Source organism: bacterium, assembly GCA_004322275.1.
Taxonomy (GTDB): Bacteria; Desulfobacterota; Deferrisomatia; order Deferrisomatales; family BM512; genus SCTA01.
On the sequence record SCTA01000015.1, the window covers coordinates 1 to 84,346 of the forward strand.

Genomic DNA, 84,346 nt, shown 5'->3' on the forward strand with positions numbered 1-84,346 from the left:
TTCACCTGTTTTTGAAGGAATGCGAATGGCGTTTCAATAACCCTGACCCAAAAGTTCAATTAGCTCAGGTAAAACAACTGGTTAGAGACTATTTAGGCTGATTATCTAGGACAGCCCCAATTTAAAAGCAAAGGGTGCGCCCCCTGCGGACTCCAAGCCCTTCGCCAAAATACTCACCTCACCGGAAAGACTTGACCCCTTTTTGTTGAATTCCAGGAAGTCTTATTTTATCTCTACCAATAGTGGAGCCCTCTTCTGGACATCCTTTGGGGAGACGGATATCTCATAGTTAAACTTATTATTGACTTGTATCCAGTAGTCGCCGGCTTTGACTCCCTTGAAGCGGTACGATCCATCAGAACTGGTAATACTTTTATCAATCAATTTAAATTTGCCGTCCGGCGAAACAGAGTACAGATCCACGCGGGCGTCCTGAAGCGAGAACGAATTTGGATTGTAAGGGTTCTTTGCCATCACTTCACCACTCAGTTCTGCTGACAGCGAAGAAAAACTTGAAAGAAAAGAGAAAGTTAAAATCAAGGTTAGATTAAGCAACTTTTTATAATATCCAGACATTTTTTCCCTCCGAGCTTTCATTGTAAATTTGAACGAGGGGGACCCTTGCTTTGATCTGATGAAGCTGTAAGTGGAATTTCAACTCCTCGTATTGCTGCAGGATCGGTATCCACATCTTCTTTGATCAAGACCTCTCCAAGATTAATTGTGGAAATTTTCCCAGATACAAAATCATTATTGTTTTTAACAATATTTTCAAGGTTAATATTATCACTGCAACCAAATCTTGGTATTTTATATATAACGGTAGTATTAGACCAGTCCTCGTTTGTGATTGGCATGCCTATTGTAACTTTGTTTCCTGTAACATCTATTATCCTTGGGTAAGTTGCAATTAGTACAGAATCGACCATATCATTCAGGCGATTGCCGCTAACTTCAGCGCCATGCTGATTTTGCAATTTAAGATTAGCAGATACGGTTTTATATTTGTTGTTGTTGTATAGATTGTTTAAGTTAAAACTACCTAGCTGAGCCTGAATTGATGAGCCTAGCATCTTATATAATATAAACAATACAAGTAAATAACCGCCAAACGCACCAGTGGAAACGAAGGCAAGATTAGCAAATTTACCTTTAATTTTAGTAACGGAGTTCGGGAACATTTTATAAATTAATATCGAAGGTATCAAGGGTACTAGGATCATTATTAGTATCAAAATATATAAATAAATCATGACTCCTCCGTTTTGACCGTTTTGGTCACGTTGGTCAGAGATGGTTCTCCATGATCGGACTGGTCTGGAGTGTTCCAGGTCCCGTCAGCACAGATAATGATTCGCTTCGGCATCGACACTCCAGTTCTGCTAACGGAAAAAGCAGTAATTTCCGGTGCTTGAAGCAAAAAAGAGACTTAACAGCATAATGTGCATAATTAAAAAAATCCGATTTATTTATAATATTTATTTTTCGACAGAATAATGCATCCACAACAAGGTGTATTATAGAAATATATATTCAATCGTTGATGCGAATTGTCAAGGCCCGAAAATGATTTTTCATCTGTTCAGAGCGGACATTTTTCCGTGACCATCGGCTTTTGCATGAATATCGAGACTCATTTTCTGTTTTGGCGACGGCGCTGATGAAGCTTTTTTCACGGTTCCGCCAAGTCCCGGACATCGGCCGGGCAGGTTGAACCCACGCTTTTGGCAATTATGAATTAGGGCGTTTAGTGGCGTTGTCGGCTTAGCCGTTCCTCCTGTATCTCCTTCAATTTATTACTCCCCTCTTGGCTTGCGCACCTGCGCAGGTTATTATCCTCTTCCCATGATTCGTTCAATTATCCACATCGACATGGATGCGTTTTTCGCGTCGATAGAGCAGCTGGACAATCCCCAGTATCGCGGGAAGCCGGTTATCGTCGGGGCGGACCCGAAGGGCGGGCGGGGGCGCGGCGTCGTCGCGGCTTGCTCCTACGAGGCGCGAAAGTTCGGCATACATTCGGCAATGCCGATCTCGCAGGCGTGGCGCAGGTGCCCGAAGGGCGTCTTCGTCGCGCCGAGGGGTTCGCGCTACGTCGAGCTTTCGCGCAAGATTATAGCTATTTTCCGCACTTATACGGACCTCGTGGAGCCGCTCTCGATCGACGAGGCTTTTCTCGACGTGACGGGCTCGCGCCTTCTCTTCGGCGACGCGCCGAAGATCGGGAGGGAGATCAAGGAGCGGATAAGGACCGAGTTGGGCCTCGTGGCGTCTGTCGGCGTCGCTCCGAACAAGTTCGTCGCCAAGATCGCCTCCGACCTAGGCAAGCCGGACGGCTTCGTAGTGGTCGGCGAGGGCGAGGTGAGGGAGTTTTTGCGCGAGCTTCCGATCAAACGGCTCTGGGGAGTGGGGGAGAAGACGGCTGAAACCCTGACGCGCCGCGGGATGAGGACGATAGGGGATATCGCCCGCCTCGGCGAGAGAAACATGGTCTCCATCCTCGGCGAGCACGGCCTGCACCTCTGGCGTCTTTCGCAGGGGGAGGATTACCGCGAGGTGGTGACGGAATCGGAGGCCAAATCGGTCGGCAACGAGACTACCTTCGAGGAGGACACCTCCGACCCGGATACCGTCCGCAACACCCTCCTTTACCTCTGCGACAAGGTCGCGGGGAGGCTCCGGAAGTACGGTTTCAAGGCCGTGGGGGTGACACTTAAGCTGCGCGACGAGGATTTCAAGACGATTACCCGCTCGCTCACCCGCGAAGCCCCCACTTCGGTCACGGCGGACCTCTTTTCCGACGCGCTGGAGCTGCTTTCACGCTCCGGCTGGAAGGGTACGCGGAGGGTTCGGCTGCTGGGAGTCTCGGCGCACAGGCTTGTTTCGGGCGGCGGCGCGCCCCTCCAGGGGAATCTTTTCGTGGACCCGGCGAGGGAGGGGCGGAAGATCGACGCGGAGAAGGCGGTCGATGCGGTCCGGGCTAAGTTTGGTAGGGGGGCGCTAAAGCGGGGGGCGCTTGTTAAGAGCGATGAGGAGTAACAGACGTTATCCGGCGCATCCTTTCCGTCCCTGGCTTCGTCATGTCCTCGCTCAAGGGTTCGCCGTAGCGCTGCTACTGTCTCACCCTTTCTCTGCGGGATTCCTCGCCGGGAACGGAAAACCGCGCCGGGAAAATCTTTTACTGCGATAGTTGTCGAGGGGTCTAACCTTGACGCTGGGGTGCTCGCGGAGGGATGTTTCTTCTTGCATATAATACTGAAATGGTTATAATTTAGCTGAATGCAATTACAGGGAGGGTTCCATGAAGCGAAATATCATAAATATAGACGAAGAGAAGTGTACCGGCTGCGGCCTTTGCATAGTGAACTGCGCCGAGGGCTCGCTGGCGATAATCGACGGCAAGGCGCGGCTGGTTCGCGAAGCTCTCTGCGATGGCCTTGGCGCGTGCATCGGCCACTGCCCTGAGGGCGCGCTGACTATCGAGGTGCGCGACGCCGAGGAGTTTGACGAGCATATCGTCGAAGAGCACCTCAAGGAGCTCAAGGCCAAAGAGGCCAAGAGTTCTCCCTTCGGCTGCCCCTCCGCCGCGACGGTGAAATTCGAGGTGGCGGAATCTCCGGAGGTTCCCGGCGGGAAGACCGCCTCGCAGCTCGGCCACTGGCCGGTGCAGCTAACCCTTCTGAACCCCGCCGCTCCCTTTCTGAAGGGAGCGGACCTCCTTCTCGCGGCGGATTGCGGACCCTTCGCCTATCCCGACTTCCACAGGGACTTTTTGAAGGGAAGGGTCGCCGCCGTAGCGTGTCCCAAGCTCGACGACGCCGATGCGCACATGAAGAAGCTGGCCGACGTTATCCGCTACGGAGAGCCCGCAAGCCTCACGATAGCCCGGATGGAAGTACCCTGCTGCGGCGGCCTTTCGATGATAGCGAAGCGCGCCATCGAGGAGAGCGGAAGAAATATCCCGATAAGGGAAATCATAATCGACAGAGACGGGACTATAGTCTCCGACAAAGCTTAAGAGGTTGTTGAAAACTGCTGCGAGCCCCGTTTTCTGCGTCGCGTGCTCGCTCAAGGACTCGCCGTAGTGCCGCTACTGTCATCGTCCTTTCGCTCCGCGTCTCCTTGAAACCGGGGCTTCTCGCGACGTTTTGAACAACCTCATTGAATGTCTAACTGTGGGAGGTTTATCTTCCCTCTCATTTATTGCGGCAAGTGAAAATGTCCACAGCCGGTTTCGTTAAAAAATCTTCAAAGGCCCTCCACAAGTGGATAGGGCTTTTCGGCTTTTTCTGGCTCGCGGTCATGGGCGCGACGGGGATAATCCTCAATCACCCCGGCCTCATCTCCTCCATCGACCTGCCGCGAAGCTTCCTTCCCGGCAATTACGAATACCGCGACTGGAACAGGAACGCCTTTCGCGGCGCTGTCGAATCCCCGGAGGGTGGGCTGCTGCTTTACGGCGAGACCGGAATTTGGCGCTTCTACGGAGATTTCGCCCCGCCTTCGGACTTCTCCTCCGGTCTTCCCACGGCCGCCTACCTTCGCGACGTGCGCGACCTCATGAACGTGGACGGAACCCTGCTCGCCGCCACGAGGGGAGGACTGTACGCTCGAGGAGCACTGGAACCTTCGTGGAAGCCGGTCGCGCTCTCCAGCGATTACCCCGTCGATCTGTTTTTCGGAAGAGACCGAATTTTCGCGCTTACCCGCTCCGATCTTTACGCCGCTCCGCTTTACGACCCCCTGAGCTTCAGCAGAGTAACGCCCGGAAAGGCGGGGCTCAAAGACCCGAAGCGCAGCCTCTTTCGGCTCGTCTTCGACATGCACTACGGGGAGACCTGGGGGAGCGCCGGCAGATACCTGATGGATTTAGCGGGCGTCTACCTCGTTTTCGGCTCGCTCACCGGGGCGTGGTTCTGGTGGAGGAAGAAGAGAAAGACGCTGGCGAAGGGAAGGGGAGGGAAACTGGCCGGAAAGGGGCTCAGGCTACACATAAAGCTGGGACTCTGGTTCGCGCCGCTTCTCGTCTTCTCGGCGCTGACAGGAGTCTTCGAGCGGCCCCCCTTTCTGGTCGCCATAGCCGACGCCGAATACCCCATGTCGCTCCACCCCGGTCCCCGCCACGAGAACCCCTGGCACGACACGCTGAGAAAAGGGCTTTACGACCCCTCGCGGGAATCCGTCGTGCTTGCCACCTCCGAGGGGTTTTACGAGGGCAAGGAGTTCCTGCTGGGGAAAGAGAGCGCCTCCTTCCACAAGCTTCCCGGCGGCGCGCCGGTCAGCGTGATGGGTGCTACGGTCTTCGAGAAAGACCTCCAAAGCCCCGGTTCCTCCTATCTCGTCGGCTCGATGTCGGGGCTCTACCACTGGGACCGCGACCGCAAGGAAGTCGTCAACCTCTTTACCGGCGAACCTCCGAAAGCTCCCAAGGGGCCGCCGGTGGGAGATCAAATGGTGGTCGGCTATGCGCCGCTCGACCTTTCGGGCCGCTATCTTTGGGCGGATTACAACAAGGGACTATTCCTCAGCGACGGCAGGACGGCGGGAATTTCCCTTCCCCCGGAGCTTGAAGACGGCGGCCGCATCTCTCTGTGGCACGCGCTCTTCGAGCTCCACAACGGCAGGTTCTTCACCTTCCTCCTCGGCTGGTGGAGCTGGCTTGTCGTTCCTCTCACCGGGCTTTGCCTGATAGTTGAGACACTCACCGGAGTCTACGACCGTCTTAGAGCGAAACGCTAGCTCTCAGTATAGCTATGAGTCTCCTTGAAGCAGCGACTTCTCGCAGCGTTTTTAACAACCTCATCTTTTGCGCGGAGGCGAAACCGGATTAGACTTTCCAGGCAGCAGAACCGTTCGTTTGCTTCATTGGAAAGGAGAATCACCGATGGCGAAGGTGGAATGGCTGACCTCTTTCGAGAACGCGTTGGCGAAATCGCGTGAAACGGGCAAGCACGTCTTTCTGGATTTTTTCGACCCCGGCTGAATCGGCTGCCAGCAGATGGACGCGGTCGCGTACCCAGACCCCTCGGTAGCCGATTTCATAGAAAAAAACCTCATCCCGCTGAGACTGATGTCTGACGACAGGGTTTACGCCGTCCGCTTCAGAATAAAGTGGACGCCCTCGCTTCTGGTGCTGGACAGCGACGGAGTGGAGCATTACCGCACTCTGGGTTTCTACCCACCGGCCGACCTTATCCCCTCGCTCATGCTGGGAATCGCCAAAACCTGGTTTAACAAGCCCGACAGACCGGCCTCGATCGCCGTTCTCGACCAGATAGTCAGCCAGCACCCCAGAAACTCCCTCGCGCCCGAGGCGGTCTACCTCGCCGGGGTCGCCCGCTACATCGAGACCCATCACCTCACGCACCTGACTGGAATCTACGACAAGCTCACCGCCGATTATCCGGAGAGCGTTTGGGTTACTAGGTCTAGTCCTTACAGGCTGCTGAAGAAGTAACCGTAATCCGGCGCATCCTTTCCGCCCCCGGCGTCGTCATGTCCTCGCTCAAGGGCTCGCCGTAGCGCTGCTACTGCCTCGCCCTCTCGCTGCGGGATTCCTCGCCGGGAACGGAAAGCCGCGCCGGTCGATGTAAAAAAGACCGGCACATCCTGATTATCACTCAGGCTTTGATTTATCCAGAATCGTGCCGGTGCGAATTGCCCCATCAAGTTTTGTCGTTTTATCGATAATTGCGCCGTCAAGGATTGCGTTGGTAAGGTTAGCATAGGACAGATTCGCCATTCTCAGGTCCGCCTCGTATAGGTTCGCCCCGGACAGGTTCGCCCCAAAAAGGTTCGCCCCGTACAAGTTCGCCCCGTACAAGTTCGCCCCAGACAGGTTCGCCCCGTACAAGTTCGCCCCGGACAGGTCCGCCCCAAAAAGGTTCGTCGCTTCCAGGCCCGCAACGTAAAGGTTCACCATGTGAAGGTTCGCCCCGGACAGGTTCGCCCCGGCCAGATTCGTCCTGGCCAGATTCGCCCTGGCCAGATACGCCCCGACCAGATACGCCCCCGGTTTAATCACGTGACCGTTTATCTCCGGCCAGTGCTGCTCTTCCTCCCCAGTGGCCAAAACCTCTTCGGAAGATTCTTTTATTCGCTTTCGCGTGTCGGGGTCGGAAAGCCACTCTTTACCGGGTCCGGAGGAAAGGAGGTCGAGCAGCCGTTTATCAACCAGGAGTTTTTCCAGTACTGCTTTGTGAGGTTTTTTATGGTCAACTGAAATTTCCGCTTCAAAGAGACCGATGAGGTTGTTTTCACCATCCATGAGTTTGGCTAAGTAGAGGGATAAGCTGATGCAGTTATCAGTCACTCCAAAATCTTTCATTAAGGAGTCTGTTATCACCACGGGGTCGTTTTCTTCCAGTATGGAGAGAATTTCCGGCCACATCATCGAAAGGGCTTCATGCACCGCGAAGGGGGCGATTTTCAACTCGCCTTTGTCGCCTTTGTCGCCCTCCTCGATTTCGGCGACCTCGCGCATGACCAGCAGGCGGTTTAAAAAGCGTATTATCTTTCTTGGGTTTTCCCTGCAAGCCGGACAGATCGTTTCGCACAGGGCTTCTATGTCTTCTCCCGCAATTTTTCCGAAGATTTCCATCTCAAGGAGCTGCTTGACGTAATCCTTTACCCGCTTTGTAATCGGGGGAATCTTGAAGGGCATCTGTACGATCTTGTCAAGATAGTTGCCGTAAAGCTCTTCGGGAATTTTGAGCCTCTCCGTGTACTTATGGCGGAGAAAAGCCTTGATTATCTCGGGCTCAAGGCCGAGGACGAAGGCGATGTTGCGCTGATGGAGTACGAGCTTAATCGATTCGATGAGTTTTACGGCCTGAATGGGGAAACAGCGGTCGAGATCGTCAACGAATACCACGATTTTTGAATCGGAGCCCTCTGCGGCTTCGCGCAGCCCCTCGAAAGTGTTGAAGTAAAGGCTCCGTGCGGCGATCTTGTCAGCTTCCGTTTGAGACAGGTCTTCAAACTTGTCTATCGCTTTCCCAGCGTCCAGTTCGACAAGAGGCGGCTTTATTGCTATTCCGTAGAGAAGGCTTCTGAAAGCCTTGAGAACGCTGCCGGGTTTCGCCTTGGTTTTCCCCGCTGCTTTCTCTTTTTCTTCGAGCGCTTTGATTATCGTGGCGAGAAGGGGAATTACGAGGTGATCCTCTTTCTCGTACTGCCAGGCGTTGAACCATACGGTCGTTGCCCCGGCGTCCCTGAGCTTTTTCTCCATCATCCTCATGAGGCTGGTCTTGCCGCTCCCCCAGTCGCCGTAGACGCCTATTGTTATCGGCTCCTCGGTATTGAAGGCCGCCGAGGCGAGTATGCGGGCGTAGCCGTCGAAACCTATCTTGTCTCCCTCTATTTTGCTCTGCCCGTCATAGACCGGTATGTCAGGCAGGAGACTAAAATTTTTTATGAGGCCTGTGGTCATTTCGATTTTCCCTTCCGGATAAAATCAAAGTACATCCATGCGGTGACAGTATCCCCTTTCCTCCCTCATTTCAAGATTCCGGAGCATCAGGCGCGGTTTGCGGCGGGCAGGATACGATTAGACCTCGATTTGCTATTGTGAGAGCATGGTTTGCAGTGTTTTACTGTCTGGATGGATTTTACAATGGACCGGGATTCTTCAGAAAAGCCATGACTTATAAAAAATATTGGACGGCGATATTCGCGGCCCTGCTTGCGGCTCTGGTGCTGGCGGTCTACTGGCAGACGACGGGGTTCGAGCTTATAAACCTCGACGATTTCGATTACACGCTCCAGAATCCCGTGGTGAGCGGGGGACTGACCTCCTCGGGAATCAGGGAAGCCCTCACTTCAATTCCGCTTCACGTCTACATGCCGGTGCCGCTCCTCTCCCACATGGCCGACATCGAGTTTTTCGGCCCGAACCCGGGCCGCTTTCACCTCGTCAACACCCTCATCCACCTTTTTAACACCCTTTTGCTCTTTTTCTTCCTCCGCAGGGCCACCGGCTCGCCGTGGAAGAGCTTTTTCGCGGCGGCGCTTTGGGCTCTGCACCCTCTCCGTGTCGAATCCGTGGCCTGGGTCGCCGAGCGCAAAGACCTTCTTTCCGGGTTCTTTTTCCTTGCGGGTCTTCTCGCTTACCTCGAATACGCGAGGAGCCGGAAGCTTTTTCTCTACGCGGCGGCCCTCTTTGCGATGCTGCTGGGGCTGGCCTCCAAGCCGATTCTCGTCGTCTTTCCCCTCGTCCTGCTTATTGTGGATTTCTGGCCCCTCGCCAGAAAGGAGCCGGTAAAAAAACTCCTGCTGGAGAAGATCCCGTTTTTCGTTCTCTCCGTGTTTTTTTCCGCGCTGACGATTGTTAGCCAGAGTGCGACCATACGAACGGACGAGATGAGCGTACCGGCCCGGCTGGCTGATACCGCCACCTCTTACTTCCATTATCTGAAGCTTACCTTCTGGCCCTTCGGGCTGATAATGGAGGACAGAGGGACGGCGGCCTCGCTTACCGGCTTTTGGGCGGCCGGCGCCGGGCTTTTGATAATCGCCATTACGTTCATGGCCTGGAAACTCAGAAAAGCCGCACCCGCGGTGACGGCGGGCTGGTGCTGGTATCTGGCGGCGCTTTTTCCCGTCAGCGGCGTCGTCCCTCTAAATTTTTACATCGTCGCCGACCACTTCACCTACCTGCCGCACGTCGGCCTGATGATAGCGCTGGTCTGGGGGGCGGAGAGGCTTTACACCGGTTATGTGAAGGAGGCAAGGCCGCTTGCGGCCGCCGGACTGGTCCTGATAGCCGTTCTGACGGTGCTCTCCTTCCGGCAGACCTCTCTCTGGAAGGACAGCTACACCTTGTTCGGCTATATCGACAGGGAAACCGGAGGAAGAAGCGCCGTGGCGAAAAACAGCCTCGCCATCTCCGATTTCAGGGCGGGAAAATTTCAGGAGGCTTACGACAGATTCAACGCGGTGCTGGCTCTGGACCCGGAATTCAACCGGGCGCACGGCTACAAGGGTATAGCGGCGGCGAAGCTGGGAAGATACCGGGAAGGGGTGTTTCTCTTAAAAAAACAGCTCCAGCTTTCTCCCGGCGAAAAGGATTTTTGCCTAAGGCTGGCGAACGTCATGCTTCTGGCGGGGGATCACCCCGGCGCGGCCCGTCAGGGTCTGGAGAACATCCGTCAGTGGCCCTCCGACAAGATAGCCTGGGAGGCCGTCAAATACTTCGGCGGGGAATTCGGTGCCAACATGACTGCGGGAAACGGCCTTGCCGCAAAGCAGTTATACCCGGAGGCCTTAAAATATTTCAGGGAGGCCGTGAGGCTGAAACCGGCGGATTTCAGAGCCCGCGTGAACCTCGGAGTAGTGCTCAGGGCCATCGGCGACGTTACGGGCGCTGAGAGGGAACTGGCTGAGGCGAGAAGGCTAAGCCCCGGAGAGCCCATTCCCGAAAGCGGGTTTTTTAACTAGCGATGGATTACAGAAAACAACGGGCTGCGATATTGCTGGTTTTGCTTGCGGCGCTTGTGCTGGCTGTCTTCTGGCAATCCGCCGGGTTCGAGCTGATCAGGCTCGACGATTCAAAATACACCCTTTCAAATCCGGCGGTAAGGGGCGGGCTTTCCTGGTCGAACGTCAAGGGAGCTTTCTCAACGGTCAAAATCGGCAATTTCATGCCGGTTACACAACTTTCGTACATGAGCGACGCCGAGATTTTCGGACTTAAGCCCTCGGGATTCCACATTACGAATGTTCTGATCCATCTTCTGAACTCGGTTCTTTTCTTCCTCTTCCTCTACAGGGCTACCGGGTCGCCGTATAAGAGCTTTTTTGCCGCCGCTCTCTGGGCAGTTCACCCGCTCCGCGCGGAGTCGGTCGCCTGGGTCGCCGAAAGAAGCGACCTCCTCTCGGGACTGTTTTTCTTTCTCGCGCTTTTCCCATACTCCAGGTACGCAGAAAAGAAAGAACCCGCCGGTTATCTGCTCGCTCTGTCGCTGTTTTTTCTGGGAATCGCTTCTAAACCGACCCTTGCCGTCTTCCCCCTGATTCTTCTTATATTCGATTTTTGGCCGCTGGAAAGGGTTCAACGTCAGGGAGAGGCGGTAAAAAACCTGCTCGTCGAGAAAATCCCCTTTCTTGCGCTCTCCGTTCTTTTTTCGGTTATAACGCTCGGAAACCAGTCCGTCTCCGTAAGCAATATGGAAGAGCGGGGGTTGCCGGAGCTTTTGTCCACAGTCGTATCCTCCTGCGCGCATTACCTGCGGGCAACTTTCTTGCCGGTGGACCTTGTCATGCAGTACGGGCGGCCCGCCGGTTACCTTTCCGGGGTGTGGGCTGCTCTGGCCTGGCTGGCGCTTGCAGCCGCCGGATTTCTTGCCTGGCGGTACAGGAAAAAAGCCCCGGCGGAGGTTGCGGGCTGGTGCTGGTATCTGGCCGCCCTCCTGCCCGTAAGCGGAATCGTCCCGCTAGGTTTTTACTACGTCGCCGACCATTTTACCTACCTGCCCCACGCCGGTCTTATGATTGCCCTGGTGTGGGGCGCCTGCAGCGTCTACGGAAAATTCACGAAAGAGATGCGGCCGCCCGGCGTCGCCGGAGCAGCGGCGCTGATCGTACTTTCCGTCCTTTGTTTCCGGCAGGTTTCGGTATGGCGCGACGGCTACGCCTTCTTCGGTTACATAGACAGGGCGACGGCGGGAAGAAGCGCTCTCGCGAAAAACGGCCTGGCGGTGAACGATCTATTTGCGGGCAGGTTTCGCGAGGCTTACGACAATCTCGGCAAGGTAATCGAGCTGGACCCTTCTTTCCGGTATGCGAACGGCTACAAAGGCATAGCGGCGGAAAAGCTGGGGAGATTCCGGGAGGCGGCGGGACTTTACAAAAAACAGCTTCAGCAGTTTCCCGGCGAGATGGATTACAGCGTCAAGCTCGCCAACGTCCTCATTATGGCCGGCGATTTGCCCGGCGCGGCGCGGCAGGGGCTTGAAAACACCGGCAGGTGGCCGAACGAAAAGGTCGCGTGGGACGCAGTCAACCTCCTCGGCGGAGAAGCGAGGGCGAGGGCTCTGGCCCTTAATCCCTGAACCCGTACTTTTCCCTGAGCCGAAAGGATATCTCGCGAAGCACGTCATAGCAGCGCTCTACGGTTTCTCCCTTGTCGGGGTTGACGAGGGCGCAGGTGGCGGGCATTAGAAGGGATTCGGGAAGGAGCCGCTCGCGCGGTATTCCGGCCTTTTCGAGGATATCCCAGAACCCCTCTATCTGGTCGTAGAGGCCGTCTATGTCGGTGGAGTTGAACTCCTCGTAGTTGGCGGGAACGAGCCCCCAGCCGATGGTTCCGCCCTGAGCGAGAAAGGCCTTTATCGAGGGGACGTAGTTGACGAAGCGGTCGCCCCTGCCGAAGGCGTTGAAGGAGAGCACGTCCATCTTCGTCTTCAGCAGAAAATCCCAGTCGGGGTTGCCGCAAAGGTGTACTCCGCGCCGCCCCGTCACCATCGAAAAGAACCTGTCCATGTCGCTTCTGGCCTGCTCCTCGCCGAAGCCGGACATCGCGGAGAAGATGAACTCCAGCCCCGGCTCGTCTACGAACATGAAGGCGCGGGGGTTTTTCGCCAGCAGTTCCTCTCCCATCAGGTTTATCTTGCGGGCCATGAAATCGAGGAGAAACTCGCGCACCTCGTCGTTGTAAAGGATAGGGCGGTCGTTTTCGTCCTTTACGTTCAGTCCGAAGGAGATCGGCCCCTCGAACTGCCCGCGTATGGCGTAATAGCTGCCAAGGTCGCGGCTGAGGAATTCGTGGTAGACGGCGGAGTATTTTTCGGAGAGCCGGTAGATTTCGGGGTCTTCCATGCGCTCGAAAAAGGCGGGAAGCTCCTCCATGAAGCGTCCCATGTCGAACTCCACCCTGTTGTCAACGTCGTTGATCCGTATGCCGGGGAAGTTCTCCGAGACCTGAACGTACATGTCCTCCCAGTAGGTGAGCTTGGGAAGCTGCGGCCAGAAGGGGATGTCCAGCGAGAAGGCGAGATCGAGGGCGCGCTTTACGTCGGTGTGGGGCAGGATGCCCATAGCAGTTGTCTTTAGATTGCCTTTGAAGTCCATACTCGCCCTCTGATGTTGTACGTTAGATGGTCAAATTATTACCCCTGTTCGGAATCCTCGATGGCGAAGCGCGTAATCTTCTCCCAGAGGTTTTTTCTGGATATTCCCAGCATCTTCGCGGCCTGAATCTTTTTCCCTCCGCATTTTTGAAGCGCTTCGGTGACGAAGTCCCTCTCGCAGCGCTCCAACGCCTCCCTGAGCGCCTGCCCCGCCAGCATCCCCGCCGAGTGGGAGACCGGAGGTTCGCTCCTCGCGGGCTCGCGCAGGTCGGAGGGGAAGTCGTTGACTAAAATCAGATCGCCCTTGGCGAAGGCCACCGCGCGCTCTATGGCGTGCATTAGCTGGCGTACGTTGCCGGGCAGGGGGTGCGAGACCAGAAGGGCGCGGGCCTCGTCGGAGAGGCGAAGGGGCGTCCTGCCCATCTTGCGGGAAAAGCGGGCGATGAAAGCGTCCGCCAGAGCCTCTATGTCCTCGGGCCGCTCGCGAAGGGGCGGGACGGTGAGTTTTATCACGTTGAGCCGGTAGAAGAGGTCTTCGCGGAAATGCCCCTCGCGCACGCGGGTGAGAAGGTCGCGGTTGGTCGCCGCCACGATGCGCACGTCCACCTCGCGCTCCTCCGGGCTGCCGACAGGCTGAATCTTCTTGTGCTGAATCGCCCGCAGTATCTTGGCCTGCGAGGAGAGGGGAAGCTCGCCGATCTCGTCCAGAAAGAGGGTTCCACCCTGCGCTTTCAGGAATTTTCCCGTCTGGTTCGTCACCGCGCCGGTGAAGGAGCCCCTGACGTGGCCGAAAAGCTCGGATTCGATGAGGTTCTCGGGGATGGCGGCGCAGTTTACGCGCACCAGAGGCCCGTCGTTGCGGCTGCTTAGCCTGTGGACAAGCTCCGCGAAGTGCTCCTTGCCGCTGCCGCTCTCGCCGGTGATGAGGACGGTGGAATCCAGAGGAGCTACGGTGGTTACGGTGTCGAGTGCGTGCCGCATCGAGGGACTTACCGCGATGAATTCCTCCCCTCCCGGCTCGTCCAGCACGTTTCGGAGGCGAGAATTCTCGTCGGCGAGGATTTTTTTGGCGGTCGCGTCCCTGCTTATGAGGAGAGTCCCTACGAATTTCCCCTCGCCGTCGAAGATCGCCGTGTAGGTGTTGTCGAAATAGCGGTCGCCCACGCGCACGACGCGGTCGCGGGAGACGTGGGGACCGGCCTTCAGGCTTTCCAGAAGCTCCTCGACCCTCTCGCGGGTCTGCCCCTTGTGAATGGAGAGGATATGCCTCCCCACCAGCCTCGCCGCCCGCACCTTGCGTATCCGCTCCGCCGCCGGGTTTATGTAGCGGATAACGTCCTCATGGTCGAGGAAGATGACCCCCTCCTCCATGCACGCCAGAATCGGCCCGAAAAATCCCTCAGACATATAATTTTGCTCCTAAACGTTTCCATTCGGTAACAAAAGATACCCTACGAATTAAACCGGGTCAACGCGCTTCCTTTTACGGGGACTTTAGAGGCATAACCCGAATTGACCTGTCCGTCAGTCTTTGTTAAAGTTATAATTCATTGAAAATGCGCGGAATTTTGCCGAGGAGACACTCCGTGAGCAATCCGGGTTGCACAAATAACAACATCGCACCGATAATCCCCGCCAAAGACATTGGCGAAGTCTACGACAACTTCGATCAGGCTTTGCCTGTAGACCCGTCTTCCGAGCAGTACATTCCTCGCGATGATCCTCAACTGAGAAGATTGGTTTTAGACCTTATCAGAGCAAAAACTTCTCTCCATGCCTTTCTTTGCGGACACAGGGGAAGCGGCAAGACCACAGAACTGAGAAAGCTCTGCAAAATAAAAGAAATCGGCGAGAACTACATCCCGGTTTTCCTTACCGCTCAGAATTTCGGAACGGAATCGGTAAACCTTACCCACGATGCCTTGCTCGTCGAAATAGGGCGCAGCATGGCTGAGGCCGGAAAGGAATACGGCGTTACGGGTTCCTATGAGAAGGAACTGGTGGATTGGGGCCGCGAGATAATTTCAAAACTGGTTAAGAGCGAATCGCTGAAAGCGGAGGCTGGCGCTAAGGCTAACTGGTGGCCTTTCTATTTCAAGGTCGTTGGCTCGACGAGCAAGGACAGAACCCAGGAAGAAAAGCAGATACTGGCACCTAAAATCGAGGATTTGATAAACATCCTTGACAGGATGGCGCAGGACATAAGGAACAAAACCGGCAAGCGGATTCTTGTGATTGTAGACGATCTCGAAAAGGGAGAATCCGACGCCGAAAAGGATATGCACAACCGTCTTTTTCAGGAAAATTACGATTCCCTTGTGCGTCCCGCGTTATCCATAGTCTACACGTTGCCGATATATTTTCGCGCCATGCCCGGAAGCCGGGTTCCTCTCGGAGAGATATACGCTTTTTCAGCGATTCACATATATAGCCGCGCCGAGAAAAGAAAAACAACTCCTCAGCCTGACAGAGACAACCGCGATTACGGGATAATGAAAAACTTCATCGAAAAGCGCGTACATTCCCCCAATGCGCTTTTCGAGGAGAAAACGATAGACGAGTTGATACTTATCGGTGGAGGTCTTTTCAGAGAGACTGCAAGGGCCGTTCGTTTGGCCGCCGGTGAGGCGCTGGCGCGAAAAGGCGACAAAATAACTTTCAAGGATGTTGAATACGCCTTTAACTCGATTAAAAAAGACTACCAGCCGATGATCCGGGGGGAAGATGTAAACATCCTCCGCAAGGTATACGACAGCGAGGAAGGATGGGTGGCGGGCGTCGAGCCCTTCTTGCAGGCCCGTGCAGTTGTAGAGTATGAAAACGGAGACCTTTGGCTGGATCTTCGCTATGTTCTAAAAGACTACGTCCTGAAGTTGAGCGATGCCGAAAAAGGATGAGTTTTCCCGCTTCGACGGCATAGCGGAAGCGGTCGTCTCCCGCGCCGAGCGCGCTTTCAACTCGGAGCGTTCAAGCTTTCAGATAGTCGTTTATCTCCATGAAAACGAAAAAATAGAGCTCCTCCGGCGGATACACGCCCGGCTTCGCGAGCATAATCTGACTCCCCGCGAATTATCACCCTCACACCGCGATGAGCACGTCTTTACAAAGCTCTATTCCCAGATAACGGAAGCGTCGAAAGGCCGCATGCTCAGCCTCGTTACCGACGTGCCCAGGGGTGAAAAAGGCATGGGGCCGGACACTGATTTTCTCCAGTACCTGAACATCCACCGCGATACGATAGCAAGAGAGCATCTGCGCTTCGTTCTCTTTCTCCATGAGCCCGACGTTGAACCCTTCATGCGCATGGCCGGAGACCTATGGGATTTTCGCAGCCATACCTACTGGCTGAACGAAGACCTTGAACTGCGAAAGGACAAGGCCGAAGGGTTTTCATGGCTGGACGAAGCGGCTGAAGATATTGATAAAAACAATCCCGAAGCCGGTGAAGTCGCCGATCATTTAGCCAGAACCAGAAAACTTCTCGAAGAGACCGCAGGAGCGGAGGACAGAGCGAATCTTCTGCTTTCTCTGACTCAATGGTTCCAGCGCCGAAACATGTGGGAAGAAGCCATAAAGGCTGCAAGAGAGGGGCTCGCGCAACTCGAAGAAAGCGATGCCAGTTCCCTTAAGGCGCAACTTGAGAACGGAATTGGTTATATGCTTAAGCACATGGGGCATTCACATCAAGCCCTGGAGCATTATAAAAAAAGCCTTGGTATTTCCCGTGAAGTCGGCGACCGGTGGGGCGAGGGAGCGGTGCTGAACAACATCTCCCAAATCTATAGTGGCTGGGGCAAGTACGATCAGGCTTTGAAAGCCCTTGAGGAGAGCCTCGCCATTCTTCAGGAAGTCGGTGACCGGAAGGGCGAGGGAGCGGTGCTGAACAACATCTCCCAAATCTATAGTGGCTGGGGCAAGTACGATCAGGCTTTGAAAGCCCTTGAGAAGAGCCTCGCCATTCGCCGGGAGGTCGGCGACCGGCAGGGCGAGGGAGTGACGTTGAACAACATCTCTCAGATTTACGATGGCTGGGGCAAGTACGATCAGGCTTTGAAAGCCCTTGAGGAGAGCCTCGCCATTCTCCGGGAGGTCGGCGACCGGCAGGGCGAGGGAGTGACGCTGAACAACATCTCCCAAATCTATAGAACTTGGGGCAAGTACGATCAGGCTTTGAAAGCCCTTGAGGAGAGCCTCGCCATTCGCCGGGAGGTCGGCGACCGGAAGGGTGAGGGAGTGACGTTAAACAACATTGCCTCCACATACCATAGGTTAGGGAAATTCGCTCAAGCGTTGAAGGCCCTTGAAGAAAGTCTCGCCATTCGCCAGGAGGTTGGCGACCGGCAGGGTGAGGGAGTTTCGTGCGGAAATCTTTCGGTTCTCTGGGGGAAGATGGGAAACCATGCTAAATCGGAGAAGTATGCCCGCTTGAGTCGCGAAATATTGTCTGAAATAGGCCACGATGATGCCACGTGGGCTAAAGGGCTTATTAAAGGTTCCGGGGTGGTAAAATCCATCGGTAAGGCGGAACCCTCGGCCAAAAAGAGCAAAAAACGCTCCAGGCCAAAGAAAAGATAGTCCCGGAATTTTCTTCTCCGGAATCCTCCAGCAAATACACAGAGTTTATACAACAATTTCCCTTTGCTGCCGCACAGAGGCTCCCGAATGACCGCCGACAAGAGAAATACAGCAATCTGCCTGGTTTTGCTGGGTGTCCTGACCCTCGCGGTCTTCTGGAGGACTTCCGGCTTCGACTACGTGAGCATCGACGATTACGAATACATAACCTCGAACAGGATGGTCACCGGCGGCCTTACCGCAGAGGGGGTAAAGGCGGCCTTCACGAAGGTTTACGAGGGCTTGTGGATTCCCCTGACGTGGGTCTCCTACATGGCCGACGTAAGCGCCTTCGGCCTGAAGCCCTCCTCTTTTCACACCACGAACGTCCTTCTGCACCTCGTAAACGTCCTCCTTCTCTTCTGGTTTCTGAAAAGCGCCACCGGCTCGCTCTGGAAGAGTTTTTTCGTCACCGCGCTCTTCGCCGTCCACCCCCTGCGCGCCGAATCGGTGGCGTGGATTACCGAGCGCAAGGACGTGCTCGCCGGGCTTTTCTTCCTGCTCGCCCTCCTGTCGCACCTCGGCTGGGCGCGAAGCGGCAAAAAGTACCGCTATGTCCTGACGCTTGTCTTTACCCTTTTGTCGCTGCTGGCGAAGCCGATGGCGGTTATGATGCCGGCAGCGCTTTTACTTCTCGATTTCTGGCCGCTCGGCCGCTTTCCGAAAGAGGTTTTCGCCGGGGAGCGGGAGGCGTACAGGAAGCTTCTTGTTGAAAAGCTGCCCTTTCTCGCGCTGTCGGTTGTCTTTGCCTTCTCGACGATGTACGCGCAAGCCGCGGGAAGCGCCCTCGGCCAGGGGAGAGGCTTTTCCACAACTGTATTCTACGGCCTCGTAAATGCGTCTAGAGCCTACTGGATTTATCTCGGCAAGACCTTCTGGCCGCTGAACCTGGCTTTCGAGTACCAGGCCGATCTCACGAATATTCAAATTCTTCTCGCCGTACCGGCCTTCATCCTGCTTGCGGCGGTGTCGGTGCTTGCCTGGCGCTGGCGCAAAAAAGCGCCGGAACTCGCCTTCGGCTGGTTCTGGTATTTTTTCGTGCTGCTGCCCGTAAGCGGGGTGGTGCCCTCCGGCGTTCAACGCCTCTCCGACCGCTTCACCTATCTGCCGCACATCGGCGTGCTTGTCGCGCTTGTCTGGGGGGCCGGGCGCTACCTTGCGGTGACCAGGCGGGCAAAGATAGGCCTCGCCGCGGCCGGGGCCATTATCGTCGCGGGCCTCGGCGGGCTTTGCTACGTGCAGGCGGGTTACTGGAAAGACACGGCGACGCTCTTTAGCCGCATGGACAGCATGGGCGGCAGGGAATACAGGGTGGCCTATCAGGAGTACCTGATAGGCTGCAAGATGTTCAACGAAGGCAAGCCCGAGGCAGCGCTGGAGTTTTTTAGATCGGTAATAAGAAGGAATCCCGACTATCCCGGCGTCTACATGAACGCTTCCCTTGCAGCATACGACGCCAAAAGGATAGACGAGGCGATGGCTCTGGCCCGGACAGGCGTAAGCAAGGGGGAGACTCTGGCGGGGCTGGTCCTCGGAAACGGTTACGCCGCGAAGGGACAGTACGGCGAGGCGAAAACCCAATACGAACTGGTGCTGAAGAGCCACCCCGAAAACCTGGACGCGCTTTGCAATCTCGCGCAGATGAATCAGGTCTACGGCAACGCCGGCGAAGCAATTCGCCTATTCAACGAGGTGCTGAAAATCGACGGCGAAAACATCGTTGCGCACGAAAGACTCGCCCGCCTCCTCAACGCGGCAGGCGACACGGAAGGGGCGCGCCGCCATCAGCAGGAGGCGGAAAGGCTCAAATCCCCGGGAACGCCTGGACGTTGAGGCCAATAAAAAGTAGCTCGCGACGTTTGAGCCCTTCACGCAGCCAGAGGGAGACTTGCCAGAGGCCGCTTAACAACCCTCCCTGGAGACCGGTGTCGGGTAATTTCTGAACTTGTACGCAAAGAGCTTGTCAGGGAAGAAGTTCCCGTACCAGCGCCAAGGCTTCTTCCTTATCGTTGGTGCGAAGGACGTTCATGGTTCCGCTTTCTATCTCGGCTTTGACAATCGCCCCCATAAGCACCCTGCCTTGAAAAGACACTTCAAGCCTTCTGCCGACATTCTCCTTCGTCAGTTCTCTGAAGACGCGCATTTCCTCGAAATTCAACTCAGCTATAACGGAGTATTTCGGATAATCCGGGAATTTCGCCGAGGAGGTAATCAATATGCGAGCGGCCAGCAATTTTTCAGGGGTCAGCTCATAATTGACCGTAGGACCTTCCTCGGCAATGGCCGAGGAGACTAAAGCCCCGATTAGAATCAAAACGATGAGGCAGATTGTTCTCGCGTATTTCACCTGTTCTCCTCCATTCCGGGAACCCATGTAGACTCTATCGTGTAATTGACCAGAAAAGCGTCCGACTCGGTGCGAACCTCAAAATGCCAAAATAGGGGCTCTGCGCCTCCATTATCAAATCTGAACTCTGCTTCCAGATACGGCAGCAGAATAGCGGCATCCCTTCCGCCATTATTCGATGTTATCTCAATTGTGGTCCCGATAGCGTTTACATTTTTAACAGTTATCCAGACCACTTGTCCCAATCTGGCACTTATGCTCGCATCTCTGCTCCAAACTCCGCTTTCGTACAGGTGCCTGCCGCTTGTCGAGGGGTTGTGAGAGCCTTTATTCGGGCCGACAAACCCCAGACCAAAGGCCTTGAATTTTTCGTCGCCGGTTGCCGCTTCCGTGTTGTTGAATCCGCCCATCTTTTCTCCTTTTATCCCGCTTGGAGGAATTTTTCATCACTCCAAAGAGTGAATTTTTTAGACATTGTTATGGTATCTCCGAAGCGGGTTCACGCGCCTGGAAATATAAACATTATTTAGCCAGTGATTACGGTGAGTTATAATATTTTGGGTTCATGAGGTTTTATTTGGGCGTTTAGCGGGTAGTGACAAAAGCAAAAGGGCCAAACCGCTCGCGCGACTTGGCCCTTTCTTTATAGTGGCGTCCCCAAGGGGATTGAACCCTGTCGTCGGCGTGAAAGAATGAGCGGAAACTTAATCTATTCCTGAATTATCTAAGAGCACTTGCAATATTCGCCAGTGATTCCGCTGCGATAATTTTTTTCCGAAATTCAATGGCGGAGGCAGGTGCCCAGATATTAAGGTAGCCCAGACCCTTTAACGCAGAAAAACACGTAGTTGATGCGTCTCCTGCCCGGTCTTCATGCCGTTTGATGCCATGTGTTTAATCAATAAAGTGGTTTTATGCCGTCGCAACGGCCATTTGGCGCAAGTTCGTGATGTCCCGCAGTGGCGGGGCTCCGAACAGGCGATTGTATTCGCGGCTGAATTGCGAAGGGCTCTCGTATCCGACCTGAAACGCCGCGGATGAGGCGTCCAGATGTTCCGACAGCATTAAGCGCCTTGCTTCCTGAAGACGGAGCTGTTTCTGATATTGCAAAGGGCTAAGGGCGGTCATCGAGCGGAAGTGGTGATGAAAGGTTGACGCGCTCATGTTGGCTTTTGAGGCCAGATCGTCAATGCGAAGCGGCTCCGTGAAATTACCCTTCAGCCATTCGATCGCCCTCGCCACCTGTTGACTCTGACTGCCCGCCGAGGCAATCTGGCGCAGGCGCGCTCCTTGTTCCCCGACGAGCAAACGGTAGATTATCTCGCGCTGGATTATGGGCGCAAGTATCGGTACGTCTCTTTCGTCGCCGAGAAGGTCGATTAAACGTGTAAAGGCTGTAATGAGATGCAAAGTTGCCTCGCCGGTCGCCATTCCGCGGTCTGACCGCTGCGCGCGCGGCGGGGGAAGATTGCTGTCCACCATCATCTGAGAGATCTCGCGCAGGTCGAGCTTCAGCCGAAGCCCCAGGTAAGGCTTCTCCCGGCTCGCATCGATAATCTGCACAACCGTGGGCAGATGCACCGACGTAACGAGATAGCGGTGCGCGTCATACACGAAGGTGTCTTCTCCCAGCAGGACGCGCTTGGCCCCTTGGGCTGCCACGCAAATGCTGGGTTCATACATGCCGCTGATGGGCTCCGTCGGCTCGTCCCTCCTGAAAAGCGACAGTCCCGGAACAGCGGTTACTTGTTGCTCGCCTCCATCGGTCCATCGGGCAATGCTCTCCCGGAAGACCGCTAGCGCAGTTTCAGTGTTATTGTTCTCTATTTCCCTCATATCTTCTCCATTTTTCATGTCTTTTGCTCGACATGAGCCTACCTGGCCCCGCTCCTCGTGACAACACCTATCCAAGGTTCCGCACGATTAGGCAAGAATAGAACAGTATCGGTCTACCTGCCTTCACTCGCCATGAGTTAGCTTTTAGCCGGTGATGAAGGAGCCGGACACTCCTGGTGATTAGGATCGCCTATTCTTGGAGGGTAATGAAGAATGTCAGAGCAAATATCGCGTCGCAGATTTCTGAGAAACAGCGTAGTAGTCCTGGGAGCCGCCGCCCTGTCGGTCAACGGCCTTGGCAAGGTGTTTGCAAGGGAGCCTGATAAATCCAAAGTATTCTTTACGAATGAAATAAATCCAGACGGCCTGTTAAGGGTCTATTCAAAGATCAATCAGGGCATCGCCGGTAAAGTAGCGATAAAGATGCACACCGGCGAACCGAACGGACCGAATATCCTGCCGCGGGACATGGTCAAAGCACTGCAGCAGCAAATCCCGAACAGCAATCTGGTGGAGACGAACACCCTCTACAAGGGTAAGCGGTATACTACAGCGGATTATCGCGAAACCCTGAAGATCAACGGCTGGGATTTTTGCACCGTGGACATCATGGACGAGGACGGGGGTGTGATGATCCCGGTAAAGGGCGGGAGGCATTTTACGGAAATGTCGGTCGGCAAGAACATGCCGGGTTACGACTCGATGGTGGTGCTGACCCACTTCAAGGGGCATGCAATGGGCGGCTTCGGCGGTTCGATGAAGAATATCGCCATCGGCTGCGCCGACGGGCCGGTAGGCAAAAAAATGGTGCACGCCGCCCCTGATAATGACGATTACCAGAGCTGGCTCAAGGGCGAACCCTTTCAGGAGAACATGGTGGAGTCGGCGAAAGCCACCATAGATCATTTCGGCAAGAGGATCGTTTTTATAAATGTGCTGCGCAATATGTCCGTTGACTGCGACTGCGCTGGCGTCAGCGCCGCCCCGGTAAAGGCGCGCGACATAGGCGTCCTTGCCTCCGCCGATCTTCTGGCCGTCGATAAGGCCTCCATCGACCTTGTCTATAAGTTGCCCGAAGAAGAGCTTCACGACCTCAGGGAGCGCATCGAGTCCCGTCAGGGCCTGCGCCAGCTGTCATACATGAAAGAAATGAAAATGGGTAACGACCAGTACGATTTGATCGCGGTCTAACGAGGAGAAAAGAATGCAGAAACGCAAACTGGGAATTGGCGGGTGGGAATTGGCGGGCTGGAAGTCTCGGCCATCGGCCTCGGCTGCATGGGGATGAGCTTCTCGTACGGCCCCCCGGCGGATAAAAAGGAGATGATAGCCCTTATGCGCAGGGCGGTCGAACTGGGCGTGACCTTCTTCGATACGGCTGAGGTCTACGGCCCGTTCACAAACGAGGAGCTGGTTGGGGAAGCAACAGTGACCTAGAAGTCTCGGCTTACGGTCGTAGAGTTGACAAGAATGATGCTCTTGAGCTGATAAGAACCGCTAATGGAGGAACCACGACATGAATAGCACACAAAACGACTGCGCGCTTGAAGGCGGCCCCGTCACACTGGATCGACGGAAGTTTCTTGTCGCAGGAGCAGGACTAGCCGCAGCCGCGTTGCTGCCTCATATTTCTGCTGCTGCGCAATCTCTGGAGGGTTCTGCTGCCATCGGGAGCACAGGCGCTGTCCGTCCTCCTCAGTCCTCGATCCTCGGGAGCCGCAAGCTCGGCAAACTCGAAGTGTCGAGCATCGGACTCGGCGTTCAGAACATGAGCCGCAAATACGACACCACAGTGCCTTACCGACCGGAAATGATTAAGGTCATCCGCGCCGCTTTCGATAGTGGCGTCACTTTCTTTGACGCGGCAGAGGCGTACGGTCCCTTCGAGGTGGAACGCATCTTGGGTGAGGGGGTGGCTCCTTTCCGCGATAAGGTTGTGATCGCAACGAAATTCGGCTGGAACATCGATCAGGAAACCGGCAAGCGTCTTCCGGGACTTAACAGCCGCCCGGAGCATGTCAAGCTGGTAGTCGAAGCCATGCTCAAGCGCCTTCGGACTGATCGCATCGATCTTCTTTATCAGCACCGAGTCGACCCGGAGGTCCCTATTGAAGACGTCGCCGGTGCAGTCAAGGAGTTGATGGGTCAAGGCAAAATACTGCATTGGGGCCTTTCCGAGATGGGGATTCAGACCCTGCGGCGCGCTCATGCCGAACAATCCGTCACCGCAGTCCAGAGCGAGTATTCCATGCTATGGCGCGGACCAGAGAAGGAAGCGATCCCGACGTGCGAGGAACTTGGCATAGGCTTTGTGCCTTGGAGTCCCCTCGGTGTCCAGTTCCTGACTGGTTGGATCGATGCAAGCACCCGGTTTGCTCCCGGTGACTTTCGAGGCACTGAGACCCGGTTCGCGCCGGAGAATCTGCAGCAGAACCTTGCGCTCGTTGAAATGCTGAAGAAATGGGCTGAACGAAAGAGTGCAACCCCCGCGCAAATTGCGCTGGCCTGGCTGATGGCACAGAAGCCTTGGATCGTGCCGATCCCCGGAACGACACATGAGGAGCATATGCGCCAGAATATCGGCGCTGCTGCTGTTAGTTTTACCCCTGCCGAACTGACTGAATTGAATGAGGCTGTAGCAACGATCGAAATCCTGGGGCAGCGCCTCCCGGACGCAGTACAAGCTTTTTCTGATGTAGAAGCTCCCCTAAGGAACCCGAAATGAAAAAACTGATCGCGTTCTACTCCCGTCCGGGAATGAACTTCGTGAATGGCAACATCGTGAATCTGCCGGTTGGAAATACGGAAGTAGCCGCTAAAATTATCCAGAACCTGACGGGCGCTGATCTATTCAGGATCGATACCGTTATGGTATATCCGGTCGGCTATGAAGAAACGACCGAGGTGGCGAAGGAGGAACTGCGCCAAAATGCCCGTCCCGAGCTCGCGGGACATGTGGAGAACATGGGGGACTACGGCGTGATATATCTAGGATACCCCAACTGGTGGGGGACGATGCCGATGGCAGTTTTTACTTTTCTGGAGGAGTACGACTTCGCAGGAAAAACAATAATCCCTTTATGCACCCACGAAGGTAGCGGGATGGGTCGCAGCGAAAAAGACATTCGGAAGCTTTGTCCTAACGCCAATGTACTCAAAGGACTCCCTGTAAAAGGAAGCAAGGTCCAAAAAGCCGATGACGAAATTGTTAGTTGGCTCAAGCAATTGAGGGAAGTTAACTGATATTCACGTATTTGATGGCTGTAGACGGAATCCGGGAGGGCCTCAAGGTCTGAATCCATAAGCCGCCGCTCCTTTCTCAAAATAAGTGCTGCTCCTGGAGCTTCACTGGCAATCGGCGCGAACTCCTCAATTGGATGCGAAACCAGGCACTCGCCGCTAGCGGCAGTCAAGGGGCCGGACTATTTTCAATTACCTAAGCCTGCAATTTTGCATTCATAATGCAAATTTACACGAGTCGGATACGGAAAAAACAAAAGGGCCAAACCGCTTGCGCGATCTGGCCCTTTCTTTATAGTGGCGTCCCCAAGGGGATTTGAACCCCTGTCGTCGGCGTGAAAGGCCGATGTCCTGGGCCGGGCTAGACGATGGGGACGTTTTTTTCGACTAGCAGCGAAGATATTTCTTGCCCGTGCCCCGCTGATGGAGGCGGGATAATACGTTATTCCAATTCCGTTGTGAAGAGAAAAATTCCCGCGCCGCCTCTTTTTTGATAACTTCACCCGCGCCGGGGGTTTTCGCCGGTCTTCGCGCCTTTGTGGCGGTTGTTGACAGCCGCCCTCCCGGCTTTTAAACTGCGGGTAATCATCGAGCTGCGCAACTATGCTGCGTGAGCTTTGGCCGAGGGAGGCTGCAACCTTGAACCACTCTTTTGGGGCGTGACGATGCGTTTTCTAAGGACAAGAGCGCAGAGGTTTATCCTCGCGGCCTTTATTTTGCTCCTCGCCCTTTCGAGCTGGTTCTATGTAAAGGTGTCGAACTATTACAACGCCGAAAGGGTGCTCGCCGCCCCTGTCTATATCGACGTTACCGAGGGAATGGGCGCGAAGTCGCTTGCGAAACTGCTGGCGAAGTCGGGGGCGGGGCCGTGGGAGCTGGGCAACACCCTTTCCATGCGCCTTTACGGCAAGCCTTCGGGTTTCAAGGCCGGTCACTACTCCTTCGCGGGCACGATGACGCTCAGGCAGATGCTTTCGGACATTTACGCCGGGCGCGTCTCTATGGTGGACGTGACCTTTCCCGAGGGGTACACCCTTCGCCAGATGGCCCCGATACTCGAAGCGGCGGGGGTAACCGGCGCTGCCGGTTTCATAGCTGTCGCGACCGATCCCGCTACCCCGAGGCGTTTTGACCTGCCCGGCGACAGTCTCGAAGGGTTTTTGTTTCCCGACACCTACCGCTTCGCAAGGGGGCTAAAGCCCCTGAAGGTCGTCGAGGCGATGGTGGGCCGTTTCAAGGTCGTAGCGAAGGAGCTGGGCTTCATCGGGCGAGGTGACCTTTACCGCACGGTGATTCTCGCCTCCATCATCGAGAAGGAGACGGGGAAGGGAGAGGAAAGGCCGCTAATCGCCTCCGTCTTCGAGAACAGGCTTAAGATCGGGATGACCCTGGGCAGCGATCCGACGGTCATCTACGGAATCCCCGATTTCGACGGGAACCTGCGGAAGGTGGACCTCCTTCGGGACGCGCCTTATAATACATATGTAAGAAAGGGGCTGCCGCCCGGCCCCATCGCCAACCCGGGAAAAGAAAGTTTACAGGCGGTGCTGAATCCAGCCAAAACCAAGTATCTTTATTTCGTCGGCAAGGGCGACGGCAGCCACTATTTCTCCACCTCCCTTGCGGAGCACAACAGGGCGGTCAGCAAATACCAGTTGAAAGGTAAAAAGTGAGATACATCCTCGCCTTTATCGCCCTTTTCGCGGCAGCCGGGAGCGTTTTCGCCCAGCAGAGCGGGTGGCGCGTGGCCGATTCGGTGAAGGCCAGGGTTGACGACACCGTCATCACCCAAAGCCAGCTTCGGTCTGAAGGCGAATTCGCCAGACTGGAAGGGGAACCGGGAATTCTCACCGACGTCGAGCTGCTTCGCAGGCTTGTCAGGAGAAGGCTCGTCGTAGCCGAGGCGACAAAGCTTAGAATGAGCGTTCCTCCCGAAGAGGTCAGGAAAGGCGTTGACAGACTCGCCGGGTTCGCCGGGGGTGAGGAAAAGCTCGCCGCCGTCGCCGGCGCTCTAGGGATGACTTCGGCGGATCTGGAAAGAAGGGCCGCCGACATGGCCCTTGTGGAGCGCTACCTTGGCTTCCGGCGGGAGTCCGCTTACGTTTCGGAATCCGAGGTGCGGGCATACGTCGCCAAAAATCCGGAAATCGCCGGTTCGAGACCCATTGCGAAGGTGCGCGACGAGGTGAGAGAGTTTCTGGCGGCGGAAAAGTACCGGGAGGAGCTGGACAGGTGGATTGACAGGCAGTTAAACCTCGGCAGGGTGAGGATAATCCCGGTCGCGGAGGTATCCCCCGTCATTGAAAAACTCCGCTGACGAGATCGCTCCGTTTGTTATTTGGCGCCGCATCGCCGTTTTCAGTAAAAATACCCCGCAAGCCCCTCTCCACCTCATGCGAGGACTTGTCAATCCACAGATCCTGAATGTAGGGGCAAACCCTGAAGGGGAATTTTGCCTTTACAATTTTTTTGGCCCGGTGCTAGTCTAAACGGTCGAAAAAAAACAAGGGAGTTTATATGTTTGAACTAAAGATAGAAGACCATCTCGCCGCCGCGCACAATCTGCGCGAGTATGAAGGCGAATGTGAAGCCCTTCACGGGCACAACTGGAAGATAGAGGTGGTAGTCCGGGCCAGGGAACTCAACAGCATAGGCCTCGCCATAGATTTTCGGGATATCAAGTCGGCTACCACGGCGGTCCTCGACGGCCTCGACCACCGTTACCTTAACGAGGTCCCTCCCTTCGACAAGGTGAACCCCTCTTCGGAAAACATCGCCAGATACATCTACGAGGAGGTCGGGAGGAGACTTTCCGGCACCGGGGCGAAAATCCACAAGGTTACCGCGTGGGAAAGCGAGAAGGCTTGTGCGAGTTACTTTGAAGAGTGATTGCGAAGAGCTTGTAGACATACAGAGCACCAGCGACCACCGGCGGATAGAGATCGACAAGGTAGGAGTAAAGAACATCACCTACCCCGTCACCCTGCTGGACAAGGCTCACGGCAAGCAGTCCACCGTGGCTACGGTGAACATGTACGTCGGGTTGCCCCACCACTTCAAGGGAACCCACATGAGCCGCTTCGTGGAGGTTTTAAACGAGCACCGCGAGGGGCTCAGAATCGGGAGTTTCCCGAAAATCCTCGAAAAGATGCTCGACCGGCTGGAAGCGGCCAGCGCGCACATAGAGATGCGCTTTCCCTATTTCGCTGAAAAGCTGGCGCCGGTGAGCAGGGAAAGCTCGATTATGTCCTACGACTGCTCCTTCAAGGGCTCGCTTCGGGACGGGAAGTACGATCTTCTCGTAGGCGTTACGGTGCCCGCGACCAGCGTATGCCCTTGCTCCAAGGCGATAAGCGAAGCCGGGGCTCACAACCAGAGGTCTCTCATCACCCTCGAAGTGCGTTTCAAGGAGTTCGTCTGGATTGAAGACCTGATTACCTACGTAGAGAGCAAGGCTTCCTGCGAGGTATACAGCCTCCTCAAGCGCGCCGACGAAAAGTACGTCACCGAAAAGGCTTACAACAATCCCAAGTTCGTGGAAGACATCGTGCGCGACGTGGCTTACGGGCTGCTCAAGGACCCGAACATCACGTGGTTCTCCGTCGAGGCCGAAAACTTCGAGTCTATCCACAATCATAACGCTTACGCCCTGGTGGAGAAGTGGCCGGACTCCATCGATCGAAGGAAAGCCGGATAGATTTAGGGCTTATCCGTAAATAGGCCTTTCGGAGATCGCGCCGGATTTTGAGAGCGATTTTGTCGCGAAGATTGAGTAAAACCGTAGGCGTAGTTGTTCTACGCCTTGGGTTTTGCGATTGATGAGCGGCAAAAGCGGGCCAAAAGCCGGATGCGAGAACGAAGGATTTATTTACGGACAAGCCCTTAATAGGTAGGGATTTTGGGGTTTTAATGGAACAGTACATAGATTGCAGCCTTTGTAGTGTCACGCCGCAGGGCAAGGCTTTTCGCTGCCGCTTCTGCAACGGCCTTTTGACGGGCCGTCTGAGGCTTATGCATGAGATCAAGGCCAGCCGGGGATGGAAAAACACGGCTACCTTTCTCAGCGCCCTCGCTCCCGGCCTCGGGCAGATCTTCGGAAACCGCATCCTGACGGGGCTGCTCTTCGGAGTCATGCTTCCCCTCGGCCTCGGGCTCCTTTACGCCACCTGGAGCGGCTTCTCCTACAGCCACCTCTTCATAGCCGGCATAGCGATTTACGTGGCGGTAGTGGCCGCCGTGGACGCCTGGTACGGCCCGGTCGAATACATCGCCCCCTGCGAGAGGACCTGCCCGGCGGGTCTCCACATCCCCGATTACCTCCAGCTTCTCTCCGACGAGGAGTTCGAGCAGGGCTATTCCCTTATTCGCACGCGCCTTCCCCTTGTCGGCACCATCGGCAGGGTCTGCCCCCACCCCTGCGAGGGAAAATGCTACCGGGGCGTGGACGGCGAGCCGATAGCGATAAACCACTGCAAGCGCTTCCTCTTCGACCGCCACCAGAAGTACCTGTCTCGCGGCGGAGAAACCGCACCGCCCGAGCCCGCGCTGACGGACGGGCCCCGCGTGGCGGTTATCGGAGCCGGCCCCTCCGGCCTTTCCTGCGCTTATTTTTTGAGCGTGCTGGGCGCAAGGGTCGAGGTTTTCGATTCCGAAAAGGAACCCGGCGGAAGGCTTATCACCACGATCCCGGATTTTCGCCTTCCCAAGGAGGTTGTGCGCCTGGAAGTCGAAGACCTGAAAGCCAGGGGAGTCGTCTTCCACGCCGAATCGCCCGTCGGCCCCGGCGGAGTGCCCGTGCAAACCCTCCTCGACGGCTTCGACGCCGTCTACCTCTCTGTCGGCGCTCCCGCGTCGATGTCGATGAGGGTCGAGGGCGAGAGCGCCTTCACCGACTTCCAACGGTTCCTCAAAGACTCCAAGGAGCCCGAGCCCGCGAGGATCGAAGGCAAGGTAGCCGTCATCGGCGGAGGCAACGCCGCTCTCGACGTCTGCAGGACCGCTCTTCGCTCGGGCGCTTCCGAGGTCCACCTGCTCTACCGCAGAACCCGCGAGCAGATGCCCGCCAGAGAGGACGAACTGGAGGCGGCGATGAGGGAGGGAATACGCTTTCGCTACCTTATAAATCCCGTAAAGGCGGTGCTGGAAAACGGGAAGCTCAAGGGAATAGAGGTTGTGCTCATGGAGCTGGGAATACCCGATTCCAGCGGAAGACCCCATCCCGTGCCGATAAAAGGGTCGGAACATCTTATCGAGTTCGACGTTGTAATCCCTTGTCTTGGGCAGAACGTCAAAGGACCGATATTCGATGATCCCGCCCTGGCGAAACTTGCAAGAGAGAAGGACGGAAGGGTGAAAGTATCGCCCGCGACCCAAAAGACCAGCGTCAAAAAGCTCTACGCGGGAGGCGACGCCGCCCGTGGGGCCGAGACCGCCGTCGCAGCCATCGCCGACGGCAGGAAGGCTGCTCTCGCGATCTTCGCCGACACCTCCTACTCTCTTGTAAAGGTGCCCATGACAAGGCGTCTGATGGTAAGAAAACCTTTTAAGATGCACATCGAGACCCAAAGAGAGAAGATACGCGAAAGGATGCACGCAAAGCCCCTCAGCGTCCGCATAAGCGGCTTTTTGGAGGTCGAAGACGGTTTCAACCCGGCGCAGGCCTCTTGCGAATCCAAACGCTGCCTGCAGTGCCACCGGGAACTTTAAACATTTAAAGATAAAACTTGCATTCGGCGCCCGTCCTCTCCGAAGGGCGGTCCCGCTTAAGGAGGAAGTTCTAAGTTGAGTCAGGAAAAGAACCTCACAAAGTCGCTTAATGATTTCTTCAGTTCAATCAAGCTCTCCATTTTTGTCCTGGTGTCGCTGGCGGTAACCTCGATCTTCGGAACCGTCATCGAGCAGGGGGAATCCCAGGCTCACTACGGCGAGCACTACGGCGAAGGCCTTGGAACGCTGATAAATCTGTTCAATCTCGGCGACATGTACCACTCCTGGTGGTTTTTGCTGATTTTGTCCCTCCTCCTCATAAACATCACCTTCTGCTCCCTGAAAAGACTCCCCGCGGCGATAAAGCTGATGAAGGACCGCGACCCCCTCTTCGACAAGCGTCAGACCACGGTGCACGAACGCTTCGAGATAAAGACGGACCTTTCCGCCAAAGAAGCCGAGGAAAAGGTCGCCGGACTTCTCTCAAAAAAAGTATCGGCAACGGTGCGGGGCGAGGAAGACGGAGCGGTCTACCTGATGTCTTCCCGGGGGGGCTGGAGCAGGATGGGCGTCTACGTAACCCATTGCAGCCTCTTTCTCTTCGCTCTCGGCTCCATTGTCGGCATTCTCTTCGGTTTCAAGGGCTTCGTCGGCATAGTCGAAGGCACACAACAGGATATAGTGCGCATGCGCGGCGCGGCCCCCATCCAGGTCGCCTCCTCGGCGCAGGTGTCCGACAAAGAGGCTCTGGGAGCCTCCGTCCTGAAAATGTCGGACGATCTCTTCGCCGCGCTGACGGGAAAGCAATTCCTCGCGGGTAACGTCTCTCTTACCGTAAAGGACGGCAGCGGCAAGGTCTACACCCGCTCCTCGAATTTCAACGAACCGGTGAGCTCCAAAGACGTTTTTAGCGGCCGGGTTCCCTTTCTCGTCAACAAGATAGAATGGGACGGGTCCTCGCCTGCAAAAGAGATAACCCTTTCCACAAACGACTTCTTCTACAGGCTTCCCTTCGCCGTGCGCTGCGACGAATTCTACCTTGAAAACTACCCCGACGGCAGGACCAAGGATTACGTCAGTTTCCTGACGGTCATCAGAAACGGCGCAGAGGGGGAGAAACTCAGGATAGAGGTCAATTCGCCCCTCATAGTCGACGGCATCTACTTCTACCAGTCAAGCTTCGGGCAGGTCGGCGTCAATACCGCGACCATCACCATAGCCGACCAGAACAGGAATTTTCTGGCCACGAACCGCACTGTGAATCTCAACGAAAGGGTGACGCTGCCTGATGGAGGCGAGATAGTCCTTCGCGACGCGCAGATCGACAACCAGAGGGGCGGCGCTTCAGCGGCTGTTTTCCAGGTCAGCAAAGGCGGGGCGAACGACCAGAACGGAGTCTATGAAGCCTCCGCCTTCGGCGGTCAGCGCCAGTGGTGGCCCGTCGGCCCCTACTACGTCCGCATGGACAAGGCCGACTGGATTTTCTACACCGGCCTTCAGGTCGCCAAGGATCCGGGGGTTCCCATCGTGTGGGTCGGCTGCTTCCTGATTACCATCGGCCTTGTCGCCTCCTTCTTTTTCAGCCACAAGAGAGTCTGGGCGAAAATATCCACGGCTGACGGCAAGACGCAGATTCTCTTCGCGGGCAACGCGAGCAGAAACCGCGTCTCCTTCGAGCACTGGTTTGAAACGCTTTCCGAGGAAGCTCAGGAAACCTTTCAAAAATAAATTGGATTTGATATAAACCATCGTTGAATAATAAGCCGCGTATATCGAGGCCGGAGTTGAATTAATGGTCCAGAACGTTATTAACGACAAAATCTTCGGCGCTGCCATGGTCATATACCTCCTGGCCAGCGTCGCCTACCTGATTTACATCGTATCCAGAAACAAGAAAATCGGCACGGCAGCAACCCTTATCACTATGGCCGGGTTTCTGGTCAACACCGCCGCAATAGGCGTGCGCTGGGTCGAAAGCTACAAGCTGGGTTTCGGCTACGTTCCCCTCTCCAACATGTACGAGTCGATGGTCTTCTTTTCCTGGGCGATCGTTCTCATTTACCTGGTCTTCGAGTATTTTTACGGCTACAAAGTCATCGGCGTTCTGGCCACGGCCCTGGGATTCATCAGCATCGCGCTGGTTTCGCTTACCGGGGTATCGAGCGACATACAGCCGCTGGTTCCCGCGCTTCAGTCAAACTGGCTGACCTCTCACGTGGTTACCTGTTTCGTCGGTTACGCCGCTTTCGGCGTCTCCTACGTGATATGCATCCTCTATCTCATCCGCACCCGCGAGCTAAAGCAGACCCTGATGCTCTCGCTTCACCCGCTCGTTTTGCCCCTGCTGGTCTCCCTGATAAAGTACGGCAACATAAAGCCGGAACTGATCGGGGAGAAGAGCCTCGGCATAATGTGGGGCGTATCCGTCCTGGTCGGCGCTATTTTCTTCGGCCTCAGCCTTCTTTTCTCAAAGTCCGAAGATATGTTGCCCCCTCTCAAGGTTCTTGACGAACTTTCCTACAAGGCCGTCGCCGTCGGTTTCCCCCTCCTTACCCTTGGGATTCTTACCGGCGCGGCCTGGGCCAATTACGCCTGGGGAACCTACTGGAGCTGGGACCCGAAGGAAACCTGGTCACTCATAACCTGGTTCGTCTACGCGGCTTTTCTGCACGCCCGCTATTCCGCGGGCTGGCGCGGCAAGCCCCTTGCGTGGCTCTCCGTCGTCGGGTTCGGCGCGGTTATCTTCACCTACTGGGGAGTCAATTACGTTTTGAGCGGTCTTCACAGCTACGGTTGATTCGATAGGGATAGTCAAAAACCGAAGTTTGCGCTAGTATGTGGAAAATATTTTTGAATTTTTGAAAAACAGGGTTTACGGGGATATCCATTTAGGGCTGCCGGCTAGCAGGGCCTTCAAGACAAGGCTTTGTTATCAAGGGGTAGCCATGAAAGGGAGGAAAATGAAGCGCGCTCTGGTGAATTTAAGTATCGCTCTGGTATTGATCATCGGTGCAGCAGGCTTCGCTCTGGCGGAGGAGGGGTGCATCAGCGGATCCTGCCACGACAAGATGGGCAAGAAGAAATTCATTCACGGCCCGATGGGCGCGGGGCAGTGCGCGATCTGTCACGAGCAGACGGCGGCCAAACACCCGTCCAAAAGCGGCTCCAAAGACTTCAACCTCGCTTTTCAGGGCGGCAAGGAGCTTTGCTACGGATGCCACGAAAGGACCGACCAGAACCCCGTGGTCCACAAACCCATCCAGAAGGGTGACTGCATAGCCTGTCACGATCCGCACGAGTCCGACGCCGAGCTTATGCTCAAGGCGGCCACGACCAGCGAGCTTTGCTTCACCTGCCACGAAAAGAAAATGATGGGCAAGGCCTTCATGCACGGCCCGGTCGCCGCGGGCGACTGCAACATCTGCCACAACCCCCATTCCTCGGCGTACCCCGGCCTGACCGAAGAAAAAGGCACGGACCTTTGTCTCCTTTGCCATCTCGACCGCAAGGAGGAGTTCGAGCGCAAATACGTTCACGGCCCCGTCAAGGAAGACTGCCACAAGTGCCACGACTCCCACGGCTCGGACTTCGAGTTCATGCTCTACAACAAGGGCAAGGAGCTTTGCTACCTCTGCCATACCCGAGTCAAGGAAATCGTGGAGAACTCCGCCGTGCAGCACACCGCGCTCAAGCAGGGCGACTGCACGAACTGCCACACTCCGCATTCCTCCAATTACCCCCGCCAGCTCAAGGCTCCGGCGAGGGATAACTGCTACGTCTGCCACACCGACATGGGCGCGATGATCGCCGGCGCGAAGAACATGCACGGCCCCGTCCAGCAGAACGACTGCTACGCCTGCCACGATCCGCACGGCTCCAACTTTACGCAGGTCTTGAAAAAGCCCTTCCCCGAGACCTTCTACATGCCGTACAAGACCGAAAACTACGCGCTTTGCTTCGATTGCCACAACAAGGACATAGCGCTGAACCAGTTCACGACCAAGTTGACGGACTTCCGTAACGGCGACCTCAACCTTCACTATCTCCACGTCAACAAAGATCCCAAGGGACGCAGCTGCAAGTCCTGCCACGAAGCCCACGCCGGCAATCAGGACAAGCACATCCGCAAGGAAGTTCCCTTCGGGGCCAAGTGGATGCTGCCCGTCAACTTCACAAAGAAGTCGAATGGCGGAACCTGCGTGGTCGGTTGCCACAAACCGAAAGATTACGACCGCGTAAATCCCGTCACCTACTAAAGAATGATTGAAAGCCGAAGAGCCCGGATTATCCGGGCCTTCGGCGCGTCTATTTATTTTTTGTGGTGGGCTCTTAAAGGAGTGGAGGGGTTACGATGAAGCTTAATATTCCGGGACTCAGATGGTCCTATATGGTTTTGGCTTGTGCAATAATTCTCACGTTCGGCTCCGCCGAAGCGCAGGCTTTCCGCAACGTAAAGACGGGCGACAAGACGCCTTCCTTCAAAGCCGTCGTCGCCGGCGGCGGAGGCTCGGTGGAATACACGCCTCCCACGGAAGAGGCCATAGTGCTCTCTTTCGTCCGCCAGGGTCAGGACAAGTCGAGCGACCTGGTTCGCGACCTCGCAAGGATCGACCCCGCGTTAAAGGCGAAGATTCAGGTTCTGGTCCTCGTCGTAAATCCGGGAGACGGCGACCCGGTAGCCTGGGCAAAGGGGCTGGGGGCGGATTTCCCCATCCTCGTGGACGAAAACGAAAAGAATTACGGGCTCTTCGGCATAGTGGTAGCGCCGGAGACGGCCGTTATCGCTCCCGACGGCACGCTCAAAAACTCTTTCAGCGGCTACACCTCCTCCCTCAAGGTCTCGCTTGAAAACGAGCTTCGCGCCGTGCTCGGCATGGCCACCGACGAAAAGGCCGCGAAGGGCGCCGAGGTCAACATATCCCCCGAGCGAAGAAAAGCCATGCGCGAACTGCAGGAAGCCAAAATGCAGATCAAGCGCAAGATGAAGTCCAAGGCCGCGCCGAAGGTTAAAAAGGCGATCGAGGAGGACAAGACTTTTGTAGAAGCGTACCTGCTTCTGGGCGATCTTCTGATCGAAGAGGCCGCGACCCTCGACGAAGCGGAAGGGGCCTTTAAAAAGGTCGTCGAACTCGAACCGAAAAATTCGATGGGGAAGGTCGGCCTCGCCAGGGTAAAGGCCAAGAGGGGGCAGTACGAGGAGGCCGCCGCGGAACTGGAAAAGACGGCGATGGTAAGCCCCGACTCCGGAATGATGTACTACTACCTGGGGATGATGCACGAAGCGGCGGGAAAAATGGACAAGGCCGCGCTCGCCTATCGCAAGGCGCTCGAAAAGATACTTGAAGAAAAAGAATCCAAGGATTAAAAGAGACATAGCGCCAGCAAGATTGATGGCATGCACGGGCGGCACGCTGGGGCGGACGCCCGTGTGACGTTTTAAACAAAAAGAGTCTGCTTAACCTTTTTTACGGGCATTACTGATATGGCGGGTACCTGGCTGATTTATCAACTTGCGTGGCTCCTCGGAGCAGCCGCGGTTTACCTCGTCCTGGAGCGGCTTGAGGTCGAAAGCCGTTACAAATGGGGCGCCTTTTTCGGCGTTCTCACCATCGACGTGGGCTACTATTTCGCCAAAGCCGTAATAAACGGCGAAGAGAGCATAGCCGATCTCGTCGAGCTTCTCTGGGACTGGAACTTCGTAAATATAGGCGTGGCCGCGCTGATAATAATCATCGTCGGCAGCGGCCTTATCAGGACGAAATACAAAGGCGTAATCTGGGGAGTCGCCATTGCCGTTCTCTGGGCGGCTCTTCACGTGGGCATCGGCCGGCACGAATGGGGCGAGGTTTTCTTCAACGGAACCCTCCTCTGACTAAGCTGCATAGGGGTCGGGTGACTCCAGGCAGATTTGAATGCAGGTTCGGTAAAGGGATTGGTCCGCTGAAATTTTTTTGCTGGCTTCGGCAGTAAGGTTCAAACGGGGATATATGCGACTTCGGCGTTTTTTCCAATTGGGCTCCTCGGTAGGCATCAACAGCTACTTCAAAGGGTTCACCACGCAATCCGTCTGCCAGACGCAGTCGAAATCCATCTGCGTTCCGGTGCTCAACTGCTACGCCTGCCCCTCGGCGCTGTTCTCCTGCCCGATAGGGACGATGCAGCACTTCATGGTCGTCCACGCCATACCCTACTACGTCATCGGCTTTCTCGGGCTCATAGGGACCGCCATCGGGCGCATGCCCTGCGGAACCCTCTGCGCCTTCGGCTATTTTCAGGATCTTCTCTACCGGCTCTCCTCCGTTAAGGTCCGCATTCCGGCCTTCATGCGTCCTTTCCGTTACTGGGTTCTGGTTATTCTGGTGATTGTCCTGCCCTGGATGACGGCGGAAAACTGGTTCTCGAAGCTGTGCCCGATGGGTACTCTCATCGGGGGCCTTCCCTGGGTCACGATAAGCACAGACGTCCGTTCGATGATAAAAGATCTTTTCTGGATAAAGGTCGCGATGCTCATCTTCTTCAGCGTCTCCGCCGTGGTGGCGAAGCGGCCCTTCTGCCAGATAATATGCCCGCTCGGCGCGTTTCTCGGCCTCTTCAACCGCTTTAGCCTGATACGGCTTAAGTGGGACGCCGACAAATGCACCCACTGCAAAAAATGTCAGGAGCTTTGTCCGATGGACATCGCCGTCTGGGAGGGCGAGAACACCGGCCACTGCATCAGGTGTCTGGATTGCACCGATTGCGAGGCGATAACGGCCTGCACCGTCTTCACCGGCGCCAGGGCTTCGGCGGAGCTTAGGGAAAAACCGGTTCCCCAGGAAACTTTTTGAGGAATCCGCCCAATGGAGGCGCCGGGCCTCCCTGCGGAACCCGGACAAACCGTACCCTGGATGAACCCCGGATTTCCCCGCAGCGCCGGGGGGATAAATAGAAAATGCCCCTCTCCAGTTCGCTGAACGTAAAAATCAACGTCGCAATAGCGGCCGCGCTGGTCATAGTACTCGGCGTCTCGGCCTACCTTACCCTTTCCGAACAAAACAGGCAGGCCGAAGAGAACACCAAGGCCAAGGCGCGTCTCCTGACACAGGCGGTCACCAACATCATCCGCATGGACATGGAGAGCCAGAACGAAAAGGACCTCGAAAAGATAATAAAGGTCCTCGGGCAGTTCCGCGAGATAGAGACCCTCCGCATTTTCAGCGCCGACGGGCTGATACTCCACTCCGCCGACTCGGCGGAGACCGGCAGCAATATAGACGAACTGGTCATGAACGTCTTCATGAGCGGGGACATGTCAAAGCCCTTCCGTAGCGGCGTGGAGGATCACCGATCGATGTGCCGCGTCGAGGTGATGAAAAACGAGCCCCAGTGCCACCGCTGCCACGGCAAGGACACGGAAATAATCGGAGTCCTCGAAGTGTGCCTCTCGATGGCGGCGATGGACGCCCAGATCGAGCGCAACGCCCGCTTCATGGTCATCTCAACCCTGCTTACCATACTCGTGGTCTCTCTTTGCATCAGCCTCCTGACGACGGCGATGGTCAACAGGCCCATTTCCTCGCTTATGAGCGTCATGAGAAAAGCGCAATCCGGCAAGCTGGCCGATCGCGTCGAACTCAGATCCAACGACGAGCTCGGCAAGCTTTCGGAGTCCTTCAACGAGATGCTTTCGAGACTGGAAATAGCGGAAAACGAGATGAAGCGCCTTCACGCCGAGCAGATGAGCAGGGCGGAGCGCCTCGCCTCTATCGGCGAGATGGCGGCCAGCGTCGCCCATGAAATCAAGAACCCCCTCGCGGGGCTCTCCGGGGCGACGCAGGTTCTCGCGGGCACCTTCAAGGAGGACGATCCCAGAAACGAAGTCCTCCGAGAGATGCTCAAGCTCACCGGAAGGCTGGACAAGACGATCAACGACCTTCTGAACTTCGCCCGCGTCAAGCCGCCGGAATTCGGGTTGGTGAACCCCAACGACATCATCGAGGAGGTGCTCTTCTTCGCCGGGAGGGACTCCAGGGAAACCCCCTGCGAATTCGTGCGCAAGCTCGACCCCAGGATGATGGAGATACCGCTTGATTCCAACCAGATTCAGCAGGTCTTTTTAAACCTCGTCATAAACGCGAGGCAGGCCAGCAAGCCGCACGGAAAGATAACCGTCAGCTCAAACGTCACCCCGAAGGGGCCGCTTCCCGACGTGGTTCCCCACGGCGAATACGTCGAGGTTTCCATATCGGACGAGGGGAGCGGAATCAGCCCCGAGGTCGTCGCGGAAATGTTCAAACCCTTTTACACCACCAAAGTACAGGGCACCGGGCTGGGACTTTCTATCAGCAGGAATATAATCGAGTCGCACGGCGGTATAATGGGAGTTGTAAGCAAGGAGGGAGAGGGAACCACCTTCTTCGTCTGGCTTAGAAAAAATCATGAGGAGGTAGTCTGATGAAACGGCTCCTTACCGTTGTATTTCTGGCAACTCTTTTCGCCGCGGGCTGCGGGGTAAAGCAGGAGATTTATCAGGAAGAACTCCTCCGCGCGAGAAACGCCGAGGCTGCCAGCGAAGACCTCTCCATACAGCTTGAAAACGCGCAGAAAAAGAGCGCTGCCGCCGAAACGGAAGCCGCCGCTCTTAAGGCGCGGCTGGCCGAGGTTGAAAAGGAACTCGACCTCGCGAAAAAATCGACGGGGGAGACGGGCGAGAGGCTCGGCGCGTGCCAGCGCGAAAGAGAAGAGGCCCTTGCCGCCCTCGACGCCGCCAAGAAGACGATTCTCGACGGCGACAGGGAAGCGCGGGAGCTCCGCGCCAGAATCGACAAGCAAAAGGCCGAGGCCGAGGCTGCGGGCCGCGCCTGCGACGAGAGGGTCGAATCGGTTCAGGCCCTGATGGAAAAGGCGAGGGGGCGGATTACCTCGATGGAAGCCGAGCGCAGCGTCCTTCTGGAAGAGAAGGAAAGGCTCCGGCGCGAAAAGGAAGAGAAGGTCGAAGAGATCTCGGAGACCTACAAAGGGCTCATCGAGAGCATGAAGGCCGAGATGGAAAAGACCTACGTCGGGCTCCTCGAAAATATGAAGACCGAGATTGAGAAGGGGCAGATCACCATCTCCAACCTTAAAGGCCGCCTGACCGTCAACGTAGTGGACGAGATACTCTTTCCCTCCGGCAGTTCGGTGGTGAAGGAAGAGGGCAAGGCGGTGCTGAAAAAGGTGGGCGACGCCCTCGCTTCCGCCTACGACAAGGCTATAATCATCGAGGGACACACCGACAACGTCCCCATCGGCGGCGCTCTCGCCAACCGTTTTCCCACCAACTGGGAGCTGTCCACCGCCAGAGCCGTCAGCGTGGTGCGCTTTCTGGCCGACGAGTCCAAAATCAACCCCGTCAGGCTCAGCGCCGTAGGGTACGGCGAGAACCGGCCCGTGATGAGCAACGAAACCCCGGAGGGAAAGGCGAAAAACCGGCGCATAGAGATAAAGCTGGTGCCGCTCGAACCCGAGTACGTACAAAAGCCCCCCGCGCCTGCGGAGGCGGGCGTGAACGAGGCCGGAGCAGGGGCTTCCCCCGTTCCTCCGGCCACCCCCCCTGCGGCTGAAACGCCGCCTCCCGTTCCGGGGCAGGAAATTCCCCCGGCCTCAGAGCCCGGCGGCGAGACGGTTCCGGCAAAGCCGGAAATTCCCGCTCCCCCGGCAGGCGAGGTTCCCCCGGAAGGAACGGCCTCGCCGGCGCAATAACCGGGCCGGGGAAGCCGGGTTTGCAGGGGGGAGATCCGCGCCGCCGGAGCCGGTCTTATGCTTTTAACTTGAACCGGCTGGCTCCGGTGTGGTATCCATTACCGCTTCATCGTTTCTAACGACAGCGCTTTTTCTGACCGCCGGGTGGTGCCCTTTCAAAGGGTTGGCGGGCGGGATGACGAAAAGGCGTAAAAACACAACCACACGAAGGAGATTTTCATGTCAAGCGTCACCATGAGAGAGATGCTCGAAGCCGGCGTTCACTTCGGGCACCAGACCCATCGCTGGAATCCGAAGATGAACAGGTACATCTTCACCGAGCGCAACGGAATCCATATCCTCGACCTTTCCCAGACGGTCAGACTCTTCCGCGCCGCCTACGACAAGGTCCGCAAGGTCACCGCGAAGGGCGGAAGGGTTCTTTTCGTCGGCACCAAGAGCCAGGCGGCCGACATCGTACGAGAGGAAGCGCTCCGCTGCGGCGAATACTACGTCAACCACCGCTGGCTCGGCGGCACCCTGACCAACTTCAACACCATCAAGCGCTCCATCGAGCATCTCATCGACATCGAGCGCAAGGAAGCCGACGGCACCCTGGACCTCCTCACCAAGAAGGAGCGCCAGAGCCTTCTTCGCGAGCGTGACAAGCTTGAGCAGAACCTCGGCGGCATCAAGGAGATGAAGAATCTCCCCGGCGCCATCTTCATCGTCGATCCTGTCCGCGAAGGTATCGCCGTGCGCGAGGCGCAGCGCCTCGGAATAGCGGTCATAGCCATTGCCGACACAAACTGCGACCCCGACCTTATCGACTTCCCGATCCCCGGCAACGACGACGCCATACGCTCCATAAAGCTTTTCACCTCCGAGATAGCCAACGCCGTCCTCGAAGGCAAGAGCGCGAGGAGCACCGGCGCCGAAGCCGCGCCCGAGTTTATTCCGCAGGCCCGTGAGGAGATTCCCTCTTCCGCCGCCGCGTACGCTGTGCCCGAAGACGAAGAGTAGGCAGCCGGAATAAAGCCAGTCCCGGGGAAAATTAAAGAAGTGGAGGATAAAAATGAGCATTACCGCCAACGACGTTAAACTCCTGCGCGAAGCTACCGGCGCGGGTATGATGGAATGCAAGAAAGCCCTCACCGAAGCAAACGGCGACATGGAAAAGGCCATCGAGTACCTTCGCAAGAAGGGCATGGCCGACGCCGCGAAGAAAGCGGGCAGAATCGCCTCCGAAGGACTTGTCCACGCCTACATCCACGGCGGCGGCCGCATCGGAGTCCTTCTCGAAGTCAACTGCGAGACCGATTTCGTCGCCCGTACCGACAAGTTCAAGGAATTCGTGAACAACGTAAGCCTTCACATCGCCGCCACCAACCCCAGATGGCTCTCCGCCGAGCAGGCCGACACCGCCGCGATTGAGAAGGAAAGAGCCTTCCTCATCGAGCAGGCCAAAGAATCCGGCAAGCCGATGCCCGTCATCGAGAAGATGGTCGAAGGCCGCCTCCAGAAGTACCTCAAGGAGAACTGCCTCCTGAACCAGCCCTTCGTCAAGGATCCCGAGATCACCATCGGCGATTACGTGAAGAGCATGGTCTCCGACATTAAGGAAAACATCCAGATTCGCCGTTACGTCCGGTTTGAGCTGGGCGAGGGTCTCGAAAAGAGAAGCTGCGATCTCGCGGCCGAAGTAGCAAAACAGATCAGCGAGGCGTAAAAAGAGATGGCCGGTGCTGAAGTTAAAAAAGCGGCCTACAAGAGGGTGCTTTTAAAACTCTCCGGCGAGGCTCTGATGGGACAGAAGGGCTATGGAATCGACCAGACGATAGTCGACCGCATAGCCTCCGAGGTTCTTGAAGTGCAGGCTATGGGCGTTGAAACAGCCCTCGTGGTCGGCGGCGGAAACATCTTCAGGGGGCTCTCAGGGGCCACAAGGGGGATGGACCGTTCCACGGCCGACTACATGGGCATGCTGGCCACCATAATGAACAGCCTCGCGCTCCAGGACGCCATCGAAAGGCAGGGGGGCGCCACCCGCGTGATGAGCGCCCTTCACGTCTCCGAGGTCGCCGAGAACTATATCCGCAGGAGGGCCGTCCGCCACCTTGAAAAGGGGCGGGTGGTCATCTTCGCGGCGGGCACCGGCAACCCCTACTTCAGCACCGACACCGCCGCCGGCCTCCGGGCCATGGAGATCGGCGCGGACGCCCTTTTCAAGGGGACCAAGGTGGACGGGGTCTACGACAAGGACCCGATGAAACATCCCGACGCCGTCCGCTTTTCGCGTCTTACTTACCTCGACGTGCTTAACCGCGACCTTAAAGTTATGGACTCCACCGCGATATCCCTGTGCCGGGACAATAATCTTCCGATAGTCGTCTTCGACTTTACCGTTCCCGGCAACATCCCGAGGGTAATCGGCGGAGAAGACCTCGGCACCATAGTAGGAGGTTGACAACGTGGCCCAGACACCTCAACAGGTTATTTCCCAGACAACCTCGAACATGGAAAAGGCGATAGAGGCTCTCGAACGCAACTTCGGCCGCGTGCGCACCGGCAGGGCCAGCCTTACCCTTCTTGACGGGATACGGGTCGATTACTACGGCACCCCGACGCCGATAAGTCAGGTCGCCGCGCTCTCCATCCCCGAGCCGCGCCTCATAGTGGTTTCGCCCTGGGAGGCCAAGATGGTCTCCGCCATCGAAAAGGCGATACTGCAATCCGACATGGACATAACGCCCTCCTCGGACGGCAAGGTCGTCCGCATACCGATACCCAAGCTCAGCGAAGAGCGCAGAAAAGACCTCGTCAAGGTCGTCCGCCAGATGACCGAGGAGGCGAAGGTCGCCGTCCGCAACCTTCGCAGGGACGCCAACGCGGTTCTCGACAAGATGCAAAAGGACAAGCTCCTCAGCGAAGACGACAACCGGAAATTCAAGGACGAGATTCAGAAGCTGACGGACGACTTCGTGAAAAAGGCCGATGCGGCGCAGAGCGCGAAGGAAGCCGAAGTTCTGGAAGTGTAAAGACTCCATGCCGAAATCGAGGGGAGAGGAAAGCCACGTTCCGCGCCATGTCGCCATTATCATGGACGGCAACGGGCGTTGGGCGGCGGGCAAGTTTCTCGGGCGCATACGCGGGCACATCGCCGGCGTAGGCGCGGTCAGAAAGGTCGTCCGCGCCGCCAGCGACGCGGGGGTGCGCTACCTCACCCTTTTCGCTTTCTCCTCGGAGAACTGGCAGCGGCCGAAGCCCGAAGTCGAGGCGCTGATGCTGCTGCTGGAGAGAAATCTCCTCGCGGAGGCGGAGGAACTGGCCAGGGAAGGGGTCCGGGTACGGATTATCGGAAAGCTCGACGATCTCCCGAAGGGAGCGGCCAGCGCCGCGAGAAAGACCGAGGAGATTACCGGTGGCGGCCGCAAGATGGACCTTCTGCTCGCAATCTCCTACGGCGGCAGGCAGGAGATACTCGACGCCGTAAAGAAAATCATAGTCGACGGGGTAAAACCCGAAGAGATTAACGAAGAGACCTTCCGCCAGCGCCTCTACGCCCCCGACGTGCCCGATCCCGATCTTCTGATACGGACCAGCGGAGAGATGCGCATCTCGAATTTCCTTCTCTGGCAGCTAGCCTACAGCGAGCTTTACGTAACAGACGTTCTGTGGCCCGATTTTGACGAAGCGGAGTTCAAAAGGGCGCTCGACGTCTTTGCCTCACGGGAACGGCGCTTCGGCAAAACCAGCGAACAGCTGACAAGGGACTGAACTCTTGGGTAAACGGATACTCACCGCCCTCGTGGCAATTCCGGCTCTCTTTTTGCTGGTAATCGCCGGCGGCAGGACGGGGACGGCCCTTGTCGTCGCCGTGGCCTCCTTTATCGGCGTAAAAGAGTTCCTGGCCCTCGCCCCATCTTCCAAAAACGCTCTCGAAAAATCCTTCGCCCCCTTCTGGGGAGCGCTCACCGCTCTTTGTTTTCTCGTATCCTCCGAAACCGCCCCGCTTGCGGCTACTGCTGCGGGCGTCGTACTCTTTCTCGTCGCGAGGGCGGCCAAAGAGGGAGTGGGCGCAGACGTTCTCCAGAGCGGTTTTAGGGTTTTCGCGGCGTGGCTCTACGTGCCCCTTTCCATCGGGTTCGCGGTGACGGTGAGAGGAAACGCCTGGGAGCCCATCGTCTTTCTCATCCTTCTGGTCATAGCGGGCGACACCGCCGCCTATTTCACGGGAATATCCCTCGGCAGGCACCGCCTCGCCCCGTCGATAAGCCCCAAGAAAACCATCGAGGGTTCCGTCGGAGGGTTTCTCTTTACCGTGGCTACGGGATATTTTCTCGCCACCGTGATGAGGGTCCCCCACTCGCCGGTCGAGTCTATGGGAATCGCGGCCCTCCTCAACGTGGCGGCGCAGCTCGGCGATCTCGGCGAATCGGTCCTGAAGCGCGGCGCGGGGGTAAAGGATTCCGGAACGGTCTTCCCCGGCCACGGCGGAATGCTCGACCGTATCGACAGCTTCGTGCCCACCCTGCCGATTTACGCCTTCATCCTTTCGGTAACCGGAGGCCTGCCATAAAAACCCTCGCCATACTCGGTTCCACCGGGTCGATTGGAGAGAGCGCCCTTCGCGTTGTCGCCGAGTTTCCGGAGAGGTTTCGGGTAAAGGCTCTGGCGGCGGGCACAAGGGTTTCGAGGGTCGCGGAGCAGGCCCGGGCCTTCGGGGTGGAGCTCGTCTCCGTCGCCCGGGAAGAGGACGCCGCCGCCCTCAGGAGGGAACTTCCCGGCGTAGAGGTCCTTTGCGGCGCTGAGGGGCTTCTTCGTGTCGCCACGGCGGAGGGAGCCGACATGGTCGTCTCCGCTCTCGTCGGCGCGGTTGGGCTACTTCCGACCCACAAGGCCCTTCTCGCGGGCAAGGACGTAGCCCTCGCCAACAAGGAAACCCTCGTCATAGCCGGCGAGGCCATCCTCGCGGCGGCGAAGGCTACCGGCGCGCGCCTCCTTCCCGTAGACAGCGAACACTCCGCAATCTTTCAGGCGATAGACAAAAGAGCGCCCGGAGAGATACGGAGGATTATCCTCACCGCTTCGGGCGGGCCCTTCCGCGGGCGCAAAAAAGAGGAGCTCAAAAGAGTCACCGCCGCCGAGGCCCTTCGCCACCCGAACTGGTCGATGGGGCCGAAGATTACCGTGGACTGCGCCACCCTGATGAACAAGGGGCTCGAAGTCATAGAAGCCAGATGGCTCTTCGACATGGCTCCCGAAAAGATCTCCGTCACCGTACACCCCCAGTCGATAGTCCATTCGATGGCCGAGTTCATCGACGGGTCGGTGATAGCCCAGCTGGGAGTGCCCGACATGCGCGGGCCGATAGCCTACGCGCTGGCCTACCCCGAGAGGGTGCCCCTCGGTGGGATGGAGCTTGACCTTCGGAAGGCGGGCGCGCTGACCTTCGAGGAGCCCGACATAGAAGCTTTCCCCGCTCTCGGGCTTGCCTACGACGCCCTGCGGGCCGGGGGGACGATGCCCGCCGTTCTTTCGGGGGCCAACGAGGTCGCGGTGGAGGCGTTCCTGAATGGTATAATCGGCTTTCAGGAGATCCCCGCCCTCGTCGCCGACGCGATGGAAAAACACGATACGAAAAACTCTCCCAGCGTCGAGACGGCCCTGTGGGCCGACGGCTGGGCGAGAGACGCCGCCAACGAGTGGATTAGAGCGCGAGTGAAAAATTGACTACGATAATATCCTTCGTAATTCTCCTCGGAGTCCTCATCTTCGTCCACGAACTGGGCCACTTCGCCGTGGCCAAGCTCATAGGTGTAAAGGTGCTCCGCTTCTCGCTTGGCTTCGGCCCCATCCTGCTTCGATACCAGAAGGGCGAAACCGAATACGCCATCTCCGCTTTCCCCTTGGGAGGCTACGTCAAATTCCACGGCGGCGATCTTACCGGCGAGGTGGAGGACGACGAGGACAAGGAGAGGGCTTTCCCCTCGCGTCCCGTCTGGGAAAGGATGCTCACGGTCGTCGCCGGGCCGCTGATGAACATCATCCTCGCAGTGTTTCTTTTTTCCGCCATCGCCCTTCAGGGCACGCAGGCCAGGATGGCCACCGTCGGCGATGTCAGCGAGGGGCTGCCCGCGAAGGAAGCCGGAATAATGGCGGGCGACAAGGTGGTCGCGGTAGACGGCAAGGAGGTCTCCACCTGGGACGAGATGGCTATGGCCATTTACAACTCCAGAGGGAACGAGCTCCAGATCGCCGTCCAGAGGGGCGCCGAGCGCATGACTTTCAAGGTCACCCCGAAGATGGTCGCCGAGGGAGCGGAGAAAGAGCCGCGCCCGGTGGTGGGGATTAAATGGTCCGGCGAGGTGGTTCCTAGAAATGACGGCGTTTCCCTCCTGCGCGCGCCCGTGGAGGGGGTGAAGCAGACCTGGGAATACTCCGTCATGACCCTCGAAGTGGTCGGCAAGCTTGTCACGGGCAGGGGCAGCAGGGACGACGTGGGCGGGCCGGTGGCCATAGCCGGGCTCGCGGGCGACGCTATGCGGGCCGGAATCATGGCTTTCGTCTACCTGATGGCGGTCCTAAGCGTCAACCTCGGCGTGCTCAATCTCCTTCCGATGCCGATTCTCGACGGCGGGGTGCTGGTGTTCTTCCTCATCGAAGCGGTGAGGGGCAAGCCCGTAAGCGAGCGCACCCGCGAAATCGCCCAGCAGGTCGGGTTCGTCGTGCTGGTCATGCTGATGATCTTTCTGGTCTACAACGACGTTGCGAGACTCATAGGCTGACAGTGGCGCTTCTTATCGCCCTAGACACCTCCGCGGGTTCCACCGGGGCCGCACTGGCGGGCGAGGGCAGGGTTCTGGCCTCTTCGCTGACAACCGGCACGGGAAGGCACAGCGAATCTCTCTTTCGTCAGATAGAAGCGGTGCTCGCCGGGGCGAAAAAAGACAAGCGCGAAATACGCGCCGTAGCCGTTACCCACGGCCCCGGCTCCTTTACCGGCCTTCGGGTCGGGCTGGCGACGGCGAAGGGATTGGCCTTCGGGCTTTCGGTAAAGGCCATTGGAGTTTCGAGCCTTCGGGCGCTGGCCCTCGGCGCTGGGGAGTTCGACGGAGTGATCGCCGCCGTGCTCGACGCCAGAAAGCAGCAGGTCTACGGCGCACTCTACGACGGGAAGAGTTTTGTTGAGGTTTCCCCCGAAGGAGCCTTCGATCCCGGAGATTTCGCGAAAAAAGCCCTCGAAACCGGGAAAAAAATCCTCTTTACGGGGTCGGGAACGGGGGCTTACCGGGAGACGTGGAGGGCGGTTCTTGGGGAAAACTTCGCAACCGCTCCCGAAGAGAAGTGGAATATCGACCCCGGAGTGGTCGCCCTTCTCGGGCTGGCCGCCTTCGAGGCGGGGAGGGGAGTCGACCCCTCGGAACTTCGGCCCGTCTACCACCGCCTCAGCGAGGCCGAGGAAAAGGCAAGAAAACCGTAACTATCGCCGTTTAATTTTTTCTCCCTGAATCATCTCCACGCTTTCCAGCCAACCTTCCGGTATCGGCATCTTCCTCGATTCCTGAAAATCGTAGAAAACCTGCGTGGATTTTCCGCTCGCCACAGGGAATCCCTCAAGGGCGTGGAGTATCAGATACTCGAAGTCGAAGCTCGTCCGCCCCGCTTCGGTGACCTTTATCCCTATCTCTATCATATCCCCCACGAAGACGGGGGTAACGTACTCGCAGGTGATGCTCGCGATTACGAAATTCACCGATTCCATCGAAATCGAGCCGAGCAGGGCCTTGAGAAAGGCCACCCTCGCCATCTCGAAATAGGTGAGGTAGACGGCGTTGTTGACGTGGCCCAGAGGGTCGGCGTCTCTCCAGCGGACTTCTACCCGCATGGAGATCGGGAAATCTTTCATGAGTTGTTCTCCTGGACCGGCTTCCTCTTTCGGCGAAGGGCTGCGTCGTTTCTCAGGCGCGCTCCTCGCCGTATTACACGATACTGTCTTCGTCGCGCGCTTTGCGGCTTGTCCCTCGAAGCTTGAAAAGCGAAGTGGGAACTCCTTGCCCTTCATCCGAAATAGAAAGCCGGCAGGGAAAATCCTTCTCGCACTTTGGCTCGCGGCAATTTTGCAGACCATATAACGAAACGGCGTTTTATGTCGAGAGGTTAAAAAATAGTCTTGAAAAGCATAAGAGGCTGTTGAAAAACGTCGGGAGAAGCCCCGATTTCAAGGAGCCGCACAGCGAGAAGCGAGACATGACCGGGTGTCAGGCGAGCGAGAAGCGAATCGCGACGAAGAAAGCGGGGCTCGCAGCAGTTTTTCAACGCCTCTTAAAGAAAATGAAAATAATTATCATTAAGCCCTTGACCCGGGACGCCGGACTCGTTATATATGTAATGAAATTCAATATCAATAAGGCGGTCGGGCTGATGCCGCGAACCGCCGGAACCGGAGCACAAAGTGAGCCTTTCCGAACTTAAAAAAGGTCAGGAAGCGATAGTAGAATCGATACCGGAGGGCGATGTCCGCCATCAGCTCCTTCGTTTCGGGATCGCGCCGGGGACGAAGGTGCTGTGCCATGCGCGGATTCCCTTCGGCCCGATTGTTCTTCGCTTCGGCGGCCAGGAGATAGCCATCGGAAGAGGGCTGGCCAAATCCCTAAAGGTTCGCCCCGGTTCCCTGAAGAAAGCGGAATAAGGTCAATGAGCAATTGTCACTGCAGCGCGGTTGAAGAGCTTTTCCCCGGAGGACAGAAGAAACTGGTCCTCGTGGGGAACCCCAACGTCGGAAAGTCTGTCTTTTTCGGAGCGTGGAGCGGCCTTTACGTGGAGGTTTCAAACTTTCCCGGCACCACCGTCGAGGTTATGGGCGGCAAGGCCGGTTCGTGGTCGGTTTACGACACTCCCGGCGTTTACGGCGTCGGCTCCTTCAACGACGAGGAGCGCGTCGCCAGAGACGTGATACTGGGCGCGGACGTAGTGGTAAACGTCGTCGATTCGACCCACCTCGAAAGAGACCTCTTTCTTACCCTTCAGGTGCTGGACATGGGAATTCCCATGGTCGTCGCTCTCAACTTCACCGACGAGGCGAAAGCCAACGGAATAGAGATAGACCTTCCCGCCCTGACTCGCGAGCTTGGCGTGGAGGTCATCCCCTGCGCCGCCGTGCAGGGCAAGGGGATAGCCGAGGTGCTGGAGGCGGTGGAACGCGCCGTGCCGGGACACCCCACGCCGGAGGTGGAAAAGAGAGTCACCGCGCTTCTGGACCGGATCGACATGAGGCCGGAGGCGCTGATGGTTGCCGAGGGGGACGAGGTAGTCGCCCTCCGCCACGGCGTCCACCTGAGCGGCGGTGAAGAGGGCCGGGAGGCTATCTACATTCTTCGCCGGGAGCGGGTGAACAAGCTCGTCGATGAGGTGGTCAAAAGGCCCCACGGGAAAGGCAGAGTCCGGGATTTCATCGGCCGGATGTGCCTTGAGCCGGTCAGCGGGCTTCTCATACTCGCTATCATGCTTCTTGCCGCCTATCAGGTCGTCGGCGTCTTCGTCGCGGGCGACATCGTGGCGGTGACCGAGGGCAAGATAATGCAGGGGCTTTACGAGCCCTGGGTAATCGGGACGGTTTCGAGGTGGGTCTCGCCCGAGAGCTTTCTCGGGGCGATACTCATCGGGGAATTCGGCCTTTTCACGATGACCGTGACCTACCTCTTCGGCCTCCTCCTTCCTCTAGTGGCAGGTTTTTACGTCACCCTCTCGCTGCTGGAGGATTCCGGCTACCTCCCGAGGCTCGCGGCCTTCGTCGATCGCATGATGAACGGCATCGGCCTCAACGGCAGGGCGATTATCCCGATAATCCTCGGCTTCGGCTGCGTGCAGCTCGGGACCATCACCACGAGGATTCTGGGCTCCCACCGCGAGAGGACGATAGCCACGGCGATACTCAACTTCGTCATACCCTGCTCGGCTCAGATAGGCGTCATCACAGGAATGCTCGCTGCGATAGGCGGCGTCTACACCGCCGTCTATGGCGCTTCCATCTTCCTTTGCCTCGTGATAGTCGGCACCGTGATGGGCAAGGTGGTTCCCGGCGAGACGACCGAGCTTTTGATCGACCTGCCGCCCATGCGCATCCCGAGGCTAGGCAACATCGCGAGAAAGACCGTGATGAGAACCTTCTTCTTTATGAAGGAAGCCCTGCCGTGGTTCGCCGCAGGCGCGCTTGGCGTCTCCATCCTCCTTCGCACCGGAGTCCTCGCGGCCTGGCAGACGGCCCTTTCGCCGCTGACCCAGGGGTGGCTCGGGCTCCCCGGCGAAGCCTCCACGGCCTTCGTCATGGGTATGGTAAGACGCGATTTCGGAGCGGCGGGGCTAACCTCGCTGTCCCTTTCGCCCTGGCAGACCGTCGTCGCCCTCGTGACCATGACCCTCTTTGTGCCCTGCATAGCGAGCCTGATGGTTCTTTTCAAGGAGCGCGGAATGAAGCAGGGGATGTATATCTGGGTCAGTTCGTGGATTATCGCTTTTATCGCCGGGGGTATACTGGCGAGAATAGTACTGTAGGATTAAGGATGTTCTTCGTGAAAAAAGCGGAAGATAAGATTCCGAAAAAGAAAGCCTGCCCCTCCTGCGGCCTTCCCGTCACCGACCCGCTCTGGCGGATCTGCCCGAGGTGCAGGGCTGAGATATCGCCCTGCGTGGGCTGCGCCGATTGCGGAGCCTGCAAAAGGTAAGACCGCCGCTTCATCCCGTTCTGACGCATCGCTCATCACGGTTCCCTGCATTGGCCCGGGGAGCGGACGTTTACGGGGGCGTTGAACTGGAAGCTCATGCCCACGGTGGCGGTCCAGTCGGGGGCTTTTCCCGCAAGGCCGAGGCCGAATCCGAGGTCGATTCCCACGACGCGCCACGGAAAGCTAAGTCCCGCGCTGGCCGAAAGACGGTTGTTGCCGTACTTGCTGTAGTTCAGTCCGTCGATTCCGAGTCCCGCGTTTACCCCTCCGCCGAAGTCGTAAATTCCCACCAGATTGTAGACAAGCACGTCGTCCTGATTCGTGGCGGCGGAATGGGGCTCTCCCAGTATCGCGAAATCGGCGTTGACCACGGTCAGGAAGCTTCCTGCCTTCTTTGCCGCAGCCAGACCTATGGAGAAATCGGTTTCGTCGGTGCCGAACCCCTTCTCGTCGTCGGCGTTTGGCAGTTTGACCGCGAGCTTTAGCCCCAACGCAACATTCCGGGCGTCTGTTCCCAAGGGGGTGAAGAGTCCCGAGATGGTCGCGTCTCCCGACCCGTACTCGCTGCTTTGCCCTTCCTGTTCGAGATAGAGAAGAGGGTAGCTCAGATGAATTTCGGAGTTGGGCGCTACGGCGATCACTGAACGGATCGAGGGCAGTTCGGCCACTTTGCGGTTTCTGTCCTCGTCGTCGAAGATCAGGTGGTCGCGGTGAAAGTAGCTCGCGCCGAGGCGCAGATTTATCTCTCCCCCTTCCATCGGCATGGGGGCGAGCGCCGAAAAGGGGTAGAGCGGGGCGGCGGCGCAGGGAGCGGCGGTCAGCAGGAGCAGAAGGGCGAGCGACCGGCGCTTTTCAAGCCTGAGAATGGGTAGTAGTGCCATTGCTCTCTTACCTGTGCTCCTGTAATAGAAGAACTTTCCAGCCAATACTTATCAAAACAAATGCAGCCGGGGGTTAACCGGCACGGAATCACACTTGATAGAAGCATAACAAAGAAATTCCGACTTGAAAGTCGCCCAGGCGTGGATGGCTCGCCAAATCCCACTGAATTCATTAGTTTATATATCATGTAATATTATTGGCGCGTCATTCTGTCACCAAAGTTTCAGGGCTCGCTCGGGCCGCTGTATTTTTTCGCGTAACGGTGTAAAATGAAATTCAGGATGGTTCATCTGGCAGGGCAGACGTCCGGGGCGCTGCCTTCAAAGGAGAAACCCGTGGGGAAAAGAATGTTCTCGTTCGCGTTGTTGCTCGTCCTTTCAGTCGGACTTGCCGGGTGCATTCCCACCGAAGGCGATTACAGCGGTATTGGCGTGTCTCTTGGCGAAGGCCCTCCTGACAGCAACGAACCCGACACCACCCCTCCCTATATCTCATCAAAATATCCCGCGGACGGGGCCGCCTACGTTTCCGTATCCGGGGCTCCTTCGGTCACTTTTTCAAAGGTGGTGGATCCAGCCACGGTAAACTCTCAGACCTTCACCCTGACAAGACCAGCATGGGGTGGGGGGCTGCCCGTGGAGGGGTCCGTAACCCTGAGAAATAACGAATGGACTTCGACCCCGGTCGCCTGCTTCATTCCTGCCGGGAACCTTGCGCCCGGCACCAACTACACCGCAAGAATAACCACCGGGGTCAAGGACACGTCGGGAAACCGTTTGGCCGAGGAGAAGGTGTGGTCCTTCACCACTGATTTCAGTGATGCTTTTTACTCGGACCCGGTTCCCCCGGAAGAGTTCATCCTGCTTTCGCCGGGAACTTTCACGATGTATTTTCAATTTTCCTCTCCTGAAAATATCACCCTGACCAAGTGGTTTTACATGGGCAAAAGGGAGATCACGGTCGCGCAGTGGGAAGCGGTAACCGGGTACTTCCCGGGCTATGTGTACTCGTACGTGGGCTACGTGGGCGATACTCAACTCCCCGCGGCGAACGTAAGCTGGAACGAAGTTCAGGATTTCATAGCTGCCCTGAACGGAATGACGGGCAGGACTTACAGGCTTCCCACCGAGGCGGAATGGGAATTTGCGGCAAGCGGGGGGCGGAACCCCACTGGTTACGAATACGCGGGAAGCGACAACCCGGATGAAGTGGCCTGGTATGAAGGCAACAGCGGCGGCAGAGCACACCCCGTCGGGAGGAAGCACCCCACATATCAACAGTTCTACGACATGAGCGGAAACGTTCACGAGTGGGTGAACGATTGGTATTCATATTCATTCGATAATTTCAGCGGGCACACAGACCCCACGGGGCCTTCTACCGGCGCTGTCAGGGTTTTGCGCGGAGGGGCCTTCAATTCCCCCATCTACGGCATCACTGTGCGGTCCCGCGGTTATGGGGATCCCGCCAAGGGATACCCAAACAGGGGTTTCCGGCTCGTGCTGGAACAGTAGGCTTTTTCAAAGGTAGCCCGCTCAGGTGCTGGAACTACTTCAGCCGCCTCGATGCCAGCCGTTTCAACTCTTCCGTCAGCCGGGGCGGGAGTCCCAGCTTTTCAACTGTTTTTGTGAATTCCAGCTTCCCGTTTCCGCCGAGGTAGCCGTTAAGTCTGGCCGCCGCGGTGGAGGAGAGAAAGTCGGCCTCGCTCCGGTAGCGCTCCCGAAGCGCCCTGTAAAAGTCCGTGTTCTGGCGGAGGTAGTATTTCTGGTGGTAGTCCTCGGCGGGAGTGAAGGAGCTGACCAGTTCGACTTCGGTCTTCACCTCTTTGCCCTCCCTTTCCCCAAGGGCTTTCAGGAAGGCTTTGGCGCGCCCGAGCTGTTCTTCGTTCGCTGAGAAGACGGCGTTTCGGTACTGCTTCGGCCCCGATTCGGTGAAAGGGTCATGGCTTTTTGCAAAGACCTGAAGGAGGATCTCATAGGAGATTTTAGCGGGGTCGAAGACGACCAGCACGGTTTCGGTGTGGTCGCCGAGGAAGTTGTAGGTGGGCTTTCCCTTCGTGCCTCCCGTGTACCCGGCGACGGTGGCGACTACTCCCTCGATGCTCCCGAACCGGGAGTCTACTCCCCAGAATCAGCCGAGGCCAAACTGGGCGATCTCGACCTTCGCGGGGCGCTCCGTGTCGAGGGGCGCGAGTTCCGGCGTGTTAAAGCTCTTTATGTCCGCCGCCCTCGCGAGCACCTCCTCGACGCTCACCGAGCCAGCCGAAAACCCTCCGGGGAAGGCGCTGCAGACCGGGGAACCTCCGAAAGCGGTGGAGACCGCCGAGGCGAGAAGGAGGAACAGGAGGAGGACCGCCCAAAGAGGGTTCATTTGTCTTTAGCCTTCGGGGTGAAATTCAGCGCCGCCGAGTTCATGCAGTAGCGAAGGCCGGTAGGCGGGGGGCCGTCGTCGAAGACGTGGCCGAGGTGCGCTTCGCACCTTCTGCATACTACTTCGGTGCGGGTGGTAAAAAAGCCCTTGTCGACCCGCGTCAGGATGTTTTCGGGGGCGATGGGCGCCCAGAAGCTGGGCCAGCCCGTGCCGGATTCAAACTTGGTGGCGGAGTCGAAGAGATCGGTTCCGCACGCTATGCACGAATAGATTCCCTCCTCGTGGTTGTTCCAGTATTTCCCGCTGTGGGGCCTTTCCGTTCCAGCCTCCCGCGTGACGTTGAAGGCCTCCGGCGAGAGGCGCTCTCTCCACTCCTTCTCGGAGAGACGGAGCGGCTCGGCCTCGTAAAACTTCTTGTCGGCGGCGGAGTAGAGGCGGAGCGTCCCGGCGGTCTTTTCGCCGGAAAAGGAAAGGGACGAGGAAAAGCACAAAATCCCGAAGAGGGCTATCACGAGAACTTCTTTCATCAGGAGCCTCCTTTCAAAAAACAGGGCCTGATGAAAATATGCCATAGATTTGTGAGTTTGCAGGAAGCGGAATAGATAATTTAAGACTGCTGAAAGCCGTATCCAACTCCAGGCAAACTATTTCGCCGAAATAGGAAGCCGGTTTAACGGCCCATCATCCGATACAGCGACCTGTAATCGCCAAGGGTGAGGGAACTGTCCCAGCGGCCGGTGCATTTCGCTACGCCCACGGCCCCGAAGAAGAGGGCGAGGAAGGCGAGGCCGAAGACGAGGGGGCGGACGCTTTTGAATCCGGGGAATCTTAGCGTCAGAGCGCCCTTTTTCGGGCAGGCGGTGACGCAGTCGGTGCAGCCCATGCACTCGGGAGAGATTACCGGGGATTTTGCCCCGGCGACGTCTACGCGGTTGGGGCAGGCCCTGGAGCAGAGCCCGCAGGAGTTGCACAGGGCGGCGTCCTTTTTAAGGGTAAAGGGGCTCAGGAGCCCGAGGACTCCCTGCAGGGCCCCGTAGGGGCAAAGGTATCTGCACCAGAAGGATTTGACGAACACCGAGGCCAGAGCAAGCGAACCCGCGAAGCCCGCTCCGATAACCCCGATATTTGAGAACAGCTCGAACATCTTCACGTCCGAGACGGCGTAGTAGGGAAGGCGCGTGAAAGAGAGCGCCGCCTCGCCGTCCATCAGGAAGAAGAGCTTGAAGATCCAGATGAAGAGTCCGTATTTCATCGCAAGCAGCGAGTAATCCAGCCACTTGGGTACGCTCAGGGAGAGTTTCCACCTTGCGCCGAGAGCGCCGAGAAATTCGGAGAGCGACCCTATAGGGCAGAGCCAGGAGCAGAGCGCCCGGCGAAACAAAAGCGCCGTCGCCAGCGTGGCCAGCAGAATTACCAGACCGGCCGGGTGGACGGTGTCGAAGACGCCGGTATGGATGCCCGCCCGTAGCGCGGTTATCGCGGCTATCGGCAAAAAGCCCTCCACCACCGGGGGCCGGTAAGCCGAAGAAACGCCCCCGCCGTTTCTCAGAACGTCGATGAATCCTGAGAATTGCCACGCCGCCAGCACCATTATCAGAACGGAGACCGTCTGCGCCGCTCGTCGAAGGTATAAGGCCGGAGACTTGCGGATATTCGCCGCCTTTTTTTTTGAAAATGCAAAAAAATCCATAAATTTCCCTTAGTCAAAAATACGGCGGGACTTCCGCTCTAATAAAGTGAGACGCCAAACCGGTGGGAGGGGTTTACCGGCGGGCAAAAGGACTGGAGTATGAGGGGAGGGGCCGTCCAAAAAGACGGCCCCTTCGCTTTCGGTTTACTTTTTGAGTTTTTCGGCGGCCTCGAACACCCAGCCGACGTTCTTCAGGCGCTTGATGGTTTTTTCCTTGCCGATGAGCGTCAGAGCCTCGAACATAGAGGGCCCGGCAAGCTGCCCGGTGACGGCGGTGCGGACGCCGTTGATGAGCACGCCGGGTTTTATTCCCAGTTCCTCGCAAAGCTGCCGCATCAGGTTCTCGCACTCGTGCGGGTCGAACCCTTCCATCGCCTCTATCCTTGCGGCGAGAACGGGAAGGTGCTCGCGAAGCGCCGGGAACTTTACGATGTTGCGTTCCAGAGCCCTGTCTTCGAGCTCGAAATCGTCCGCGAAATAGGCCCGGCCCGCCTCGGCGAAGTCGTTCAAGGTGTGGAAGCGCTCGCGGATAAGGTCAAGGGCGGCGTGAAACCACTCCTTCCTGCTCCCCTCGTACTCCGCGTTCCAGATACCGGCCTTTTCCAGCACTGGTTTCACCAGAACGGCAAGTTCTTCCAGCGGAAGGCTTTTGATGTGGTGCGCGTTTACGGCCAGCGCCTTCGGGTCGGTGAAGAACTTGGAGTCCTCGGTCTGGAGGTTGAAGACGGAGTTTGAGCGGTTGATGCGCTCCAGGGAGAAGGCCTCGATAAGCTCTTCTTTGGTGAAAATCTCCCTGTCGTCGCCGGGAGACCAGCCGAGGAGAGCGAGGAAGTTGCAGAGAGCCCAGGGCAGGAACCCCTTCTCTCTGTAAAAGTGAATGGCTACCGCCTCGCCGTGCTTTCTCTTGCTTATCTTAGCCTTCTGGGAGTCCAGGGTGAGCGGCAGGTGGGCGAAGAGGGGAATCGGCGCGCCGAGGGCCTGATAGATAAGCACCTGGCGGGGAGTGTTGCCAAGGCCGTCCTGCCCGCGGATTACGTGGGTTATTCCGTCGCGTATGTCGTCCACCACGTTCGAGAGCAGGTAGAGCGGAGTTCCGTCGGAGCGCAGGATGATAAAATCCTCAAGGTCGCGCCAGGATTTTTCGATCCTCCCGTAAACCTTGTCCTCGAAGACGACCGTTCCCTCCCCCTCGGGTATGGCGAAGCGTATCACGTAGGGAATCCCGGCCGCTTCCTTCGCCGAGACCTCTTCCGGCGAGAGCCTGCGGCACTTTTTGTCGTACCCGAATTCGCTCTTCCCTTCGGAACCGGCGCGCTTCTGATCCAGTTCCTCTTTCGTGCAGAAACACTTGTAGGCATGGCCGGAGGAGAGGAGTCTTTTCGCGGCTTCGGTGTGCTCTCCCCTGTAGGCGGACTGGTAGTAGGGGCCGATGTCCCAGTCGAGGCCCAGCCACTTAAGTCCTTCGATTATGGTGTCGAGGCTCTCGTCGGTGGAGCGCTCGACATCGGTGTCCTCGATGCGGAGGATCATTTTGCCGCCGGTCTTTCTGGCGTAAAGCCAGTTGTAGAGGGCCGTACGGGCGCTGCCGATATGGAGGTAGCCGGTGGGGCTGGGGGCGAATCTTACTCTTACGTCGGACACTTTGCGCTTCTCCCGTTGTTGTTTTCATGAGTCGCTTGCTTTTACCATTTTTCGGCCCCCGGCGGAAAGTTTTAGGAGAATTTTTTTGGAGGTTTTTAAGACGGGTAGCGAATGCTATGATTTAGACATGGAAGAAACGCTGAGCCACGATCACGAAGGCCATCTCCACCACCACGCCGGAGGCACGAAGCGATCGCTCGCGATCGCCTTTTGCCTCACCGCGTCCTTCATGATCGTAGAGTTCATCGGCGGCTGGCTCACCAACTCCCTGGCGCTCATCTCTGACGCGGGTCACATGCTTAACGACGCCGCCGCGCTGGGGCTTGGGTTTTTCGCCGTAAAGCTCGGGGAAAAGCCCCCCTCCATGACGAAGACCTTCGGCTACCGCAGGGTCGAGATTCTGGCGGCGCTACTGAACGGCCTCACCCTCTGGGTTATCGTAGGAATGATCCTCCACGAGGCCTGGCTGCGCATGCAATCTCCGCAGGAGATTCGCCCCGTAGGCATGATGGCTGTCGCGGCTGCGGGCCTCGCGATTAACCTCCTTTCGGCGAAGGTGCTCCACTCTCACAAGGAAGCCAGCCTGAACGTCAAGGGCGCTTTCCTCCACGTGCTGGCCGACACCCTCGGCTCCCTCGGCGCGATTGTCGCGGGTTTGATAATCTGGCAAACCGGCTGGACCTTTGCGGACCCGCTGATGAGCTTCGCCATCTGCGCCCTTATCCTCGCAAGTTCGTGGGGGTTTTTAAAGGAATCGACGCACGTCCTTTTGCTGGGGGTTCCCGCCCACCTCGAATTTTCAAAGGTGGAGGAGGCGATTCTGACGACGGAGGGGGTCTGCTGCGTTTACGACCTCCACATCTGGTCGATACAGCCCGGCACGGAAGCGCTCTCCGCCCACGTCGTAATCGCCGAGGGGTTCGACGAGCGCGAGAAGGTGCTTCGGACCCTGACCTCGACGCTGAAAGAGCAGCTGGGGATAAGCCACGTAACCTTGCAGCTTGAGACGAGCCACGAGAGCCTTGAAGACGAACACGGTTTCTGCACCGTACCCGGCGCGCGCGGCAAGTGCCCTGTAAATAACTCCGGAGAAGCAAAAAACGACTGCGACAAAAAAGATCACCCCGGCTGCCGCCATAACCATTCCTCCGAGCAGTAACCCGGCGATTGCCCTCTAAGAGCAGCAAAGGGGAGGAGCGCACGCTCTTCCCCTTTTAAATTTCCTGCGGATATTTTCAGGAATCCTCGGCCCTTACCTTCGTGCGCCCTCTCTTTACCGTGGCGCGCCCCTTCTTCGCCTCGATCCTGCGCTCCTTCGAGGCTTTGGTGGGCTTTGTCTTGACGCGGCGCTTCGGCCGCTTGGCGGCGGCGATGATGAGTTCTTTCAGCCGTTCGAGGGCGTCGGCCCGGTTTTGCTCCCTCGTGCGGAATCTGTCGGCCTCTATGATTATCTCGCCCTCAAGGGTCGCCCTGCTCCCGGCGAGTTTCAGGAGCCGCAGGCGCACGTAGTCGCTCAGATTGGGGGACAAGAGGGCGTTGAAGCGAAGCTGCACCGCCGTCGCGACCTTGTTGACGTTCTGGCCGCCCGGCCCCGAGGATCGGATGTATTTCTCCGAAAGCTCTTCCTCGCCGAGTTCAATCTCTTCGCTTATCCGTATCACTTCTTAACCATGTAAGAAAGCGGCTTCACTCCGCCTTCAGCTTCCCGGCGATCTTCACCACCCGCTCGCCCAGAAGGGCGCCGCACTTCTCGTCCTTTTCCGTCGGAGTCCCCCGGCAGGCCGCGCCGAAATGGCCGCCAGCCTCTATCGGGTCGCCTACGACCACCATTTCGTGGATCAAGAAGGCCAGATGGATGGAGATAATCGTGGTCTCCTTGCCTCCGGTGTCGTGGCCGGAAGTTACGAAGGCCGCGCCGACCTTGTCTTTTAGCTTCCTTCGCACGGTGACGCTGCGGTCGATAAGTCCCTTGACCTCGGCGGAGAGGGTGCCGAAGTAGACGGGGCTTCCGAGGATGATCGCGTCGGCCGCGACGAGGTCGTCAGTCGTGACCTCCCCGGCGCGCTTCAGGAGAGGTTCGCCCCCCGCGTCCGTTACGCCCAGAGCCACCGCCTTTGCCAGCTTCTCGGTGTTGCCGCTGCTGGATGAGAAAGCTATAAGAACCTTAACCATTGCAGACCTCCTAACGGTTATTCCAGAAATTTTCAAGATCGCGGAGCTTTTCGTTTATGGCGAGACGCGCTTCCTCGGGTATGAGCGAGACGGCGGCGCTCTCGGCCTTCAACACCCAGGGCAGGACCTTCGAGTCACGAAGGGTCTGGCTTTGGCCGGGGAGAATCTCCACGAGCAGGATGGCCACCGCCAGAATCACCAGCGCCGCCTTCGCAAGGCTGATTATACCGCCGAAAAGCCTGTTGAGCCAGCCGAGGCCGATTGCCGAGACCAGCTTGGTCAGCATCCACCCTACGAGGTACGCCGCCAGCATGACGAGCAGGACGATGAGCGCGAAAGAGAGCGGGAGGCGAAGTTTCTCCGAGCCGAAGGGCAGCATGCCCGCCAGCGAGGCGTGCCAGCGCAGGGCCAGAAAGACCCCCGCGCCAAGGCCGATCAGGGAGACGATCTGCCTCGCCGCCCCGCGCCAGAGGCCGAAGCAGAGGAAGAGAACCACGCACGCCGCGACGAAAAGGTCGAAAGAATTCATAAAGGACTCCCTTCAAAAGAGTAACGGCGGGAATTTTAACCTAAAGGGGAAGTTTGCGCGAGGGGTGAGTTGGAGGGGAATTTAAACGCCGTGCAGGAATCCGCATCAATGGCTACCGTTAAGCGCCCGTGCGGACGGAAGAGTTGGGCGGTATGCCGAATGTTTGCACTTGAAACTGTTTGCCACCTTGGGACACGACATTTCGTGATTTCAACTGGATGTAACCGTGAGCCTCAACAGAATCTTGAAGCCGAGCCGGTGGCGCCAGTGCATGACTCTGGACTTTGGACACCCGCTTCGCTCAAATTAATATAAGCCCTTGCGGGACGGGTTACTGCAAAAAACCGTGGTTTTTGAGACCGGAGATTGTATCACGGATGTGATTGTCGGCGAATTCTTCGCGGTCTAGTTTTGCCCGCCATTTCTCGTTGTTGATCAGCACTTCCTTGACGGTGGAGACGTTTACCGGGCGATTGAGCTGAATCAGTTCCAAAGCGGCTTCAAGCACTGTGGCCCAGCGTTCGAGTGCTTTCCACCCCAATTTCTTCATAAAGGAAAGCATTTCATCGACTCTTGATTTCGAGTCGCCAAGGATTTTTTCAGCCTGAGGCAGGGCCTCGTCTATCTTTTTTCCCGGAGAAACGGGTTTCAATTTCCCGATAGCCTCTTCCAAAACCAGCCAGCCCTGTTTTTGGGCAAGATTCAGAACCTTGAAAATTCCAACATCCAGCGGCCCGGCGGCCAATTTCTCAAAGGACTTGGTAAGGTGTATATCGGCCTTGTGCTGCGCCAGATAAAAAAGCTTTGCCAGTTTTACCCTGCCGAGAGGATAGCGGGGATCGTGGCAACTTTTGACGATGTAGGCGCACAGCGCCGCCTTGTTAAACATGTCGTTTCCGGCATGGCGGTTGTGGATTGCCGGTTTGGATATTTCAACAAGATTGCTCTTCGTGGCGATGCTCAGACTGTACCTCGCCCCCCTGCGGTCGCCGGTTTGGGTGACCTGGGCGGATTGCTTTAGTTGTTTGACGGCCCAGAGCCAGTCGGTTTCGGTTATGCCGGTGGCGGCTAGGAGGTCGGCGCGGGAGTAGCTTACGTCGGGTTTCATTGAGTCGAGGATTTGTCGGGGGATTCCGCCTGTGACTTGATCCGCAAAAGGTTTTGCTGTTGCGGGTGTGCGTTGGGGGACTACGCCGGTTGCGCCAGAGGCTGGCGCGGGGGTTTTAGCGGCGGGTTGGGGTTTGGCGCGTTTCGGTGCTCGGGATTTTTGGGCGGGCGCGGCTAGGGCGCGCTGGGTTTTGATGCGGCCGAGGAGGGCGGAGGCGGGCTCAAAGGTTCTGCCCTCTTGCCTTGCCAACTCGGCTTCGGTGGCGACGAGTTCGCCGCTGAAGGCTTTAGCCAAGATAGCTTGGGTGATTTTTTCGACGCGCCGGGTGGCGTCGGCGACCCGCTTTTCGATGGCGTCTGCCAAGGCGAAGAGAGCTTCGATGCGCCGGACTATTTCGTGTTGTTCTTCGTAATTTGGCATGGAAAATTCCAACGAGCGTATGTTTCCCAATGCAAGCCCGACTTTTGTCGCACCTCTTTGTGCATCTGTTAATTGAGAAAGCCCACCACTAGGAGATGCTAAATAGTAGGAAATATATCTACTGTTGTAGGCATTATTTGGCCTAGCAAGGCATAAGTGTTGATTAATATATGCTTCACCAATATCATGGTTAATAAGAGCGACCATTCCCACATCAGCAGTAATAGAAATAAGGATGTCGTCAAGCTTTATCCGTGTACGTTCGCCTTCTGAACCCTTAGGAGGTTTTACTCGCTGTATTTCGCTAAGGTCTAAATTTATTGTGTTGTGATCAAGGTTTCCCACACGCAAGAAAATTGCACCAGTGTTAGAATAATACTTTGCCCAACCCCTTGACCCGCTAGTTATAAAATTAAATACATCTGATCCATATATTTTTACCCATGAATCTATTCCAATTTTCCGCTGATTTCGCCAGTCTTCGGTGAGTTTGCCGGAGGTGGCGGCGGTGAGGACGGACTGGCGGAAGCGTTTGAGGATGGCAGGTACGGAGGCGAGGCGCTCGCGGGCGGTATTTACCCGCTCAAGCAGCACCTCTACTTTCGCTACGACTCGCTTTTGCTCGGCAAGAGGAGGAATGGGTACTGAAAGTCTCCTTATATTGCCGAGGTTAACTCTAGGCCTCGTGCTCCCTTTTGTGTGTTCAATAAGGGAATCTGCTACTAAAGGGGAATTGATAGAAAAACATATAAATGCTGGGTCGAGAAATGAATGGTTTAGGCGGAATCTGACGACATCCGCCACCACAATGCCCGCCCCAATGTTTTCAGGGACTATGCACGCTTTGCCCAGCGGTTCTCCCAGTTTAGAAATGACAATATCACCAGCAATAAAGCTGTGCCTTGCCAATGCCTCGGCTTTCTTAGATGAAATGAATTTGGTGTTTTTTTCGATGAATCTGTTCCGATCTATGTTCTGAAGACGGATAATTGGAACTCCTGATTCGATGTATTCAGAAGCCTTCATATCTGACCCAAATGGACCATCAACAATATCGGCTTTGGGTTTTATCGCAAGCTCTTCTAAGGTCGCTTTCACCCACCCTTCGGGCAGTTCTTTGTTCACTTCGCCGCCTCTACGGTTTCGCCGTTTCCGTTTTCTAGGAGGGCGAGGACGGCGGCGAGTTCTTCGATGGCTATTTCAAGTTGGCCTATGGCGTCGGCGGCGAGTTCCTCCGGCTCGGGCAGGCCGTCGGCGTCGTCAAGGTTTTCATCCCTGAGCCATTTGAGCGAATCGAGCTTGTAGTCGCGCTCTTTAACTTGGCTAATGTTGAAGGAACGCCAGCGGTCTTCGGCGCTGTCTTCCGTCTTTCTCGGTGAACGGCCCAAGAGGTCGGGGCCAAAGCATTTTTCAAATTCGGCGAAGTGGGCGGCTGTGAGCTGGCGGTCTTTTTTGGTTATTCCGGCTACGTTTGTGCGCCCGTCGTAGATCCAGACGGTTTCGGTGGGCTGGCCTTTGGTGAAGAAGATTACGTTTGTCTTGGTGCCGGGGCTGTAGGGGCTGAAGGTGCCGTTGGGGAGCCTTAGCACTGTGTGGAGGTCGCATTCTTCGGTGAGGATTTTGAAGACTTCGCCAGCCTGATCGGCGAAGAGGCAGTTATCAGGCACGACCACGGCGGCGCGGCCTCCGGGTTTCAGTACCGTCATTACGTGCTGGATGAAATTCAGCTGTTTGTTTGAGGTGGAGATTACGAAGTCGTCGCGCTCGGGCACCTGATTCGCGCCTTTGGTGCCGAAGGGCGGGTTGGTTAGGATTACGTCGTATCTTCTGCCGCCGTCTACCTCGTAGATGGAGTCGCCAAGCTCGATCTTGGGCTCGATGTTGTGGAGGTAAAGATTCATCAGCGCCAGGCGACGCGGACGGGCGACGAGGTCTTTGCCGTAGTAGGTGGCGGTGCGGATTCTTTTTGCGGAGTCTCTTTCAAGAGCGCCGCCTTTGGTTTGCGACAAAAGCCATTCGTAGGCGCAGACGAGAAAGCCGCCTGTGCCGCAAGCGGGGTCGCAAATGGTGAATTCTTTATGGAGGCGCGGATCGGGCTTTACGAGGCGGCAGATGGTTTGGATGAGTATTCGCGGGGTGAAGTATTGGCCCGCGCCTTTTTTGCCTTCGCTGGCGGATTTTTCGAGGAGCCCCTCGAAGGCTGCTCCCTTTACGTCTACGTCAAGCTCTGTCCACTGGGTTTCGTCGATTAGGCCGATGAGCTTTTTGAGGTTTACCGGCTCGCGGAAGTGGGAGAGCGCGCCGGAGTAGATATCGCCTATGATGCCCTTTTGCTTGCCGAGGGTGCGGAGTATCTCGGTATAGCCGTCAAGCAGAGCGACGCCGGATTTGGAGGAAAGCGCCGCCCAATCGCAGCCTTTGGGAAGGTCGATTCCGCGCTCGTGGGCCATCTTGAGGAAAAGGAGGTAGGTTATCTGCTCGATGTAATCCCCGTAGTCGATACCGTCATTACGGAGAGTGTGGCAGAAACCCCAAAGCTTGTTTACAACATCGGACATTCAGCATCCCGTCAAGCCGCCACGGCTTCGTTAAGCTTCTTAATCAGTTCGGAGAGTTTTTCCCCGAAGATTCTTTTTGCCTTGCCCCAGCCCCCTCCGTTTACGAGGACCGGCAGTGTATCAAAATCGTCGCGATCAAGGGAGAGGTTTTCTACCATGGCGGAGCGGATGCGGTCGAGCCACTGTTTTTGTTCCACGCTGTAGCCGATTGCGCCGGTTATCCGCATGAAGGCGCGGTTTACGCGCTCTTCGGCGGTGTAGAGGCTTTCGTCTTCGCGGGCGGCGCGCTTGACCATTGAAATTATGTCGGCTAGGGCTTTGTGGTTCTTTATCTGGTGGGCTTTTTGCAGGTGTTCGATGGTGAAGCGCTGGGGAGCGGAGGCGAGCTTTTCACGCAATTCTTTTAGCGCGTCTGGGTTCCAGTCTTTGGGGTGGTCGAGAAGTATGCCGATTGCCTGTATCTCGTCGACTTTTTCGGCGACAAAGCGCGAAAACGCGGCGAGGTAGTCGTCGGGCTTGTATTCTTTGCCGTCGTTGCCTTTGACTTTCCACTCGCTCGTTACGGTGTCTTCATTCTCCAAGGCCACGACGAAGGTGCGCCGGGCGCGTTCATAGTTTATGAGGAGGTTTTGGAAATCTGGGTTGCGTAGTATCTGCATTGTGCCGGTGAAGTCGTTTTTGAGCCTTGCGGGGAGTTCTTCGCCGAAGGCTCCTACGTCGCCGTTTGGGATGAAGGCGGCGAAGGCTGTGCGTGCCTCGGCGGACATTTCTTTGTCTATGCGGCGAAGGCGCTTGACCAGGCAGCGGGTGTTGTAGTCGCGGTCGCGGTTTTGCCAGATGTCTTCGATTATCTCGATGATGGTGCGGGTGGGCGGCAAGAGTTTTTCCACCGTCATGGAGGTGGCTTTGCTGAAACTCTCCAGGAGTGTGCCGTCGAAACAGTCGAAGACGGTGAAGTGCGATTTATCTGGGTGGTTTGGGCTTTTGCGCGTGCCGCGCCCAAGCATCTGCTCAAAGAGGATGCGCGACTGGACGGGGCGCAAGAAGACGATGAATTCAAGGTCGGGAATATCGACGCCTGTTGAAAGAAGATCGACGGTGACGACGATTCCGGTTTTGTCGCGGTTTCTAAATTCGCGTATCGCCTGAAGAGGGCGGTCAACCTTGCCGGTGATTTTTTTGACGAAATCTTCACCCCTGCCGAAAACATCCCTTGCCGTGGTGACGAGTTGATCGGCATGGGAGGTGTGGTTAAGGTCATTATGGGCAAAGATGAGAGTCTTGGGGAAGCGCCCGTAGCGCTCTTGATGCTCGTCTGCGTATTTTCGCAGTTCTTCCATTATTTTTTTGTTTGAATCGGGCGAGGTGACTTTGGTTTCGACCTCAGAGGGGTCGAATTTGCGTTCGTCTTCAAGCAGGTCTAGCTGCTTGGTGCCTTTTTGGGTATCGACGATTTCGACCGTCTCATCTTCCTTGAGAAAAACGCCGTTCATTCGGACGTTGGATTTTATCGTCACTACGTCGTAATCGACCAGAAACCCTTCGCGCACAGCCTGTTCGTAGCGGTACTCAAAGACCTTCTCTTTGAAATAACTCATGGTGTGGGAGGCAGGGGTGGCGGTGAGGCCGACCTTAATCGCGTCGAAGTGCTCAAGGGTGGAACGCCAGACATTCAACTGCTGGGAGGTGTAGCCACGGTGGCACTCGTCGGCGATGATCACGTCGAAGGCGTGTATGGGTATGGGCAACCTATCGGCGTCGTCTTCTATGGGCTCGTCGCCTAATTCTAAGACGGCTTCGCGCCCGAAGAGATTTATCGTCATGCGCTGGATGGTGGAGACATAGACGAAGGCGAGGCCGGGTTTGGGGTCGGTCAAGTATTTAGCCGGAAGTATCTTTGGGTCGAACTTTTCTTCCTCGAAGTCTTCCTTCTGAAAGCGCTGAGAATAAACCTCGTAGATTTTGTTGAATTTTAGCCCCGGCTCCGGCTCGAAAGAGGCGAAAGCCTGTACTGCCTGAGCGGCGAGGGCCTTTCTGTCAACGAGGAAGAGTACGCGCTTTGCGACGCCGGATTTCATCAACCGGTAGACCTGATTGACCATTGTGAAGGTTTTACCAGTGCCGGTAGCCATTGCTAGGAGCATATGCCGCTTGCTGGCGGCTATGGCCTCTTCTGCGGCCTGATTTGCTTCTTTCTGGTAGGGGCGAAGGCGCTCGTGCTCGTTGGGGGTGGCGAGAAGCATTTTGCATTGCGAGGCGAAATTGGATGAAAGACGTTCTTCTAGCGCACTGGGGGAGTGAAAGCCGCTGATTTGATGGGAGCGGTTTTTCTCTTCACGGAGGTCGTGATGCCAGACCACTTCGCCGTTCGTCGAATATATGAAGGGAACGCGGTATTCGCCGAAATTGAAGGGGCTAGCTGTAACGCCTTTGGAATATCTTTCGGCTTGTGTAAGGACATTTTGAGGGCCGAGGGTGAGCTTTTTGGCTTCGACAATGCCGATGATCCTGGCACCGGAGCAAAGAGCGTAATCAGCGGGGCCATTCACGGTTGGTAATTCTTCAATGGCGCAGCCGTTATAGTCCGAGAGGGGGCGAGAGGGAGAGAAATCCTTTGATGGAAGAATTTTCCAGCCAGCATCGCGCAACTTGGGATCAACCAGCTTTTTTCTGGTTAACCACTCCGAATTTGAAGGTGACGGTTGCGACAATTGATACCTCCCAAAAACCTTTTGGGACGATACCATAAATAGAAAATAGTCTGTAGCTGATTTGGTTTAACTGCTGAATTTAGGGCTTATTATTACATCACAATTAATACCAATTTTACTTAATTTGTCTTTAATATCATCAAGTGTTTCCGTTTGAGCCCAAGGCTCTAGCTCAACTCCTTCGATAACATTTTCCCAATTGAAATGCCGTTGCGCGTATAGTCTGGTTTCCCTTGCTGAACTTATAGAAACAAATTCTTTTTCAAAAGGCGTGCCTTCGGAATAATGACATATTAGTCTAGCTTCTTTTTCATCCTTGAACGTAGCTGGCAACATTAATAATGTCGCTACGCTTTTGAATAACTGGTCATCTTGTAATTGCCTAAAATCGCGTATGCTACGTTTCCACTCATCATAGTCTGCATCTTCTTTATATTTAATTTTTCCAAAAAAATAACTAAGTCCGTAAAATTTATTATCAGGAGTGCATATCTCATTCATTAACTTGCGGATAGTTGTTTTTATTCTAATACCGCTACTTGCACCACCAAATTTAGACCACGTTGCCATATTTGCTAAAGCATTTAGCGACCAACAAGACCCGAAAAAATCTTTTAAATAGACTAATGTTACATGAGTATTTTCAAAAGGAAATTGTTTGTCTAAGAACGGATTTTCGCAGGAATATTTGTCTCCTAAACCAACGCCATTAACGCTTATTTGTGGTAATGTTATCTTTTTGTCGCGGATATCATCCAAAAGGAATTTTGTATTGAAAATACGGTAAATGTCTTGGTCAACAGAAAGACCTATGGTATTACGGTCAATGTATTTCTGCCTTAATTCCTCTGACTCGCCATTTCTAAACTCAATAATCTGGATTTCTTTGTTCAATTCTTCAATTATTTTTTTAGCACTCATTCGTCACCTTTCCATTTTACTTATTAACTTTACTTATTAAAATGCTCCCTTTTTACCCAAATTTCAATACCCCCAAAAAACAAAACCCCCACCTGATTATCCATCAAGAGGAGGCATTTGTGCTCCAAGTTGCGACTCGGAATTTCAAAAAACCTAATGATTCCAACAAGATGGTGGAGGCGGGGGGAAGGACTCGGATTTGAAGGGCGTTTCAAATCCTCGGGGCTTCGCCCCAGCCCGATAAAGCCGGGCTGTCCAATTTCGCTGAGCGCGAAATTGCCGAACCCAAGGGGGTTCTCATCTACCCCGGCCGCTTAACGCAAAAAGGCCCACCAATGATGGGCTCTTTTGCGTAATTGGTGGAGGCGGGGGGAATCGAACCCCCGTCCGAAGACCGGCCACTCAAGGCGCTACGTGCGTGTTCCGCGATTTAATTTAGGTTGGGAGACGCCCACGGACAGGCTTTTCCGTTTCCGATTCTCTGTCAGATCTCGCCGAAGCCCCAAGAGACCAGGATATTCGGCCAGCCCGCTAAAATGGCGCTTCAGACTCCCTCAGCAGACATCGGGGAGTGAAGCGTCGCCGTCAGTTAAGCGGCGAGTGCGACGTCGTAGTTGTCGGCACTTATTGTTTTTTGCCGGTTGTTTTAAGAGGCCAACCGGCGACCTCTGCACGCTCCTTTTGCTTTCGTATCCCCGTCGAAACCAGATCGCCCCCTTAAACTACTGCGCGGCCCTGATGCTGTGGCGCGCCCTTCGCCGCGCCGCTCGACGTATTCACGATACTGTCTCGCGTCTTGTCTTGGGCGTCTCCTTGCCTGAGGGCCTGCTCGTTACGTTTAAACTTGTGCGCGGCCCTGATGCTGCGTCGCGCCCTTCGCCTACGGTCACTCGCTAAGTTTTAACTATTTGCGTTACCCGTATGCTCAGGCGCTTGCGACACTACTTAATATGGGTCTTCGCCGGGGGGTTGTCAAGGTAGGTGGTTTATCGGGCATAATCTTACGGATTGCAAGGTTTATCTGGAAATAAAAAACCCGCCCGCTACGGGAGCGGACGGGCTTTGGTTTGGCGGTTTGTGAGTTGGAAGCGCTATACACCCTTCGTGTGCATATGTCCGCCCATGAGGGGTACTTCGCTTCCGGCCTTTTCTTCTTCGCTTCTGGTGTCGACGCCGAGCATCGCGTAGTGCCAGCAGTAGCCGGTGATGGCGGTGGTCATGGGGATTACCGCCAGCAGGGCGAGATAGCGCTCGTTGCCATCCAGCAGCAGATAGAGCGCCGCCATGTAGAGCACGCTGAGTACGAACCTCCGTATGCGGTCGGTTCTTCCTACGTTGATCGTCATCGCTCTCCTCCATTCCCCCCGCTGCAGGGTCTGCTGTTTGGAATTTCTTCTTTCGATGATTCAAGTTTAAAACAGCGGACATACAGATCGTTTACATATTGGGAGTTATTTGCTTTGTCCGGGGGAGAGACATCGTTCCTGAAACAAAAAAACCCCGCCGGTTGGCGGGGTTTTTAAAACTATGGCTTATCTGATTTTTCAGTCTCTGTCGCGGCCTTTGCCTTTTCCCTTGCCGTTCTTGTCGTTGCCCTTGTCGCGGTCCTTGTCGCGGTCCTTGTCGCGATCGTCGTCGTGGCGGCGTTCGTTTTCGTACATTTTCCACTGGCCTTTGGGGTAGTGCTTTTCGACTTCGTTATGGTGCCTGTCGGGTTCGGGGCTGTCCATGTCGAGGAATATGTAGTCGTTGTCGGGAAAGGTGATGTGGCGCGGGCGGGCCGGGGAGTTTCTCCAGACTTTTCCTTCGGGGTAAAAGTACAGGTTCCGGCCGGGGTCGAAGTAGACGCCGCTGGAGGGGTAATACCTGTAACGGTAGGGGTTCTTGCCGGGACGCGGTTCCCAGGGGCGGGGGCTTCTTGTACGGTCTCTTCTGACCCACTGGTCTCTGGGATAATGTCTTTCCACGTCGAGGTGGTGCCTGTGGGGCTCGGGGCCGCCCATCCGGAGGATGACGTAGTCGAAATTCTGGATGACTATGTAGGGCGGCAGATAGGGGGAACTGCGCCAGTTGTTCGCCTCTAGGTAGAAGTAGAGGCCGCGTCCGGGGTCGAAGTAGACCCCGATTGCGGGGTAGTAGTTGTAGGTGTAGAACTGCGGGGCGCTGGGCGGCGGCTCCCAGGGATACTGGGAGACTATAACGGGGGGCGCGCCGATGTTTATGCTTACGTTTACCTCGGCGCGGGACTCGGCCGGCCGCACCGCCAGCGTGGCAAGCAGGACGAAACCGGTCATTATAAGGCTCTTTATCTTCATTTTCTTTCTCCGTAGCTGTGCAGCGATTTGCCTCTTAGCATACTACTTATCGGTATATCGGCAATATCGGCAAAAATCCAAAATGGATTTCCTCTTTTTGACGCGCCGGGGGCCTCCGGGTATTATCAGAAATATCAAGGAGACCGCTATGACCGCCGAAAACATCCTCCATCTGGAAAAAAGTCCCTACCTTCTTTCGCACGCTAAAAATCCCGTCCACTGGCAGCCTTGGGGCGACGCGGCTTTCGAGCTGGCGCGGCGCGAGAACAAGCCGGTCTTTCTCTCCATCGGCTATTTTACCTGCCACTGGTGCCACGTTATGGAGCGCGAGTCCTTCGAGGACGCGGAGGTGGCGGGCATCTTGAACGAGCATTTCGTTTCGGTGAAGGTGGACCGCGAGGAGCGGCCCGACGTCGATCAGGTCTACATGATGGTCTGTCAGGCCGTCACCGGCAGCGGAGGGTGGCCGCTGACGCTCTTCCTGACTCCGGACAGGGAGCCTTTTTTCGTCTCCACCTACCTTCCCAAACACTCCGGGGGCGGGAGGCCGGGGCTCGTGGAGCTTCTGGAGAATGCCGCAAGGCTTTGGGAGGAAAACCGCGACTACCTCAAGGCTTCGGCCAGGCAGCTTTCCGAAGGGATGGCGTCGGCCTGCGAGGCGGGGGCTCCCGGCGGCGCGGCGCTGCCCCCTTCGCTTTTCAACGATACCTTCCTCTTTCTGAATGGAAGCTTCGACCCCAATTTCGGCGGCTTCGGGGGTTCGCCCAAATTCCCTTCGCCCCACCAGGTTTCCTTTCTCCTTCGCAGGTGGAGAAATTCCGGGAGCGAACGCGCCCTGACAATCGCCCGAAGGACAGTCGACTCCTGGCTTTCCGGAGGGCTGCGCGACCACCTCGGGGGAGGTTTCCACCGTTATTCCACCGACAAGCGCTGGCACACGCCTCACTTTGAAAAGATGCTCTACGATCAGGCCGGGATAGGACTCGCGCTCACCGACGCCTGCCTGATAACCGGCGAGGCGCGGTACAAAGAGGCGCTCCTCGAAACCCTCGGGTATCTCTCGCGTAACCTATCCTCACCGGAGGGCGGCTTTTACTGCGGCGAGGACGCCGATTCGGAGGGCGTCGAAGGGCTCTTCTACCTCTGGAGCAAAGAGGAGATTTTAAAGATCCTCGGCGAGAGCGACGGGGAGTTTTTCGCCTCGGCCTACGGCCTGACGGCTGAAGGCAACTACCGCGAGGAGGCGACGGGGGAGCTTACCGGCCTCAACATCCTCGATCCCGGCCGCCTGCCTTCGGGGGATGACGAGAAGAGGCTGGGCGAGTGCCGGAAGAAACTCTTCGCCGTCAGGGAGAAGAGGATACGGCCCAATCTCGACGACAAGGTACTCACCGGCTGGAGCTGCTTCGCCGGGTCGGCCTTCGCGCGGGCGGGGCGGGCGCTCGGCGACGCCGGTCTCGTCGAGCGGGCGAAAAAGACCTTCTCCTTCATCGAGGGGACGATGGAACGTAAGGGGAAGCTCCTGCGGAGATACCGCGAAGGCGAAGCCGCGATAGAGGGGTTTCTGGAGGATTACGGCTTCGCCGCGAAGCTGGCCCTCGACCTTTGCGAGGCCACTCTGGAAAGGGAGTATCTTGACAAGGCGGTCGGGATCTCCGACAGGCTTTGGGAGCTTTTTTCAGCCCCCGAAGGGCTTTACGATTCCCCCGCCGGTGGCGAGACCCTTCTTTTTCGCCCGAGGGAGCTGGCCGACGGCGCTATGATCTCCGGGAACACCGTCGCGATGGAGGTCGCGATGCGCCTTTACCTTCTCACGGGAGAGGCGCGCTGGAAGGCGAGGGGCGAGGCTCTGGCGGCTTCGGTGGGGGAAACGCTTAAGGACCACCCCCACGCCTTCACCGGCTTTCTGAACGGCCTCTCGCTTCTACTGGAGCACGGGAGGCTCGCTACTGTAAGGGGAAAGAGGGGCGAGGCGGCCACGGAGCGGTACATAGAGGCTCTAGCGAGTTGTTACTCGCCCGAGACGGCGGTTCTCTTCGAGAAAGAGGTTAAAGCCGCGCCGTCAGTGCAACTCTGCATAGAGAGCGCCTGCCTTATGCCGATATACTCCGTTGAAGTGCTGAAAGCGGTGCTGGAACAGCCTTTCTAGTTGCGCAGGTTGGATTGAACGTAGCTAAAATCCAGCAGATACATGTGTTGCTACCCGGCTTTTAAAAAAGGATAGCCGTGTAGGATGCGTTAGCTAACGCATCCTACACGGTTCAAGGCCTTATTCCTGTTTCCCGGCGGAGTCCAGAAGCTCCCGTTCTTCCAGGGTCTTCCTGTACTGGTAATCGTCGAAAGGCTCCAGGTGGACGATGACGTCGACCACGCCGGGGAGGGTGTCGCCGACCGCGCGTTCGACCTCCTCGGCTATGGCGTGGCCCGCCGATACCGTGGCCGCGGGGTCTACCTGTATGTGCATGTCGACGTGTATCTGCGAGGCGAGGCCGCGGGTGCGGATGGAGTGGCAACCGAGCACCCCCTGTACCCCGTAGGCGACGCGGCAGACGTCCGCCACGTTGAGCCTCGCCCTGTCGGAGAGTATCTCGTTTGAGCGCCTGAGAACTCCGAAAGCGGTCCAGAGTATGGCCAGCGCGACGAGGAGGGCTATTATCGGGTCGGCGAGGGGGAAGCCGAGCATCACCAGCCCGAGGCCGACGAGTACGCCCACGCTGACCAGTACGTCGCTACCGGTGTGGGAGGCGTCGGCGATAAGGATGTCACTCTGGAGTTCCCTGCCTTTTTTCCCCTCGTACCAGGCGACCCCGATGTTTACCGCCAGAGTGAGTCCCATGACGATGAAGGAGCCGGCGTCTACGCGGGGAACTTCCCCGCCGCCCAGGATTCTTTCGACCGCCGCCGAGCCAATCTTCCAGGAGGCGAGAAGCAGCATCGCCCCTATCATCGTAGAGGCGTAAGTCTCGTATTTGCCGTGGCCGTAAGGGTGGTCCGAATCGGCGGGCCTCGCGGCCATCCCCATCCCGATAAGCCCGACGACGTTGCTTGTGCCGTCGAAGACGGAGTGAAAGCCGTCCGCCTGCATCGAGACCGAATCGATGAGTGTTCCGTAAACGAGTTTACCGAGAGCGACGGCGACGTTCAGGCCGAGGATGACCCAAAGCACCCTCTTTACCGAGGCGCTGCGTCCGCTGTCCGAGCCGTTTTTGCGGTAGCCCATGAAATCCCCGAAAAATCCTTTTAAAGCGTGGGAAAAGACCCGCCAATGTTATCAGGGAGCGTTGCCGCGCGCGAAAGAAAATCGACAATTGAGCACGGCTATCATTTGCGGAGTCTTTTTCGCCGATATGGTATCATTTCCGCAAATGGAGGGTTCATGAGACCGAAGCTTTTAGCCGCAGCCGTGCTTGTCTTTTTTGCGACGTTTTTCGCGCCGTTTCAGAAGGCCGACGCCCGGATGAACGTGGTCGTCTATCCGGCATGGGGCTGCATGGGCGACCCGACGGGAATGTACCTCGGCCTCGGGCTGGTGGGCGGAAGGGTGGCCTCGGATTCGCTTACCTATGAATCCGAAGGTGTCAGCGGCTTTGACTTTACCCTGGGCTACCGCTTCGTGGAGCAGTTCTCCTTCGACCTCAGCATAGTGGGGGCGAACGAGTACCTGCCGGTGAAGCCCACCTCCAACATCTACTACCCGGGGGATTCCGCCGAATTCTCGGTCCTCTACCTAGGAGTAAAGGCGGACCTCTTCCCCATGTCGGAGACCGGCTGGACGCCCTGGCTGGGCTTCGGCTTTGCCTTCCCTTTCCTCTCGTGGAGAAACTACTGGTACAGCCAGGACGGGAGCGCCCCGTACCTTGCGGTGGGGCTGGATCAGGAACTCGGCAGGGGGTTTTTCCTTCGCGGCCGCTACTCGGCCTTCCGCTCCGGCATGACCGATTTTTACGGCTACGAATCGCCCGATCTGACCTTTTCGGCGTTCTCGCTTTCGATAATGTACGAGTTCGGAAGGGGGCAGTGGGAGGAATAGCGGTAGGAGGGAAACGACGATATAAGACCCGTTTCCGGCGTCGCGTGCTCGCTCAAGGGCTCGCCGTAGCGCTGCTACTGCCTCGCCCTCTCGCTGCGCGGCTCCTTGTAACCGGGCCCTCTATCGTCGTTTCCAGCATCTTTCAAAAGCCGGGCTCTTAGAAGTCCCCGTTTAAATCTTCACCACCTTCGCAAGCGGCTTGATAAACTCCTGGCGCAAACTCCAGGTGTAGGCCCCGACAGCGGTGACGAGGAGGAGGTCGCCGGGCTCGGGAGGTTCCCCCTCCACCTCGAAGCCCCAGATGTCGTGCGGAGTGCAGAGGGAGCCGGTCACGAGGCATTTAGAGGTCTTCCGGGAGGGGCGGGAGAGGTTGACCACGGGGCAGTAGTCGGTTTCAAACTTGTCCAAGCCGACGATGTTGGTTCCGCCGTCGGCGATTACGAGATCCCCCCCCTTTTTGTCCAGAACCGTCAAAAGAACCTGCATCGCGTCGTCGCACACCCACCGCCCCGGCTCCGCGTAGACCTGCGGGCGGGCGAGAGGAAATACGTGTTCTTCGAGGGCGGCTCCAATCGCCCCGGCGAATTCCTCGACAGGCGCGGCGGGAATGAGAAACGGGCCGTTGCCGTTCGAGCAGTCGATGCCAGCCGCGCTCAAAAGTTTGCCCCGCTCCGTTCCCCCTGCGTTCAGCCACTCTCCCCGCTCCGGCCAGTAGCCTCCGCCGATGTCGAGAAACTCCAGCATTCCGGCGCGCGCTTTCCCGAGCTTTTTCAGGGTGTTTCCGACACGGCCGATGAAGTTCACCTGCGCGGAGGGGTTCATGTTCCAGCTCGTGTGAAAGTGAATCCCGCGAACCTCTACGTTTCCGAGTTTTTCAGCAAGGGAGATGAACTCTCCCAGACGCGAGGACGGTATCCCGAACTTCCGCCAGAGCCCGCGGGTGTCGTTGGTCAGCCTGACGCCGATAGTCACGGTCTTCCCCGCGCTCTTCGCCGCTGTGGAGAGCCTTTCCAGTTCCCCGAAGCTGTCCGCCAGCACCGTTACGCGGGGATGGTTCTCCACGGCGAGGGCGAGCTCCGGCAGGGTCTTTCCCGGCCCGGTGAAGAGGATGGAATCGCACCCGGTTTCAAGGGCCATCGAAAGCTCGACGCCGCTTGATACGTCGAGGCCGTAACCGATTGAGGCGAGTCCGCGGCTGACGAAGGGGTGGTTGTTGGATTTCACGGCGAAGTGCGGGCGGAAGTTCTCTATCCTTGCCGAGAAGACCGACCTGAACCTTTCGGCGCGGCGAAGGAGGTTTTCCTCGTCGAAGACGATGAGGGGCGTTCCGTGCCCTTCGGCCAGCCTTTTGTAATCTTCCGCCCGCGCGAGATTGGGCGCGAGGTGGGCGATGACCGCTTCGCGGGGGAGGGGAAGGTCTCTCTTCGCCAGCACCTTTCTCGCCTTCGCCGCAAAACCTTTCATCGCGCCGCCTCGTATTCGACTTTCAGGAGCGCCGATAAAGTTTCGCACTGCTCTTCGAGGCTCGCCGCAGGGCCGGGCTCGAAGATGACGTGGCCCAGCACGAAGGAATCGTAATCCTCCGGGGGCAGGGCGACGAGGTGTCCGGGGCTCCTTCGTATATACACCTCGCGGACGCCGGGCGCGGCGGCTATCTTCCCGGCGTCGATGGATTTTATGACGCCGGCCTTCTTCGCCAGCAGCCGCAGCCCCGCCATAGTCCTGTAATCTTCCTCACGGGGAAGAGCGAGTGGTCTGCCTTCGGCAAGGTCAAGCGCCGCGCCGATGGTGTCGAAGCCGGAGGCCAGCCGGGTGAGGTGGGGGATGCAGTCGCCGGAGGGGCGCGGAGTGAGTTCCAGAATTACCGGCCTACCGAAACTCACGAAGAAGTCCGCCATCAGAAGGCCGGAGGTAAAATCCAGCGCCCTTGCCGCGTACTCCATGAACTCTTCGAGCTTGCCGGGTGCCAGGCCGGTGCGTGCGAGGGCGGGGACGAGGTAGGCGAGGGTGCGCGGCGAGCCGTCTTCCCCGAGTTCCCGCACCTTTTTCGCCACCCGGAAGACCTTCGCATACTCGCCGGTGAGGATGAATTCGCAGCTGAACTCGTTAAGGTCAAGCCACTCCTCCACGACAATCCTGTTCCGGGGGGAGGTTCTGCCTCCCACGGGGTACATGCGAAGGTCGTGGTGGGCCGAGAGGCTGTCGAGTATGAAGTCCAGCGCCTTTGCCGCCTCTCCCTCCGTTTCGCAGCGAAAGACAAGCTCGCTTCCCGCGCCGGTGAGGGGCTTGAGGACCGCGGGGAGCCCGGTTATCGAAAGCGCCTTCGAGAGTTCCCTTTTGTTCCCGGCGAAGGCGGAAGCGGGGCAATAGACGCCTTTTTCATCCCAGACCCGCTTGCTCTCGTATTTGTTTCGGGAGAGGAGGACGGACCTCTCCGAGTGGAAGGGCAGTTTCCACCACCGGGCGATAACGCTCGCCAGCTCCAGTGATTCGCAGTCGTAGCAGGTCACGCCGGAAAGGGCGAGGTCATAGCGCGAAAGGTGTTCTTCGAGGTTTTGTGTGGCATATATAGCGCTAATATCGTCAGACAGGTCCGAAACCACCTCTTCGTCCGGCTCCGGCGCGGGCTCGACCGCTCCCTCGCGGTGGTGAAGGTCGGTGAGAAAGAGCACCCTCCCCGGCCATCTCTTGCGGATTAGCTCTACGTAATCCGGCGTCGTGCCCACCACCAGCACCCTCTTGCCGCTCATTTTTCGCCCTTTCGCTCGACGAGGTAAAGGGGGCGGGGAGTCAGGTGGAAGATCTTCTTCCAGGTGAAATCGCCGCAGAGAAAGTCCACCTCCTCGTAGCGCTCAGTACAGGCCGTTTCGATGTGGTGGAGGTTTATGAGTTTCGCCACGCCGGGAAAATCCCCGCTCGTTCCTCCCGCGAGCACAAGGTGGACTCCCTCGCGAAGGCAGCCTACGTCCACAGCCGCGACCTGCCCGCCTATGAGCACGGTCGTCACGGTGAGCCAGCCCTTCTCCCGGAAGAACCCGAACATATCGAGGAATGCGCCGCGAAAGCGCTTGTCGGAGAAGTATGAAAGCTCGCCGAAGCGCTCCTCGTTCAGGTCGAGTGCCAGCGGCGCGTCCTCGTAAACGCCCCGGCGTATCACCACCGACTTCGCCTCCAGAGCTTCAATCTCGCGGCGAATCTTCTTCAGGGTCTTCCCTGAGAACTCCTTTAAATATTCGCCGTAGTCGTAGCCGTAGGCCGGGGGATGGAAAAGGTAGCCGATCTCGTCCACCGGAAGGCCGAAGCGTTCTCCCGTACCCGGCGTCAGGTAGCGCAGGTAGAGGGAGCCCTCGACCGCGCCGGTGAGAAGGGAAAGCTCTTCACCCTCGGGGAGGGGGATGGAATTTTGTTCGAGCCAGGTCTTCCCGCTCCAGGTTTCCCCCGGAAAGAACCCCCAGCCGCCCTTTTCTTCCAGCCACGAAAGCGGCAAAAGCCCGACCGGCCCGTCTTCGCTTTCGGCGACGGCGAACAGGATCGGGCGATTGAAATGTCTTTGGAATATCTCACGAAGCTCCCAGAGGCCGGTTGCCCCGCGCGCCGGGAAAAATCTCTCCCACAGCGCCCGGCACTCCTCCGGGTCGCGTGTTACGCGGACCCTCAAGACGCTGCTAACGCCGGAAGGTGACGTTAAGCTCGACCCTCTCGCCGCTGAAGAATTTCATGGCGAAATCGGCCACCACGTCCGGGTCGTAGGGCTTGCAGCTGAAAACGTCGAGGTAGACCGTGTTGGTCAGATTGGCGAAGTGCGCCGAAATCAGCGAGGTTTCGATGAGCTGCACCATCGAATAACCCGCTACCTTCTCGTCCTCGCCGAAATGGACGACCTGCGTTTCGCCGAAGCGCTTCATCTCGATGAGGTCGCAAAGTTCGACGACAAAGCGGCGTATGAGGGCGGCGTCGCGTATGGCGTCGGGATCGCAAGCGTAGATGTCGATAGCCGAGGCGATGCCCCACACATTTTCGGCGGTGGCCATTTCAACGATGGTGCTGCGCTTAAGGGGGATGGCGCTGTTCATTTTCGTTAGACACTCCGATCTTCAAAAAGGCGCGGCTGGCGCGATTGAACCGTTTTTTGTTCCAGAGCTTCGTTCACGAAGCGGGTAAGAGCTGAGACGAGCGCGGCCCGAAGGTCGCGGAAGGTCTGGTCGATGTCGGCGTCCTCGGATGCTATCACCGCGAAAGAGTAATAGCCGGACAAGAACCCCGCCACCGCGCAGCCCACGCGGCGTAGCGCCGCCTTCGAGACCCCCACCTGGAGCATCGAGGCTATCAGCTTCTCGATGGACTCCAGATAGGTCAGAAAGGGTTTTTCAATGCCCTCGTAATTCTCTTTCAGCTTCAGGTCGGCCCTGCCCTGATAGTAGAGGACGAAATCCTCCCACCGCGTGCTGAAGAACTCTATGTGCGCGCCAATGAGTTGCTCCATAAGGTCGTGCAGATTGTGCGAATCGGCGCACCGCTTCTCCATCAGCTCGTCGAGGTTCCGTAGCACGTCGCCTATGAGTTCGGCCACGACCTCGTTCTTGTCGGAGAAGTAGTAATAAAAGGTTCCCTTGCCCACGTCGGCCCTGCCGGTAATCTCGTCGATCGTCGCCAGATCGATGCCGCGCTCCGCGAAAACTTCCCGCGCGGCGTTCACCAGCTTTTGCCGGGTGCGGCGGGCCCGCTTTTCAGAGCGGTTGATCTTTTCGGGACGCTTCCTTGCCAGAACCATTCTCTTCCACTCGACAGGGCCGGTAAATTAGTTGACTATATAGTCGAAAACGACCGGTTGGTCTACAGAAAAAAAGAGCCTGAAAGCAAAAAATTTCACGTACGTAACAATGCGGAATCATTAAGAAAACAATACAGGCTGAGGTCGGCGTCCCCGGAGGTGCCGCGCGCGTAAACTCCGCGAAAAAAACCGTGAAAAACGGCCATTTTCCGCAGCATGGAAAAGAGACTGCAAATGGCGGATAATTATAAAATGGGGACTTCATAAATCTGCGCCCGGCAAAACTCGCGGCAGAGAGGGCCTAAAGAAAGGATATTTCGCGGTTTTGCGCCGTTATATCTGTTGTTATTGGCGCGTGGGGAGGTATTATGGGGAACTGTATTTTATTCATTGGGAGGGATTAAAGCGGGATGAAGAAGACTCTTTTCGCAGTAATTGCATTAATCGCCGCCGTCGCGGTTTTCGTCGCGCTCCCGTGGTTTCTGGGCCGGGAGGTCGAAGCCCGCTTCAAGGACGCGGTCGAGGGGCTTTCCAGGCCGGGCAGCTTCCGGGTCAAGGTCACGGAATACAAGCGCGGCGTCTTTTCCTCGGAAGCCAGGGTCGAAGTGACGGTAGAGGTAAGCAATCTCGCGCTCGCCTCCGTCTTCGCCGTGGTGCCCGAATTTCAGAAATACACCGGCTACACCATCTACAACACCATACACCACGGCCCGTGGCCGATGGCGGGCACCTTCACCGGCGAATCCTCGCCGTTTTTCGCCCTCGGAGTAATGGACAGCGCAATCTACTTCAAGGATCCGCCCTTTCTCTTCTCCAACTACTTCGGCGATTCCTCGATAGCTACCGCCCGCACCTCCATAGGGCTCACCGGCGACGCCAGGCTGCGCCTCATCGGCACGCCGCTCTCCTACACCGCCCCCGACGGAATGCTCCTCATCGGCTGGAAGGGTTTTGACGGAAAGCTCGCCCTCGAAGGGGAAAAGATAACCGGCGGGCTCACCGGCGAGGGGCTCGATTTCGCCATCGAAGGCAACTCCTTCTCCATCGCGCCCTACAGCGCCCTCTTCGACTACTTCCTTCTACCCTCCGGAGTACTCGCCGGGACCCACGAGATAGAGGCGGGCGGCATGACGATGGTGGTTGAGAGCAAGAAGATCTACGAGATAACCGGAATAAAGGTCAAAGACACCTCGACCGTCGAGGGCGACCTGCTGGCGCAGGAGCACAAGACCTCCGTCGAAAAGGCCGAAGTTATCGGAAGCCTCTACGGCCCCGCCGAGCTCTCCTTCCGCTTCAAAAACATCGATTACCGCGCCCGTTCCAGCCTGCTGGACAGCCTCCAGCGGGGTGCGCCGCTCATCCAGTCGATACTCCAGCAGGGAAACTACTTCATGCTCGCCAACTTCGATTTTCTCGACGACGCGGGCAAGCAGGCGCTGGGCGCGATACTCTCCCGTTCGCCCGAATTCGAGATTCCCGAACTCTCCGTCGTCACTCCGCAGGGAAAACTTCTCGCCAAGGTAAAAGCCCGCTACAACGGCGGCGGCGAAACCCCCGAAAACGTCCTCGCCCTCATGGCGGAGCTGGACGTCGACTGGGAGGCCAGAATACCCGTCGCCCTCGCCACCGAAATGAAGATGAAAAAGAGCGTCTACTTCGTCACCGAAGGCGGCGACTACGTCATCAGGGGCGAGATGAGGAAGAGGAATATCACGGTTAACGGGAAGAACGTGTTTTCGATGTAGCGACGGCTAGCGTCGCCGCTCGCAAGACGGCTTCGGCTTTTGCCGCGATGCGGCGTAACGCAACAAATAGGTGTGCTTCGCACTTTTACAACTTGCCGGGCTTCGCCCCGCACCCTAGTCACTTCTTTTAGAAAGAAGTGACCAAGAAATCGGCCCGGACTCGTCGCTCGCTCTAAAGAGCGACCACTCGCTACGGCGGGGGCGTACGGGGCACCCGCTTCGCTAAGACCCCGCGCCGCCCTTTCCGCCTCCGCTCGCTGCTCCGCGTACGGGCCCCGAAGGGGAAGACGAAGTGAAGGCTCGCCGATAAGCGGAGTATTTGTTTGCTTATCGGCTCGAAGGTAAATTTGTTTACGATTCGCTTTGTTAAAATCGTGAGAGATTTAAGCCAATGGCAGATTACACATTTAGTACATTATCGCCCATAGATTTTGAAAATATGGTTAGGGACCTAATTCAATCCGAACGCTCGATTCGCCTTGAGAGTTTCAAATCAGGCAAAGACGATGGAATAGACTTTCGATGCTCTAAGTGTAACGATTCTATTCTTATTGTTCAGGCTAAACATTACTCAGGTACAAATTTTCGCAGGTTGTTGGCCGATTTGAAAATTAAAGAGAAGCCCAAAATTGATAAACTTAAACCGAACAAATATTTGATTGCGACCTCAGTTTCACTTTCCCCCGCCAATAAAGAAACAATACGCAGTGCCCTTTTCCCTCACATAAAAGTGACAGAGGATATTTACGGAAGAGAAGATTTGAACAATTTATTGGGGCTTTTCCCTGACATAGAAAGACAACATTTCAAGCTTTGGCTTTCTGGCACTTCAATATTAGAGGAGGTTCTCCATAGCAGGATTTTGAACCAAACTAGGATTGCATTGCAGGACATTAGTGATAAGGCACAGCTATATGTTGTAAACAATAGTTTTGGTCATGCATTACAAGTATTGAAAGATCATAATTATGTAATCATTGCCGGGATTCCTGGAATTGGCAAGACTACATTGGCGAAGATGCTTGTACTGCATTATTTGCGAGCAGACTATGATTTCATAAATGTTTCTTACGACATTGAGGAGGCGTACAGCATTCCAGATAGAAAGCGCCCAAGGGTTTACCTGTATGACGATTTTCTTGGCCGCACTTCACTTGAAGAAAAATTGAGAAAGAATGAAGATCATAGACTAATTAGCTTCATTAATTCAGTGATGAAAACAAAAACAGCAAAACTTATTTTAACTACAAGAGAGTATATACTACATCAAGCTCAGGCCACGTACGAAATGCTTAATAGTCCTATTTTCAATAAGCCACAGTGTATAGTCGATTTATCTCAGTACACTCAACCGATAAGAGCGCAAATACTATATAACCATTTGTACTTTTCTAGATTGCCTAGTAAATATGTTGAAGAAATAGTTCGCCAAGAAACCTATTTAAAGATAATTGACCATAAAAATTATAGTCCTAGAATTGTTGAATATATGACAGATCCTATGTGGGTTAGTCCAAGTGAAGCAAGTGAGTATCCGGGTATATTTATTCGCAATTTAAATAAACCATTCCTTATCTGGGAACAGGCGTTTAATAGCCATCTTAGCAGCATGGCGCGCGAGATGCTTATTGTCTTGGGAACCTTGCCCAAGGAAGTATTTGTCGAAGATTTAAAGCTTTCTACCAATTCGTTTATTCTCAATAAGGGGATGGAATTTTCCGAGAGGGAATTTCGCCGTGCTCTATCTGAGTTGCAAGGAAACTTCATTGTGCTGAGTCAGGATTTTGGAAATGATATTGTTGCATTTCATAATCCCTCAGTTCAAGATTTTATTGAAAATTATTTTGATAAAAACCCAGAGCAATACTCACTTATGCTGCAAGCGGCATGCTTTTTTGAGCAAGTTAAATGGGCTTGTACAAAAATTCCCAAAATTATGTATGTCAGAAAACTCCAACACGAAATAGAAACTTCACTGAAAAACACCTTTTCAGTAAAACCATGTGCAGTCATAATTTATTCGTCCGATAATATTGGTAAAACTACTTATAAAGACCGTGATTGGCTAAAGTATGAATATAGACTAAAGTTCATCGCTTCTTTATGTAGTGAGAAAGAATTTGCTTACATAAAAATTATATTCCGAGAAATGTTATGCAATATGGCAAAAGATAAGGCAAGTTATGACTTATCTCCGTGCGATTTATACGCGTTGGTAGAACATGTTTTGCTATTAAATAATTTTGAAGAAATAAACACTTTCTTGTTATCAGCAAAAGAATCACTTTTCAGAAAAGCATACTGGATTACAGATGTAACTTACATTATAAAATTGATGAAATTGCAGCCGCATATATTCCAGCCGTATGATCGAGATAGAATATTAAGTACTATACAACATATTGTTTGTCTTCATCTTGACGAAGATGATGCACAATCTTTGCAAAACGATTTATCAGAGCTAAGAGAGATAAATGATATTTACGGTTTTGATTTAAGAAATGAAATTGATAAAGTTACTTACTTATTGTCCTGTGCTGAGGAGAAGTCTGAACAGGAATCTGATAATTATACAAGCAGCTATAATGACGACCGTAAAGGTGATTTCATGAGTAAAGATTCTATTCGTGATATGTATTTAACACTACTCCGCTAGCTACAACTAAATTAGTAACTGTAAGTTGAGTGGGGCGATGCGATATCCAGCAAATTAAACATTAAGGTAATTTGTTTACAGCTATTCAAAACATATGTGTAGACAATCTACCTTCGAGTCCAAAAACATCCCGTTATCCTGTTTTTGGACGAGCCTTCCTTTCGTCCTCCTCGTGGCCCGTAGGTGACGCAGGGAGCGGAGGCGGAAAGGGCGGCGGGGGGGTCTTAGTGAGCGTAGCGAACGAGTGCCCCCTCACGCCCCCGCCGCAGCGACCGGTCGCTCGCAGAGCGAGCGGCTCCTTCCGGGCCGATTTCTTGGGTACTTCTTTCTAAAAGAAGTACCAAGGGGAGCGGGGCGAAGTCCCGCAAACGTAGACCGGCGGGCCGAGCCCGCCCTACACACTAAAAAAGTGCCGCGGGTGCGGGGCGCGCAAAGCCCCGCTAGCTGTAAAATTTGCGAAGCACACAAAAGTCACTGGATTCCTATATGGTCGCCCCTTTGGATGCAAGGGCTGAAGTGAGGTGTAAAGGTTCGATTGCAGCCATATATCCGGACTTTTTGCAAGGTTCTTTGACCTTTGTCCCTGATGGAATA

At 56.4% G+C, this 84,346-nt stretch carries 75 protein-coding genes, 1 tRNA gene, 1 other RNA gene and 1 pseudogene; 45 read left to right on the plus strand and 33 right to left on the minus strand.

What is annotated here, in order from left to right; all coding sequences use genetic code 11:
• A partial coding sequence (locus EPN96_04515; GenBank protein ID TAL17587.1) for an IS1595 family transposase occupies positions 1 to 101 on the plus strand: 101 nt, incomplete at its 5' end.
• Positions 102 to 222: 121 nt separating this feature from the next.
• Here the strand turns inward: EPN96_04515 and EPN96_04520 are convergent.
• The 3 genes from EPN96_04520 to EPN96_04530 are packed head-to-tail and all read right to left on the minus strand — an operon-like array spanning position 223 to position 1,366.
• Positions 223 to 576 (minus strand): carboxypeptidase regulatory-like domain-containing protein, encoded by a 354-nt coding sequence (locus EPN96_04520; protein TAL17588.1) that lies wholly within the window; start codon positions 574 to 576, stop codon positions 223 to 225.
• A gap of 17 nt (positions 577 to 593) precedes the next feature.
• A complete protein-coding gene (locus EPN96_04525; GenBank protein TAL17589.1) occupies positions 594 to 1,253 on the minus strand; it encodes a hypothetical protein in 660 nt (219 codons plus the stop codon).
• Entirely contained in the window at positions 1,250 to 1,366 is a 117-nt protein-coding gene (locus EPN96_04530; GenBank protein ID TAL17590.1) for a hypothetical protein, read from the minus strand. Before EPN96_04530 ends, EPN96_04525 begins: the two co-directional genes overlap by 4 nt.
• Positions 1,367 to 1,845: 479 nt before the next feature.
• Between EPN96_04530 and EPN96_04535 the strand changes: the two genes are divergently transcribed.
• The 4 genes from EPN96_04535 to EPN96_04550 all read left to right on the plus strand — a co-directional run bounded on the left by EPN96_04535 (position 1,846) and on the right by EPN96_04550 (position 6,457).
• Positions 1,846 to 3,039: a DNA polymerase IV gene (locus tag EPN96_04535; protein TAL17591.1), complete on the plus strand. Its 1,194-nt coding sequence runs from the start codon at positions 1,846 to 1,848 to the stop codon at positions 3,037 to 3,039.
• Between the two features lie 262 nt (positions 3,040 to 3,301).
• Positions 3,302 to 4,018, plus strand: coding sequence for a 4Fe-4S ferredoxin (locus EPN96_04540; protein ID TAL17592.1), 717 nt, complete (start codon positions 3,302 to 3,304; stop codon positions 4,016 to 4,018).
• A 200-nt stretch (positions 4,019 to 4,218) separates the two neighbouring features.
• A complete protein-coding gene (locus tag EPN96_04545; protein ID TAL17593.1) occupies positions 4,219 to 5,739 on the plus strand; it encodes a PepSY domain-containing protein in 1,521 nt (506 codons plus the stop codon).
• 259 nt (positions 5,740 to 5,998) lie between these two features.
• The gene (locus tag EPN96_04550) at positions 5,999 to 6,457 is read left to right on the plus strand and encodes a hypothetical protein (GenBank protein TAL17594.1); all 459 of its coding nucleotides are present in this window, start codon (positions 5,999 to 6,001) and stop codon (positions 6,455 to 6,457) included.
• 159 nt (positions 6,458 to 6,616) lie between these two features.
• Here EPN96_04550 and EPN96_04555 read toward each other — a convergent pair whose 3' ends face one another.
• Positions 6,617 to 7,483: a pentapeptide repeat-containing protein gene (locus EPN96_04555; GenBank protein TAL17657.1), complete on the minus strand. Its 867-nt coding sequence runs from the start codon at positions 7,481 to 7,483 to the stop codon at positions 6,617 to 6,619.
• A 1,157-nt stretch (positions 7,484 to 8,640) separates the two neighbouring features.
• Here EPN96_04555 and EPN96_04560 point away from each other — a divergent pair.
• On the plus strand, positions 8,641 to 10,437 hold the full coding sequence (locus EPN96_04560) for a tetratricopeptide repeat protein (protein ID TAL17595.1): 1,797 nt from the start codon (positions 8,641 to 8,643) through the stop codon (positions 10,435 to 10,437).
• Between the two features lie 2 nt (positions 10,438 to 10,439).
• A complete protein-coding gene (locus EPN96_04565) occupies positions 10,440 to 12,050 on the plus strand; it encodes a hypothetical protein (protein TAL17596.1) in 1,611 nt (536 codons plus the stop codon).
• On the opposite strand, the gene EPN96_04570 is transcribed toward EPN96_04565, so the two are convergent.
• A complete protein-coding gene (locus EPN96_04570) occupies positions 12,040 to 13,068 on the minus strand; it encodes a hypothetical protein (protein TAL17597.1) in 1,029 nt (342 codons plus the stop codon). The two genes, EPN96_04565 and EPN96_04570, sit on opposite strands and share 11 nt — an antisense overlap.
• A gap of 38 nt (positions 13,069 to 13,106) precedes the next feature.
• Positions 13,107 to 14,474 carry a PAS domain S-box protein gene (locus EPN96_04575; protein TAL17598.1) on the minus strand — a complete coding sequence of 456 codons (1,368 nt, stop codon included), beginning with the start codon at positions 14,472 to 14,474 and terminating at the stop codon, positions 13,107 to 13,109.
• Positions 14,475 to 14,653: 179 nt separating this feature from the next.
• On the opposite strand from EPN96_04575, the gene EPN96_04580 reads away from it, so the two are divergent.
• The 3 genes from EPN96_04580 to EPN96_04590 all read left to right on the plus strand — a co-directional run bounded on the left by EPN96_04580 (position 14,654) and on the right by EPN96_04590 (position 19,514).
• Positions 14,654 to 15,964: a hypothetical protein gene (locus EPN96_04580; protein TAL17599.1), complete on the plus strand. Its 1,311-nt coding sequence runs from the start codon at positions 14,654 to 14,656 to the stop codon at positions 15,962 to 15,964.
• Positions 15,948 to 17,642: a tetratricopeptide repeat protein gene (locus EPN96_04585; protein TAL17600.1), complete on the plus strand. Its 1,695-nt coding sequence runs from the start codon at positions 15,948 to 15,950 to the stop codon at positions 17,640 to 17,642. The genes EPN96_04580 and EPN96_04585 overlap by 17 nt, the downstream gene beginning before the upstream one ends.
• An 87-nt stretch (positions 17,643 to 17,729) precedes the next feature.
• A complete protein-coding gene (locus EPN96_04590) occupies positions 17,730 to 19,514 on the plus strand; it encodes a tetratricopeptide repeat protein (GenBank protein ID TAL17601.1) in 1,785 nt (594 codons plus the stop codon).
• A gap of 130 nt (positions 19,515 to 19,644) precedes the next feature.
• Here EPN96_04590 and EPN96_04595 read toward each other — a convergent pair whose 3' ends face one another.
• The 3 genes from EPN96_04595 to EPN96_04605 form a co-directional block, all read right to left on the minus strand.
• Positions 19,645 to 20,028: a hypothetical protein gene (locus tag EPN96_04595; protein ID TAL17602.1), complete on the minus strand. Its 384-nt coding sequence runs from the start codon at positions 20,026 to 20,028 to the stop codon at positions 19,645 to 19,647.
• Positions 20,025 to 20,438 carry a hypothetical protein gene (locus EPN96_04600; GenBank protein ID TAL17603.1) on the minus strand — a complete coding sequence of 138 codons (414 nt, stop codon included), beginning with the start codon at positions 20,436 to 20,438 and terminating at the stop codon, positions 20,025 to 20,027. The genes EPN96_04595 and EPN96_04600 overlap by 4 nt, the downstream gene beginning before the upstream one ends.
• Before the next feature lie 502 nt (positions 20,439 to 20,940).
• Positions 20,941 to 21,864 carry an AraC family transcriptional regulator gene (locus tag EPN96_04605; GenBank protein ID TAL17604.1) on the minus strand — a complete coding sequence of 308 codons (924 nt, stop codon included), beginning with the start codon at positions 21,862 to 21,864 and terminating at the stop codon, positions 20,941 to 20,943.
• 213 nt (positions 21,865 to 22,077) lie between these two features.
• On the opposite strand from EPN96_04605, the gene EPN96_04610 reads away from it, so the two are divergent.
• The 5 genes and pseudogenes from EPN96_04610 (at position 22,078) to EPN96_04630 (ending at position 25,326) form a co-directional block, all read left to right on the plus strand.
• A complete protein-coding gene (locus EPN96_04610; protein ID TAL17605.1) occupies positions 22,078 to 23,055 on the plus strand; it encodes a DUF362 domain-containing protein in 978 nt (325 codons plus the stop codon).
• Between the two features lie 87 nt (positions 23,056 to 23,142).
• Positions 23,143 to 23,289: pseudogene (locus EPN96_04615) on the plus strand (aldo/keto reductase).
• A 91-nt stretch (positions 23,290 to 23,380) separates the two neighbouring features.
• Positions 23,381 to 24,589, plus strand: a complete 1,209-nt coding sequence (locus tag EPN96_04620; GenBank protein ID TAL17606.1) for an aldo/keto reductase — start codon at positions 23,381 to 23,383, stop codon at positions 24,587 to 24,589.
• The gene (locus EPN96_04625) at positions 24,586 to 25,107 is read left to right on the plus strand and encodes a flavodoxin (protein TAL17607.1); all 522 of its coding nucleotides are present in this window, start codon (positions 24,586 to 24,588) and stop codon (positions 25,105 to 25,107) included. The genes EPN96_04620 and EPN96_04625 overlap by 4 nt, the downstream gene beginning before the upstream one ends.
• Positions 25,108 to 25,164: 57 nt before the next feature.
• Complete coding sequence (locus EPN96_04630) at positions 25,165 to 25,326, plus strand: twin-arginine translocation signal domain-containing protein (GenBank protein TAL17658.1); 162 nt, start codon at positions 25,165 to 25,167, stop codon at positions 25,324 to 25,326.
• Positions 25,327 to 25,402: 76 nt separating this feature from the next.
• Here the strand turns inward: EPN96_04630 and EPN96_04635 are convergent.
• Positions 25,403 to 25,480: transfer RNA gene (locus EPN96_04635), tRNA-Glu, on the minus strand.
• 289 nt (positions 25,481 to 25,769) lie between these two features.
• Here EPN96_04635 and mltG point away from each other — a divergent pair.
• The 22 genes from mltG to tsaB all read left to right on the plus strand — a co-directional run bounded on the left by mltG (position 25,770) and on the right by tsaB (position 47,992).
• Positions 25,770 to 26,777 (plus strand): endolytic transglycosylase MltG, encoded by a 1,008-nt coding sequence (gene mltG, locus EPN96_04640; GenBank protein ID TAL17608.1) that lies wholly within the window; start codon positions 25,770 to 25,772, stop codon positions 26,775 to 26,777.
• Entirely contained in the window at positions 26,774 to 27,421 is a 648-nt protein-coding gene (locus tag EPN96_04645) for a hypothetical protein (GenBank protein TAL17609.1), read from the plus strand. The genes mltG and EPN96_04645 overlap by 4 nt, the downstream gene beginning before the upstream one ends.
• 200 nt (positions 27,422 to 27,621) lie before the next feature.
• Complete coding sequence (queD, locus tag EPN96_04650; GenBank protein TAL17610.1) at positions 27,622 to 27,993, plus strand: 6-carboxytetrahydropterin synthase QueD; 372 nt, start codon at positions 27,622 to 27,624, stop codon at positions 27,991 to 27,993.
• Complete coding sequence (locus EPN96_04655) at positions 27,983 to 28,801, plus strand: GTP cyclohydrolase I FolE2 (protein ID TAL17611.1); 819 nt, start codon at positions 27,983 to 27,985, stop codon at positions 28,799 to 28,801. The genes queD and EPN96_04655 overlap by 11 nt, the downstream gene beginning before the upstream one ends.
• 212 nt (positions 28,802 to 29,013) lie before the next feature.
• Positions 29,014 to 30,810, plus strand: coding sequence for a hypothetical protein (locus EPN96_04660; GenBank protein TAL17612.1), 1,797 nt, complete (start codon positions 29,014 to 29,016; stop codon positions 30,808 to 30,810).
• Between the two features lie 75 nt (positions 30,811 to 30,885).
• Positions 30,886 to 32,538 carry a hypothetical protein gene (locus EPN96_04665; protein ID TAL17613.1) on the plus strand — a complete coding sequence of 551 codons (1,653 nt, stop codon included), beginning with the start codon at positions 30,886 to 30,888 and terminating at the stop codon, positions 32,536 to 32,538.
• A 64-nt stretch (positions 32,539 to 32,602) separates the two neighbouring features.
• Positions 32,603 to 33,607 carry a c-type cytochrome biogenesis protein CcsB gene (ccsB, locus tag EPN96_04670; protein TAL17614.1) on the plus strand — a complete coding sequence of 335 codons (1,005 nt, stop codon included), beginning with the start codon at positions 32,603 to 32,605 and terminating at the stop codon, positions 33,605 to 33,607.
• A 148-nt stretch (positions 33,608 to 33,755) separates the two neighbouring features.
• On the plus strand, positions 33,756 to 35,066 hold the full coding sequence (locus EPN96_04675) for a cytochrome C (protein ID TAL17615.1): 1,311 nt from the start codon (positions 33,756 to 33,758) through the stop codon (positions 35,064 to 35,066).
• Positions 35,067 to 35,161: 95 nt separating this feature from the next.
• Positions 35,162 to 36,175, plus strand: coding sequence for a tetratricopeptide repeat protein (locus tag EPN96_04680; GenBank protein ID TAL17616.1), 1,014 nt, complete (start codon positions 35,162 to 35,164; stop codon positions 36,173 to 36,175).
• A 117-nt stretch (positions 36,176 to 36,292) separates the two neighbouring features.
• Positions 36,293 to 36,682 carry a hypothetical protein gene (locus EPN96_04685; protein ID TAL17617.1) on the plus strand — a complete coding sequence of 130 codons (390 nt, stop codon included), beginning with the start codon at positions 36,293 to 36,295 and terminating at the stop codon, positions 36,680 to 36,682.
• Between the two features lie 115 nt (positions 36,683 to 36,797).
• Positions 36,798 to 37,637 (plus strand): 4Fe-4S binding protein, encoded by an 840-nt coding sequence (locus EPN96_04690; GenBank protein TAL17618.1) that lies wholly within the window; start codon positions 36,798 to 36,800, stop codon positions 37,635 to 37,637.
• Positions 37,638 to 37,741: 104 nt separating this feature from the next.
• Complete coding sequence (locus tag EPN96_04695; GenBank protein ID TAL17619.1) at positions 37,742 to 39,244, plus strand: sensor histidine kinase; 1,503 nt, start codon at positions 37,742 to 37,744, stop codon at positions 39,242 to 39,244.
• A gap of 440 nt (positions 39,245 to 39,684) precedes the next feature.
• Positions 39,685 to 40,530, plus strand: a complete 846-nt coding sequence (locus tag EPN96_04700) for a chemotaxis protein MotB (GenBank protein TAL17659.1) — start codon at positions 39,685 to 39,687, stop codon at positions 40,528 to 40,530.
• A gap of 219 nt (positions 40,531 to 40,749) precedes the next feature.
• Positions 40,750 to 41,532: a 30S ribosomal protein S2 gene (gene rpsB, locus EPN96_04705; GenBank protein TAL17620.1), complete on the plus strand. Its 783-nt coding sequence runs from the start codon at positions 40,750 to 40,752 to the stop codon at positions 41,530 to 41,532.
• 52 nt (positions 41,533 to 41,584) lie between these two features.
• Positions 41,585 to 42,238 carry a translation elongation factor Ts gene (gene tsf, locus EPN96_04710; protein ID TAL17621.1) on the plus strand — a complete coding sequence of 218 codons (654 nt, stop codon included), beginning with the start codon at positions 41,585 to 41,587 and terminating at the stop codon, positions 42,236 to 42,238.
• Positions 42,239 to 42,244: 6 nt separating this feature from the next.
• Positions 42,245 to 42,976, plus strand: a complete 732-nt coding sequence (locus tag EPN96_04715) for a UMP kinase (protein TAL17622.1) — start codon at positions 42,245 to 42,247, stop codon at positions 42,974 to 42,976.
• A 49-nt stretch (positions 42,977 to 43,025) separates the two neighbouring features.
• The gene (locus EPN96_04720; GenBank protein ID TAL17660.1) at positions 43,026 to 43,547 is read left to right on the plus strand and encodes a ribosome recycling factor; all 522 of its coding nucleotides are present in this window, start codon (positions 43,026 to 43,028) and stop codon (positions 43,545 to 43,547) included.
• A gap of 7 nt (positions 43,548 to 43,554) precedes the next feature.
• The gene (gene uppS, locus EPN96_04725) at positions 43,555 to 44,286 is read left to right on the plus strand and encodes a di-trans,poly-cis-decaprenylcistransferase (GenBank protein ID TAL17623.1); all 732 of its coding nucleotides are present in this window, start codon (positions 43,555 to 43,557) and stop codon (positions 44,284 to 44,286) included.
• A gap of 4 nt (positions 44,287 to 44,290) precedes the next feature.
• Positions 44,291 to 45,088 (plus strand): hypothetical protein, encoded by a 798-nt coding sequence (locus EPN96_04730; GenBank protein ID TAL17624.1) that lies wholly within the window; start codon positions 44,291 to 44,293, stop codon positions 45,086 to 45,088.
• Positions 45,085 to 46,242 carry a 1-deoxy-D-xylulose-5-phosphate reductoisomerase gene (locus EPN96_04735; protein TAL17661.1) on the plus strand — a complete coding sequence of 386 codons (1,158 nt, stop codon included), beginning with the start codon at positions 45,085 to 45,087 and terminating at the stop codon, positions 46,240 to 46,242. The genes EPN96_04730 and EPN96_04735 overlap by 4 nt, the downstream gene beginning before the upstream one ends.
• A complete protein-coding gene (gene rseP / locus EPN96_04740; GenBank protein ID TAL17625.1) occupies positions 46,239 to 47,297 on the plus strand; it encodes an RIP metalloprotease RseP in 1,059 nt (352 codons plus the stop codon). Before EPN96_04735 ends, rseP begins: the two co-directional genes overlap by 4 nt.
• Complete coding sequence (tsaB, locus tag EPN96_04745) at positions 47,294 to 47,992, plus strand: tRNA (adenosine(37)-N6)-threonylcarbamoyltransferase complex dimerization subunit type 1 TsaB (protein TAL17626.1); 699 nt, start codon at positions 47,294 to 47,296, stop codon at positions 47,990 to 47,992. Before rseP ends, tsaB begins: the two co-directional genes overlap by 4 nt.
• Here tsaB and EPN96_04750 read toward each other — a convergent pair whose 3' ends face one another.
• Complete coding sequence (locus EPN96_04750; protein TAL17627.1) at positions 47,993 to 48,640, minus strand: acyl-CoA thioesterase; 648 nt, start codon at positions 48,638 to 48,640, stop codon at positions 47,993 to 47,995.
• Positions 48,641 to 48,964: 324 nt separating this feature from the next.
• On the opposite strand from EPN96_04750, the gene EPN96_04755 reads away from it, so the two are divergent.
• Both EPN96_04755 and feoB read left to right on the plus strand, forming a co-directional pair.
• On the plus strand, positions 48,965 to 49,201 hold the full coding sequence (locus EPN96_04755) for a ferrous iron transport protein A (protein ID TAL17628.1): 237 nt from the start codon (positions 48,965 to 48,967) through the stop codon (positions 49,199 to 49,201).
• Positions 49,202 to 49,206: 5 nt separating this feature from the next.
• Entirely contained in the window at positions 49,207 to 51,063 is a 1,857-nt protein-coding gene (gene feoB / locus EPN96_04760; protein ID TAL17629.1) for a ferrous iron transport protein B, read from the plus strand.
• Between the two features lie 205 nt (positions 51,064 to 51,268).
• Here feoB and EPN96_04765 read toward each other — a convergent pair whose 3' ends face one another.
• Positions 51,269 to 52,114: a hypothetical protein gene (locus EPN96_04765; protein TAL17630.1), complete on the minus strand. Its 846-nt coding sequence runs from the start codon at positions 52,112 to 52,114 to the stop codon at positions 51,269 to 51,271.
• A 270-nt stretch (positions 52,115 to 52,384) separates the two neighbouring features.
• Between EPN96_04765 and EPN96_04770 the strand changes: the two genes are divergently transcribed.
• Entirely contained in the window at positions 52,385 to 53,629 is a 1,245-nt protein-coding gene (locus EPN96_04770; GenBank protein TAL17631.1) for a hypothetical protein, read from the plus strand.
• A gap of 34 nt (positions 53,630 to 53,663) precedes the next feature.
• Here the strand turns inward: EPN96_04770 and EPN96_04775 are convergent, their stop codons facing one another.
• The 5 genes from EPN96_04775 to EPN96_04795 all read right to left on the minus strand — a co-directional run bounded on the left by EPN96_04775 (position 53,664) and on the right by EPN96_04795 (position 57,816).
• Positions 53,664 to 54,215, minus strand: a complete 552-nt coding sequence (locus tag EPN96_04775) for a peptide-methionine (S)-S-oxide reductase (protein TAL17632.1) — start codon at positions 54,213 to 54,215, stop codon at positions 53,664 to 53,666.
• Between the two features lie 30 nt (positions 54,216 to 54,245).
• Positions 54,246 to 54,485, minus strand: coding sequence for a hypothetical protein (locus EPN96_04780; GenBank protein ID TAL17633.1), 240 nt, complete (start codon positions 54,483 to 54,485; stop codon positions 54,246 to 54,248).
• The gene (msrB, locus tag EPN96_04785) at positions 54,482 to 55,012 is read right to left on the minus strand and encodes a peptide-methionine (R)-S-oxide reductase (GenBank protein ID TAL17634.1); all 531 of its coding nucleotides are present in this window, start codon (positions 55,010 to 55,012) and stop codon (positions 54,482 to 54,484) included. The genes EPN96_04780 and msrB overlap by 4 nt, the downstream gene beginning before the upstream one ends.
• 143 nt (positions 55,013 to 55,155) lie before the next feature.
• Positions 55,156 to 56,175 (minus strand): 4Fe-4S binding protein, encoded by a 1,020-nt coding sequence (locus EPN96_04790; GenBank protein TAL17635.1) that lies wholly within the window; start codon positions 56,173 to 56,175, stop codon positions 55,156 to 55,158.
• Between the two features lie 144 nt (positions 56,176 to 56,319).
• Positions 56,320 to 57,816 carry a glutamate--tRNA ligase gene (locus EPN96_04795; protein ID TAL17636.1) on the minus strand — a complete coding sequence of 499 codons (1,497 nt, stop codon included), beginning with the start codon at positions 57,814 to 57,816 and terminating at the stop codon, positions 56,320 to 56,322.
• A gap of 127 nt (positions 57,817 to 57,943) precedes the next feature.
• Here EPN96_04795 and EPN96_04800 point away from each other — a divergent pair, with 127 nt between their 5' ends.
• The gene (locus tag EPN96_04800; GenBank protein ID TAL17637.1) at positions 57,944 to 58,975 is read left to right on the plus strand and encodes a cation transporter; all 1,032 of its coding nucleotides are present in this window, start codon (positions 57,944 to 57,946) and stop codon (positions 58,973 to 58,975) included.
• A gap of 76 nt (positions 58,976 to 59,051) precedes the next feature.
• On the opposite strand, the gene EPN96_04805 is transcribed toward EPN96_04800, so the two are convergent.
• From EPN96_04805 to EPN96_04850, 10 genes are all read right to left on the minus strand, one after another.
• Positions 59,052 to 59,477, minus strand: coding sequence for an aminoacyl-tRNA hydrolase (locus EPN96_04805; GenBank protein ID TAL17638.1), 426 nt, complete (start codon positions 59,475 to 59,477; stop codon positions 59,052 to 59,054).
• 25 nt (positions 59,478 to 59,502) lie between these two features.
• Complete coding sequence (locus tag EPN96_04810) at positions 59,503 to 59,988, minus strand: flavodoxin family protein (GenBank protein ID TAL17639.1); 486 nt, start codon at positions 59,986 to 59,988, stop codon at positions 59,503 to 59,505.
• A 10-nt stretch (positions 59,989 to 59,998) separates the two neighbouring features.
• Entirely contained in the window at positions 59,999 to 60,517 is a 519-nt protein-coding gene (locus EPN96_04815) for a CvpA family protein (GenBank protein ID TAL17640.1), read from the minus strand.
• A 331-nt stretch (positions 60,518 to 60,848) separates the two neighbouring features.
• Positions 60,849 to 63,170, minus strand: coding sequence for a hypothetical protein (locus EPN96_04820; GenBank protein ID TAL17641.1), 2,322 nt, complete (start codon positions 63,168 to 63,170; stop codon positions 60,849 to 60,851).
• On the minus strand, positions 63,167 to 64,603 hold the full coding sequence (locus EPN96_04825; protein TAL17642.1) for an SAM-dependent DNA methyltransferase: 1,437 nt from the start codon (positions 64,601 to 64,603) through the stop codon (positions 63,167 to 63,169). Before EPN96_04825 ends, EPN96_04820 begins: the two co-directional genes overlap by 4 nt.
• 11 nt (positions 64,604 to 64,614) lie before the next feature.
• Entirely contained in the window at positions 64,615 to 67,350 is a 2,736-nt protein-coding gene (locus EPN96_04830; GenBank protein ID TAL17643.1) for a DEAD/DEAH box helicase, read from the minus strand.
• A 30-nt stretch (positions 67,351 to 67,380) separates the two neighbouring features.
• Positions 67,381 to 68,235 carry a hypothetical protein gene (locus EPN96_04835; protein TAL17644.1) on the minus strand — a complete coding sequence of 285 codons (855 nt, stop codon included), beginning with the start codon at positions 68,233 to 68,235 and terminating at the stop codon, positions 67,381 to 67,383.
• Positions 68,236 to 68,592: 357 nt separating this feature from the next.
• Positions 68,593 to 68,952: a transfer-messenger RNA gene (ssrA, locus tag EPN96_04840) on the minus strand.
• A 374-nt stretch (positions 68,953 to 69,326) separates the two neighbouring features.
• On the minus strand, positions 69,327 to 69,581 hold the full coding sequence (locus tag EPN96_04845; protein TAL17645.1) for a DUF2892 domain-containing protein: 255 nt from the start codon (positions 69,579 to 69,581) through the stop codon (positions 69,327 to 69,329).
• A gap of 198 nt (positions 69,582 to 69,779) precedes the next feature.
• Positions 69,780 to 70,550, minus strand: a complete 771-nt coding sequence (locus EPN96_04850) for a hypothetical protein (GenBank protein ID TAL17646.1) — start codon at positions 70,548 to 70,550, stop codon at positions 69,780 to 69,782.
• On the opposite strand from EPN96_04850, the gene EPN96_04855 reads away from it, so the two are divergent.
• Positions 70,450 to 72,699 (plus strand): thioredoxin domain-containing protein, encoded by a 2,250-nt coding sequence (locus tag EPN96_04855; GenBank protein ID TAL17647.1) that lies wholly within the window; start codon positions 70,450 to 70,452, stop codon positions 72,697 to 72,699. The two genes, EPN96_04850 and EPN96_04855, sit on opposite strands and share 101 nt — an antisense overlap.
• 120 nt (positions 72,700 to 72,819) lie before the next feature.
• On the opposite strand, the gene EPN96_04860 is transcribed toward EPN96_04855, so the two are convergent.
• Positions 72,820 to 73,770: a cation transporter gene (locus tag EPN96_04860; GenBank protein ID TAL17648.1), complete on the minus strand. Its 951-nt coding sequence runs from the start codon at positions 73,768 to 73,770 to the stop codon at positions 72,820 to 72,822.
• A 156-nt stretch (positions 73,771 to 73,926) separates the two neighbouring features.
• On the opposite strand from EPN96_04860, the gene EPN96_04865 reads away from it, so the two are divergent.
• On the plus strand, positions 73,927 to 74,580 hold the full coding sequence (locus EPN96_04865) for a hypothetical protein (protein ID TAL17649.1): 654 nt from the start codon (positions 73,927 to 73,929) through the stop codon (positions 74,578 to 74,580).
• Between the two features lie 171 nt (positions 74,581 to 74,751).
• On the opposite strand, the gene EPN96_04870 is transcribed toward EPN96_04865, so the two are convergent.
• The 5 genes from EPN96_04870 to EPN96_04890 are packed head-to-tail and all read right to left on the minus strand — an operon-like array spanning position 74,752 to position 79,351.
• Positions 74,752 to 76,044 (minus strand): decarboxylase, encoded by a 1,293-nt coding sequence (locus EPN96_04870; GenBank protein TAL17650.1) that lies wholly within the window; start codon positions 76,042 to 76,044, stop codon positions 74,752 to 74,754.
• Entirely contained in the window at positions 76,041 to 77,330 is a 1,290-nt protein-coding gene (locus EPN96_04875; protein ID TAL17651.1) for an ATP-grasp domain-containing protein, read from the minus strand. Before EPN96_04875 ends, EPN96_04870 begins: the two co-directional genes overlap by 4 nt.
• On the minus strand, positions 77,327 to 78,238 hold the full coding sequence (locus EPN96_04880) for a GNAT family N-acetyltransferase (GenBank protein ID TAL17652.1): 912 nt from the start codon (positions 78,236 to 78,238) through the stop codon (positions 77,327 to 77,329). The genes EPN96_04875 and EPN96_04880 overlap by 4 nt, the downstream gene beginning before the upstream one ends.
• A 7-nt stretch (positions 78,239 to 78,245) precedes the next feature.
• Positions 78,246 to 78,653 carry an S-adenosylmethionine decarboxylase gene (locus EPN96_04885; GenBank protein TAL17653.1) on the minus strand — a complete coding sequence of 136 codons (408 nt, stop codon included), beginning with the start codon at positions 78,651 to 78,653 and terminating at the stop codon, positions 78,246 to 78,248.
• A gap of 5 nt (positions 78,654 to 78,658) precedes the next feature.
• Positions 78,659 to 79,351, minus strand: a complete 693-nt coding sequence (locus EPN96_04890; protein TAL17654.1) for a TetR/AcrR family transcriptional regulator — start codon at positions 79,349 to 79,351, stop codon at positions 78,659 to 78,661.
• Between the two features lie 410 nt (positions 79,352 to 79,761).
• Between EPN96_04890 and EPN96_04895 the strand changes: the two genes are divergently transcribed.
• A complete protein-coding gene (locus tag EPN96_04895; GenBank protein TAL17655.1) occupies positions 79,762 to 81,096 on the plus strand; it encodes a DUF945 family protein in 1,335 nt (444 codons plus the stop codon).
• A gap of 391 nt (positions 81,097 to 81,487) precedes the next feature.
• Entirely contained in the window at positions 81,488 to 83,752 is a 2,265-nt protein-coding gene (locus tag EPN96_04900) for a hypothetical protein (GenBank protein ID TAL17656.1), read from the plus strand.
• Positions 83,753 to 84,346 lie beyond the last annotated feature (594 nt).

Excerpts from the sequence above, each read along its gene's own strand:
- EPN96_04520 (TAL17588.1), bottom strand. The coding sequence starts at position 576 with ATGTCTGGATATTATAAAAAGTTGCTTAATCTAACCTTGATTTTAACT.
- EPN96_04525 (TAL17589.1), bottom strand. The coding sequence starts at position 1,253 with ATGATTTATTTATATATTTTGATACTAATAATGATCCTAGTACCCTTG.
- EPN96_04530 (TAL17590.1), bottom strand. The coding sequence starts at position 1,366 with ATGCCGAAGCGAATCATTATCTGTGCTGACGGGACCTGGAACACTCCA.
- EPN96_04535 (TAL17591.1), top strand. The coding sequence starts at position 1,846 with ATGATTCGTTCAATTATCCACATCGACATGGATGCGTTTTTCGCGTCG.
- EPN96_04540 (TAL17592.1), top strand. The coding sequence starts at position 3,302 with ATGAAGCGAAATATCATAAATATAGACGAAGAGAAGTGTACCGGCTGC.
- EPN96_04545 (TAL17593.1), top strand. The coding sequence starts at position 4,219 with ATGTCCACAGCCGGTTTCGTTAAAAAATCTTCAAAGGCCCTCCACAAG.
- EPN96_04550 (TAL17594.1), top strand. The coding sequence starts at position 5,999 with ATGGACGCGGTCGCGTACCCAGACCCCTCGGTAGCCGATTTCATAGAA.
- EPN96_04555 (TAL17657.1), bottom strand. The coding sequence starts at position 7,483 with ATGCGCGAGGTCGCCGAAATCGAGGAGGGCGACAAAGGCGACAAAGGC.
- EPN96_04560 (TAL17595.1), top strand. The coding sequence starts at position 8,641 with ATGACTTATAAAAAATATTGGACGGCGATATTCGCGGCCCTGCTTGCG.
- EPN96_04565 (TAL17596.1), top strand. The coding sequence starts at position 10,440 with ATGGATTACAGAAAACAACGGGCTGCGATATTGCTGGTTTTGCTTGCG.
- EPN96_04570 (TAL17597.1), bottom strand. The coding sequence starts at position 13,068 with ATGGACTTCAAAGGCAATCTAAAGACAACTGCTATGGGCATCCTGCCC.
- EPN96_04575 (TAL17598.1), bottom strand. The coding sequence starts at position 14,474 with ATGTCTGAGGGATTTTTCGGGCCGATTCTGGCGTGCATGGAGGAGGGG.
- EPN96_04585 (TAL17600.1), top strand. The coding sequence starts at position 15,948 with ATGCCGAAAAAGGATGAGTTTTCCCGCTTCGACGGCATAGCGGAAGCG.
- EPN96_04590 (TAL17601.1), top strand. The coding sequence starts at position 17,730 with ATGACCGCCGACAAGAGAAATACAGCAATCTGCCTGGTTTTGCTGGGT.
- EPN96_04600 (TAL17603.1), bottom strand. The coding sequence starts at position 20,438 with ATGGGCGGATTCAACAACACGGAAGCGGCAACCGGCGACGAAAAATTC.
- EPN96_04605 (TAL17604.1), bottom strand. The coding sequence starts at position 21,864 with ATGAGGGAAATAGAGAACAATAACACTGAAACTGCGCTAGCGGTCTTC.
- EPN96_04610 (TAL17605.1), top strand. The coding sequence starts at position 22,078 with ATGTCAGAGCAAATATCGCGTCGCAGATTTCTGAGAAACAGCGTAGTA.
- EPN96_04620 (TAL17606.1), top strand. The coding sequence starts at position 23,381 with ATGAATAGCACACAAAACGACTGCGCGCTTGAAGGCGGCCCCGTCACA.
- EPN96_04625 (TAL17607.1), top strand. The coding sequence starts at position 24,586 with ATGAAAAAACTGATCGCGTTCTACTCCCGTCCGGGAATGAACTTCGTG.
- mltG (TAL17608.1), top strand. The coding sequence starts at position 25,770 with ATGCGTTTTCTAAGGACAAGAGCGCAGAGGTTTATCCTCGCGGCCTTT.
- queD (TAL17610.1), top strand. The coding sequence starts at position 27,622 with ATGTTTGAACTAAAGATAGAAGACCATCTCGCCGCCGCGCACAATCTG.
- EPN96_04660 (TAL17612.1), top strand. The coding sequence starts at position 29,014 with ATGGAACAGTACATAGATTGCAGCCTTTGTAGTGTCACGCCGCAGGGC.
- ccsB (TAL17614.1), top strand. The coding sequence starts at position 32,603 with ATGGTCCAGAACGTTATTAACGACAAAATCTTCGGCGCTGCCATGGTC.
- EPN96_04675 (TAL17615.1), top strand. The coding sequence starts at position 33,756 with ATGAAAGGGAGGAAAATGAAGCGCGCTCTGGTGAATTTAAGTATCGCT.
- EPN96_04680 (TAL17616.1), top strand. The coding sequence starts at position 35,162 with ATGAAGCTTAATATTCCGGGACTCAGATGGTCCTATATGGTTTTGGCT.
- EPN96_04685 (TAL17617.1), top strand. The coding sequence starts at position 36,293 with ATGGCGGGTACCTGGCTGATTTATCAACTTGCGTGGCTCCTCGGAGCA.
- EPN96_04690 (TAL17618.1), top strand. The coding sequence starts at position 36,798 with ATGCGACTTCGGCGTTTTTTCCAATTGGGCTCCTCGGTAGGCATCAAC.
- EPN96_04695 (TAL17619.1), top strand. The coding sequence starts at position 37,742 with ATGCCCCTCTCCAGTTCGCTGAACGTAAAAATCAACGTCGCAATAGCG.
- EPN96_04700 (TAL17659.1), top strand. The coding sequence starts at position 39,685 with ATGGAAAAGGCGAGGGGGCGGATTACCTCGATGGAAGCCGAGCGCAGC.
- rpsB (TAL17620.1), top strand. The coding sequence starts at position 40,750 with ATGTCAAGCGTCACCATGAGAGAGATGCTCGAAGCCGGCGTTCACTTC.
- tsf (TAL17621.1), top strand. The coding sequence starts at position 41,585 with ATGAGCATTACCGCCAACGACGTTAAACTCCTGCGCGAAGCTACCGGC.
- EPN96_04715 (TAL17622.1), top strand. The coding sequence starts at position 42,245 with ATGGCCGGTGCTGAAGTTAAAAAAGCGGCCTACAAGAGGGTGCTTTTA.
- EPN96_04720 (TAL17660.1), top strand. The coding sequence starts at position 43,026 with ATGGAAAAGGCGATAGAGGCTCTCGAACGCAACTTCGGCCGCGTGCGC.
- uppS (TAL17623.1), top strand. The coding sequence starts at position 43,555 with ATGCCGAAATCGAGGGGAGAGGAAAGCCACGTTCCGCGCCATGTCGCC.
- EPN96_04750 (TAL17627.1), bottom strand. The coding sequence starts at position 48,640 with ATGGTCTGCAAAATTGCCGCGAGCCAAAGTGCGAGAAGGATTTTCCCT.
- feoB (TAL17629.1), top strand. The coding sequence starts at position 49,207 with ATGAGCAATTGTCACTGCAGCGCGGTTGAAGAGCTTTTCCCCGGAGGA.
- EPN96_04765 (TAL17630.1), bottom strand. The coding sequence starts at position 52,114 with ATGGCACTACTACCCATTCTCAGGCTTGAAAAGCGCCGGTCGCTCGCC.
- EPN96_04770 (TAL17631.1), top strand. The coding sequence starts at position 52,385 with ATGAAATTCAGGATGGTTCATCTGGCAGGGCAGACGTCCGGGGCGCTG.
- EPN96_04780 (TAL17633.1), bottom strand. The coding sequence starts at position 54,485 with ATGAACCCTCTTTGGGCGGTCCTCCTCCTGTTCCTCCTTCTCGCCTCG.
- msrB (TAL17634.1), bottom strand. The coding sequence starts at position 55,012 with ATGAAAGAAGTTCTCGTGATAGCCCTCTTCGGGATTTTGTGCTTTTCC.
- EPN96_04790 (TAL17635.1), bottom strand. The coding sequence starts at position 56,175 with ATGGATTTTTTTGCATTTTCAAAAAAAAAGGCGGCGAATATCCGCAAG.
- EPN96_04800 (TAL17637.1), top strand. The coding sequence starts at position 57,944 with ATGGAAGAAACGCTGAGCCACGATCACGAAGGCCATCTCCACCACCAC.
- EPN96_04810 (TAL17639.1), bottom strand. The coding sequence starts at position 59,988 with ATGGTTAAGGTTCTTATAGCTTTCTCATCCAGCAGCGGCAACACCGAG.
- EPN96_04815 (TAL17640.1), bottom strand. The coding sequence starts at position 60,517 with ATGAATTCTTTCGACCTTTTCGTCGCGGCGTGCGTGGTTCTCTTCCTC.
- EPN96_04825 (TAL17642.1), bottom strand. The coding sequence starts at position 64,603 with ATGTCCGATGTTGTAAACAAGCTTTGGGGTTTCTGCCACACTCTCCGT.
- EPN96_04830 (TAL17643.1), bottom strand. The coding sequence starts at position 67,350 with ATGGTATCGTCCCAAAAGGTTTTTGGGAGGTATCAATTGTCGCAACCG.
- EPN96_04835 (TAL17644.1), bottom strand. The coding sequence starts at position 68,235 with ATGAGTGCTAAAAAAATAATTGAAGAATTGAACAAAGAAATCCAGATT.
- EPN96_04845 (TAL17645.1), bottom strand. The coding sequence starts at position 69,581 with ATGACGATCAACGTAGGAAGAACCGACCGCATACGGAGGTTCGTACTC.
- EPN96_04855 (TAL17647.1), top strand. The coding sequence starts at position 70,450 with ATGTTTATGCTTACGTTTACCTCGGCGCGGGACTCGGCCGGCCGCACC.
- EPN96_04850 (TAL17646.1), bottom strand. The coding sequence starts at position 70,550 with ATGAAGATAAAGAGCCTTATAATGACCGGTTTCGTCCTGCTTGCCACG.
- EPN96_04860 (TAL17648.1), bottom strand. The coding sequence starts at position 73,770 with ATGGGCTACCGCAAAAACGGCTCGGACAGCGGACGCAGCGCCTCGGTA.
- EPN96_04865 (TAL17649.1), top strand. The coding sequence starts at position 73,927 with ATGAGACCGAAGCTTTTAGCCGCAGCCGTGCTTGTCTTTTTTGCGACG.
- EPN96_04870 (TAL17650.1), bottom strand. The coding sequence starts at position 76,044 with ATGAAAGGTTTTGCGGCGAAGGCGAGAAAGGTGCTGGCGAAGAGAGAC.
- EPN96_04875 (TAL17651.1), bottom strand. The coding sequence starts at position 77,330 with ATGAGCGGCAAGAGGGTGCTGGTGGTGGGCACGACGCCGGATTACGTA.
- EPN96_04885 (TAL17653.1), bottom strand. The coding sequence starts at position 78,653 with ATGAACAGCGCCATCCCCCTTAAGCGCAGCACCATCGTTGAAATGGCC.
- EPN96_04890 (TAL17654.1), bottom strand. The coding sequence starts at position 79,351 with ATGGTTCTGGCAAGGAAGCGTCCCGAAAAGATCAACCGCTCTGAAAAG.
- EPN96_04895 (TAL17655.1), top strand. The coding sequence starts at position 79,762 with ATGAAGAAGACTCTTTTCGCAGTAATTGCATTAATCGCCGCCGTCGCG.
- EPN96_04900 (TAL17656.1), top strand. The coding sequence starts at position 81,488 with ATGGCAGATTACACATTTAGTACATTATCGCCCATAGATTTTGAAAAT.